The 115,343-nt window shown below is 59.5% G+C and carries 99 protein-coding genes, 3 tRNA genes, 3 rRNA genes, 1 other RNA gene and 1 pseudogene (2 of these 107 cut by a window edge); 65 read left to right on the top strand and 42 right to left on the bottom strand.

What is annotated here, in order from left to right; translation table 11 throughout:
* Nucleotides 1-92, top strand: the end of a protein-coding gene (locus PSH64_RS25100; protein ID WP_018930121.1) for a ClpXP protease specificity-enhancing factor. The gene continues 322 nt to the left of window position 1, outside the view; 92 of the gene's 414 nt are visible here — the last part of the coding sequence; its start codon lies off the left edge, out of view; its stop codon occupies nt 90-92.
* 99 nt (nt 93-191) lie between these two features.
* On the opposite strand, the gene PSH64_RS25095 is transcribed toward PSH64_RS25100, so the two are convergent.
* The 4 genes from PSH64_RS25095 to PSH64_RS25080 all read right to left on the bottom strand — a co-directional run bounded on the left by PSH64_RS25095 (nt 192) and on the right by PSH64_RS25080 (nt 3,638).
* Nucleotides 192-770, bottom strand: coding sequence for a BON domain-containing protein (locus PSH64_RS25095; RefSeq protein WP_019582358.1), 579 nt, complete (start codon nt 768-770; stop codon nt 192-194).
* Entirely contained in the window at nt 767-1,360 is a 594-nt protein-coding gene (locus PSH64_RS25090) for a phosphoheptose isomerase (RefSeq protein WP_007904374.1), read from the bottom strand. Before PSH64_RS25090 ends, PSH64_RS25095 begins: the two co-directional genes overlap by 4 nt.
* Nucleotides 1,361-1,464: 104 nt before the next feature.
* Entirely contained in the window at nt 1,465-1,827 is a 363-nt protein-coding gene (locus PSH64_RS25085) for a YraN family protein (RefSeq protein WP_305481207.1), read from the bottom strand.
* Nucleotides 1,827-3,638: a penicillin-binding protein activator gene (locus tag PSH64_RS25080; RefSeq protein WP_105347895.1), complete on the bottom strand. Its 1,812-nt coding sequence runs from the start codon at nt 3,636-3,638 to the stop codon at nt 1,827-1,829. The genes PSH64_RS25085 and PSH64_RS25080 overlap by 1 nt, the downstream gene beginning before the upstream one ends.
* A 177-nt stretch (nt 3,639-3,815) precedes the next feature.
* Between PSH64_RS25080 and rsmI the strand changes: the two genes are divergently transcribed.
* From rsmI to lpxC, 18 genes are all read left to right on the top strand, one after another.
* Nucleotides 3,816-4,721: a 16S rRNA (cytidine(1402)-2'-O)-methyltransferase gene (rsmI, locus tag PSH64_RS25075; protein WP_181150730.1), complete on the top strand. Its 906-nt coding sequence runs from the start codon at nt 3,816-3,818 to the stop codon at nt 4,719-4,721.
* A 75-nt stretch (nt 4,722-4,796) separates the two neighbouring features.
* An RNA gene (rnpB, locus tag PSH64_RS25070) (RNase P RNA component class A) lies at nt 4,797-5,150 on the top strand.
* 364 nt (nt 5,151-5,514) lie between these two features.
* Entirely contained in the window at nt 5,515-5,970 is a 456-nt protein-coding gene (gene mraZ, locus PSH64_RS25065) for a division/cell wall cluster transcriptional repressor MraZ (protein ID WP_003205355.1), read from the top strand.
* A complete protein-coding gene (rsmH, locus tag PSH64_RS25060) occupies nt 5,967-6,914 on the top strand; it encodes a 16S rRNA (cytosine(1402)-N(4))-methyltransferase RsmH (RefSeq protein WP_370694458.1) in 948 nt (315 codons plus the stop codon). Before mraZ ends, rsmH begins: the two co-directional genes overlap by 4 nt.
* On the top strand, nt 6,911-7,204 hold the full coding sequence (ftsL, locus tag PSH64_RS25055) for a cell division protein FtsL (RefSeq protein WP_105347894.1): 294 nt from the start codon (nt 6,911-6,913) through the stop codon (nt 7,202-7,204). The genes rsmH and ftsL overlap by 4 nt, the downstream gene beginning before the upstream one ends.
* Nucleotides 7,204-8,943, top strand: coding sequence for a penicillin-binding protein 2 (locus PSH64_RS25050; RefSeq protein ID WP_305481206.1), 1,740 nt, complete (start codon nt 7,204-7,206; stop codon nt 8,941-8,943). The genes ftsL and PSH64_RS25050 overlap by 1 nt, the downstream gene beginning before the upstream one ends.
* Nucleotides 8,943-10,406 (top strand): UDP-N-acetylmuramoyl-L-alanyl-D-glutamate--2,6-diaminopimelate ligase, encoded by a 1,464-nt coding sequence (locus PSH64_RS25045; protein ID WP_105347890.1) that lies wholly within the window; start codon nt 8,943-8,945, stop codon nt 10,404-10,406. Before PSH64_RS25050 ends, PSH64_RS25045 begins: the two co-directional genes overlap by 1 nt.
* Nucleotides 10,399-11,766: a UDP-N-acetylmuramoyl-tripeptide--D-alanyl-D-alanine ligase gene (gene murF, locus PSH64_RS25040; protein ID WP_305479009.1), complete on the top strand. Its 1,368-nt coding sequence runs from the start codon at nt 10,399-10,401 to the stop codon at nt 11,764-11,766. The genes PSH64_RS25045 and murF overlap by 8 nt, the downstream gene beginning before the upstream one ends.
* On the top strand, nt 11,766-12,848 hold the full coding sequence (gene mraY / locus PSH64_RS25035) for a phospho-N-acetylmuramoyl-pentapeptide-transferase (protein WP_008016698.1): 1,083 nt from the start codon (nt 11,766-11,768) through the stop codon (nt 12,846-12,848). Before murF ends, mraY begins: the two co-directional genes overlap by 1 nt.
* 5 nt (nt 12,849-12,853) lie before the next feature.
* On the top strand, nt 12,854-14,200 hold the full coding sequence (murD, locus tag PSH64_RS25030; RefSeq protein ID WP_105347886.1) for a UDP-N-acetylmuramoyl-L-alanine--D-glutamate ligase: 1,347 nt from the start codon (nt 12,854-12,856) through the stop codon (nt 14,198-14,200).
* Nucleotides 14,197-15,414 carry a putative lipid II flippase FtsW gene (ftsW, locus tag PSH64_RS25025; protein WP_105347884.1) on the top strand — a complete coding sequence of 406 codons (1,218 nt, stop codon included), beginning with the start codon at nt 14,197-14,199 and terminating at the stop codon, nt 15,412-15,414. The genes murD and ftsW overlap by 4 nt, the downstream gene beginning before the upstream one ends.
* A complete protein-coding gene (gene murG / locus PSH64_RS25020; protein WP_105347882.1) occupies nt 15,404-16,474 on the top strand; it encodes an undecaprenyldiphospho-muramoylpentapeptide beta-N-acetylglucosaminyltransferase in 1,071 nt (356 codons plus the stop codon). Before ftsW ends, murG begins: the two co-directional genes overlap by 11 nt.
* Nucleotides 16,467-17,927 (top strand): UDP-N-acetylmuramate--L-alanine ligase, encoded by a 1,461-nt coding sequence (gene murC / locus PSH64_RS25015; protein WP_305479005.1) that lies wholly within the window; start codon nt 16,467-16,469, stop codon nt 17,925-17,927. The genes murG and murC overlap by 8 nt, the downstream gene beginning before the upstream one ends.
* Entirely contained in the window at nt 17,924-18,892 is a 969-nt protein-coding gene (locus tag PSH64_RS25010; RefSeq protein WP_105347878.1) for a D-alanine--D-alanine ligase, read from the top strand. Before murC ends, PSH64_RS25010 begins: the two co-directional genes overlap by 4 nt.
* 4 nt (nt 18,893-18,896) lie before the next feature.
* Nucleotides 18,897-19,763, top strand: coding sequence for a cell division protein FtsQ/DivIB (locus PSH64_RS25005; protein WP_105347875.1), 867 nt, complete (start codon nt 18,897-18,899; stop codon nt 19,761-19,763).
* A gap of 15 nt (nt 19,764-19,778) precedes the next feature.
* Nucleotides 19,779-21,038 (top strand): cell division protein FtsA, encoded by a 1,260-nt coding sequence (gene ftsA / locus PSH64_RS25000; protein WP_105347872.1) that lies wholly within the window; start codon nt 19,779-19,781, stop codon nt 21,036-21,038.
* Between the two features lie 66 nt (nt 21,039-21,104).
* The gene (gene ftsZ, locus PSH64_RS24995; protein WP_007904318.1) at nt 21,105-22,298 is read left to right on the top strand and encodes a cell division protein FtsZ; all 1,194 of its coding nucleotides are present in this window, start codon (nt 21,105-21,107) and stop codon (nt 22,296-22,298) included.
* Between the two features lie 112 nt (nt 22,299-22,410).
* A complete protein-coding gene (gene lpxC / locus PSH64_RS24990) occupies nt 22,411-23,322 on the top strand; it encodes a UDP-3-O-acyl-N-acetylglucosamine deacetylase (RefSeq protein WP_007939852.1) in 912 nt (303 codons plus the stop codon).
* A gap of 100 nt (nt 23,323-23,422) precedes the next feature.
* Here lpxC and PSH64_RS24985 read toward each other — a convergent pair whose 3' ends face one another.
* From PSH64_RS24985 to PSH64_RS24950, 8 genes are all read right to left on the bottom strand, one after another.
* Nucleotides 23,423-24,916 carry a sensor domain-containing diguanylate cyclase gene (locus PSH64_RS24985; protein ID WP_105347870.1) on the bottom strand — a complete coding sequence of 498 codons (1,494 nt, stop codon included), beginning with the start codon at nt 24,914-24,916 and terminating at the stop codon, nt 23,423-23,425.
* 148 nt (nt 24,917-25,064) lie between these two features.
* A complete protein-coding gene (locus PSH64_RS24980) occupies nt 25,065-26,384 on the bottom strand; it encodes an OprD family porin (protein WP_305479002.1) in 1,320 nt (439 codons plus the stop codon).
* A gap of 194 nt (nt 26,385-26,578) precedes the next feature.
* The gene (locus tag PSH64_RS24975; protein ID WP_305479000.1) at nt 26,579-26,803 is read right to left on the bottom strand and encodes a hypothetical protein; all 225 of its coding nucleotides are present in this window, start codon (nt 26,801-26,803) and stop codon (nt 26,579-26,581) included.
* 151 nt (nt 26,804-26,954) lie between these two features.
* Nucleotides 26,955-27,452, bottom strand: coding sequence for a hypothetical protein (locus tag PSH64_RS24970; protein WP_105347865.1), 498 nt, complete (start codon nt 27,450-27,452; stop codon nt 26,955-26,957).
* Nucleotides 27,453-27,544: 92 nt separating this feature from the next.
* Nucleotides 27,545-28,909: a heavy metal sensor histidine kinase gene (locus PSH64_RS24965; RefSeq protein ID WP_305478998.1), complete on the bottom strand. Its 1,365-nt coding sequence runs from the start codon at nt 28,907-28,909 to the stop codon at nt 27,545-27,547.
* The gene (locus tag PSH64_RS24960) at nt 28,899-29,576 is read right to left on the bottom strand and encodes a heavy metal response regulator transcription factor (protein ID WP_305478996.1); all 678 of its coding nucleotides are present in this window, start codon (nt 29,574-29,576) and stop codon (nt 28,899-28,901) included. The genes PSH64_RS24965 and PSH64_RS24960 overlap by 11 nt, the downstream gene beginning before the upstream one ends.
* Nucleotides 29,577-29,585: 9 nt before the next feature.
* Complete coding sequence (locus PSH64_RS24955; RefSeq protein ID WP_305478995.1) at nt 29,586-32,687, bottom strand: multidrug efflux RND transporter permease subunit; 3,102 nt, start codon at nt 32,685-32,687, stop codon at nt 29,586-29,588.
* On the bottom strand, nt 32,684-33,844 hold the full coding sequence (locus tag PSH64_RS24950) for an efflux RND transporter periplasmic adaptor subunit (protein ID WP_305478993.1): 1,161 nt from the start codon (nt 33,842-33,844) through the stop codon (nt 32,684-32,686). Before PSH64_RS24950 ends, PSH64_RS24955 begins: the two co-directional genes overlap by 4 nt.
* A 339-nt stretch (nt 33,845-34,183) precedes the next feature.
* Here PSH64_RS24950 and PSH64_RS24945 point away from each other — a divergent pair, with 339 nt between their 5' ends.
* Nucleotides 34,184-34,441 (top strand): hypothetical protein, encoded by a 258-nt coding sequence (locus tag PSH64_RS24945; RefSeq protein WP_305478992.1) that lies wholly within the window; start codon nt 34,184-34,186, stop codon nt 34,439-34,441.
* A 156-nt stretch (nt 34,442-34,597) separates the two neighbouring features.
* Here the strand turns inward: PSH64_RS24945 and PSH64_RS24940 are convergent, their stop codons facing one another.
* The 5 genes from PSH64_RS24940 to norR form a co-directional block, all read right to left on the bottom strand.
* The gene (locus PSH64_RS24940) at nt 34,598-35,341 is read right to left on the bottom strand and encodes a YkgJ family cysteine cluster protein (protein WP_305478990.1); all 744 of its coding nucleotides are present in this window, start codon (nt 35,339-35,341) and stop codon (nt 34,598-34,600) included.
* 83 nt (nt 35,342-35,424) lie between these two features.
* Entirely contained in the window at nt 35,425-35,751 is a 327-nt protein-coding gene (locus PSH64_RS24935) for a hypothetical protein (RefSeq protein WP_305478988.1), read from the bottom strand.
* Between the two features lie 175 nt (nt 35,752-35,926).
* Nucleotides 35,927-36,385 carry a GNAT family N-acetyltransferase gene (locus tag PSH64_RS24930; RefSeq protein ID WP_305481205.1) on the bottom strand — a complete coding sequence of 153 codons (459 nt, stop codon included), beginning with the start codon at nt 36,383-36,385 and terminating at the stop codon, nt 35,927-35,929.
* A gap of 27 nt (nt 36,386-36,412) precedes the next feature.
* Entirely contained in the window at nt 36,413-37,315 is a 903-nt protein-coding gene (locus PSH64_RS24925; protein WP_305478987.1) for a chemotaxis protein CheV, read from the bottom strand.
* A 286-nt stretch (nt 37,316-37,601) separates the two neighbouring features.
* Nucleotides 37,602-39,155: a nitric oxide reductase transcriptional regulator NorR gene (gene norR, locus PSH64_RS24920; protein WP_305478986.1), complete on the bottom strand. Its 1,554-nt coding sequence runs from the start codon at nt 39,153-39,155 to the stop codon at nt 37,602-37,604.
* Between the two features lie 147 nt (nt 39,156-39,302).
* Between norR and hmpA the strand changes: the two genes are divergently transcribed.
* From hmpA to PSH64_RS24875, 9 genes are all read left to right on the top strand, one after another.
* On the top strand, nt 39,303-40,484 hold the full coding sequence (gene hmpA / locus PSH64_RS24915) for an NO-inducible flavohemoprotein (RefSeq protein ID WP_105347845.1): 1,182 nt from the start codon (nt 39,303-39,305) through the stop codon (nt 40,482-40,484).
* A gap of 233 nt (nt 40,485-40,717) precedes the next feature.
* Nucleotides 40,718-41,278 (top strand): ester cyclase, encoded by a 561-nt coding sequence (locus PSH64_RS24910; RefSeq protein ID WP_305478985.1) that lies wholly within the window; start codon nt 40,718-40,720, stop codon nt 41,276-41,278.
* A 25-nt stretch (nt 41,279-41,303) separates the two neighbouring features.
* Nucleotides 41,304-41,813: a disulfide bond formation protein B gene (locus tag PSH64_RS24905; RefSeq protein WP_105347841.1), complete on the top strand. Its 510-nt coding sequence runs from the start codon at nt 41,304-41,306 to the stop codon at nt 41,811-41,813.
* 828 nt (nt 41,814-42,641) lie between these two features.
* A complete protein-coding gene (cyoA, locus tag PSH64_RS24900; RefSeq protein WP_105347837.1) occupies nt 42,642-43,586 on the top strand; it encodes a ubiquinol oxidase subunit II in 945 nt (314 codons plus the stop codon).
* Nucleotides 43,587-43,589: 3 nt separating this feature from the next.
* Complete coding sequence (gene cyoB / locus PSH64_RS24895) at nt 43,590-45,620, top strand: cytochrome o ubiquinol oxidase subunit I (RefSeq protein WP_105347834.1); 2,031 nt, start codon at nt 43,590-43,592, stop codon at nt 45,618-45,620.
* 3 nt (nt 45,621-45,623) lie between these two features.
* Nucleotides 45,624-46,250, top strand: coding sequence for a cytochrome o ubiquinol oxidase subunit III (locus tag PSH64_RS24890; RefSeq protein WP_019582330.1), 627 nt, complete (start codon nt 45,624-45,626; stop codon nt 46,248-46,250).
* Complete coding sequence (gene cyoD / locus PSH64_RS24885; protein ID WP_008025399.1) at nt 46,251-46,586, top strand: cytochrome o ubiquinol oxidase subunit IV; 336 nt, start codon at nt 46,251-46,253, stop codon at nt 46,584-46,586.
* 11 nt (nt 46,587-46,597) lie between these two features.
* Complete coding sequence (gene cyoE / locus PSH64_RS24880; protein WP_305478984.1) at nt 46,598-47,485, top strand: heme o synthase; 888 nt, start codon at nt 46,598-46,600, stop codon at nt 47,483-47,485.
* Nucleotides 47,486-47,742: 257 nt separating this feature from the next.
* Entirely contained in the window at nt 47,743-48,378 is a 636-nt protein-coding gene (locus tag PSH64_RS24875; protein ID WP_019582328.1) for a LysE family translocator, read from the top strand.
* Between the two features lie 97 nt (nt 48,379-48,475).
* Here the strand turns inward: PSH64_RS24875 and PSH64_RS24870 are convergent, their stop codons facing one another.
* The 4 genes from PSH64_RS24870 to PSH64_RS24855 form a co-directional block, all read right to left on the bottom strand.
* Complete coding sequence (locus PSH64_RS24870) at nt 48,476-49,180, bottom strand: hypothetical protein (protein WP_305478983.1); 705 nt, start codon at nt 49,178-49,180, stop codon at nt 48,476-48,478.
* 136 nt (nt 49,181-49,316) lie between these two features.
* Nucleotides 49,317-49,832 carry a hypothetical protein gene (locus tag PSH64_RS24865; RefSeq protein WP_105347829.1) on the bottom strand — a complete coding sequence of 172 codons (516 nt, stop codon included), beginning with the start codon at nt 49,830-49,832 and terminating at the stop codon, nt 49,317-49,319.
* Between the two features lie 66 nt (nt 49,833-49,898).
* Nucleotides 49,899-51,422, bottom strand: coding sequence for a HAMP domain-containing sensor histidine kinase (locus PSH64_RS24860; protein ID WP_105347827.1), 1,524 nt, complete (start codon nt 51,420-51,422; stop codon nt 49,899-49,901).
* A complete protein-coding gene (locus tag PSH64_RS24855) occupies nt 51,419-52,135 on the bottom strand; it encodes a response regulator transcription factor (protein ID WP_305478982.1) in 717 nt (238 codons plus the stop codon). Before PSH64_RS24855 ends, PSH64_RS24860 begins: the two co-directional genes overlap by 4 nt.
* A 153-nt stretch (nt 52,136-52,288) precedes the next feature.
* On the opposite strand from PSH64_RS24855, the gene msrB reads away from it, so the two are divergent.
* Genes msrB through msrA form a run of 3 tightly spaced genes read left to right on the top strand, consistent with a single transcriptional unit; the run spans nt 52,289 to nt 55,392 of the window.
* Nucleotides 52,289-52,804 (top strand): peptide-methionine (R)-S-oxide reductase MsrB, encoded by a 516-nt coding sequence (gene msrB, locus PSH64_RS24850; protein ID WP_305478981.1) that lies wholly within the window; start codon nt 52,289-52,291, stop codon nt 52,802-52,804.
* Nucleotides 52,805-52,847: 43 nt separating this feature from the next.
* Nucleotides 52,848-54,656 (top strand): cytochrome c biogenesis protein DipZ, encoded by a 1,809-nt coding sequence (locus tag PSH64_RS24845; RefSeq protein WP_305478980.1) that lies wholly within the window; start codon nt 52,848-52,850, stop codon nt 54,654-54,656.
* A gap of 28 nt (nt 54,657-54,684) precedes the next feature.
* Complete coding sequence (gene msrA / locus PSH64_RS24840; RefSeq protein WP_105347819.1) at nt 54,685-55,392, top strand: peptide-methionine (S)-S-oxide reductase MsrA; 708 nt, start codon at nt 54,685-54,687, stop codon at nt 55,390-55,392.
* A gap of 27 nt (nt 55,393-55,419) precedes the next feature.
* On the opposite strand, the gene PSH64_RS24835 is transcribed toward msrA, so the two are convergent.
* The gene (locus PSH64_RS24835) at nt 55,420-56,433 is read right to left on the bottom strand and encodes a sensor domain-containing diguanylate cyclase (protein WP_305478977.1); all 1,014 of its coding nucleotides are present in this window, start codon (nt 56,431-56,433) and stop codon (nt 55,420-55,422) included.
* Nucleotides 56,434-56,509: 76 nt separating this feature from the next.
* Nucleotides 56,510-57,415 carry a LysR family transcriptional regulator gene (locus PSH64_RS24830; protein ID WP_305478976.1) on the bottom strand — a complete coding sequence of 302 codons (906 nt, stop codon included), beginning with the start codon at nt 57,413-57,415 and terminating at the stop codon, nt 56,510-56,512.
* A 102-nt stretch (nt 57,416-57,517) separates the two neighbouring features.
* Between PSH64_RS24830 and PSH64_RS24825 the strand changes: the two genes are divergently transcribed.
* Nucleotides 57,518-58,693, top strand: coding sequence for an aspartate aminotransferase family protein (locus PSH64_RS24825; protein WP_305478975.1), 1,176 nt, complete (start codon nt 57,518-57,520; stop codon nt 58,691-58,693).
* Nucleotides 58,694-58,801: 108 nt separating this feature from the next.
* On the opposite strand, the gene PSH64_RS24820 is transcribed toward PSH64_RS24825, so the two are convergent.
* Nucleotides 58,802-59,329: an adenylate kinase gene (locus PSH64_RS24820; protein ID WP_105347808.1), complete on the bottom strand. Its 528-nt coding sequence runs from the start codon at nt 59,327-59,329 to the stop codon at nt 58,802-58,804.
* A gap of 16 nt (nt 59,330-59,345) precedes the next feature.
* The gene (locus PSH64_RS24815) at nt 59,346-61,277 is read right to left on the bottom strand and encodes an alkaline phosphatase D family protein (RefSeq protein WP_305478974.1); all 1,932 of its coding nucleotides are present in this window, start codon (nt 61,275-61,277) and stop codon (nt 59,346-59,348) included.
* Nucleotides 61,278-61,782: 505 nt separating this feature from the next.
* Between PSH64_RS24815 and PSH64_RS24810 the strand changes: the two genes are divergently transcribed.
* The 5 genes from PSH64_RS24810 to rrf all read left to right on the top strand — a co-directional run bounded on the left by PSH64_RS24810 (nt 61,783) and on the right by rrf (nt 66,971).
* A 16S ribosomal RNA gene (locus tag PSH64_RS24810) occupies nt 61,783-63,320 on the top strand.
* A 122-nt stretch (nt 63,321-63,442) separates the two neighbouring features.
* Nucleotides 63,443-63,519 (top strand) — tRNA-Ile (locus tag PSH64_RS24805).
* Nucleotides 63,520-63,528: 9 nt separating this feature from the next.
* Nucleotides 63,529-63,604 (top strand) — tRNA-Ala (locus PSH64_RS24800).
* A gap of 230 nt (nt 63,605-63,834) precedes the next feature.
* A 23S ribosomal RNA gene (locus PSH64_RS24795) occupies nt 63,835-66,715 on the top strand.
* A gap of 140 nt (nt 66,716-66,855) precedes the next feature.
* Nucleotides 66,856-66,971: ribosomal RNA gene (rrf, locus tag PSH64_RS24790) — 5S ribosomal RNA — on the top strand.
* The 16S, 23S and 5S rRNA genes sit together here with 2 tRNA genes alongside, the layout of an rRNA operon.
* Nucleotides 66,972-67,244: 273 nt before the next feature.
* Here rrf and PSH64_RS24785 read toward each other — a convergent pair.
* The 6 genes and pseudogenes from PSH64_RS24785 to PSH64_RS24760 form a co-directional block, all read right to left on the bottom strand.
* The gene (locus PSH64_RS24785) at nt 67,245-67,628 is read right to left on the bottom strand and encodes a hypothetical protein (RefSeq protein WP_305478973.1); all 384 of its coding nucleotides are present in this window, start codon (nt 67,626-67,628) and stop codon (nt 67,245-67,247) included.
* A 230-nt stretch (nt 67,629-67,858) separates the two neighbouring features.
* Nucleotides 67,859-68,080, bottom strand: coding sequence for a formate dehydrogenase subunit delta (locus PSH64_RS24780; protein ID WP_105344791.1), 222 nt, complete (start codon nt 68,078-68,080; stop codon nt 67,859-67,861).
* Nucleotides 68,077-70,965, bottom strand: a complete 2,889-nt coding sequence (gene fdhF, locus PSH64_RS24775) for a formate dehydrogenase subunit alpha (protein WP_305478972.1) — start codon at nt 70,963-70,965, stop codon at nt 68,077-68,079. Before fdhF ends, PSH64_RS24780 begins: the two co-directional genes overlap by 4 nt.
* Entirely contained in the window at nt 70,962-72,524 is a 1,563-nt protein-coding gene (locus tag PSH64_RS24770) for an NADH-quinone oxidoreductase subunit NuoF (RefSeq protein ID WP_305478971.1), read from the bottom strand. Before PSH64_RS24770 ends, fdhF begins: the two co-directional genes overlap by 4 nt.
* Nucleotides 72,521-72,997, bottom strand: coding sequence for a formate dehydrogenase subunit gamma (locus PSH64_RS24765; RefSeq protein ID WP_105344799.1), 477 nt, complete (start codon nt 72,995-72,997; stop codon nt 72,521-72,523). Before PSH64_RS24765 ends, PSH64_RS24770 begins: the two co-directional genes overlap by 4 nt.
* 640 nt (nt 72,998-73,637) lie before the next feature.
* Nucleotides 73,638-73,769 (bottom strand): annotated as a pseudogene (locus tag PSH64_RS24760) (DUF3077 domain-containing protein); the annotation flags it as partial.
* Between the two features lie 19 nt (nt 73,770-73,788).
* On the opposite strand from PSH64_RS24760, the gene PSH64_RS24755 reads away from it, so the two are divergent.
* The gene (locus tag PSH64_RS24755) at nt 73,789-74,649 is read left to right on the top strand and encodes a tetratricopeptide repeat protein (RefSeq protein ID WP_305478970.1); all 861 of its coding nucleotides are present in this window, start codon (nt 73,789-73,791) and stop codon (nt 74,647-74,649) included.
* 195 nt (nt 74,650-74,844) lie between these two features.
* Here PSH64_RS24755 and PSH64_RS24750 read toward each other — a convergent pair whose 3' ends face one another.
* From PSH64_RS24750 to PSH64_RS24740, 3 genes are all read right to left on the bottom strand, one after another.
* Nucleotides 74,845-75,345, bottom strand: coding sequence for a DUF3916 domain-containing protein (locus tag PSH64_RS24750; protein WP_105344805.1), 501 nt, complete (start codon nt 75,343-75,345; stop codon nt 74,845-74,847).
* A 147-nt stretch (nt 75,346-75,492) separates the two neighbouring features.
* Complete coding sequence (locus PSH64_RS24745) at nt 75,493-75,822, bottom strand: hypothetical protein (protein ID WP_105344808.1); 330 nt, start codon at nt 75,820-75,822, stop codon at nt 75,493-75,495.
* A gap of 162 nt (nt 75,823-75,984) precedes the next feature.
* Nucleotides 75,985-76,069: transfer RNA gene (locus PSH64_RS24740), tRNA-Leu, on the bottom strand.
* A 107-nt stretch (nt 76,070-76,176) separates the two neighbouring features.
* On the opposite strand from PSH64_RS24740, the gene queA reads away from it, so the two are divergent.
* The 12 genes from queA (at nt 76,177) to PSH64_RS24680 (ending at nt 89,283) form a co-directional block, all read left to right on the top strand.
* Nucleotides 76,177-77,226: a tRNA preQ1(34) S-adenosylmethionine ribosyltransferase-isomerase QueA gene (queA, locus tag PSH64_RS24735; protein WP_105344839.1), complete on the top strand. Its 1,050-nt coding sequence runs from the start codon at nt 76,177-76,179 to the stop codon at nt 77,224-77,226.
* Nucleotides 77,227-77,240: 14 nt separating this feature from the next.
* Nucleotides 77,241-78,356: a tRNA guanosine(34) transglycosylase Tgt gene (gene tgt, locus PSH64_RS24730; RefSeq protein WP_019651852.1), complete on the top strand. Its 1,116-nt coding sequence runs from the start codon at nt 77,241-77,243 to the stop codon at nt 78,354-78,356.
* Between the two features lie 43 nt (nt 78,357-78,399).
* Entirely contained in the window at nt 78,400-78,735 is a 336-nt protein-coding gene (gene yajC / locus PSH64_RS24725; RefSeq protein WP_007934009.1) for a preprotein translocase subunit YajC, read from the top strand.
* Nucleotides 78,736-78,798: 63 nt separating this feature from the next.
* Nucleotides 78,799-80,667: a protein translocase subunit SecD gene (secD, locus tag PSH64_RS24720; RefSeq protein ID WP_105344842.1), complete on the top strand. Its 1,869-nt coding sequence runs from the start codon at nt 78,799-78,801 to the stop codon at nt 80,665-80,667.
* A 9-nt stretch (nt 80,668-80,676) separates the two neighbouring features.
* Nucleotides 80,677-81,591: a protein translocase subunit SecF gene (secF, locus tag PSH64_RS24715; RefSeq protein WP_230175196.1), complete on the top strand. Its 915-nt coding sequence runs from the start codon at nt 80,677-80,679 to the stop codon at nt 81,589-81,591.
* Between the two features lie 120 nt (nt 81,592-81,711).
* Nucleotides 81,712-82,260: a glycine zipper 2TM domain-containing protein gene (locus PSH64_RS24710; RefSeq protein WP_018926705.1), complete on the top strand. Its 549-nt coding sequence runs from the start codon at nt 81,712-81,714 to the stop codon at nt 82,258-82,260.
* A 137-nt stretch (nt 82,261-82,397) separates the two neighbouring features.
* Complete coding sequence (gene xerD / locus PSH64_RS24705) at nt 82,398-83,294, top strand: site-specific tyrosine recombinase XerD (RefSeq protein ID WP_007934017.1); 897 nt, start codon at nt 82,398-82,400, stop codon at nt 83,292-83,294.
* Nucleotides 83,295-83,560: 266 nt separating this feature from the next.
* On the top strand, nt 83,561-84,292 hold the full coding sequence (dsbC, locus tag PSH64_RS24700; RefSeq protein WP_105344847.1) for a bifunctional protein-disulfide isomerase/oxidoreductase DsbC: 732 nt from the start codon (nt 83,561-83,563) through the stop codon (nt 84,290-84,292).
* 134 nt (nt 84,293-84,426) lie between these two features.
* A complete protein-coding gene (locus tag PSH64_RS24695) occupies nt 84,427-85,731 on the top strand; it encodes a homoserine dehydrogenase (protein WP_018926703.1) in 1,305 nt (434 codons plus the stop codon).
* Nucleotides 85,732-85,797: 66 nt separating this feature from the next.
* On the top strand, nt 85,798-87,207 hold the full coding sequence (gene thrC, locus PSH64_RS24690; RefSeq protein ID WP_305478969.1) for a threonine synthase: 1,410 nt from the start codon (nt 85,798-85,800) through the stop codon (nt 87,205-87,207).
* A gap of 133 nt (nt 87,208-87,340) precedes the next feature.
* Nucleotides 87,341-88,717, top strand: coding sequence for a transporter substrate-binding domain-containing protein (locus PSH64_RS24685; RefSeq protein WP_105344851.1), 1,377 nt, complete (start codon nt 87,341-87,343; stop codon nt 88,715-88,717).
* 278 nt (nt 88,718-88,995) lie between these two features.
* On the top strand, nt 88,996-89,283 hold the full coding sequence (locus tag PSH64_RS24680) for a DUF3509 domain-containing protein (protein ID WP_105344853.1): 288 nt from the start codon (nt 88,996-88,998) through the stop codon (nt 89,281-89,283).
* Between the two features lie 171 nt (nt 89,284-89,454).
* Here the strand turns inward: PSH64_RS24680 and PSH64_RS24675 are convergent, their stop codons facing one another.
* Nucleotides 89,455-90,381, bottom strand: a complete 927-nt coding sequence (locus tag PSH64_RS24675; protein ID WP_305478967.1) for a TIGR02285 family protein — start codon at nt 90,379-90,381, stop codon at nt 89,455-89,457.
* Complete coding sequence (locus tag PSH64_RS24670) at nt 90,362-91,561, bottom strand: CaiB/BaiF CoA-transferase family protein (protein WP_305478966.1); 1,200 nt, start codon at nt 91,559-91,561, stop codon at nt 90,362-90,364. Before PSH64_RS24670 ends, PSH64_RS24675 begins: the two co-directional genes overlap by 20 nt.
* Nucleotides 91,562-91,710: 149 nt before the next feature.
* Here PSH64_RS24670 and PSH64_RS24665 point away from each other — a divergent pair, with 149 nt between their 5' ends.
* The 3 genes from PSH64_RS24665 to PSH64_RS24655 all read left to right on the top strand — a co-directional run bounded on the left by PSH64_RS24665 (nt 91,711) and on the right by PSH64_RS24655 (nt 95,405).
* Nucleotides 91,711-92,253: a YaeQ family protein gene (locus tag PSH64_RS24665; protein ID WP_007940622.1), complete on the top strand. Its 543-nt coding sequence runs from the start codon at nt 91,711-91,713 to the stop codon at nt 92,251-92,253.
* A gap of 67 nt (nt 92,254-92,320) precedes the next feature.
* A complete protein-coding gene (gene recJ, locus PSH64_RS24660; protein ID WP_064616237.1) occupies nt 92,321-94,030 on the top strand; it encodes a single-stranded-DNA-specific exonuclease RecJ in 1,710 nt (569 codons plus the stop codon).
* Between the two features lie 268 nt (nt 94,031-94,298).
* Nucleotides 94,299-95,405, top strand: coding sequence for an NADH:flavin oxidoreductase/NADH oxidase (locus tag PSH64_RS24655; RefSeq protein WP_305478964.1), 1,107 nt, complete (start codon nt 94,299-94,301; stop codon nt 95,403-95,405).
* Nucleotides 95,406-95,610: 205 nt separating this feature from the next.
* Here the strand turns inward: PSH64_RS24655 and PSH64_RS24650 are convergent, their stop codons facing one another.
* Nucleotides 95,611-97,236, bottom strand: coding sequence for a glucan biosynthesis protein D (locus PSH64_RS24650; protein WP_305478963.1), 1,626 nt, complete (start codon nt 97,234-97,236; stop codon nt 95,611-95,613).
* A 412-nt stretch (nt 97,237-97,648) separates the two neighbouring features.
* Here PSH64_RS24650 and PSH64_RS24645 point away from each other — a divergent pair, with 412 nt between their 5' ends.
* Nucleotides 97,649-97,834: a hypothetical protein gene (locus PSH64_RS24645; protein ID WP_105344867.1), complete on the top strand. Its 186-nt coding sequence runs from the start codon at nt 97,649-97,651 to the stop codon at nt 97,832-97,834.
* Nucleotides 97,835-97,940: 106 nt separating this feature from the next.
* On the opposite strand, the gene PSH64_RS24640 is transcribed toward PSH64_RS24645, so the two are convergent.
* From PSH64_RS24640 to ydcS, 5 genes are all read right to left on the bottom strand, one after another.
* Nucleotides 97,941-99,365, bottom strand: a complete 1,425-nt coding sequence (locus PSH64_RS24640) for a gamma-aminobutyraldehyde dehydrogenase (protein WP_105344870.1) — start codon at nt 99,363-99,365, stop codon at nt 97,941-97,943.
* A gap of 175 nt (nt 99,366-99,540) precedes the next feature.
* Nucleotides 99,541-100,365, bottom strand: a complete 825-nt coding sequence (locus PSH64_RS24635) for an ABC transporter permease (protein WP_305478962.1) — start codon at nt 100,363-100,365, stop codon at nt 99,541-99,543.
* Complete coding sequence (locus PSH64_RS24630; RefSeq protein WP_105344877.1) at nt 100,355-101,302, bottom strand: ABC transporter permease; 948 nt, start codon at nt 101,300-101,302, stop codon at nt 100,355-100,357. The genes PSH64_RS24635 and PSH64_RS24630 overlap by 11 nt, the downstream gene beginning before the upstream one ends.
* A 1-nt stretch (nt 101,303) precedes the next feature.
* Nucleotides 101,304-102,341: an ABC transporter ATP-binding protein gene (locus tag PSH64_RS24625; RefSeq protein WP_305478960.1), complete on the bottom strand. Its 1,038-nt coding sequence runs from the start codon at nt 102,339-102,341 to the stop codon at nt 101,304-101,306.
* A gap of 157 nt (nt 102,342-102,498) precedes the next feature.
* Nucleotides 102,499-103,650 (bottom strand): putative ABC transporter substrate-binding protein YdcS, encoded by a 1,152-nt coding sequence (gene ydcS, locus PSH64_RS24620; protein WP_305478959.1) that lies wholly within the window; start codon nt 103,648-103,650, stop codon nt 102,499-102,501.
* 327 nt (nt 103,651-103,977) lie between these two features.
* Between ydcS and PSH64_RS24615 the strand changes: the two genes are divergently transcribed.
* From PSH64_RS24615 to lysS, 10 genes are all read left to right on the top strand, one after another.
* Nucleotides 103,978-104,661: a tellurite resistance TerB family protein gene (locus PSH64_RS24615; protein WP_305478958.1), complete on the top strand. Its 684-nt coding sequence runs from the start codon at nt 103,978-103,980 to the stop codon at nt 104,659-104,661.
* A gap of 233 nt (nt 104,662-104,894) precedes the next feature.
* Nucleotides 104,895-106,517, top strand: coding sequence for a methyl-accepting chemotaxis protein (locus PSH64_RS24610; protein WP_305478957.1), 1,623 nt, complete (start codon nt 104,895-104,897; stop codon nt 106,515-106,517).
* On the top strand, nt 106,517-107,053 hold the full coding sequence (locus tag PSH64_RS24605; protein WP_105344890.1) for a chemotaxis protein CheW: 537 nt from the start codon (nt 106,517-106,519) through the stop codon (nt 107,051-107,053). The genes PSH64_RS24610 and PSH64_RS24605 overlap by 1 nt, the downstream gene beginning before the upstream one ends.
* Nucleotides 107,050-108,315, top strand: a complete 1,266-nt coding sequence (locus tag PSH64_RS24600; RefSeq protein ID WP_305478956.1) for a protein-glutamate O-methyltransferase CheR — start codon at nt 107,050-107,052, stop codon at nt 108,313-108,315. The genes PSH64_RS24605 and PSH64_RS24600 overlap by 4 nt, the downstream gene beginning before the upstream one ends.
* On the top strand, nt 108,312-108,995 hold the full coding sequence (locus PSH64_RS24595) for a chemotaxis protein CheW (protein ID WP_305478955.1): 684 nt from the start codon (nt 108,312-108,314) through the stop codon (nt 108,993-108,995). The genes PSH64_RS24600 and PSH64_RS24595 overlap by 4 nt, the downstream gene beginning before the upstream one ends.
* Nucleotides 108,992-111,277 (top strand): hybrid sensor histidine kinase/response regulator, encoded by a 2,286-nt coding sequence (locus PSH64_RS24590; RefSeq protein WP_305478954.1) that lies wholly within the window; start codon nt 108,992-108,994, stop codon nt 111,275-111,277. Before PSH64_RS24595 ends, PSH64_RS24590 begins: the two co-directional genes overlap by 4 nt.
* Nucleotides 111,274-112,284 carry a chemotaxis response regulator protein-glutamate methylesterase gene (locus tag PSH64_RS24585; RefSeq protein WP_305478953.1) on the top strand — a complete coding sequence of 337 codons (1,011 nt, stop codon included), beginning with the start codon at nt 111,274-111,276 and terminating at the stop codon, nt 112,282-112,284. The genes PSH64_RS24590 and PSH64_RS24585 overlap by 4 nt, the downstream gene beginning before the upstream one ends.
* 48 nt (nt 112,285-112,332) lie before the next feature.
* Complete coding sequence (locus tag PSH64_RS24580) at nt 112,333-113,334, top strand: PleD family two-component system response regulator (RefSeq protein ID WP_105344903.1); 1,002 nt, start codon at nt 112,333-112,335, stop codon at nt 113,332-113,334.
* 283 nt (nt 113,335-113,617) lie between these two features.
* A protein-coding gene (prfB, locus tag PSH64_RS24575; RefSeq protein WP_105344905.1) for a peptide chain release factor 2 occupies nt 113,618-114,713 on the top strand; the annotation gives its coding sequence in 2 pieces (ribosomal slippage) (nt 113,618-113,689 and nt 113,691-114,713; 1,095 coding nt in all).
* A gap of 68 nt (nt 114,714-114,781) precedes the next feature.
* Nucleotides 114,782-115,343, top strand: the start of a protein-coding gene (lysS, locus tag PSH64_RS24570; RefSeq protein WP_007940175.1) for a lysine--tRNA ligase. Its footprint extends 941 nt past the window's final position; only the first 562 of its 1,503 coding nucleotides appear in the window; its start codon is at nt 114,782-114,784; the stop codon falls past the right edge of the window.

The raw sequence follows: 115,343 nt of genomic DNA, 5'->3' as shown, positions 1-115,343 counted from the left end.
AGGAAGACATCGAGCCGGATGATGATGTTCCGCCACCCGACAGCGAGCCACCGCGTCCCAGCGGTCGACCAAGTTTGAAGGTGGTGAAGTAATAAAAAAGGCGATCCGCAAGGATCGCCTTTTTTATTACTGTAGGGGCCAGGCTTGCCGGCGAAGGCGATCTCAAGGATGCCATCGCCGGTAAGCAAGTATCAGTCGATGTACTCAAACAGCTTCACGATCTTCTGCACGCCGGAAACGCCCTGCACCAGATTGGTCGCCTGCGCCGCTTCCTGCTTGGTCAGCAGGCCGAGCAGATACACGATGCCGTTTTCGGTCACGACCTTGATGCGCGAGCCCGGGATAGAGGGATCGGTGAGCATCTGGGTCTTGATCTTGGTGGTCAGCCACGTGTCGTTCTGGCGCGCCAGCAGCGAGGAGGGCTGCAGCACTTGCAGCTCGTTGTGTACCTTCTTCACGCGCTGAACGGAGGCGGCAACCTGTTCGGCCTTGGCCTTGAGGTCGGCGCGCGGGGTTTGCCCGGCCAGCAACACCACGCCGTTGAAGCTGGTGACGACGATGTGCGAGTTGTTGTCCAGGTCCGGATCGGCCTTGGCGATGTTTACACCGGCCTTGGTTTCGATCAGGGAGTCGTCGATTTTGCTGCCGAAGGTGCGGGTGCCACGGTCATCGTCGATTGGCGCTTCGCGGCTGGCGTTAACCACCGAGGTGCAGCCGCTGATGCCGAGGCACAGGGTCAAGGCCAGAAGGCCTAGGCGATTAGGGGTCATTCTTCACTCCCGAACAGTTGGCTGTCGATCAAATCGCAAAGGCAATGGATCGCCAGCAGGTGGACTTCCTGGATACGTGCAGTGACGTTGGCCGGTACGCGAATCTCGACGTCCTCGGGCAATAGCAGTGACGCCATGCCGCCGCCATCACGGCCCGTCAATGCTACGACAATCATTTCGCGATCATGTGCGGCCTGGATCGCTTGAATTATGTTCGCCGAGTTGCCGCTGGTGGAAATCGCCAGCAATACATCACCCGGCTGGCCCAGGGCGCGGATCTGTTTGGAGAATATTTCGTTATAGCTGTAATCGTTGGCGATCGAGGTGATCGTCGAGCTGTCGGTGGTCAATGCAATGGCCGGCAGGCTCGGGCGCTCGCGCTCGAAGCGGTTGAGCAGCTCGGACGAGAAGTGCTGCGCATCACCGGCGGAACCGCCGTTGCCGCAGGACAGCATTTTACCCTCGTTGAGCAGGGCGTTGACCATGACCTGGCTGGCTTGCTCGATGTGCGGTGCAAGTACGTCCATCGCCTGTTGCTTGGTGTCGATACTGGCCTGAAAAAGCTGGCGAATTCGCGATTGCATGTCCATCTGTGTGACCTTAATTAGCGCGGCTACTCGGCACATGAATGTGCAGCCCGCAAAGCAAAGAGCAAAAGTGTTGGGTGAAAGTGTCCGGTTCGGGGTGCAAGCGATCAACTGTCGAAGGCATTCTGCAACCAGTTCAACTGATCAAGGTTGCTGTCGATGGCAACCACGTCGAAGCGGCAGGGGGAATTGGCCCAACGCGACTCGCGCTGAAGAAAATACTGCGCGACGAAAATCAGTTTCTGCCGTTTGCGCCCATCGATGCTATCGAGTGCGCCACCCCATTGGGTGTTTTTTCTGTAGCGGACTTCGACGAATACTACTGTATCGCCATCAAGCATGACCAGATCAAGCTCGCCGCGTTTACACAACCAGTTCTGCGCCAGCAGGCGCAGACCCTGTTGTTGAAGATGCTCGAGCGCATGGCGCTCGGCATCCTTACCGCTTTGCTGGCGTGACCTGTCGGGCATCAGCGCGAGGTGTCCGGCAGGCGTTGAACCTGACCACTGACGAACTGTGCCCATGGCAGCTGACGCTCGACCCGTTGATTCTGAGTCATGCCCAGGCTGCCCGACTGGCCTTCGATGCGGCTGTCCGGCAAGGCCTTGAGTTGCCCCAGGCGCGGTGCCAGGCGATAGGCGTCAACGCCCATCGCGTACAGACGGCCCAGGCTGCCACCGGCTTGTGGCCATTGTGCGGTGACCTGTTTGCGCAGCGGGTCGTTGGCATCCAGCAGCCATGGGGTTTCGCAGAAGCGAATGCCGTTCATGTCGTTGTACTGGTTCTGGTCGCCGCTGGCGCTGAACACGTGGGAGGTGGCGTAAACCGGTACATCGCCCGCGTACTGGAAGTTCAGGGTCGGTTTGATCTGTTGAGCCTGTTGTGGGGTTGCGGCCAGGAAGATGAACTCGATGTCCTGACGACGCGAAGGCTGGGCGGCTACCTGCGAGCCAACGGTGCTTTGCAGGCTCTTGGCGCGGCCTTCGCTCTGGCGCAGTTGGAACATGTCGGCAATCTGCTGGGCCAGTTGCACCGGTTGATCGACACGCTCGGTGGCGACAATGCTGCCGCCGTTGGCTTGCCAATCCTGGCTGAACGCCCTGAGTACGCGGTCGCCCCATTCGCCTTTCGGCACCATGATGGCGGCGCGATGCAGGCCATCGGCGCGTGCACGACGGGATACTTCGCGCGCTTCGTCTTCAGCGGCAAGGCCGAACTGGAACAGCTGGGCCGGACCTTGTTCGCCTTCGCTGTAGTTCAACGCCAGAGTGGTGATCGGCAATTGCGGGCGAGCGCTGAGTTGTTTGACCAGCGGTTTTTCCAGCGGTCCTACCACCAGTTGCACGCCGTCGGCCTGGGCCTTGCGATAGAACTCGTCGAGGGAAGTCAGGCGCGAGCTGTCATAGAACTCGATGGCTGGCGGCTTCTGCCCGGCTTGTTGCGCCTGGTAGTGAGCGGCCATGAAGCCTTCGCGTAATGCTTTGCCGACCGAAGCCAGCGGGCCGTCTTGCGGCAGCAGCAGGGCAATTTTGCTCAGGGGCTGGCTGGCCAGTTCTTTAAGCTTGGTCAGTGGCAACGGCAGCTGGATGGCAGCCGGGTGCTTTGGATTCTTCGCGCGCCAGTTGTCGATCGCGGCTTGTTGCTGTTCCAGGGTGCCGGCCGTTTTCACTGCCTGGGCCAGGCTCAACCAGCCGCCGAGGTCGTCGTCGGTGGTCGGCTGCAATTGATCGGTTGGCAGCGAGGCGATCAGGGTCCAGATGGCTTCGTGGTTTTTACTCGCGGCTTCATCGTTCAGCATGGGCGCGATGAAAATGCGTTCCCGGGCGGCGGCCAGAGTCTGGCCATCGGCCTCAAGGGCGCGGGCATGGACGGTGCCGGTACGAACCTGTTGTTCGACTGGCAGTTCGCTCAGGCGTTGCAGGCTCGGATGGCTCAAGGCCGTCAGCGCCGCTTTGGGTTGATTGCGCACCATCGCCAACTCAGCCGCCAGGGTGCTGGCGAAGACCTGTTGGCCAGGCTTGAGTTGTTCCATCGGTACTTGTTGCAGGATTTGCGCGGACTGGCCGGCATTGCCCTGACGATAAGCCAGGTCAGCCGCACTCAAGCGCAGCAAGGCTGCCTTGTCCGGCGTTTTGCTTTGGGCGGCCTGTTCGAGCAGTTGCTCGATACTGGCATCCGGGGTCCGAGGAAGTTCGCCAAGGCTGGAGGAGGGTGAGCTGGCGCAAGCCGCCAGCAAGGCAGCGAGGCAGAGGGCAGAGAACAGCCGCAGGCAAGCGATCATGTAAGTGTTCCTGATACTCGATCAAATTAGCGTGGAATTGTACCCAAGCGCTGGCCGGGGCGCGATGTTACTGGCGTGAATCGATCAATTTAGCTCGTGCAAATGTTGCTGCACTGCACAAAAGGGCGGAAAACCGAGGGTTGCTCGCAGGTATCACGAATGTCGCTACGCGCTACAATGGCGGCTTTTACCGATCATGAGGTGTGCGCTTTGACTGCTCCAGGTGCTTTGAATTCCGCTGCTGGCTCGCTTTATGTGGTGGCGACGCCCATCGGCAACCTGGACGACATCAGTGCGCGCGCGCTGAAGATCCTGCGCGAGGTTTCCTTGATCGCTGCCGAAGACACTCGTCACTCCCAGCGATTGATGCAGCATTTCGGCATCCCCACGCCGCTGGCGGCCTGCCATGAACACAACGAGCGGGATGAAGGCAGTCGTTTTATCACACGTCTGTTGGCGGGCGACGATGTGGCGTTGATCTCCGACGCCGGGACACCGCTGATTTCCGATCCGGGTTATCACCTGGTGCGTCAGGCCCGCGCCGCCGGGATCAATGTGGTGCCGGTTCCGGGCGCCTGCGCATTGATCGCGGCATTGTCGGCGGCGGGGTTGCCATCGGACCGTTTCATTTTCGAGGGGTTTTTGCCGGCCAAGGCGGTCGGCCGGCGCGCTCGCCTGGAGCTGATAAAAGAAGAGCCGCGCACGCTGATTTTTTATGAAGCCCCCCACCGCATCCTTGAATGCCTGCAGGACATGGAGCTGGTCTTCGGCGCCGAGCGCCCGGCGTTGCTGGCGCGCGAACTGACCAAGACCTTCGAAACCCTTAAAGGCTTGCCGCTGGCCGAATTGCGCGAGTTCGTCGAATCGGACAGCAACCAGCAGCGCGGTGAGTGCGTAGTGCTGGTCGCCGGCTGGACTGCCCCGGAAACAGAAGACGCTGTCAGCAGCGAGGCCATGCGTATCCTCAATCTGTTGCTCGAAGAAATGCCGCTCAAGCGTGCGGCCGCATTGGCGGCGCAAATAACCGGCGAGCGCAAGAATGTGCTCTATCAGGTCGCTCTGGATAAACAGAAGGGCGAGTAAAAACCGACGCACAGTGCCGGCCAGAGGCTTTTAGCGCTTGTTCTTCGGTCGCTCTGCCGTTAACCTTCGCGGCGGAGAGTCGATCGGACAGTCGCTGCCTCCTATGAAAATTAGGGGGGGGAGGAAAGTCCGGGCTCCATAGGGCGAAGTGCCAGGTAATGCCTGGGAGGCGTGAGCCTACGGAAAGTGCCACAGAAAATAACCGCCTAAGCGCTTCGGCGCCGGTAAGGGTGAAAAGGTGCGGTAAGAGCGCACCGCACGTCTGGCAACAGTTCGTGGCTAGGTAAACCCCACTTGGAGCAAGACCAAATAGGGTCCCAAGGCGTGGCCCGCGCTGGGACCGGGTAGGTTGCTAAAGATGTCCAGTGATGGCCATCGTAGACGAATGACTGTTCAAGACAGAACCCGGCTTACAGATCGACTCTCCACCTTTTTTTCTTCTCTGCTTCAATCTTTGGCAGTGATGTGCGCGATGTGTGTAATGGCAATTTCCCTCCCTGCTGAATCAATAGCAGAAGCGCTTTTGTAATACCGAAAAAATCTTACTCTTAACAAACTACTTTAACTTCTGAATCCAGCCTTCTGTGCTGATTCAAGTTATTGAACAAATTCAGCCGTCAGATTCTCGTTCCCCCTCCTTTTGCGCTCCTAAATCTCCGTTCTGTAAGGCTTTTCCTTCTATCCGCGCCTTGACGGTGTGGTGGGGGCATTCCTATAGTGTGCGCAAGTGGCGGAAAGTGGCATGAAGTGGGTTTTTTGAGCGCAAAACGCTAATATTTGGAGAAACGCTGACGTGTTTCGCGGAGCTAACGCTATCAGTCTCGATGCAAAGGGCCGTCTCGCCATGCCGAGCCGGTACCGTGACGAGCTCGTTTCGCGTAGTTCCGGTCAATTAATCGTCACCATCGATGCCGTTGATCCGTGTTTGTGTGTTTATCCCCTCGATGAGTGGGAAATTATCGAAACCAAACTGCGCGCACTGCCTTCGCTTCGCGAAGAAAACCGCCGCCTGCAACGTTTACTGATTGGTAATGCCGTCGACCTCGAGCTCGATGGCAGTGGTCGTTTTCTGGTTCCGCCGCGTCTTCGCGAATATGCCAAGTTGGATAAGCGCGCAATGTTGGTGGGCCAACTGAACAAGTTCCAATTGTGGGACGAGGATGCCTGGAATGCGGTTTCTGCCGCTGACCTGGCTGCCATTCAACAACCGGGCGCCATGCCTGATGAACTGCGTGATTTGATCCTGTGACTATTGATAGCGGCTTTAACCACATCACCGTACTGCTTGACGAAGCCGTCGAGGCTCTCGCCGTACGTCCTGATGGCTGCTATCTGGACGGCACGTTCGGACGCGGCGGGCACAGTCGGTTGATCCTCAGCAAGCTCGGGCCTGATGGCCGGTTGCTCGGATTCGACAAAGATCCTCAAGCGATTGCCACCGGGCAAACGCTAGCGGCCGAAGACGGCCGCTTTGTCGTTGTACAGCGCAGCTTTGCCGAGCTCGGTTCGGAAGTCGCCGAACGCGGTCTGGCCGGCAAGGTCAGCGGTGTTCTGCTCGACCTCGGCGTGTCTTCTCCGCAGCTCGACGACCCTGAACGCGGTTTCAGTTTTCTCAACGACGGTCCATTGGACATGCGCATGGACCCGTCCCGCGGGATCAGTGCCGCCGAGTTCGTCAACACCGCGCCGGTGGAAGAAATCGCCCGGGTATTCAAGGAATACGGTGAAGAACGTTTCTCCGGCCGCATGGCGCGCGCCGTAGCCGAACGTCGCGACATCAAGCCATTCGAGCGCACCGCCGATCTGGCTGAAGTGCTGAAAGTCGCCAACCCTGCGTGGGAAAAAGGCAAGAACCCGGCCACTCGCGCATTCCAGGGGCTGCGCATTCACGTCAACAATGAATTGGGCGATCTGGAAGCCGGCCTTGAAGCTGCGCTGGAGTGCCTGGAAATCGGCGGTCGTCTGGTAGTGATCAGCTTCCATTCGCTGGAAGACCGCATCGTCAAATTGTTCATGCGCAAACTGGTGAAAGGCGAGTCCGACAATTTGCCGCGCAACTTGCCGGTACGTCACGTCGCCTTCGAACCGAAAATCAAAGTCCATGGCAAAGCGCAGTCCGCCTCCGAGGCCGAACTCAAAGCCAACCCACGTTCCCGTAGCGCCATCATGCGTGTCGCGGAGAAACTGCGGTGAGCAAGCTCTTCGCCAAGCCACTTCCCGGCGGAAGCTTTTTCATGACGCTGCTGTTTGTCGGCGTGCTCGTGTCGGCCATCGGCGTGTCCTATAGCGCCCACTGGAACCGTCAGCTATTGAATTCGCTGTACAACGAATTGAGCGTGCGCGACAAGGCGCAGGCGGAGTGGGGCCGGTTGATTCTCGAACAAAGCACCTGGACCGCCCATAGCCGTATCGAAGTGTTGGCGACCGAGCAACTGAAGATGCGCATCCCTGGCGCCGCTGAAGTGCAGATGGTGGCGCCATGATGAAACTCGAAGGCGCACTCTTTCCATGGCGGTTCCGTCTGGTGCTGGGCTTGCTTGGCATCATGGTGGCGGCGATTTCCTGGCGCATCATCGATCTGCAAGTGGTTGACCGTGACTTTCTTAAAGGTCAGGGCGACGCACGCAGCGTTCGTCATATTCCGATTCCGGCTCACCGTGGTCTGATCACCGACCGTAACGGCGAGCCGTTGGCCGTGAGCACCCCGGTCACCACCCTGTGGGCCAACGCCAAGGAAATGCAGCTGGCCAAAGAAAAATGGCCGGCACTGGCGGCCGCCCTTGGGCAGGATCCGAAAGCCCTGGCCGAGCGTCTCGAAGCCCAGGCCAACAAGGAATTCATTTATCTGGTGCGCGGGCTGACGCCTGAGCAGGGCCAGGCCGTGCTCGATCTGAAAGTACCGGGCGTTTATGGCATCGAAGAGTTCCGGCGTTTCTACCCGGCCGGTGAAGTCACCGCCCACATGGTCGGTTTTACCGACATCGACGATCACGGGCGCGAAGGCATCGAACTGGCCTATGACGAATGGCTGGCCGGGGTTGCCGGCAAGCGACAGGTGATCAAGGACCGGCGCGGCCGGCTGATCAAGGATGTCCAGGTCACCAAAAACGCCAAGGCCGGCAAGCCCTTGGCGTTGTCCATTGACTTGCGTCTGCAATACCTGGCCAACCGCGAACTGCGCAACGCAATCATCGAGAACGGCGCCAAGGCCGGCAGCCTGGTAATCATGGACGTGAAGACCGGCGAGATCCTCGCCATGGTCAACCAGCCGACCTACAACCCGAACAACCGTCGCAACCTGCAACCGGCGATGATGCGTAACCGCGCAATGATCGACGTGTTCGAACCGGGTTCGACCATGAAAGCGATTTCCATGAGCGCCGCGATCGAAACCGGGCGCTGGAAACCGAGCGATACCGTCGAGGTGTACCCGGGCAGCCTGCAGATTGGTAAATACACGATCAAGGACGTATCCAAGACCGAAGGCCCGGTGCTCGACCTGACCGGCATCCTGATCAATTCCAGTAACGTCGGCATGAGTAAGGTCGCGTTCGATATCGGCGGCGAAACGATTTTCCGTCTGGCGCAGAAAGTCGGCCTCGGCCAGGACACCGGCCTCGGCTTCCCGGGCGAGCGCGTCGGCAACCTGCCGAACTACCGCGAATGGCGCAAGGCTGAAACCGCCACGCTGTCCTACGGCTACGGTGTTTCCGTGACCGCGATCCAGTTGGTCCACGCCTTCTCGGCCCTGGCCAACAACGGTCGCCTCGCGCCGCTGACCCTGATCAAAACCGACAAGGCGCCGCAAACCACTCAGGTACTGCCGGAAGCCGTCGCGAAAACCATGCAAACCATGCTGCAACAAGTGATCGAAGCCCCGCGTGGTGTATTCCGTGCCCAGGTGCCGGCGTATCACGTGGGCGGCAAGTCGGGTACCGCGCGTAAAACGTCGGTCGGAACCAAAGGCTACGCCGAGAACTCCTACCGCTCGCTGTTCGCCGGTTTCGGCCCGATGAGCGACCCGCGTTACGCGATCGTGGTGGTGATCGATGAACCGACCAAGGCCGGTTACTTCGGTGGTCTGGTATCGGCGCCGGTGTTCAGCAAAGTGATGTCCGGGACTCTGCGCCTGATGAACGTCACCCCGGACAACCTGCCGGCCACTCAACAGGCGAACGCCGCCCCGGTCGTTCCGCTGAAAGCTAATGGAGGGCGCGGCTGATGTCGCTGAGCCTGAACAAGATTTTCGCCCACGCCGGCCATGATCTATTGATCCGCGAATTGGCGCTGGACAGCCGTAACGTACGGGCCGGCGATTTGTTCCTCGCGGTCCCGGGCGGCAAGTTCGACGGCCGTGCGCACATCGCCGACGCCTTGCAGCGCGGTGCCGCTGCCGTAGCGTATGAAGTCGAAGGCGCGACCGTGCTGCCGATTACCGATGTGCCGATGATTCCGGTCAAAGGCCTGGCGGCACAACTGTCGGACATCGCGGGGCGCTTTTATGGCGACCCGAGCCGTCACCTCAATCTGATTGGCGTGACCGGCACCAACGGTAAGACCAGCGTGACTCAATTGGTCGCGCAAGCCCTCGATTTGCTCGGTCAACACTGCGGCATCGTTGGTACCCTGGGCTCCGGTTTCTACGGCGCGCTGGAAAGCGGCCTGCACACTACGCCGAATCCGATTGCGGTGCAGGCGACCCTTGCCGATTTGAAGAAAGCCGGCGCCAAAGCCGTGGCCATGGAAGTCTCTTCCCATGGGCTGGATCAGGGCCGTGTAACCGCATTGGCCTTCGATGTAGCGGTAATGACCAACCTGTCGCGCGATCATCTGGATTACCACGGCACCATGCAGGCCTATGGCGAAACCAAGGCCAAGTTGTTTGCCTGGAATGATCTGAAGTGCCGGGTGGTCAACCTCGACGACGATTTTGGCCGGCAACTGGCGGCTGATGAGGGTGAGTCGCGGTTGATCACTTACAGCCTGGAAGACTCCAGCGCATACCTGTATTGCCGCGAAGCGCAGTTCAATGATGAAGGCGTGCGCGCCACATTGGTAACGCCTCAGGGCGAGCACCATTTGCGCAGCACCTTGCTCGGCCGTTTCAACCTGAGCAACGTGTTAGCCGCGGTCGGTGCCTTGCTCGGTCTGGACTACGCGCTGGACGAAATCCTCAACGTGCTGCCGAAACTCGAAGGTCCGGCCGGTCGCATGCAGCGTCTGGGCGGCGGCACTCAGCCGTTGGTGGTGGTCGATTACGCCCACACCCCGGATGCGCTGGAAAAAGTCTTGATGGCCCTGCGTCCTCACGCCAAAGGCCGGTTGTTGTGCCTGTTCGGCTGTGGCGGTGATCGCGATCGCGGCAAGCGTCCGTTGATGGCCGAAGTGGTCGAGCGCCTGGCCGATGGCGTACTGGTCACCGACGACAACCCGCGCACTGAAGACCCCTCCGTGATTTTCGACGACATCCGCGCCGGTTTTACCGCTGTGGATAAAGTCACCTTCGTCGCCGGCCGTGGCCAGGCGATTGCCCAGTTGATCGCCGGTGCTTCGGCGGATGACGTGATTGTCCTGGCCGGTAAAGGCCACGAGGACTATCAGGAAATCAACGGCGAGCGCCACGCTTTCTCCGATCTGGTCGAGGCCGATCATGCCCTGACCGCGTGGGAGGTGGCCCATGCTTAAAGCCTTGAAACTGAGTGAACTGACCGGCGCGCTGAATGCCCGTCTGGTTGCCGCTGATGCCAGCTTCGACGGCGTGAGCATCGACAGCCGCGCGATCAAGCCCGGCCAGCTGTTTATCGCTCTGGCCGGCCCGCGTTTCGATGGTCATGACTATCTGAATGATGTCGCCGCCAAAGGCGCCGTCGGTGCCCTGGTCGAGCGCGAAGTGGCTGACAGCACGCTGCCGCAACTGTTGGTCAAGGACACCCGCCAGGCCCTCGGCCAGTTGGGCGCGATCAACCGTGCCGCGTTCACTCAGCCGGTTGCGGCCGTTACCGGGTCCAGCGGCAAGACCACGGTCAAGGAAATGCTGGCGAGCATCCTGCGCACCCGCGGTCCGGTGTTGGCGACCCGTGGCAACCTGAACAATGACCTCGGCGCTCCGCTGACCTTGCTCGAACTGGCGCCGGAGCATACCGCTGCGGTGATCGAGCTCGGCGCTTCGCGCATCGGCGAAATCGCCTACACCGTCGCCATGACCAAGCCCCACGTGGCCATCATCAATAACGCCGGGACCGCCCACGTCGGTGAGTTCGGCGGGCCGGAAAAAATCGTCGAAGCCAAGGGCGAGATTCTCGAAGGGCTGGATGCCGATGGCATCGCCGTGCTGAATCTCGACGACAAGGCCTTCGACATCTGGAAGACCCGTGCCGTCGGTCGAAAAGTGCTGACTTTTGCCCTGAGCAACGTCAACGCCGATTTCCATGCCAGCGACCTGGATCGCGATGCCCGCGGTTGCCCGGCGTTCAACCTGCACAGCCCTGAAGGTGTGGAGCGGGTTCAGCTGAATCTGCTCGGCACCCATAACGTCGCCAATGCCATGGCCGCTGCCGCTGCCGCGAATGCTTTGGGTGTGTCGCTGTTCGGCATCGCCACCGGCCTTGGCGCGGTGCAGCCGGTCAAGGGACGCACCGTCGCGCAACTGGCGCCTAACGGCATGCGCGTAATCGATGACACATACAACGCGAACCCCACCTCTATGTGCGCCGCCGTTGATATACTCGCCGGCTTTTCCGGTCGCACCGTTTTGGTGCTCGGAGATATCGGCGAGTTGGGCGCGTGGGCAGAGCAGGGGCACCGCGATGTGGGTGCGTACGCCCGCGGCAAGGTTTCCGCGCTTTACGCCGTCGGGCCAATGATGGTCCACGCCGTGAACGCTTTCGGCGAACAGGCCTTTCACTTCAGCACGCAGGCTGAACTGATCAAGGCCCTGGAAGCCGAGCAGGACACAAACACTACCTTTTTGATCAAGGGCTCGCGCAGCGCCGCGATGGAAAACATCGTCGCCGCTTTGTGCGGGACCAGTCTGGAGAAACATTAATGCTGCTGCTGCTAGCGGAGTATCTGCAACAGTTCTACAAAGGCTTCGCGGTCTTTCAGTACCTGACCCTGCGCGGGATCCTCGGTGTGCTGACCGCGCTGGTCTTGTCGCTGTGCTATGGCCCGTGGATGATCCGTACTCTGCAGAACCGTCAGATCGGTCAATCCGTTCGCAACGACGGCCCGCAATCGCACCTGTCGAAGTCGGGTACCCCGACCATGGGCGGCGCGCTGATTCTTTCCTCCATTGGCGTCAGCACATTGCTTTGGGCTGACCTGACCAACCGTTACGTTTGGGTCGTGTTGCTGGTGACCCTGCTGTTCGGCGCCATCGGCTGGGTCGACGACTACCGCAAGGTCATCGAGAAAAACTCCCGCGGCCTTCCGAGCCGCTGGAAGTATTTCTGGCAGTCGGTATTCGGCCTGGGCGCAGCGATCTTCCTTTATATGACTGCCGCGACGCCGGTGGAAACCACCCTGATCCTGCCGATGCTCAAGGACTACAGCATTCCGCTGGGCGCCGGCTTCATCGTCCTGACCTATTTCGTGATTGTCGGCTCGAGCAACGCGGTCAACCTGACCGACGGCCTCGACGGTCTGGCGATCATGCCCACTGTGATGGTCGGCGGTGGCCTGGGGATCTTCTGCTACCTGTCGGGTAACGTGAAGTTCGCCGAATACCTGCTGATTCCTTACGTACCGGGCGCGGGTGAGCTGATCGTGTTCTGCGGCGCCTTGATTGGTGCGGGCCTGGGTTTCCTCTGGTTCAACACCTACCCGGCGCAGGTCTTCATGGGCGACGTCGGCGCGTTGGCGCTGGGTGCGGCCTTGGGCACCATCGCGGTGATCGTCCGTCAGGAAATCGTTCTGTTCATCATGGGCGGTGTGTTCGTGATGGAGACCCTGTCAGTCGTCATTCAGGTTGCTTCCTTTAAGCTGACCGGTCGCCGTGTGTTCCGCATGGCACCGATTCATCACCACTTTGAACTCAAGGGCTGGCCCGAGCCACGCGTGATCGTCCGTTTCTGGATCATCACCGTGATTCTCGTGTTGATCGGCCTTGCCACCCTGAAGCTGAGGTAGAACGAGTGTCTCTGATCGCTTCTGACCACTTCCGCATCGTTGTCGGCCTCGGCAAGAGCGGCATGTCCCTGGTTCGCTTCCTGGCGAATCGGGGCGTGTCGTTTGCTGTCGCCGATACGCGGGAAAATCCACCGGAACTGGCCACGCTCAAGCGTGACTATCCGCACGTGGAAGTGCGTTGTGGCGAGCTGGACGTCGAATTCCTGTGCCGCGCCGACGAGCTCTACGTGAGCCCCGGCCTGGCGCTGGCGACCCCGGCCCTGCAGGCTGCCGCCGCCCGTGGCGTGAAAATGTCCGGCGACATCGAGCTGTTTGCGCGTAACGCGAAAGCGCCGATTATCGCCATCACCGGTTCCAACGCCAAAAGCACCGTCACCACCCTGGTCGGCGAGATGGCGGCTGCGGCCGGCAAGCGTGTTGCCGTCGGGGGCAACCTCGGCACGCCGGCGCTGGATTTGCTCAGCGACGACGTCGAGCTGTACGTGATGGAGCTGTCGAGCTTCCAGCTCGAAACCACCGATCAGCTCAACGCTGAAGTGGCGACCGTGCTCAACGTCAGCGAAGACCACATGGACCGCTACAGCGGTCTGCCGGCCTATCACCTGGCCAAGCACCGGATCTTCCGGGGCGCCAGGCAGTTTGTGGTCAACCGTCAGGACGCCTTGAGCCGTCCGCTGATGGGCGAAGGTCAGCCATGCTGGACCTTCGGTTTGAACAAGCCCGACTTCAAGGCGTTTGGTATCCGGGAAGAGGACGGCGAGAAATACCTGGCCTTCGAATTCCAGAACCTGATGCCGGTACGCGAGCTGAAAGTTCGTGGCGCGCATAACCAGTCCAACGCCCTGGCGGCATTGGCGCTCGGCCACGCTGTCGGCCTGCCGTTCGACGCCATGCTTTCGGCCCTGCGCAATTTCGCCGGGCTCGAGCATCGCTGCCAGTGGGTGCGCGACCTGGGCGGCGTAGGCTATTACAACGATTCCAAGGCCACCAACGTCGGTGCCGCTCTGGCGGCCATCGAAGGCCTGGGCGCGGACATCGACGGCAAGCTGGTGCTGATCGCCGGTGGCGATGGCAAGGGCGCCGAATTCAAGGATTTGCGTGATCCGGTGGCGGCCAACTGCCGCGCCGTCATTTTGATGGGCCGTGACGCCGACAAGATCGGTGAGGCCATTGGCGATGCCGTACCGCTGATTCGCGCGGGTTCGCTGATCGAAGCGGTCGCGCAATGCCGCGCCATCGCAGAAAAGGGCGACGCGGTGTTGTTGTCGCCGGCCTGCGCCAGTTTCGACATGTTCAAGAACTATGAAGACCGTGGTCACCAGTTCGTCCGCGCCGTGGAGGATCTGGCATGAGCCTGAGAAACATCATCAAGCCATATCCGTCGCCGATCATCACCGGGCGCGGTATCGACCTCGACTTCCCGATGCTCGCCGGCTGCATGGCGCTGCTCGGCCTGGGGCTGGTCATGATCGCATCGGCATCGACCGAAGTGGCGGCGGTGCAGTCGGGCAGCGCCCTGTATTACATGATTCGCCACCTTATCTACATCGTGCTGGGCCTTGGTGCCTGCGTCGTCACCATGATGATTCCGATCGCCACCTGGCAACGCCTGGGCTGGCTGATGCTGCTGGGTGCATTCGGTTTGCTGGTGATGGTGATCGTTCCGGGGATCGGCCGTGAAGTGAACGGTTCGATGCGCTGGATCGGCTTCAGTTTCTTCAACGTTCAGCCTTCCGAAATCGCCAAGGTGTTCGTGGTGATCTACCTCGCCGGTTATCTGGTGCGTCGCCAGAAAGAAGTGCGTGAAAGCTGGATGGGCTTCTTCAAGCCGTTCATTGTGCTGCTGCCGATGGCGGGCCTGTTGCTGATGGAGCCGGACTTCGGGGCCACCGTCGTGATGATGGGGGCAGCGGCGGCGATGCTGTTCCTCGGTGGGGTCGGGCTGTTCCGTTTTTCCCTGATGGTTGTCCTGGCTGTCGCGGCGGTGGTGTTGCTGATTCAGATGCAGCCGTATCGGATGGCACGTCTGACCAACTTTGCCGATCCGTGGGCCGACCAGTTCGGTGCCGGCTACCAGTTGTCCCAGGCATTGATCGCGTTCGGTCGCGGCGAATGGCTGGGCGTCGGCCTGGGCAACAGCGTGCAGAAACAGTTCTACCTGCCGGAGGCCCACACCGACTTCGTGTTTTCGGTGCTGGCTGAAGAGCTGGGGGCCGTGGGTTCCTTGTGCACGGTGGCGCTGTTCGTCTTCGTCTGTATTCGTGGCATGTACATCGGCTTGTGGGCCGAGAAAGCGAAACAGTTTTTTGCCGCCTACGTTGCTTACGGCTTGTCGTTCCTGTGGATCGGCCAGTTCCTGATCAACATCGGCGTGAACGTCGGCCTGCTGCCGACCAAAGGTCTGACCCTGCCATTCCTCAGTTATGGCGGCAGTTCGTTGGTGATCTGCTGTGCCTGTCTTGGCTTGTTGCTGCGCATCGAGTGGGAGAGTCGAACCCATTTGGGCAGCGAAGAAATGGAATTCCATGAGAGCGACTTCGCCGAGGAGCCGAACCATGGGCGCTAACGTACTGATCATGGCTGGCGGCACCGGGGGCCATGTGTTCCCGGCACTGTCCTGTGCGCGTGAGTTCCAGGCCCGTGGCTACACCGTGCACTGGCTCGGCACGCCCCGGGGGATCGAAAACGATCTGGTGCCGGCGGCCGGTATTGAATTGCATCGGATCCACGCCAGCGGTTTGCGCGGCAAGGGCAAGTTGTCCCTGCTCAAGGCGCCGATCATGTTGCTCAAGTCGGTCTGGCAGGCACGGGCGATCATTCGTCAGCTGCGGCCGGTCTGCGTGGTCGGCTTTGGTGGTTTTGTGACCGGCCCCGGCGGTGTTGCCGCCAGACTGGCCGGCGTGCCGGTCATCGTTCATGAGCAGAACGCCGTGGCCGGTACCGCCAATCGGTTGTTGGTGCCGTTGGCCGCCCGAGTCTGTGAAGCGTTCCCCGACACCTTTACCCTGTCGGACAGCCGTCGCACCACCGGTAACCCGGTGCGCACCGAGCTGTTCCTCGAAACACCGCGACCTGCCCTGGCTGGTCGCAAGGCGCGTTTGCTGATCCTGGGCGGAAGCCTGGGCGCAGAGCCGTTGAACAAGTTGCTGCCTGAAGCCCTGTCGCAAGTCGCCCCCGACCTGCGCCCGGACGTGTTTCATCAGGCCGGCAAAAACCACGATGAAGTGACTGCAGAGCGCTATCGCGCAGCTGGCGTCGAGGCGCAAGTGCAGCCTTTCATCAAAGACATGGCCCAAGCCTATGGCTGGGCCGACCTGGTGGTGTGCCGTGCAGGTGCGTTGACCATCAGCGAACTGGCGGCCGCCGGTCTGCCCTCGATGCTGGTGCCTTTGCCCCACGCGATCGACGATCACCAGACCCGCAACGCCGATTATTTGGCCCGTGAAGGCGCAGCCTTCCTGATGCCGCAAAGAACGACTGGCGCAGCGGACCTTGCCGCTCGCCTGACAGAGGTCTTGATGCAACCGCAACGACTCAACGACATGGCCACCGCGGCACGCCGCCTGGCCAAACCCGATGCCACCCGTAACGTGGTCGATACCTGCCTGGAGGTGGCCCATGGTTGAGAATCAGAAAGCCATGCCGCAACCGGAAATGCGCCGCATCCGTAAGATCCACTTCGTCGGCATCGGCGGCGTGGGCATGTGCGGCATTGCTGAAGTTTTATTGAACCTGGGCTATGAAGTGTCCGGTTCCGACCTGAAAGCTTCGCCGGTGACCGAGCGCCTGGAATCTTTTGGTGCGCATATTTTCATCGGCCATCGTGCCGAGAACGCCGCAGCCGCCGACGTGCTGGTGGTGTCGAGCGCCGTCAACACTTCCAACCCGGAAGTCGCCACCGCCCTGGAACGCCGGATTCCAGTGGTGCCGCGTGCCGAGATGCTGGCCGAGCTGATGCGCTACCGCCACGGCATTGCCGTCGCCGGTACCCACGGCAAAACCACCACTACCAGCCTGATCGCTTCGGTGTTCGCCGCCGGTGGCCTGGACCCGACGTTCGTCATCGGTGGCCGTCTGAATGCCGCGGGTACCAATGCCCAGCTCGGCACCAGCCGCTACCTGATCGCCGAAGCCGACGAAAGCGATGCCAGCTTCCTGCACTTGCAGCCGCTGGTGGCCGTGGTCACCAACATCGACGCCGATCACATGGCGACCTACGACGGTGACTTCAACAAACTGAAGAAAACCTTCGTCGAGTTCCTGCACAACCTGCCGTTCTACGGGCTGGCGGTGGTGTGCCTGGACGATCCGGTGGTGCGTGAAATCCTCCCGCTGGTGAAACGTCCGACGGTCACTTACGGCTTCGGTGACGACGCCGATGTGCGCGCCATCAATGTGCGTCAGCAAGGCATGCAGACCTTCTTCACCGTGCTGCGCCCTGACCGCGAGCCGCTGGATGTCTCGGTGAACATGCCGGGCAACCACAACGTGCTGAACGCGCTGGCGACCATTTGCATTGCCACTGACGAAGGCGTCAGCGATGAAGCCATCGTCCAGGGCCTGTCCGGGTTCCAGGGGGTCGGTCGACGCTTCCAGGTGTACGGCGAACTGCCGGTCGAAGGCGGCAACGTGATGCTGGTGGACGACTACGGCCACCACCCGACCGAAGTCGCGGCCGTGATCAAAGCCGTGCGCGGTGGCTGGCCGGAGCGCCGTCTGGTGATGGTCTACCAGCCGCACCGCTACAGCCGCACCCGCGACCTGTACGACGATTTCGTCAATGTGCTGGCCGACGCCAATGTGTTGCTGCTGATGGAAGTCTACCCGGCCGGCGAAGAGCCGATTCCGGGCGCCGATAGCCGCAAGCTGTGCAACAGCATCCGCCAGCGCGGTCAGCTCGACCCGATCTACATCGAGCGCGGTGTCGACCTCGCGCCGATCGTCAAGCCGCTGCTGCGTGCCGGCGACATTCTGCTGTGTCAGGGCGCCGGTGATATCGGCGGTCTCGCACCCAAACTGTTGAACAGTCCGTTGTTTGCCGGGGCCGTTGCCGCACCGGTAGAGGGGAAGTTGAAATGACTGCTGCTTACGCCAACCTCGTCTCCACTGTCGCACCGAAAGATTTCGGGCGCGTCGCCGTGCTGTTCGGCGGCAAGAGTGCCGAGCGTGAAGTGTCCCTGAAGTCGGGTAACGCGGTGCTCGAAGCGCTGCAAAGCGCCGGTGTGGACGCATTCGGTATCGATGTGGGTGATGACCTGCTGCAGCGTCTGCTGAGCGAGAAAATCGACCGCGCCTTCATCATCCTCCACGGTCGTGGCGGTGAAGACGGCAGCATGCAGGGCCTGCTCGAATGCGCAGGCATTCCGTATACCGGCAGCGGCATTCTGGCTTCGGCCCTGGCCATGGACAAACTGCGCACCAAGCAGGTCTGGCACAGCCTCGGCATTCCGACGCCTCGTCATGCCGTGCTGAGCTCGGAGGCCGATTGTATTTCGGCGGCCGCGGAACTGGGCTTCCCGTTGATCGTCAAACCGGCCCATGAAGGTTCCAGTATCGGGATGGCCAAAGTGACTTCCACGTCTGAATTGATCGAGGCGTGGAAAGCGGCCAGTACCTACGATTCGCAAGTGTTGGTCGAACAATGGATTCACGGTCCGGAGTTCACCATCGCCACCCTGCGTGACCAGGTGTTGCCACCAATTGCCTTGGGCACGACGCACAGTTTCTACGACTACGACGCCAAGTACATCGCCAACGATACCCAGTACCGCATTCCGTGCGGCCTGGACAGCGACAAAGAAAAGGAACTCATGGACCTCACGGCCAAAGCTTGTGAGGCGTTGGGTATCGCCGGTTGGGGCAGGGCAGACGTGATGCAGGACGCCGACGGGCAGTTCTGGTTCCTGGAAGTCAATACCGCACCGGGCATGACCGATCACAGCCTGGTGCCGATGGCGGCCCGTGCCGCCGGCCTGGATTTCCAGCAACTGGTTCTGGCGATTCTGGCCGCCAGTATGACCAGCAACGAAGAGCCGCGAGGGTAAGACCATGCAAGGCGCACAGCTGAGACATCAGCCCTCCGCACCCGGCCGCAAGCCGGTGCCGCGGGGTGCCAGCCGAATGGTGGCCAAAGAGCCGATGTCCGCGCGCCTGCCGAAAGCCAACTTTGGTTTTCTCAAAAGCCTGTTCTGGCCCGTGCTGTTGGTCGCATTGGGGTTCGGCACTTATGAAGGCGCACAGCGATTGCTGCCGTACGCCGACCGGCCGATCACCAAGATCGCCGTACAGGGCGACTTGAGTTACATCAGTCAGCAAGCGGTGCAGCAGCGGATCGCCCCCTATGTGGCGGCGAGCTTCTTCACCATCGACCTGGCGAGCATGCGCACGGAGCTTGAACAGATGCCATGGATTGCCCACGCCGAAGTGCGTCGGGTATGGCCGGATCAGGTAGTGATTCGCCTGGAAGAACAACTGCCGGTGGCCCGTTGGGGCGATGAGTCGCTGTTGAACAACCAGGGGCAGGCGTTCACCCCGCGCGAGCTGGCGAACTACGAACACTTGCCACAGCTGTTCGGCCCACAGCGGGCCCAGCAGCAAGTGATGCAGCAATACCAGGTGCTGAGCCAGATGCTCAGGCCATTGGGTTTCTCGATTGCACGCCTGGAGTTGCGTGAACGAGGCAGCTGGTTCCTGACCACCGGCGCCGGAAGCGCGGGCCCGGGAATCGAACTGCTGCTGGGACGCGGCAACCTGGTGGAAAAGATGCGCCGCTTCATTGCCATCTATGACAAGACGCTCAAAGAGCAGATTACGAACATTGCGCGCATCGATCTGCGCTACGCCAACGGCCTCGCCGTTGGCTGGCGGGAACCTGTAGCGCCCACGACAGCCCAACCCGCTGTCGCGAAGAATTAAGAAGAGGCAGGACCCATGGCAAACGTGCAAAGCGGCAAAATGATCGTCGGTCTCGATATCGGTACCTCCAAGGTGGTGGCGCTGGTAGGCGAGGTCTCGGACGACGGCACGCTCGAAATCGTCGGGATCGGTACTCATCCGTCCCGCGGCCTGAAAAAAGGCGTAGTGGTGAACATCGAGTCCACCGTCCAGTCGATCCAGCGCGCTATCGAAGAAGCGCAGCTGATGGCCGGTTGCCGAATCCACTCGGCGTTTGTCGGCGTGGCCGGCAATCACATTCGCAGCCTGAATTCCCACGGCATCGTGGCGATTCGTGATCGCGAAGTCAGCTCCGCCGACCTGGAACGCGTCCTCGACGCCGCCCAGGCTGTGGCAATCCCGGCTGACCAGCGTGTGCTGCACACCCTGCCGCAGGATTATGTGATCGATAACCAGGAAGGCGTTCGCGAGCCGCTGGGCATGTCGGGCGTACGTCTGGAAGCCAAGGTTCACGTGGTCACCTGCGCCGTCAACGCCGCACAGAACATTGAAAAATGCGTGCGTCGCTGCGGCCTGGAAATCGACGACATCATTCTCGAGCAACTGGCTTCGGCGTATTCGGTGCTGACCGACGACGAGAAAGAACTGGGCGTGTGCCTGGTGGATATCGGCGGCGGCACCACCGACATCGCGATCTTCACCGAAGGCGCGATCCGTCACACCGCGGTGATCCCGATTGCCGGTGATCAGGTGACCAACGACATCGCGATGGCGTTGCGCACCCCGACCCAGTACGCCGAAGAAATCAAGATTCGCTATGCCTGCGCCCTGGCCAAACTGGCCGGTGCCGGCGAAACCATCAAGGTGCCGAGTGTCGGCGACCGTCCACCGCGCGAATTGTCCCGTCAGGCCCTGGCCGAAGTGGTCGAGCCGCGTTACGACGAGCTGTTCACCCTGATCCAGGCCGAACTGCGTCGCAGCGGCTACGAAGACCTGATCCCGGCCGGCATCGTGCTGACCGGCGGTACGTCGAAAATGGAAGGCGCGGTCGAACTGGCCGAAGAGATTTTCCACATGCCGGTTCGCCTGGGCGTGCCCCATGGCGTCAAGGGCCTGGACGACGTCGTCCGCAACCCGATCTATTCCACCGGCGTTGGCCTGTTGATGTACGGCCTGCAGAAGCAGTCCGACGGGATTTCGTTCTCGGGCATCGGCAGCCGCGACAGCTACAGCAATGACGAACCGAAAGCCGCTCTGCTCGATCGCATCAAGAGCTGGGTACAAGGCAATTTCTAAAGCTTTACCGCAACACCGCTTCAAAAGCAGTAGGCGAAAAAACTAGAGAATGTAAGGAGAGGGAAAATGTTCGAACTCGTAGACAACATCCCCGCAAGCCCGGTTATTAAAGTTATCGGTGTTGGCGGAGGCGGCGGCAACGCTGTCAATCACATGGTCAAGAGCAACATTGAAGGCGTTGAATTCATCTGCGCCAACACTGATGCCCAAGCGCTGAAAAGCATCGGCGCGCGGACCATCCTGCAACTGGGCACCGGCGTGACCAAAGGCCTGGGTGCTGGCGCCAACCCTGAAGTAGGTCGTCAGGCCGCTCTGGAAGACCGTGAGCGCATTGCCGAAGTCCTGCAGGGCACCAACATGGTGTTCATCACCACCGGCATGGGCGGTGGTACCGGTACCGGTGCTGCGCCGATCATCGCCGAAGTGGCCAAGGAAATGGGGATCCTCACCGTTGCGGTGGTGACCCGTCCGTTCCCGTTCGAAGGCCGCAAGCGTATGCAGATCGCCGACGAAGGTATTCGTCTGTTGTCTGAAAGCGTCGACTCGTTGATCACTATTCCCAACGAGAAGCTGCTGACCATCCTCGGTAAGGACGCAAGCCTGCTGTCGGCTTTCGCCAAGGCCGACGATGTGCTGGCCGGTGCCGTTCGCGGTATCTCCGACATCATCAAGCGTCCGGGCATGATCAACGTCGACTTTGCCGACGTGCGTACCGTGATGAGCGAAATGGGCATGGCAATGATGGGCACTGGCTGCGCCAGCGGTCCGAACCGTGCACGCGAGGCCACCGAAGCGGCCATTCGCAACCCGCTGCTCGAAGACGTGAACCTGCAAGGTGCACGCGGCATCCTGGTGAACATCACCGCCGGCCCTGACCTGTCCCTGGGTGAGTACTCCGACGTGGGTAGCATTATCGAAGCCTTCGCTTCCGAGCACGCGATGGTCAAGGTCGGTACCGTTATCGATCCGGACATGCGCGACGAGCTGCACGTGACTGTTGTTGCTACCGGTCTGGGCGCTAAAATCGAGAAGCCTGTGAAGGTCATCGACAACACCGTTCACACCTCGATGGCTTCCCAGCCACAACAACAAGCCCCTGTTCGTCAGGAACAGCCTGCGGTGAACTACCGTGACCTGGACCGTCCGACCGTCATGCGCAACCAGGCTCAGGCCGGTGCTGCGACTGCCGCGAAGATGAACCCGCAAGATGATCTGGATTACCTGGACATCCCGGCTTTCCTGCGTCGTCAGGCCGATTGATGAAATGTATCAGGGGTATTAGGGTGATTGGTGTTCAGCAAAGGTCTGGTCTGCTATCATCGCCAGCCTTTGTTGATACCAGTTCGCAATTTGCGCTGAAGCGGCCCATGCCATGATTAAACAACGCACCCTGAAGAATATTATCCGTGCCACAGGTGTCGGCCTGCACTCCGGGGAGAAGGTCTACCTGACCCTCAAGCCAGCGCCTGTCGACACCGGCATTGTGTTTTGTCGTGCTGACCTCGACCCTGTGGTGCAGATTCCTGCCCGCGCGGAAAACGTTGGCGAAACCACTATGTCGACCACGCTTGTTAACGGTGACGTCAAAGTGGACACGGTGGAGCACCTGCTCTCGGCCATGGCTGGCCTGGGCATCGATAACGCCTACGTCGAGCTCTCCGCGTCCGAAGTCCCGATCATGGATGGTAGCGCTGGACCCTTCGTATTCCTGATTCAATCGGCCGGCCTGGAAGAGCAGGACGCCGCCAAGAAATTCATCCGGATCCTGCGGGAAGTGACAGTGGAAGACGGCGACAAGCGCGCCACTTTCGTCCCTTTCGAAGGTTTCAAAGTGAGTTTCGAGATCGATTTCGATCACCCGGTTTTCCGTGACCGCACACAAAGTGCAAGCGTGGATTTTTCCAGCACTTCGTTCGTAAAAGAAGTCAGCCGCGCGCGTACCTTTGGTTTCATGAGTGATATCGAGTACCTGCGCAAGCACAACCTCGCACTCGGCGGCAGTGTTGAAAACGCTATTGTGGTCGACGCGGATGGTGTACTGAACGAAGACGGCCTTCGCTATGAAGACGAATTCGTGAAGCACAAAATCCTCGATGCGATTGGTGACCTCTACCTGCTGGGCAATAGCCTGATTGGTGAGTTCAAGGGCTTCAAGTCCGGACACGCATTGAACAACCAGCTGCTGCGCAAGTTGATTGAGCAGACAGATGCTTGGGAAGTCGTGACGTTCGAAGACGCCAGCACCGCACCGATCTCTTACATGCGTCCTGTTGCGGCCGTGTAAGCAAAAAACCTCTCTAGTTTTTTAAAGGCTACCTTCGGGTGGCCTTTTTTTATGCCTGCGGGAAAGAAATGAGGTGCCAGCCGTCACACCGCAGATTTCACTACGCAGCGACCACCCGGTTCCGCCCGTTTTCCTTGGCCTGATACAGCGCCTTGTCCGCCGCAAACAGCAGCTGTTCCAGGCTGATGTCGGTTGCCGTCGTCCAGGTACTGATACCAATACTGACAGTAATCGGCGACACATCACCCCCCACCAACGGCAATTGCTCCACCGCTATACGGATTTTTTCGGCAATCTGTTGGGCGCCGGCGCTGTCGGTTTCAGCCAGGATCACTGAAAACTCCTCGCCACCATACCGGGCGACCAGGTCCGCGGGCCGTCGAACATGGGTGTCGATCACCTTGGCCACCGAGCGCAAGGCATCGTCGCCACCCTGGTGGCCATGGCGATCATTGAACGCCTTGAAGTGATCGATATCGATCATCAGCAGCGACAACGGCTGACCGGAACGCTGGGCACGAAACCACTCATGGTGCAGGGCCTGATCCAGGCTTCGGCGATTGGCCAGACCGGTCAAGGGATCGGTGGCGGCCAGTTGTGCCAGTTCCTGCTCGGCACTGTGGCGTCGACGCAGCTCCCGGCAGAGCAACCAGGTCAGCCACAGCAGGCTCACGCACAGGGCAACAGTCGCAGAAGTGACCACCACCGCGGTGCGCTTCCAGGCCGCAAAGACTTCATCGCTGGACAGCGCAACGATGACAATCAACGGCAAATTCCCGACCTTGGAGAAGGTGTACAAGCGCTCATCGTTGTATCGACTGGACATGCCGGTGAAGCTGCCGTTGCCTTCTTTGACGATACGCTGGAAATTGGGGCGGTTACTGAAATCCTTGCCGATCAGCTCTTCGGCCAGGCGGGGTTGGTGGGCCAGGAGAATCCCGTCCTTGCTGATCAGGCTGACCGTACTGTCGCGGCCGATGCTCAAACTGTTGAACAACTGATCGAAGTAGCTCAAGCGCATGGCGGCTTCGGCCACGCCGAGGAACTCACCCTGGGTGCCGTTCACCCGGCGGCTGAAACTGATCCGCCAATCCTGTTCCGGCGGCCGGGCCCTGAAGGGGCGACTGATGAACATGCCAGGGTCCGGGTTGTTGATGTGGGTCTGGAAGTACTCGCGATCGGCAAAGTTGCCCTTTCTGGGCTCCAACGAGGCCGAGTCGGCGATCACGTCGCCCTTGTTGTCGAGCAATAAAATGTTGCCCTTGTACGGCGCGGCGGTGGCACGGTCGAAATAGGCCAGGTGGCGAATGGCAGGGGAAACGCTCTTGAGGTCTTCACGCTGGGAGGCCGCGATCAACCCCAGCAGGGACACATCATAAAGTTCTACATTGCGCAGCACATCGGCGTCGATCAATTGCACGATATTGTTGGCGGCGCGAGCGGCGGACAATTCGGCATTGGCGCGTTCGCGGATCAGCAGAAACGCCACGATGCTCAGTATCGCAATCACCAACAACACACTACCGAGTACCAGAAGCCGCTCCGACCGCGTCGAATCGTTCGGATGGTGGGATTTCGTACTGCTCACACTCATGGTTCTGACTTCTGCAAATAAGGCGTGATAAAAGTGCTTTTACAAGAATCGGGCAGAGTCCCAGAAACCGGTCGAGTCCAGCGCGCTTGTATAAATGCCGGACAAAAAAAAGGCCAGCAAAACATGCTGGCCTTTTGCTAATTGAAGCTTAGAAGACATTCAGCGGGTAGTCGACAATTACCCGGTATTCGTCCGTGTCCTGATCCAGCGTACCGTAACCGTTGCCGCCACGGTTAGACGCCCATTGCAGACGCATCGCCAGGTCTTTGGCCTTGCCACCCTGGACCACGTACTTGAGCTCGATGTCTCGTTCCCGATGCCTGGCGTTTCTGCCGTCGGCGCTGTACCACGAGGCGTAACCGCGGCTGTCCGGATCGACCTTGGTCAGGTCCAGTTCACCCCGTGAGTAGGACACCGCCGAGGTCAGGCCGGGCATGTCGAGGCCAGCAAAGTCGTAGGCGTACTTGAGTTTCCACGAGCGCTCATTCGGACCGTTGAAGTCCGAATACTGCTGGGAGTTGTCGAGATAAATGCTGTCGCCCTGGCTGATGTAATCGAACGGCGTGTTGCCGTTGACCCGTTGGTAGGCGGCGGTGACGCTGTGATGGCCCACGCCGACGGTGAAATGCAGGCTGTAGGTGTTGTTGTCGATGTTACCCAGCAGTGCATCGCCGGTGTCTTGCGTGTGATAGAAGTGCAGGCCCGGGTTGAGGCTGACCAAGTCATTCAGCGCATAGGTGTAATCCAGGTCGTAGTAGTACTGGTTCCAGATGTCCTTGAGTTCGGCCGCATACAGGCTGCTGGTCAGGCCCGGCAGGCCGCTCCAGGCCACGCCGGCCCAATTCAAATGCTGGCTTTCATCGCCATCGGCCAGGCTGCCATAGGATGTGCCGATGCGGGTGTGGCCGCTCTGGTTGTAGAGTTTGGTGAAGCTGGCCTGACCGCCCTCGATCATCAACCCGTCGAAACTGTGGTTGGTCAGGCTGACGCCGCGAAAGGTCTGCGGCAGCATGCGGGTTTCGCCACCGGCGATCACCGGGTTGGCAAGGAACAGGTCGCCGGCCTTCAATTCGGTATCGAAGGCCCGCATTTTCAGGGTGCCGCCAGCCGTGGAAAACGAGCCCGGTGCCTTGCCGTTGCCATCGCTGATCGGCAGGATGCTCGACCCGTCGGTGCCACCGCCGCCGTCGAGCTTGAGCCCGAGCATCGCGTGGGCATTAACGCCGAAACCGACGGTGCCTTGGCTGAATCCCGATTCGAAGCGGCCGAGAAAGCCCTGACCCCACTCGATGTTGTCATCGGCCTTTTGCAGGCGATTGCGGTTCATGTAGTAGTTGCGGGCATTGAGGTTGAGGCTCGACCCATCGACAAAGCCTTCGCGGCTGGATTCGTCGTCGGCCTGCGCGTTGTTGGCCATCGTTGCAGTGATTGCAATGAACAGCGGACTGAATCTGAGAGGGAAACGCACGTGCGGTAAAGCTCCTTGGGTCAACTAAGTATTTCATTGTTTTGAAGTACGGATGTTTGTTGTCAGGGAAGACGAACTGAAGGGGTTTAAAACCACCACGAAAAAAAGCCGCTGATAGCAGCGGCTTTGAAGACAACTTTTCAAAGGGAAGAGCCGATGAAAAGTGTCGAGGGAAACAGAGCGATACGTATGGATCAGCTGTCTTTCTCAACCCGTGGCTGGGCTTGAGTGCTCGACGCTTGAGGGGGTTGCGCAGCCTCTTGGGCCTTGGCTGTCAGTTCGCTTTGATACTGTTCGTAGGCTTTGGCGCGTTCGGCATTTTGTGCGACGAATGTCTGCGACTCTTCAGCCATGGCGAACGGAGACAGGAACAAGGACGACAAAACGAAAGCGCTGGCAATACCCATACTGTTGGACATCTTTAAACCTTCTTGCTTGGCAAGTGCTGTTTGATGGGGCAACGATAAGGGGGATCAGGGATGGGAAAAAGAGTCGATCAGGATAAGGACTGTTGCCTGCACGGCAACAGTCACTGCGTTGGCAAGGAGGTGTAGGGGGGTAAGCAGAAAGTCACTGTTTCCTCGGGATCAGGCGGATATCAAAATTCCCTTCGAACTCATGCGTGCCCTCATCAACCTCCGCCCAGAACTTAAAAGTCCCCGATGCATAGCTTGTTTCATAATCGAATGATTTGAGTGTTAAATCGCCTGCTTGAGCCGTGTACTGAGTCCTGTGGGCGCCCTCTTGGCGAAAGTATGACAGTGTAATGACCTTTGGCCAGTTGCCTCCAACCGGCAAAGCTACCCCCACCTCAGCGTCTTTGAAAAACTCGATTTGAATACCCCTGGAGTTTTCAGCGTCAGTAAACATCTGCCCGTAAAGAGTTATGCCGTCTCTGGAGCCTTCTCTGTATGAAACGACACTCGCATTAATGGGGCCCTCATAGGATTTGGTCGCAATCAGTGTGCCTTTGGATTCTTGCACTACATTTTCGGTAGTCATGCCGAATTCCTGTTCGTGATGAAGAGAGGTCTTGCCGATATCTTGGGAGATGGCAAGGTTCTTCATTTGGGACCGTAAGCATCGAGCTGTCTACTGTCAGAAATAATAGGTTGAACGTGTTTTTTGCTTTCAGCAGACAGTCGCTACATATTTCGAAATCAAACCGGTAAATGAATCCCGAAGGTATTCATCCCATGATCACTGCGCACAAACACATCCCCGCCATGCATCAGCGCAATCGCCTTGACGATCGCCAACCCCAGGCCATGGTTGTTGCCACTGTTACTGCGTGACGCATCGACCCGGTAGAAACGTTCGAACAGGCGCGGCAGATGCTCATTGGCAATCGGCGACCCCGGGTTGGCGACGCCGATGCTCACTTGATGCTCTTCGACTTCGATCCGCACCTGAATCACTTGCCCTGGCGCTGTGTGCTGCACCGCGTTGCTCAGCAAGTTGATCAACGCCCGGCGCAGATGTGCGATCTCGATACGGACCTGCGCATCACCACTGACCTCGACCTGAACCTGCGCATCCTCAAGAATGAAATCCAGGTATTCCAGCGTCGTCGCTACTTCGGCGGCCAGTGAGGTGGACGTCAGTTGGGTGGCCTTGCTGCCCTGATCCGCGCTGGCAAGGAACAGCATGTCGTTGATGATCGAGCGCAGCCGTTCCAGCTCTTCGAGGTTCGATTGCAGCACTTCGAAATAGTGTTCGGCGGAACGCCCGCGTGTCAGCGCAACCTGGGTCTGACCGATCAGGTTGGTCAGCGGCGAGCGCAGTTCATGGGCCACGTCGGCATTGAACGATTCCAGCCGCGAGTAGGCCTGTTCGACCCGTTCCAGGGTGGCGTTGAACGAGCTGACGAACTGATCGAGCTCCGGGGGCAATGGCGATAATTGCAGGCGCCCGGACAGCCTCGGTGGTGCCAGGCGCTGGGCTTCCTGGGACAACTTGATCAGCGGTTTGAGGCCGATCCGCGCCACCCAATAACCGAGTAGCGAGGCCAGCAATACTCCAATGATCGCCAGGCTGATCAGGGCAATCAGCAAGTGGTGCTGCGTCTCGTAAAAGGTTTCGGTGTCGATGCCGATCATGAAGCGCAGCGGCGGGCGCTGGTCCTTGGCCGGCAACTCGGTTAGCAGCACTTTCAGCGGGTACGGATGGTCGGGCAATTCCATGTCGCGCATGCCCAACCGGCCTTGGGCGAACGCGCGGATCGACGCGTCGGGTTGGCCGTATTCATAACCGGGATTACCGCTGACCACCCAAAAGCGAATGCGTTTGTCTTCTTCGCTCAGCAGTTTGAGCTTGGCGTTGATCTTCACCCAATGCTCGGGCGTGCCGTAACGGTTGAGCGCCGATTCGAGCACGCTGTAGCGGGCGTCGAGTTCGGCTTCGGGCAGCAGGCCCAAGCCCTTGTCGACCTGTTGATACAGCGCACCACCGATCAACAGGAACACCAGCAGCGCCACCAGCGTAAACATCCCGCTCAGGCGCAGCGCGATGGAGTTACTGGACACCACGGCTCTCCAGCACATAACCCATGCCACGAATGGTGTGCAGCAGTTTCTCGTCGAACGGCCCGTCGAGCTTGGCCCGCAGGCGTTTGATCGCGACTTCGACCACGTTGGCGTCGCTGTCGAAATTAATATCCCAGACCATCTCGGCGATGGCGGTTTTCGAGAGGATTTCACCCTGTCTGCGCGCCAACACACTCAACAGCGAAAACTCCTTGGCGGTCAGATCCAGACGGGTGCCGGCGCGAGTGGCTTTGCGGCTGATCAAATCTATCCACAGGTCGGCGATGCTCACCTGCACCGGCTCATGGCCACCGCTGCGCCGGGTCAGCGCTTGCAGGCGCGCCACCAGTTCGAGGAAGGAAAACGGTTTGCCGAGGTAATCGTCCGCGCCATCGCGCAGGCCTTTGATGCGGTCTTCAACCCGCTCGCGGGCGGTGAGCATGATCACCGGGGTTTGCTTGCGCGCACGCAATGCGCGCAGCACGCCGAAACCGTCGAGGCCCGGCAGCATGACGTCGAGGACAATCACCGCGTAGTCACTTTCCAGCGCCAGGTGCAGGCCTTCGATGCCATCGCGGGCAACGTCCACGGTGTAACCCTGTTCCGTCAGGCCGCGGTGCAGATAGTCCGCGGTTTTTTCCTCGTCTTCGATAATCAGAACGCGCATGACCCCGCCTCAGTCTGTGGTCGCCAGCACCGGCTGCTGTGCTGGTGTGGGTCTATGGAATATCCGCTCAAGCCACAAGTATATGACCGGCGTGGTGAACAACGTCAGCGCCTGGCTCACCAGCAAACCGCCGACCACCGCGATGCCCAACGGTTGGCGCAGTTCGGCGCCGGTGCCATAACCGAGCATCAGCGGCAAGGCGCCGAGCAGGGCGGCAAGCGTGGTCATGATGATCGGCCGGAACCGGGTGAGGCAGGCTTCATGGATCGCCTCTTGCGGTGGCAGGCCACGTTTGCGCTGGGCGTCCAGCGCGAAGTCGATCATCAGGATGCCGTTCTTCTTGACGATACCGATCAGCAGCACCAGCCCGATCAGCGCCATGATCGAAAAGTCCTGGCGGCAAATCCACAGCATGATCACCGCCCCGAGCCCCGCCGAGGGCAGGGTCGAAATGATCGTCAGCGGATGCACGAAGCTTTCGTACAGCACGCCGAGAATGATGTACACCGCCACCAGCGCCGCGAGAATCAGCCACGGCTGGCTGGCCAGCGAACTCTGGAACGCCTGGGCCGCGCCCTGGAAGTTACCGCTGATGGCCGCTGGCATACCGATTTCAGCCTTGGCCTGGTTGAGCATGAGCACCGCATCGCCCAGCGCCACGCCGGGCGCCAGGTTGAATGACAGGTTGGCCGCCGGGAACATCCCGTCGTGAGCGATGGACAACGGGCCGATGGTCGGCGCATCGAACTTCGCCAGGGCCGACAGCGGCACCATTTCCCCACTCAGCGGCGAGCGCAGGTAGAAATAGTTGAGGCTTTCGGCCTTGCCGCGCTGTTTGGTGTCCAGTTCCAGAATCACGTTGTACTGGTTGGTCTGGGTCTGGAATTCATTGATCTGCCGCTGGCCGAAGGCATCGTACAGCGCTTCGTCGACATCGCTGGCGGTCAGGCCGAAACGCGCCGCGGCGCTGCGGTCGATGCTGATGTGGGTGATGCTGCCGCCCAGTTGCAAGTCGTTGGAAATGTCACGGAACGCCGGGTTGCTGCGCAGTTTTTCTGTCAGGTGCTGGGTCCAGGTACTCAGGAGGGCGCCGTCGTTGCTCTTGAGCACGTATTGGTACTGGGCGCGGCTCGGGCCGGAACTGAGGTTGATGTCTTGCCCGGCGCGCAGGTACAACACGATGCCCGGGACTTTCATCAATTGCGGGCGAATCCGGTCGATGAACTGGCTGGCGGACACGTCACGGTCGCCGCGTTTTTTCAGCGAAATCCAGAAGCGGCCGTTGGCGATGGTCTGGTTGCTGCCTGAAACGCCGACCGAGTGCGAGAACGTCTCGACGGCGGGGTCGGCGGCGACGATTTCGGCCATCGCCAGGTGTTTTTTCACCATGTCGCCGTAGGAAATGTCCGCAGCGGCTTCGGTGGTGCCGAGGACGAATCCGGTGTCCTGTACCGGGAAGAAACCTTTGGGGATGAAGATATAACCGGCAATGGCCAACCCCAGCGACAGACCGAACACTCCGATCATCAACGTCTGATGGGCGAGGGCGCGGCGCAGGCCCTTATCGTACAGCGCCAGCAAGCGCTCGCCGAACCCCGGCTTGCTGTGGGCATGATGCACCGGTGCGCGCATGAACAGCGCGGCCAGCGTCGGTGCCAGGGTCAGGGACACCACCACCGAAATCAGGATGGTCGAGGTGGCGGTCAAGGCGAACTCCTTGAACAGCCGCCCGACCACGCCGCCCATGAACAGCAGCGGAATGAACGCCGCCACCAGCGAGAAGCTGATGGAAACCACAGTAAATCCGATCTCGCCGGCGCCCTTGATCGCCGCCTCGCGCATACCGTCGCCGGCCTCCAGGTGGCGGTGAATGTTCTCCACCACCACAATCGCATCGTCCACCACGAACCCGACAGCCACCACAATCGCCACCAGCGTCAGGTTATTCAGGCTGAAGCCCATGATGTACATCAGGGCGAAACTGGCAATCAGCGACACGCCGAGCACTGCCGTCACAATCAGGGTCGCCGATAACTGACGCAGGAACAGCGCCATCACTGCCACCACCAGCAGGATCGCAATCAGCAGGGTGATTTCCACTTCATGCAGCGAGGCGCGGATGGTCTGGGTGCGGTCGATCAACACTTTGACCTGCATCGAGGCCGGCAGCATGGCCTCCAGCGTTGGCAAGGCCGCTTGAATACGGTCGACGGTCTCGACGATGTTGGCGCCCGGCTGGCGGAAAATCACCAGGTTCACCCCCGGCTTGCCATCGGCCCAGGCCTGGATGTAGGCGTCTTCCGAACCGCTGACAACTTTGGCCACGTCCTTGAGATGAACCGGCGCGCCGTTCTTGTAGGAAACGATGAGTTGGCTGTATTCCTCGGGGTGGAACAACTGATCGTTGGTGGATAAGGTCGAAATGCTCGACTCGCCGTACAACGCACCCTTGGCCAGGTTGAGGCTGGATTGCTGGATCGCTAGACGAATGTCCGCCAGGGTCAGGCCGATGGCGGCGAGTTTGTCCGCCGACGCTTGCACGCGGATCGCCGGACGTTGCTGACCGCTAACGTTGATTTGGCCTACGCCGTCGATCTGGCTGATCTGACGGGCGAGCAGGGTTTCTACCAGATCGCTGAGTTCGGTGCCGGGCATTTGCGGCGAGTTGATGCTGAGGATCAGCACCGGGCTGTCGGCCGGATTGACCTTCCTCCAGGTTGGCAGGTTCGGCATATCTTTGGGCAATTTGCCGGCGGCGGTGTTGATGGCGGCCTGGACTTCCTGGGCGGCGGTGTCGATGCTTTTGTCGAGGGTGAATTGCAGGGTCAGGATGGTCGAGCCCAAGGCGCTGCTCGAGGTCATCTGGGTCACGCCGGGGATGGCGCTGAATTGTACTTCAAGCGGCGTGGCCACCGACGAGGCCATGGTCTCCGGGTTGGCCCCGGGCAGCTGCGCGGCCACCTGAATGGTCGGGAATTCCGCTTCCGGCAGTGGCGCAATCGACAGTCGCGGGAAGGCGATGACGCCGAGCAATATAAGGGCAAAGGTCAGCAGGATCGTCGCCACCGGATGATCGATGCACCACGCGGAAATGGAACCGTGGCCCTTCATGGTTTTGGCTCCGACTGGACCACTTGCGCTGGCTCGCTCAGTACTTGCACGGTCGAACCGGGTTTGAGCCTCGATTGGCCGTCGCTGACCAGCACATCGCCCGGTTTAACGCCTTTGATGATGTCCTGGCCGCTGCCTTGATAGACCATCTGCACCTGCACGGCCTCGACCTTGTCGCCATTGACCCGGTAGACGAAATGTTGATCGAGCCCGCGTTGTACGACGGTGGGCGGCACCACCAGCGCATTTTTATCCAGCGCTGTCTGAATCTTTACCGTCACCAGCAGACCCGGCCAGAGTTTCTGTGCGGGATTGGCGAATTCGGCCTTGGCACGGATGGTGCCGGTGTTGGCGTTGATCTGGTTGTCGATCAGGGTCAGGTGACCTTCGCCCAGCAGGTTGCCGGTTTCGCCGTCGGTGTCGGCACCGATGTAAGCCTTGACCGGCGTGTGCTGTGGATCGTTGATCAGGCCTTGCAGGGTCGGCAGCATTTGCTGCGGCAGGGAAAACTCGACGGCGATCGGGTCGATCTGGGTCACCGTGAACAGGCCTTGGGTGTCGGTCATGCGCAGGAAGTTGCCTTCGTCCACCGTGCGAATACCAACGCGGCCGGTGACCGGGGAGCGAATCTGTGTGTAGGAAAGCTGCACCAGAGCGGCGTCGATCGAGGCCTGATTGCCTTGGGCGGTGGCTTTGAGTTGATTGACCAGGGCTTGTTGCTGGTCGTAGGTCTGCTTGGACACGCCGTCGTCGACACTGAGCAGTTTGTAGCGTTTGAGGTTGACCTGTGCCACTTGCAGTTGCGCCTGGCTTTCGCCCAGTTGTGCCCGAGCCTGATCGAGGCTGGCGCGGATCGAGCGGTCATCGAGGGTGGCCAGCAGGTCGCCCTGGTTCACCAGTTGGCCTTCCTTGACCAACAACTTGGTGAGGATACCGTCGATCTGTGGGCGCACGACCACGCTGTGCAAGGACAACACCGAGCCGATGCCGCTGACGTAACGGGGCACATCTTTTTCGACGACGCTGACCACCCGCACGGGAATGGCGGTGGGGGCGGCCAGTTTGGTGGTGACGGGTTTGGCGGCGTACCACACGCCCAGCGCTGCCAGGGTGATCAGAAGGGCGGCGAGCAGGGCGGTTTTTTTCTGAATTCGCATGCGAGTGGGGCGCCGGGCTGAGTGGTCTGGTTTTGTCAGGTTTATACCTTCCTTTATAAACCTGTTCGCCCGTCAGGAACGTGACGGGTAACTGACGGCGCTGTCAGTTTGGACCTTTCTGGGTTGCTGCTGATTCCCTTGATCAGTGGTGAGGGACGAGTGCACACCGCTCCCACAGGGGGCATCGTCTTCAAGGGTTGTGTGGACGGCAGCTCAGTCAGCACAAAACCCGACGGACTCGCTCGCGGCTTGAAGCTTGCAGACCCCGACACAGGTATACTGCCGCCTTTCGCGGCTCGCCTACCGGGCCCGACTCTTTGAGCATCACCCGGAGCTTTCATGACTTCCCCGACACAACCGCCGGTTGCCGACGCTTTGCGCGACGACCAGGCAGACCTGCCCGACAGCGTCGACTCCAGCGCCGACAGCGAAACCAAAGCGGCGATCCCGGCGTTCAAGTTTCCGTTCAAGCCGGGCGAACTGGCTGCGGCGAAGAATGGCAGCCAGCCTTGGTACAAGAACGGCGCCAAGAACGGCCACACCAAGACCCCAGGCGCAGCGCCACCCGGCACTCGTCGTTCGATGGGTAAGCGTTGAGATCTTAACTCTGCGGTGCCTGATCTGCCGTCTTCGCGAGCAAGCCCGCTCCCACAATTGATCTTCATGAAACACAGATGTTGTGTACGACGAAGATCAACTGTGGGAGCGGGCTTGCTCGCGAAGAGGCCCGGACAAGCAATACATGCCTCGGGCTCAGGCCGCCCGCAACGAAATAAACGCATAGTTCAGCGGTGCTTCAGTCGCAACCTGCGCCCCGGCGGCCAGCACTTGCCCGGCGATATCATCGCCAGACACATGAAACACCCATTCACCGCTCGACCCCGTCAGCTGCGCCACCTGATCGATAACCATGGCAAACGCAGTCATGTCGGGCAGATAAGCGGTAAACCCATCGCCCTTCAGCGCTGTGGTCCTAATCCCCAACCGCGCGCAAATCGCATCTTTAGCCTGAATCTCATCGCGATCCGCCTGACGGGAGCGCTGGATCAAGCCTGCGAGTTCCTGATCGACCAGTTCACCCCCAACAATCAGATCCGGACCTTTTTCCCATGACTCGGGCGGGCATTCCTTTATCGTTGGGTTGAGCGGGATGTGCGGGTTGATTTCCATTGGATAGATGCGGCACACCAGCGGTCGGCGTTCGTAGATGCGGCAGAGGTTGTCTTCGTCAAGATTCCGGCAAGGGCCGACGTTGTAGGCGGCGAAGGTGATCGCCACGTGCGCTTCGCAGGTGCCGCTGCGAACCAGCGCCGAACGGCGTTCGGCGTGTTCGCGTTGTTGTGCTGGCAGGCCCAGGCCATTGGCGAGAAAGGCTTCCACCAGCACGATCACCTGGCCGCCATCGGCCGCCCACATGCGGGCTTCGGCCAGTGTCAGGGGCACATGGTGGTCGGTGCAGCATTTGCCACAACCTACGCAGGAAAACGGTGTATTCATTGAACGGCCAGTGACCTGTCAGGGCATGAAGCGGCGACAAGAAGCCACCGCAAAGGCCTGTGCCGAAGCAAGTTATGCGCCAGTCACTGTGTTTTTGCCGTTGGGCGGATGGAGTCCCATTCGGTGACGTAGGCGGTTTTGCTCTTCTTGTTGTAGAGGCACAGCTCGGTGCCTTGCTGACCTTTCATGTGTTTTTGCGGGTACTGGCCTTGCAGCAGGAGCGCGGTATAACCGACCCGGTCATCGAACTGCGCGGGGTTGCCGACGGGTTGGGGGTTTTTCAGGCCGCTGGTCTTGGTGCAACTGGCCAGTACGGCTTTGTCGAAGGCAGCCCAGGCGTCGGGGCTGGAGGCGTGGGCCTGGGTGGCGAGGGTGGTGAGGCAGAGGAAGGTCAGGGTGGTGGCTTTCATGATCAGGCATCCTTGGCGTGTAGTGGTCGAGGTCGAAGTATGCCTGATGGTTTTATGTGGGTTGTGTGGGCCTCTTCGCGAGCAAGCCCGCTCCCACAGGGTTCATTGTCGTTCACAGATTCGGTGTATGACACAAAGCAACTGTGGGAGCGGGCTTGCTCGCGAAAGCGGTGTGTCAGACAGGCACGGGCTCCCGCCGGACCACATACATTCCGGCACTTTCATATAAACGCTGCGCCCGAAGGTTGTCTTCCCGCACCTTCAAATCCACGAAACCTTCGCGGCGCTGCGCAAACACCTTGAAAGCATGAAGCAGCAGCGCACGGCCAAGTCCAACGCCTTGAACGCGCGGATGCACCACCAAATCCTTGATATAGGCACTGGTCCAGCACTGAGCGACGCCGACGATACCTTCGGCATCCAAAGCGATGAAGCACAAGGCTGGATCGTATTCGGGATCGGCTTCAAACCGCTGTTGCCAGATTTCCAGCGCCGGTACGCGGCCGCCGCCATCCCGATAACCCAGCTCCATCAAGTGATGAACGGCTTCGGCAAGTTCGGGACGGTACTCGGTCAGCTCAACGCCATTTGGCCAAGTGGAAAGCGGCACATCCTCAGCGAGGTTGCGCCGCATCAGAAAGCAAAAGTCCTTGGCCAATACTCAGTGACCTTGTTCTGCGATAGCCCTGGCCGCCTCGATCAGGCACTTGGTCAGTTCCGGCGAGGAGAATTTGGTCAGCACCGCGTTGGCCCCGGCCAGGCGCGCTTTCTCGCTGTTCATCGCACTGTCCAGCGAGGTGTGCAGCAGCACGTAGAGGTGCGAGAAGTCGGGGGTTTCGCGCAAGGTGCGGGTGAGGGCATAGCCGTCCATCTCGGACATCTCGATGTCCGAGACGATCAGGTTGATCTGCTGGGCGGTGCCTTGCAGGTCCAACAGGCAGTCGATAGCTTCCCTGGCGCTGCGGGCGGTATGGCATTGCAGGCCGAGGTTGCGCAGGGTGTGCACTGATTGTTGCAGGGCGACCTGGCTGTCATCGACCACCAGAATCCGTGCATTGCCCAGCACTTCAGCGTCTTCCATGCTCAGTTCGGTCGGGGCCATTTCGATCTGCGCCGGCGCAATGCCGTGGATGACCTTTTCGATGTCCAGCACCTGCACCAGCGTGCCGTCGACCGAGGTCACGCCGGTGATGTACGAGCGCACACCGCCGGAGCCGAAGGGTGGTGGGCGGATGTCGGTGGTCAGGCAGTGGACGATCTTGCTCACCGCCTGAACGTGCAGACCCTGCTTGGAGCGGCTGACGTCGGTTACGATCAGGCAGCCACCGTTCGGGTCTTCCAGCGGGCGCTCGCCGATGGCGCGGCTCAGGTCGATTACCGACAACGACGCGCCGCGCAGGGTGGCGATGCCTTTGACGTGGGGGTGTGACTCCGGCAGCTTGGTCAGCGGCGGGCAGGGGATGATTTCGCTGACTTTCAGCAGGTTGATCGCCATCAGCTTGCCGCTGCGCAAGGTAAACAGCAGAAGCGAAAGTGAATCTGCGCGGGCTTTATTGGAGGACATAAAAACCTTCTGTGGAAAAGATGAGGCGATGATGAGCATCGCCAACAGCTATCGATGCCGGGTTATCGACTTGTTGGGGGCTGGCTTTAGGGGAAATGCCCATTGCCAGCCAAACGGTGACCCTGTGGGAGGGAGCTTACCTGTGGCGAGGGGGCTTGCCCCCGTTCGACCGCGAAGCGGTCGTGAAACCAGCGATGAAGCTCTAGCTGGAAAAAGCGGGGAGCGCTTCGCACTCCAACGGGGGCAAGCCCCCTCGCCACAAATACCGCCCAACATAATAACCGCGTTATTTCATACCCAACCGCTTGGCCATCCGCCCCAGGTTCGCTCGATCCAGACCCAACTCCCGTGCCGCGCTGGCCCAGTTGTGCTGGTGCCGTTCCAGGCAAGCGCTGATCAGTTGGCGCTGATAATGCTCGGTGGCTTCACGCAAATCCCCCGCAACCAATACAGCCGCCGGTGCAGCATCCACCGGTTCTGGCGCGGGTTCAATGCTGCCATTGGGTAAATCCAGATCCGCCGCGCTCAAACTGAGAATCTTCGGCCGTTGCTTGCAATTACCCAGCGCCTTCAACGCACTGCGGCCAATCAAGTGCTCCAGCTCCCGTACATTCCCCGGCCAACCATATGCCAACAATGCCGCTTGGGCATCGCTGGTCAGGCGCAGGCTGTTGAGGCCCATGCGTGAGCGGTTTTGTTCAAGGAAATAGCCGCTGAGCAGCAGCACATCCCGACCACGATCCCGCAGCGCGGGTACCAGCAGCGGGTACACGCTCAGGCGATGATAGAAATCGGCACGATAGCGACCGCTGCGCACTTCTTCGGCCAGGTCGCGGTTGGTCGCCGCGATCAGTCGCACGTCGACCTGATGCTCCTTGTCCGACCCCAGCCGCTGCAATTGCCCGCTCTGCAGCACCCTGAGCAATTTGGCCTGCACCGCCAGCGACAGTTCGCCCACTTCATCGAGGAACAACGTGCCGCCATTGGCCAGTTCGAACTTGCCGCGACGATCGTTCATCGCGCCGGTGAAGGCGCCACGCACATGGCCGAACAGTTCGCTCTCCACCAGGGTGTCCGGCAGGGCGGCGCAATTGAGGCTGATGATCGGTTTGTCGGCCCGGGGCGACGCGGCGTGGATGGCTTGGGCCACCAGCTCTTTGCCGACCCCGGTTTCCCCGGTGATCAACACAGTGAGATCGCTGCCGCCCACCAGATTGATCTCTTCCACCAGTCGCTTGTAAGTCTTGCTCTGGCCGATCATTTCACGGTTCTGCTGGCCGCTGGCCTGGCGGTAAACCTCGGCGCGCTGATGTTCGTCTTCGACGCGATTGGCCAGCCGTTCGATGCGCTCGGCGGCGTTTACGGTGGCGGCGGCGAGGCTGGCGAAGGCTTGCAGGGCATCCAGTTCGATCGGCTCGAAGCGCTCAGGGTCGAGGGCGTCGAGGGTCAGCAAGCCCCACGGGCGCTCGTCGATAAACAGCGGGCAGCCCATGCAGTCGTGGACTTCCAGGTGCTCGTGCAAACCATCGACCAGGCCGTCATACGGATCGGGCAAGTCGCTGTCGGCGGCGAAGCGAGTCGGGCCGGGACTGCTGAGCAGCGCTTCGAAGCGCGGGTGTTCGCTGACCTTGAAGCGGCGGCCGAGGGTGTCGGTGCTCAACCCGTCCACAGCCAGCGGCACCAGCCATTCGCCGTCGAGTCGCAGCAGGGCGGCGGCGTCGCAAGGGAGCAGGGCGCGCATCGCTTCGAGCAAGCGCCGGTAGCGCTCGCCTTCGGGCAGTTCGCGGGACAGGTCGGAGACCAGGGGCAGCAAGGTCGTGAGCAGTAATTTTGCAGTCATAATGACTCCGTGTAGTCGGTGTGACTATAAAGCCTCCGGTGTCGATATGACTACTTAGCTTTTAACTATTTGATTTTTAAGACTTTAATTGTTGGCATGGAAACTGATAAGCAAAGGGTATTCATATAAAGCCCAGGAGTTGCTCTTATGCTTAGCGTTCAAGACCGTGCCATCGTCAAATCCACCGTGCCGCTGTTGGAAAGCGGTGGCGAGGCATTGATCACTCACTTCTATCGCATGATGCTCTCCGAATACCCGGAAGTCCGCCCGCTGTTCAACCAGGCCCACCAGGCCAGCGGCGATCAGCCCCGCGCCTTGGCTAACGGCGTGTTGATGTATGCGCGGCACATCGACCAGCTCGATCAGTTGGGCGACCTGGTGGCGAAGATCATCAACAAGCACGTGGCCCTGCAAATCCTCCCGGAACATTACCCGATCGTGGGCAGCTGCCTGTTGCGAGCCATTTCTGAAGTGTTGGGCGAAGAGATCGCCACCCCTGAAGTGATGAACGCCTGGGGCGCGGCCTACAACCAATTGGCCGAAATCCTGATTGGCGCCGAAGCCAGCATCTACGACCAGAAAGCCCAGGCACCGGGCGGCTGGCGCGGCGCGCGGGAATTCATCGTGGCGGCCAAGGTCGAGGAAAGCGCGGAAATCATCTCGTTCTACTTCGAACCAGCGGACAAAGGGCCGATTCTCGCGGCCGAGCCCGGCCAGTACATCGGCATGAAACTGATCCTCGATGGTGAGGAAATCCGACGTAACTATTCGCTGTCGGCATTGGCCAACAAGGGTCAGTACCGCATCAGCGTCAAGCGCGAAACCGGCGGTCGTGCCTCCAACCATTTGCACGATCAATTGCACGTCGGCGCGAGCATCATGCTGTTTCCGCCAGCGGGCGATTTCACCCTGACCGCCAGCGACAAACCGCTGGTGCTGATCAGTGGCGGCGTCGGCATCACCCCGACGCTGGCAATGCTCGAGGCGGCGCTGGCGACCGAGCGGCCGGTGCACTTTATCCACTGCGCGCGCAACGGCAGCGTTCATGCCTTCCGCGACTGGATCGACGGGCTGGCCGAGCGTCATCCGCAGCTCAAGCGTTTCTATTGCTACGCCGAAGATGATGGCGTCAGCCCGGCGGCAGACAAGGTTGGTCTGTTGAGCCAGGAGCAACTCGGCGAGTGGTTGCCGCAGCAACGTGATGTGGATGCGTACTTCCTGGGGCCTAAAGGCTTCATGGCGGCGATCAAGCGTCACCTCAAGGCCCTGGGAGTGCCGGAGAAGCAAAGCCGTTACGAGTTCTTCGGGCCGGCTGCGGCGTTGGAGTAAGCGGTTGCGGCGACTCGGGAGACCGAGTCGCCTGCTTCGCGAGCAAGCCCGCTCCCACATTTGATTTGCGTATAACGCGGTCTAGTGTGGGAGCGGGCTTGCTCGCGAATGGCCGCACCACGGTCCCGATTCGTAAAAAACGCTTAAAGGTTAATCCGTTCTTAACCGGTTTATCGTTTATTCCCCGATGCTGATGATAGGCGCTCGTTCGTTTACATGATCAGGATCGCCCCATGACTCACGTCACTATCTCCCGCCGTTTAACCCTGACCGGCTTCAGCCTGACCGCCGCGCTGCTGGCGAGTCCGTTTGCCTCTGCCGAACCGGCCTTGCTCCAGCCCCAGAGCCTGATCGTCGATCAGAGCCTGCCCAAGGCGCAGCGCGATGCCATGGAGTTGGCCGCCCGGCGTTACGGCAGCTTCTGGAACACCGGGGAGGAGGCGTTGGCCAAGGCGGCCTTGTCTGAGCAGTTCGTCGACAAGACCCCGCCCGAAGGCCGGGTTCAGGGGCCGACCGGGCCGTTATTGGCGTCGAAGTTCTTTCGCACGGCGGTGCCGGACCTGAGCTGCGAGATCGAGCAAATGATCATCGCCGGTGATCGGGTGGTGGTGCATCTGCACTTTCGTGGGCATTTCACCGGTCCGTTCAAGGCTCTCAAAGGTCAGGGCCAGCGTGTAGACTTCCGGGCAACCGATATCTATCAGATCGACAACGGTCGCATTGCGGCCAATTGGCATATCGAAGACAACATCAGCCTGATGCAGCAGCTGCAAGCGCAGCCGCCGGCGAGCTGATCCACGGACACAGAAGGGATACGCGATGAGCGAGGAAACAATGCGGTTGGGACGTGAACGGCGCTATCTGGTGTTGCTGGGCATCATCTGCCTGGCATTGATCGGTGGCGCGCTGTACATGCAAGTGGCTCTGGGCGAGGCGCCGTGCCCGCTGTGCATCTTGCAGCGCTACGCGTTGTTGCTGATCGCGCTCTTCGCGTTTATCGGCGCGGCGATGCGCACCCGTCGCAGCATCACGCTGTTCGAGGCATTGGTGGTGATCAGCGCCATCGCGGGCGTCGCGGTGGCCGGGCATCATGTCTACACCCAGTTGTACCCGGAGGTCAGCTGCGGCATCGATGTGCTGCAGCCGATTGTCGACGGTCTGCCGCTGGCGAAGATCTTCCCCCTGGGCTTCCAGGTCGACGGTTTCTGCTCCACGCCGTACCCGCCGATCCTTGGCTTGTCCCTGGCGCAGTGGGCGCTGACGGCGTTCGTGCTGGTCGTGGTGCTGGTGCCGCTGCTCATTTGGCGTAACCGCAAAGCATTGCGCTGAGTCTGTTCGCGTACCGTTGCAGGAAACAAAAAAAACGCCCCGGTCCTTGTTGAGAGGTCGGGGCGTTTTGCATGTTCAGAGGCCCGGCGAAAGGACCTTGATGCGCGACAATTATGGAGGCGACAGGTGTGCGACACGTTGTCACAGCTTGAGTGTCACAGCGCCTTTCAATGCGTTGAATCGAGGCTCCATCTTGCACCGAATACGGGCTCTGCAAGCCACCGCGGCTTTTTGCGCAAACCAGCCGAAACAGGCAGTTTTAACAGGCCTTGGCGAATCGCCAGAGCCCTTGTCATATAGGGGGTAGAGCTGGGTCGATGGCGAGTGTAGAGCGTTGGAAGCTGTCTGAACTTCGCACGGTACACCTACATTTTTTGGTGTTTTTGTTGAGAATTAATTTCGATACCATGGCCCACTTTTGCAAAAACCGTGAATGATTGTTGCTGGAACGGATAAAAATTATTTCGGGATGAGACATGGTTTATGAATCGTTACATATCTACAATCGCCCGCACTGAATTCCCGGCACTGCTCACACTGACTCAAGTGCATGAGTAGAACAGGGAGTCGAGAAGCCTGATGGCCTCATGCGACTCCCCGTTGTCGGTGCCTTCCGACGATCCGCACCAAATGGAATTGGTCTGTAACAAGGCCCTTGACCACGAATTCGAATAAGAACACACCGCAGGCCCAGCAATTGTCGAACCGCGTCTGACGCGCGACGGGCAGGCCCTTATTCAATCCAAGAAAAATGCCAACCCTTGGCAGGGTGAAGTGTTGGCGATCAAAACCCAACTGCATTGCGCAAGCTGCTTTAGAGGTCGTGAGATGAGTAAAAACAGGTACCCCAGACTACTAGGCTTATTGCCGCTGCTCGGCACGTTGTTGCTGGGAGGCTGCAACATGACCTTGCTCGATCCCAAGGGCCAGGTCGGCCTGGATGAGCGAAACCTGATCATCACCGCAACGCTGCTGATGCTGTTGGTCGTCGTGCCGGTCATCGTCATGACGTTCCTGTTCGCCTGGAAATACCGCGCTTCCAACCCGAATGCCGTCTACACGCCAAAGTGGTCCCACTCCACCAAGATCGAAATCGCGGTGTGGACTATTCCGGTACTGATCATCATTGCCCTGGGTTACGTCACCTACAAGTCGACCCACGCACTGGACCCTTACAAGCCGCTGGAATCCGACGTCAAGCCAATCACCATTGAAGTGGTCGCGCTGGACTGGAAGTGGCTGTTCATCTACCCGGAACAAGGCATTGCCACGGTCAACAAGATCGTGTTCCCGGCGCACACCCCGGTCAACTTCAAGATCACTTCCGACGCCGTGATGAACTCGTTCTTCATCCCTGCTCTGGGCGGTCAGATCTACGCGATGGCGGGCATGCAGACCAAACTGCACCTGATCGCCAACCAGAACGCTGAAATGGACGGTATCTCCGCCAACTACAGCGGCGCGGGTTTCACCGGCATGAAGTTCAAAGCTATCGCCACTTCTCAGGAAGATTTCGACGCCTGGGTAAGCGAAGTCAAAAAGGCACCTAAACAGCTTGAAAAAGCTGAATACGAAGCCCTTTCCAAGCCAAGCCAGAACAACCCAGTCGAGCTCTACTCCTCGGTCACGCCGAACCTGTTCCAGATCATCGTCGACAAGTACGAAGGCATGAAACCGGGCAAGCCAATGCACCACGAGAAGAAAGAGCACGAAGTGGCCGCCATGGAAGGGATGGACATGAGTTCGCATTCAGCTGCCGGGGCAGAGGAGTAAACGATGTTTGGTAAATTAAGTTGGGAAGCGGTCCCGTTCCACGAACCGATCGTGATGGTGACCATCGCCATGATCGCGCTCGGCGGTCTGGCACTGTTCGCTGCAATCACCTACTTCAAGAAGTGGACCTATTTGTGGACCGAGTGGTTGACCTCGGTCGACCACAAGAAAATCGGCGTGATGTACATCGTCGTCGCCATGGTCATGCTGCTGCGTGGTTTTGCCGACGCCATCATGATGCGTACCCAGTTGGCCATGGCCACCGAGGGTTCGCCTGGCTACCTGCCACCTGAACACTATGACCAGATCTTCACCGCTCACGGTGTGATCATGATCATCTTCATGGCGATGCCATTCTTCACCGGCCTGATGAACCTTGCAGTGCCGCTGCAGATCGGCGCCCGTGACGTTGCCTACCCGTTCCTGAACTCCCTGAGCTTCTGGCTGCTGGTTTCCGGCGTGGTGCTGATCAACCTGTCCCTGGGCGTTGGCGAATTCGCCAAGACCGGTTGGGTTGCCTATCCGCCGCTGTCGGGCCTGCAATACAGCCCGGGCGTGGGGATGGATTACTACATCTGGGCGCTGCAGCTATCCGGGCTAGGTACGACGCTGACGGGGGTCAACTTCCTGGCCACCGTGCTGAAAATGCGTACCCCTGGCATGAAGCTGATGGACATGCCGATCTTCACCTGGACCTGCACCTGGGCCAACGTCCTGATCGTGGCTTCGTTCCCGATCCTGACCGCTACCCTGGCTTTGCTGACGCTTGACCGTTACATGGATTTCCACATTTTCACCAATGAACTTGGTGGCAATCCGATGATGTACGTCAACCTGTTCTGGGCTTGGGGTCACCCCGAGGTTTACATCCTGATTCTGCCGGCGTTCGGGATCTTCTCCGAAGTCATCTCGACCTTCACCGGCAAGCGTCTGTTCGGTCACCACTCGATGGTCTACGCATCGGGCGCGATCTCGATCCTGGGCTTCATGGTCTGGCTGCACCACTTCTTCACCATGGGTTCGGGTGCCAGCGTCAACGCCTTCTTCGGTCTGGCGACGATGCTGATTTCGATCCCGACGGGTGTGAAGCTATTCAACTGGCTGTTCACCATTTATCAAGGCCGTCTGCGTTTCACCAGCCAGGTTCTGTGGACCCTGGGCTTCATGGTGACCTTCGCCATCGGCGGCATGACCGGCGTACTGCTGGCCATCCCGGGTGCTGACTTCGTACTGCACAACAGCCTGTTCGTGATCGCGCACTTCCATAACGTGATCATCGGCGGCGCGGTATTCGGTTACATCGCAGGTTTCGGCTTCTACTTCCCGAAAGCGTTCGGCTTCAAGCTGCACGAAGGCTGGGGCAAGGCAGCATTCTGGTTCTGGATTTCCGGCTTCTTCGTCGCGTTCATGCCGCTCTATGTACTGGGCTTCATGGGCATGACCCGTCGTCTGAACGCCACCACCAACCCTGAGTGGGTACCGTACCTGTACGTTGCCATGTTCGGTGCGGTGATGATCGCTGCGGGTATCGCCTGCCAGCTGATCCAGCTGTACGTGAGTATCCGTGACCGCAAGCTGCCGCAGAACATGTGCGAGCACGGCGACCCATGGAATGCCCACACCCTGGAATGGTCGACTTCCTCGCCACCACCGTTCTACAACTTTGCCGTGCTGCCAAAAGCAGAAGGCATCGACCCGTTCACCGAAGCCAAGGAAAACGGCACCGCGTACAAGGCTCCGGCCAAGTACGAGCCGATCCACATGCCAAACAACACCGCGACCGGTCTGGTCATGGGTGCTCTGTTGACCGTGTTCGGTTTCGCGATGATCTGGCACATCTGGTGGTTGGCCATCGTTGGTCTGGTTGGCACCGTGGGCTACTTCGTGATCCACGCTGCACGCGATGATCAAGGCTATATGGTGCCGGTCGACGTGATCGAGCGCATCGAAGCCGAGCAGCACAAGCGTCTGGTAGCGGCCGGGAAAATTCCAGCCACCGCCACCCGTGTTGAAACCTCGTTGGAACAGGCTTAAACCATGTCGAACTTAGTGACCAATGCTGGACACACCCATGTCGATGGACATGGGCATGATGACCATCACCACGACTCGGGCGAGATGACCGTATTCGGTTTCTGGCTCTACCTGATGACCGACTGCATTCTGTTTGCGTCGATCTTCGCGGCGTACGCGGTACTGGTTAACAACGTAGCGGGTGGCCCGTCGGGCCACGACATCTTCGAGCTGCCATACGTACTGGGCGAAACCGCTCTGCTGCTGTTCAGTTCGATCACCTACGGCTTCGCCATGCTGGCGTTGTTCAAGGGCAAGAAGAACCAGGTCCTGGGCTGGCTGGCCCTGACCTTCCTGTTCGGCGCCGGCTTCATCGGCATGGAAGTCAACGAGTTCCACATGTTGATCTCCGAGGGCTTCGGTCCTAGCCGCAGCGGCTTCCTGTCCGGGTTCTTCACCCTGGTCGGCACCCACGGTCTGCACGTGACCAGCGGTCTGATCTGGATGGCGATCATGATGTATCAGGTGCAGAAAAACGGCCTGACGGCGACCAACAAGACCCGTCTGAGCTGCCTGAGCCTGTTCTGGCACTTCCTGGACGTGGTGTGGATCTGCGTATTCACCGTTGTTTATCTGATGGGGACTATGTAAATGGCTAACGCTCATTCCCACGATAGCCACGACGCCGGCCACGGCAGCGTCAAGTCCTACGCTATCGGTTTCATTCTGTCGGTGATCCTGACGGTCATTCCTTTCGGCCTGGTGATGTACCCGTCGCTGCCTAAAGCCCTGACCCTATGGATCGTACTGGCCTTCGCAGTGATCCAGGTGCTGGTGCACCTGGTGTACTTCCTCCACCTGGACCGTTCGGCAGCGCAGCGTAACAACGTGATTGCGTTTGTTTTCGCCGCGATCGTAATCGTCCTGTTGGTAGGCCTGTCGCTGTGGATCATGTTCAGCATCCACACCAACATGATGGCGCACTGAGGTAAGTCCGGATGTCCTTGAAGCACTTTATCCAAATCACCAAACCGGGGATCATTTTCGGTAACGTGCTTTCAGTGGCAGGCGGATTTTTCCTGGCCTCCAAAGGGCATGTCGATCTGGCCATCTTCCTGGCCGCGATGATCGGCACGTCCCTGGTAGTAGCCTCCGGTTGCGTGTTCAACAACTGCATCGACCGCGACATCGACCTGAAGATGGAGCGCACCAAGAACCGGGTGCTGGTCCAGGGCTTGATCTCCCTGAAACTGGCCCTGGCTTATGCGACCGTCCTGGGTGTCGCCGGCGTTGCGTTGTTGTACAAGGTGGCCAACCCGTTGGCCGCGCTGTTCGCGGTGATCGGTTTTGTCATCTACGTCGGCTTCTACAGCCTGTACCTCAAGCGCAAGTCGGTTCACGGCACGCTGGTGGGCAGTCTGTCGGGGGCGATGCCGCCGGTGATCGGTTACGTCGCAGTCAGCAATAACTTCGACATGGCCGCGCTGACGTTGCTGGTGATGTTCAGCCTGTGGCAGATGCCGCATTCCTACGCCATCGCAATCTTCCGCTTCAACGATTACCTGGCCGCATCGATTCCGGTGCTGCCGGTGAAGCGCGGCATTGAAGTGGCCAAGAAGCACATCCTGCTCTACATCCTGGCCTTCCTCGTGGCGACCTTGATGCTGACCTTCAGCGGCTACGCCGGCATGAGCTACCTCGCCGTCGCCGCGGCCATGGGCATGTACTGGCTGTACATGGCCTGGACCGGCTACAAGGCAGTGGATGACACGGTCTGGGCACGCAAGCTGTTCGTGTTCTCGATCTTCACCATTACTGCGTTGAGCGTGATGATGTCCCTGGACTTCAAAGTGCCGAGCGAGTTGCTGCTGACGTACGCGCCTTAAGCGTCGGATGTTGTAAAGAAAAGCCCCGCCTTTCGAGAGAATGGCGGGGCTTTTTGTTGGGGGCGATTCAGGTGGTTCTGAGCTCGAGCCCCTTTTGCATAACTCTTGGTTGTGCGAAGGATCAGATTGTTTAGGAAAACGGAGTATGGCATTTAGGAAGTCTCCTAATGCCAGCACCTGCTTTGCTCGCTACGGTTCAGCTGGGCCGGGCAGGGATGAATGACCATCTCGGGTCAGGATTAGTATCGTGAAGGGAAATGGAATCAGAGGGCAAGGACGTGCAGGATTTTCAGCGATCTCTATTATTTTCAATCGTGTTGTCGATCACCTTTGGGCCGATTGCCTTGATTATATTGAGGCAGTCCATCTTGCATGGACGATTGAGCGCCGTACCAGGTGCGTTCGGAGCAGCCCTGGCGGATGCTCTGTATGCCGCAGTCGCGTTGATGGGGGTAGCGCTGATCAAAACCTTTGTATTGGGCTATCTGGATCTTCTGACAGTTGTCTCAATAGCCTATCTCTTCTATTTGGGTATAAGGATCACTGCGTCCTCTGATTCGACAATGAGCATCACACGCCAATCAGGCTTTTTCTCTGTGTTTGCGTTAACGCTGAGCAATCCGTTGACCATTGTGGCAATCACCTCTTATGTCATCGCTAATCACTCAGACGAAGCGACTGTTAACGTGCCTCTTTCGCTCGCTGGTTTTTTCGTCGGCAGTCTCGCCTGCCAGATGGTGTACGTAATGGGGGGCGATGTTATTGGAAGGGCATTGTCTGGAAGGAAAAGCACTCGCCTATTGAATTGGTCTAGTGGTCTTTGTCTGATCGTTTTCTCTTTATGGAAACTACAAGATTTCATCAGGGCTAAACCGTTTTTGTGGGCGGTTTGAGATGGCGTGCAGCACCTGAGCCGAGTGCCAATCTCGTGCGCGCAGGCAATAAAAATCCCCGCTCGATGGCGGGGATTTTTGTGTGCAGCGTTTAGCGTTACTGCGCGGCGATGCTGTAACCGTCGAACGCGGTCTGCTGCTGCAGCGCGGTGATGATGTTTTTTCGGTTGACCGGTTGTTCGGCCCCGGCATTGTCCAGGAACGTCTCGCTTTCCAGCTCCGCTTCTTCACCTTCGCCGACGAAAGTGAAGCCCAGGAATTCCAGCGCTTCACGGTCAACGTTCAGGCGCGAGCGCGGGGTGCGCAGGGGCAGGGTGACGCTGATGCCGTCCTTGCTGATGGTGAACACTTCGACTTCTTTCTTGGCGCGAGCTGCTTTGCTCTTGCCGTTGCTCGGGTTGCTGATGGCCTGGTGAGTTTGGTTGAGCACCTTCAGCGCCAGGCCATAAACGATTTCCTGGAATGCCGGATCGTCCTTGAAGCTGGACAGAATACGGCTGATCGGGAATTTGCTGCTCAGGTCTTCCAGGGCCGCAATGTCGGCCGCTTCGGCGTCTTTCAATTGCTTGAGTTCGCCCATCAATTCGTAGGCTTTATCGTCATCGAAGCTGTCGTGAGCCTGGCGAATCGCGGCGCGCAGTTCGCGGATCTGGTCGCTTTCCCGGGTGGATTGAAAAGCGTCCAGAACCATCTCGCTGATGGTCTTGGCCTGAGGCACGTGTTGTGAAAGATTGATGGAGTTTTCGTATTCCGCTTTGGACGACAAGGTGACTACGGATTCAGCGGTATTGGAATCGGACATTGAAATTTCACTACTTCTCTAACTTGGATTGAGGCGAGAAAGCACGGGGCCTTTTCAGGCCGCCTAATCTATTGGACCCGCGCTGCGTTGTCACGGATGAACAGGTGGCTGGTCAGTATTTTTGGTGAGAGAGCTTTTAGCCGGCTGACATTTGCGGGCGTTTTGCCTGGAGTGTCAGTAGCACCCGATAAAATTTCACCGCCCGCCCGCTGATCAATCCGCAGACAAACCCCGTCGCCGAAGCGTTGAGCAGCACCATCTCAACTGTGACGGCTAACTCCGGATACACCTCATCCTGATAGCCGAAGTAATAGTTCACGGCAAAAAACAGCAGGTAGAACACCAGGGTTTTAACCGTGCCCGGTACGATCAGCCCGGTTTCCGGATCATCCAGCTCAATACCCTTGCGCGAAAATACAACCAGTGCCGTGAGGCTGCCCAGAGTGACAGCGGCCAACCAGCAGCCAATCGATATTTCAGGGCTCAGCGTCAGGTTCAGCGAATACAACGACCAACCGAGCCAAAGCGGTGGGGTGACAAGCAACGACGTTTTGCTTTCATGGGTGGGGGAAAAGGCTTTGACGCCGTAGTAACAGAGCAGCAGAAAGATCGCATAAACCCACAGCGGGGTGTTTTGCAGGGTGTTGAGCATTACGTAGCATCCGTGCCGGGAATGAAGGGTCCGGATAATAGCTGCTGCCGTGGCAGAGGCTACCGACTATTTCCCCATCGAATTCATATTCATCGAACGAGTCATCCACTGCTCCGCCGTTTGCTCATCCACCGGCAAGGAAAAACGAAAAGTCGCACCGCGTCCGGGCACGTCGATCAGCTCGATCTCGCGACCGTGCAATTGCAGGATCCGGTGCACGATCCTCAGCCCCAGCCCCCCATCGCGTCGTGCGCCGCCAATGTTGAACGGACGCAGGAACAGGCCTTCGCGTAACTCGGGGGCGATGCCGGGGCCGGTGTCGCTGACGGTTACTTCGATAAAACACCCTTGAGGGCGGAGGCTGAGTTCGATTTCTCCGCCTGGGGGCGTGTGGCGCAGGGCGTTGTCGAACAGGTTGGTCAGCACCCGCTCGATCAGCCCCAGGTCGGCGCAGGCCACGGTGGCGTTGGGGGCGAAAGTGGCCTTGAGTTCGATCTGGCGTGCTTCGGCGCTGAGTTCGAATTTCTGGAAAATGTCCTGCACCAGATCGGTCAGGGAGAAGCGTTCCAGCACCGGTTGCACGAAACCGTGTTCCAGCCGCACCAGCTCCAGCAACGATTGCGCCAGGCCGCCGACCTTGCGGCTCTGATCCAGAGCGATTCCCAGATAGCGACGGCGGTCGGCGGGGGACAATGTGGCGTCCTTGAGCGACAGGGTTTCCAGGTAACCGTGCAGCGAGGCCAGCGGTGTGCGCAGGTCGTGGGAGATGTTGGCCACCAGTTCGCGACGCTCCTGATCCTGACGGGTCAGCGAGCGCCATTGTTCGCCGAGGCGCGCTTGCATCTGCCGGAAGGCCGCGTCGAGTACCGCTATTTCATCGTGGCTGGCGGCCTTTTCTACCGGTTCAGGCTCTGGTTCTGGCGAGGCGGACGGAACGCCATTGATATCGAACTGACTGACTTTCTCGGTCAAGCGCCGCAATGGCCGGGTGATCAGGGCAAATGCCGTGAGGCCGGCAATCAGGCACAGCAACGCCACCAGCCCAATGGACAACAATGCGGTATTGAGCGCGGCGCTGGTGGCACCGCGTTCGGCGAAGCGGTCGTGCTCTTCACTGAGCAACACCACATAGAGATAACCGGCCGGCTGACCGTTGACCCGCAAGGGCGCGGCGCTGAACACCTTGCGACCGTCGACGCTGCGCGGATCGTCGCCCAGAATCGGCAGGGCCTCGCCTTTTAGCAAACGCTGGATCGGCACCAGATCGACCTGCTCCCGATGTATCCGGCCTTCGGGCGCGGCGCTGCCGACAATCCGGCCTCCTGTGTCCAAGAGATAGACCTCGACACTGGGATTGACCAGCATCAGTTGGCTGAACAGTTCGCGCACGGCATTGGGCATCGGGCCATTGCGGTCCATCAGCACGGTGTCGTGGGCGATGTGTTGCGCCAGATCCCGCGACAAACCCTGCACCACTTCCAGTTCATGCATCTGGTTGGAGCGCACCTGCATCCATACCGAAGTGCCGCAGCACACCAGCAACAACACGGCGAACACCAGGGACAGGCGTTGAGTCAGGGTCAGCCTCATGGCTGCTCTCCGCTTGCTGCGAATTTGTAGCCACGGCCCCACACCGTGAGGATGCGCGCCGGCTGCGCCGGATCGGCTTCGATCTTGGCGCGCAGGCGGTTGATGTGGGTGTTGACCGTGTGCTCGTAGCCTTCGTGGCTGTAGCCCCACACCGCGTTGAGCAGGTCCATGCGCGAGAAGACTTTGCCAGGTTGGCGGGCGAAGAAGTACAGCAGGTCGAACTCCCGTGGCGTGAGGTCAAGGCGCTGGCCATCGAGGGCGACTTCACGGGTGATCGGGTCGATGGACAGGCCGTCCGTGATCAGGCTGCCGGCGTCCATTTTCAGGTTGCGGGCCATGGCGTCGACCCGTCGCAGCAGTGCCTTGACCCGTGCCACCAGCTCGAGCATGGAAAACGGTTTGGCCAGGTAATCGTCGGCACCAAGCTCCAGCCCCAGAATCCGATGCACTTCGCTGGAGCGCGCACTGGTGATGATGATCGGTGTGTAGCGGGCCATGGCCCGGGCACGGCGGCAGATTTCGAGGCCGTCGACGCCGGGTAGCATCAGGTCGAGGATCAGTGCGTCCCAGCTTCCTTGTTGCAACAGACGCATGCCCTCATCACCGTCGGCGCAGTGCACCACCTCGAACTGCTCATCGCGCAGATGCAGGCAGATAAGGTCGGCGATGTGCAGGTCGTCCTCGACCACCAGCACGCGTTTGGTCTGTTCCATGGAGCTCGATCCTTTGTGACGCAATGAACACATTGTGCGGGTTTTCCTGAGGTTGAGTTATCACGAATTATTTAACTCCTCGTGAGGATTTGGCGATCAACTCAAGCCTAGGCTGTGTTCCATGCAAGGCACCTGGAATTTTGGAGAAGGCCCATGTTTTCACGGCGACAGTTTCTTGTAGCGAGCGGCGGGCTGGGGGCTGCAGCCCTGGTGATAGGTGTATTGCCAAAATTTTCCGCAAGCGTCGCGCTGGTCGATGAAGCCCGCGCGCAGGAGGTTTTCGAGGTGACTTACAGCGACAGCGAATGGCGCGCCAGGCTCAGCGCCGAGCAGTACGAAATACTGCGCGAAGAGGGCACCGAACGGGCCTACAGCAGCCCGCTGAACAATGAGCACCGCAAGGGCGTTTTTGCCTGCGCCGGTTGTGATCTGCCGTTGTTTTCTTCCGACACCAAGTTCGACAGTCGCACCGGTTGGCCGAGCTTCTGGGCCCCCCTGGACAATGCGGTAGCCACCCGGCAGGACCGCTCCTTCGGCGTGCTGCGCGAAGAGGTTCACTGCCGTCGTTGCGGCGGTCATCTGGGCCATGTCTTCGAAGACGGGCCAAAGCCCACTGGCTTGCGCTACTGCATGAACGGCCTGGCGCTGACCTTCAAGCCGCAGGCGTGATTCATGGGTATTTACGTTCACTCACTTGATGCAGGTCGACGTTATGTGGCTTCTGGTCCTCGCTTATCTCGGTGGTGTGCTGACGATTGTCAGCCCGTGCATTCTGCCGGTATTGCCCTTTGTCTTCGCTCGCACCGGGCAGCCGTTCATGAAGAGTGGCTTGCCGTTGCTGGCGGGAATGGCGCTGACCTTCGCGCTCGTCGCCTCGTTGGCGGCGGTGGGCGGCGGTTGGGTGGTGCAAGTCAATCAGTACGGTCGCTGGCTCGCGTTGCTGTTCGTTGCACTGTTCGGGCTGACGCTGTTGCTGCCGCGGTTGGCCGAACGCCTGACGCGTCCACTGGTGGCAGCCGGCGGTCGGCTGTCGGAAGCCGCGGGCGCCGATGCCCGGCCGCGTCCCGGCGCTTCATTCCTGATCGGCGTCGCCACGGGCCTGCTCTGGGCACCCTGCGCCGGGCCGATTCTGGGCCTGCTGCTGACCGGCGCGGCGCTGCAAGGGGCAAGCATCGCGACCACTCTGTTGCTGCTGGCTTACGCGGCCGGTGCCGCCACTTCTCTCGCCGCGGCACTGCTGCTGGGCGGTAAGGTCTTCGCCGCAATGAAGCGCTCGATAGGCGCGGGCGAGTGGCTGCGTCGAGGCCTGGGCGCCGCGATGCTGGTTGGTGTGGTGGCGATTGCCCTGGGGCTGGACACCGGGATTCTGGCGCGGGTTTCAACGGCGTCCACCGGCGGTATCGAACAGGCGCTGGTCAACCGGTTGGCCAGTAAGACTCCGGCCAACAGCGGGGCGATGCTGGCGCAGATTCCACGGGCCGGCGATCAACCCGCCGGCAGAATGATGGCCGCTGGCGACGCGATGAAAGTGACCGCGAGGTCACTGAGCGCACTGCCGGTTGAAGGCAACCTTCCATCGCTGGACGGCGCTGTGCAATGGCTCAACTCACCCCCTCTCACCGCCCAGGCGTTGAAGGGCAAGGTCGTGTTGGTGGACTTCTGGACTTACTCCTGCATCAACTGCCTGCGGACCCTGCCGTATGTAAAGGCCTGGGCCGATAAGTATCGCGATCAGGGTTTGGTGGTGATCGGTGTCCACGCGCCCGAGTTTGCCTTCGAGCGGGATGTCGGCAATGTCACCAAAGCCATGAAGGATCTGGGCATCACCTACCCGGTGGCCATTGATAATGACTACAAGGTCTGGCGTGCTTTCAACAATGAATATTGGCCGGCCCATTACTTTGCCGATGCTCAGGGTCGCATTCGTTATCACCACTTTGGTGAAGGCAAGTACGCCGAATCCGAGCGGGTGATTCAGCAACTGTTGCGAGAGGCGGGGGCGGCGAAAGTCGCGGACGGGCTGATCAATGCCAACGCCCAGGGTGTTCAACTCGCCCCGGACATGAATGAGGTGCAATCGCCCGAAACCTATGTCGGCTACCGGCGGGCGGAGCATTTCGCCTCTGAAACCGGCCTGGTGCCTGACAGGGCGACGGCCTATAGCCCACCGTCACAACTGGCACTCAATGACTGGAGCCTGGACGGTCAATGGGCTGTCGGTCCGGAGCGGGCCGTTTCAAACGCGGCGGCCAGTCGTATCGTCTATCGCTTTCATGCTCGTGATCTGCATCTGGTGTTGGGGCCCGGTGCTGACGGTAAACCGGTGCGTTTCAAAGTGTTGATTGACGGTAAGCCCCCAGGCGATGCCCATGGTATTGACGTGGCGCCTGATGGCAGTGGCAGCGTCACCGAGCAGCGGTTGTATCAACTGGTGCGCCAGAGCGCAGGCGTAAAGGACCGGACGTTCAGCATCGAATTTCTCGATCCGGGTGTGTCGGCGTATGCGTTTACCTTTGGTTGATCGTCCCCATTCATTCAGGAGACAACCCATGAAAACTCCATTCAACTGGCGTCGCAGCTTGCTGGGGTTGGCTGCCGCCAGCATTATCGGCCAGTGCTCTGCGTTTTCTTTCGCAGGCGCTGAAGAGGCGGTCGTCATCCCGGCGCCGACGCTCGATGAAACCACTCAGGCGCACAGCGAAACGGCGGTTTTTGCCGGTGGTTGCTTCTGGGGTGTGCAAGGGGTGTTTCAGCATGTCAAAGGGGTGAAGAACGCCGTCTCCGGTTACGCCGGTGGCGCAGCCAACACCGCTCAATACGAGCGAGTCAGCGAGGGGGATACCGGCCATGCGGAGGCCGTCGAAGTGACCTTCGATCCGGCTCAGGTCAGTTACGGCACCCTGCTACAGATCTATTTCTCAGTGGCCCACAACCCCACTGAACTCAACCGCCAGGGTCCGGACCGAGGCACTCAGTATCGGTCGGCGCTATTCCCGAAAAACACAGAACAGCAACGCGTCGCCCAAGCCTACATCACTCAGCTCGACGCCGCCCATTCGTTCAACAAACCGATTGTTACCAAGCTGGAAAGCTACAACGGTTTCTACCCGGCGGAGGAGGAGCATCAGGACTTCCTGACCGAGCACCCGACGTACCCCTACATCGTGATCAATGATCTGCCGAAAGTGTCGCAGTTGAAGCAGTTGTATCCGGATCGGTATCAGGAAAAGCCAGTGTTGGTGAAAGCGGGCATGTAGGCAGACGGCGGGCAGGGCGGCGTCGCCTTACCCCGAAATCAGATTCTTGCCCGCGATCTTCGACCGATACAGCGCCTGATCGGCCCTGGCCAGCAACCCGGTCTGTTGTTCTTCTTCAAAGCGCTGCACCACGCCAAAACTCATGGTCACTTGAAAGTCCCCGACCGGTAGCAGGCTCGACAGGCCATGACGGATTCTTTCAGCGAGTGCCCTGGCGTCGGCCAACAAGGTATTGGGCAGGATCAGGATGAATTCGTCACCGCCCCAGCGCGCCAACAGATCGCCTTCGCGCACGCAGTGCTTCACACACTCGATTGCTTGCACCAACGCTGCATCTCCCAGGGCGTGGCCGTAGTGATCGTTGATGTTTTTGAAGTCATCGAGGTCCATGGCGATCAGCGAAAGAGGCTGGCGAAAGCGTTGGGCGCGGTCGCATTCCTTGGGTAAGGTTTTTTCCAGTCGATAGCGATTGGCGATGCCGGTCAGCACATCGGTTTCTGCCAGTTTGCGGTTTTCTTCGAGTTGAATTTGTAACTGCTGATTGACCCGGGACAACTCCCGAGTGCGCTCTTCGACGATGGCTTCCAGGGATTGATTACGTCGCTCCAGTTCTTCGAACAGGCGTTTCTTGTCTTCGATGCTGCGGTGCGCGCCGATCATTCGCGCCACCGAGCCATCGGCGTTACGTGCCAGCACGTAGCCGCGATCTTCGATCCAGGTGTAAGTGCCGTCGCGCATGCGGCAGCGATACTCGGCCTGATAACCGGGAGCCCGCTGATCCAGGTAGTCATCAAACAGCGCCATGACCCGCGAATAATCATCGGGGTGGATCACGTTTTCCCAGGTCAACACGTTGTTATCCAGGGAATGAGGCGTATAGCCGAGCATCTCGTACCACCCGGGGTTGCGGTAGACGAACCCGGTGTTGGCGTTCCAGTCCCAGATGCCATCGCTGACCAGTTCCAGAATGGTGTGCAGCATGTCTTCGTTAAAATCTGACAGATTGAACTTCAATGGCTCGATATTCGATGCCTCACCCATCACCGGTCTCCCTGTCGTCCCTGATATCAACGTGACTCGTCAGTCGCGGAGATTAGTTCATGGCGTATTCCCCCGGCTAGTGTTTGCCCCACCACTGCAGTGCAAAGTCGACGAAGCTGCGCAATTTCGGCAAACGGTAGCGGTCCTGGGCGTACACCAGGTTCATCGGCCGACTCGGCAGTTGGTAGTCCTGCATCAAGGCCACCAGTTTTCCGTCCCGAAGGTCTTGCTCCACCAGCGCATCGGGCATCATCACGATGCCCATGCCGGTTCGCGCCGCTTGATGCAGGCCCGCCGAGCTGTTGATCAGCATCGGCCCGCTGACCTCCACCATGACTTCGCCTTCGGGTCCTTTCAGGCGCCATTGTTTTTCTACCGAGTGCCAGTCATCTCCGGCCGGGTAGGCGAAGGCCAGGCAGTCATGGTGTCGCAGGTCGGCGGGTTTTTCCGGTGTGCCTCGACGCGCCAGATAATCCTTGGATGCGCACAGGGTCATCGTGTAGTCGATGAGCGGGCGAGAAATCATGTTGGACAGCTCGGTCGTGCCCAAGCGAATCGCCACATCGAAACCGTTATCAAGCAGATCCAGGCGCTGGTTGGTCAAAACGACGTCGAGTTTGACTTGCGGACAGCGCAGGGTGAATTCGCTCAGGGCCGGCGCGAGCCGTTCGGTGCCGAAGGTCAGCGGTGCGGTGATGCGCAGAGTACCGCTCGGCTCGTCGAGGGTTTGTTCGGCCAGGCGTTCGGAGTCAGCCACCAGCCCCAGCACTTCGAGACACCGCTGATAGTACGCCGTGCCGAATTCCGTCAAACGCTGACGCCGTGTCGTACGGTTGAGCAAGCGCACACCCAGGCGTTGCTCCAGAGCCCGCAGGTGATTACCGACCATGGTCGTGGACATTTCGCACTGCAAAGCGGCGGCGGTCATGCTGCCGGCTTCCACCACTCTTACGTAAACGGTCATTGCCTGGAATAAATCCATTATCAAGCCCAGCTTTAAAATGATTGAAGTGTTGCAGTATTTATCCAGCTCAGGTGGCTAACCATACTGCAAAAACACCGACTATTGATGGAGCTTGATGTCATGACCGCCGCCTGCCTGATGAGCACTTACCAACCCTTGGCCCTGAGTTTCAGCAAAGGCCTGGGCACGCGCCTGTGGGATCAGGCCGGTCGTGAATACCTGGACGCGGTGGCGGGCGTGGCGGTGACTAATGTCGGTCATTCCCATCCGCGAATCGTGTCGGCCATCAGCGAACAGGCCGGGCTGCTGTTGCACACTTCCAACCTGTACAGCATCGACTGGCAACAGCGGCTGGCGCAGAAACTGGTTCGTCTGGCGGGCATGGAGCGGGCGTTTTTCAGCAACTCCGGCGCCGAAGCCAACGAAACCGCGCTGAAACTCGCGCGGCTTTACGGCTGGCACAAAGGCATCGAGCAGCCGCTGGTAGTGGTCATGGAGAACGCTTTCCACGGCCGGACCCTCGGCACCTTGTCGGCCAGTGACGGCCCGGCGGTGCGCCTGGGGTATAACAAGTTGCCGGGGGACTTCATTAAAGTTCCATTCGGCGACCTCGCTGCCCTGGAGAAGGCGCAGAAAGCCCACGGCCCACGCATTGTGGCGATTCTGATGGAGCCGATTCAGGGCGAAAGTGGTGTGCAAGTGGCGCCGCCCGGTTATCTCAAAGCGGTGCGCGAGCTCTGTGACCGGCGCGCCTGGTTAATGATGCTCGACGAAATCCAGACCGGCATCGGCCGTACCGGCCAGTGGTTTGCGTTCGAGCACGAAGGCATCATCCCGGACGTCATGACCTTGGCCAAAGGCCTGGGCAATGGAGTTCCCATCGGCGCCTGCCTGGCCCGGGGCAGAGCCGCAGATTTGTTCACACCCGGCAGCCACGGCAGTACGTTCGGCGGTAATCCGCTGGCGTGCCGGGTGGGTTGCACCGTGCTGGAGATCATCGAGGAACAAGGCCTGCTGGAAAACGCCAGACTTCAGGGTGAACGCCTGCTTGCCAGATTGCGCGTCGAACTGGCCGACGACCCGAACGTTCTGGCAATCCGTGGCCAGGGCTTGATGATCGGTATTGAACTGGCCCAACCGATCCGCGACCTGACCATGATCGCGGCGCGGGATCACGGCTTGCTGATCAACGTGACACGGGGCAAGACCATTCGCCTGCTGCCACCGCTGACGATCGATGAGCGGGAAGTGGAGATGATTGTCAGAGGTGTTTGTCGGGCGCTGAAGGCAGCCTGACACTTTCTGGATATACGCCGGTTTCCCTGTAGGAGCCGCAGAAGGCTGCTCCTACAGAACCGGTGTTTCCGTCAGTGGGATAAATCCCCAAAAAAATGGCGAGATCAATCAGTCGGCTGGTTGCGCTGCACTGACGAAAACCGAGACTTCAGCCCGGTTCATCAGTTGAAGTTTCGAACCGCTAAACCCTTCAAACAAACGCTGATGCGCGGCAAACCCACTGGACCCTTCGCGAGTACGGTAGCTACCGGCCCATTCCAGTAACGCTATCAGCAACTCATCATCTTCGTCCCGCTTCGCTTCTCGCTGGCGAATGTTGTTTACGCAATCTTCGTCTTCCAGACACAGCCAGATCAGTGCTGTGGCTTGCTCCACAAGCTCGCTGACCATCCAGCCGTAAACACCTTCGATAACCCAGCGCTCTTCACTTGCCGCTACCCGCGCCATTCCCAATGCCTCGGCGCGGGGACGGGCGATGCTGTGTTCATCGGATACCCAGTGAATCAGATCGAGATCGGTCCAGGGCGCTTGCAGGTGGCTGGCCAGTCGTTTGGCCAGCCAACTCTTGCCGGAGCCGGAGTTGCCGATGATCAGGGTGCGGGTGAGGTTCAGGGGATGGGCGTAAATATTGCTCATGGCAACCCGGACAAAATCAGTCAGCCGTTTCAGAAGTTTCAGGCGCAATCATTCGCGTCTTCGGCGATCCATCCGCATTGAATTGATAAATATCCTGCGGCTGGCCCTTTTCATTGAAGAACACTTGGCCGATTCCTGCCGAATTCCACAGTCGTTCCCCTGCTTCGGCGTGTTCCGGGATGTGCGGAACAATGCGCATGCGTCGGCGTTTAGTCAGCCAGTTAAGGGGCGAGCGGGGCGAGTAGAGCCAACGGTTGAGGCGGTCGAACCATTCGAGCAGGGCTGGCGGGAATTCGTTTTTGATGCCGCTGCTGGTGATCTGCCAGATGCGTGGGCCGGCCTTGCGGTGTCGGATCAATACTTCGTAGACGAAGGAGTAATGCACATCGCCGGACAGCACTACGTAGTTACCGGGTGTGCGGGAGTGTCGGAAAATGTTCAGGATCACCTGGGCCGCGCCACGATGGGCCATCCAGTTTTCGGCGTCTACCAGCAGTGGATAACCGCACCAGCTGAATACACGCTGCACGGTTTCGATCAGTTTGACGCCGAAGATCGGCGCCGGCGAAACGATGATCGCCGAAGGGTGATCGAGCAAATCCTGTTGCAGCTCACTGAGCGCTTCCCAGTCCAGCAAGCCCGACGGCTGCTTGAGGTTCATCTCGCTGCGCCAGCGCCGGGTGCGGGTGTCGAGCACCACCAGCGCCGGACTGGTAGGCAGTATGTAATGCCACTTCTGAAAACTCAGCAGCTCGTCGATCAGGCCATCCTGGACGTTGCTGTCGAGATAATGGTCTTGCCCCGAGGCACTCAGTAACCGGGCTTTTTCCAGCACGTCGCCAAATGCATCCGGGTTGTTGCCCCAGCCCTGACACAACATATAAGCCAGCAACGCGTTGCCGATGATGCGCTTGGAGAACGGATGGCCATAGGCTGTTTCCTCCCATTGCGCGGAAAGATTCCAGTCGTCGGTAATATCGTGGTCGTCGAAAATCATCAGGCACGGTAGATGCGCCATCGCCCGCCCGACACTACCCAGCCCCGCCTTGAACCCATCGATGCGTGTCTGTTCCAGGGCATAGCGCTTGCTTCGCTCGGGCGTCAGTGTCGGTGGTTGTGGTGCGATCAGCGTCCAGGACGTTGGCGACCATACCAGCAGATACATCGCCATGACTTCGGCGAAGGTCACCAAATGATTGTCAGCGCTGCTGCTGGTGAAAATCGGCTTACGCGCCCCACCGAAAAAACGCTCGCGCAGGGTTTCGTTGCTCTCAAGCGCCGGTAACAAATCCGCGCGATGGTAGTAACTGGCAGGATGTTCGTAGAGGCTGGCGCTGTCGCTGACCACCGCACCATCAAGGTGTTCGTCGAACAGCCCCAGGCGCCGGATCAAGGCATGAATCGCCCGCAACATCGGCCCCGCGACATCATCTGCATACACCTGATCGCCACTCATCATTAATAGAGCCGGACGCTTGCTTGCGTCCGGCTCGGATGCAAGCAGGCGGTCGACACACAGCAAGCCGTCGGCCGCCGGGTGGTGAGGTTTACGGCAGGAGCCATGCAGCAACTGATCGACCTGTGAGCGCAACACAAAATTTGGGCAACGCGCTTCGCCATAGAGTAGGTGAGGTGCCCATTCGGCGATGCCCGACGGCGCGCCATTCGCTTCGGTGATCAGCAGGTCGTATTCGATCAACGTGTCGCAGGGCAGGGCGGTGTTCAGTGGCACATCAATCAAATGAATGAACGCGTGGGTGCCGACGGGAATGATCGTGCATTGGTCCGCATTGAGGCGGGTATCGATTCCTTGCAGGCGTAGTGTCAGCGTCAGTGTTCGCGACCCCACCAGCCAGAGCACCAGCCGCGTAGGCGCCAGGCGCCGTAATAGTGGGCCGGCCAGGACTGGTGGCAGTGATTGATGGCCGTCAGTTAATCGCAAAGACATGGATATCCAGTTCGAGGCTTTTGGCGCGCAGAAGCGCGCGATCATAACGCAGCTGGTGATGAGGGTTGGTTTTGTCGATGGGCTGTGCAAGTGAAGCTGGACTGCTTAAGAAACAGTAGTCGGTGCTCGGGCCGACGTGTCGGGGTAAGGAAAAATAATTGCAGTAGGTGGTTGACCAAGAAATTTAATGCTGTACTATTCGCCTCCCGCTAACGAGAGATCGGAAGCGCAAGTGGTTGAAGTTGCAAAGGAAACTTTGAAAACTTCGGAAAATAACCGCTTGACAGCAACAGAGGCTGCTGTAGAATGCGCGCCTCGGTTGAGGCGAAAGCTCTTAACCAACCGCTCTTTAACAACTGAATCAAGCAATTCGTGTGGGTGCTTGTGGAGTCAGACTGATAGTCAACAAGATTATCAGCATCACAAGTTACTCCGCGAGAAATCAAAGATGTAACCAACGATTGCTGAGCCAAGTTTAGGGTTTCTTAAAAACCCAAAGATGTTTGAACTGAAGAGTTTGATCATGGCTCAGATTGAACGCTGGCGGCAGGCCTAACACATGCAAGTCGAGCGGCAGCACGGGTACTTGTACCTGGTGGCGAGCGGCGGACGGGTGAGTAATGCCTAGGAATCTGCCTGGTAGTGGGGGATAACGCTCGGAAACGGACGCTAATACCGCATACGTCCTACGGGAGAAAGCAGGGGACCTTCGGGCCTTGCGCTATCAGATGAGCCTAGGTCGGATTAGCTAGTTGGTGAGGTAATGGCTCACCAAGGCGACGATCCGTAACTGGTCTGAGAGGATGATCAGTCACACTGGAACTGAGACACGGTCCAGACTCCTACGGGAGGCAGCAGTGGGGAATATTGGACAATGGGCGAAAGCCTGATCCAGCCATGCCGCGTGTGTGAAGAAGGTCTTCGGATTGTAAAGCACTTTAAGTTGGGAGGAAGGGCAGTTACCTAATACGTAATTGTTTTGACGTTACCGACAGAATAAGCACCGGCTAACTCTGTGCCAGCAGCCGCGGTAATACAGAGGGTGCAAGCGTTAATCGGAATTACTGGGCGTAAAGCGCGCGTAGGTGGTTCGTTAAGTTGGATGTGAAATCCCCGGGCTCAACCTGGGAACTGCATTCAAAACTGTCGAGCTAGAGTATGGTAGAGGGTGGTGGAATTTCCTGTGTAGCGGTGAAATGCGTAGATATAGGAAGGAACACCAGTGGCGAAGGCGACCACCTGGACTGATACTGACACTGAGGTGCGAAAGCGTGGGGAGCAAACAGGATTAGATACCCTGGTAGTCCACGCCGTAAACGATGTCAACTAGCCGTTGGGAGCCTTGAGCTCTTAGTGGCGCAGCTAACGCATTAAGTTGACCGCCTGGGGAGTACGGCCGCAAGGTTAAAACTCAAATGAATTGACGGGGGCCCGCACAAGCGGTGGAGCATGTGGTTTAATTCGAAGCAACGCGAAGAACCTTACCAGGCCTTGACATCCAATGAACTTTCCAGAGATGGATTGGTGCCTTCGGGAACATTGAGACAGGTGCTGCATGGCTGTCGTCAGCTCGTGTCGTGAGATGTTGGGTTAAGTCCCGTAACGAGCGCAACCCTTGTCCTTAGTTACCAGCACGTAATGGTGGGCACTCTAAGGAGACTGCCGGTGACAAACCGGAGGAAGGTGGGGATGACGTCAAGTCATCATGGCCCTTACGGCCTGGGCTACACACGTGCTACAATGGTCGGTACAGAGGGTTGCCAAGCCGCGAGGTGGAGCTAATCCACAAAACCGATCGTAGTCCGGATCGCAGTCTGCAACTCGACTGCGTGAAGTCGGAATCGCTAGTAATCGCGAATCAGAATGTCGCGGTGAATACGTTCCCGGGCCTTGTACACACCGCCCGTCACACCATGGGAGTGGGTTGCACCAGAAGTAGCTAGTCTAACCTTCGGGAGGACGGTTACCACGGTGTGATTCATGACTGGGGTGAAGTCGTAACAAGGTAGCCGTAGGGGAACCTGCGGCTGGATCACTCCTTAATCGACGACATCAGCTGCTCCATAAGTTCCCACACGAATTGCTTGATTCATTGAAGAAGACGATAGAAGCAGCTTTAAGCTCCAAGCTGATAGCTCAATGCTAACAGTTACGCGCTCGAAATTGGGTCTGTAGCTCAGTTGGTTAGAGCGCACCCCTGATAAGGGTGAGGTCGGCAGTTCGAATCTGCCCAGACCCACCAATTTTGTATGGGGCCATAGCTCAGCTGGGAGAGCGCCTGCCTTGCACGCAGGAGGTCAACGGTTCGATCCCGTTTGGCTCCACCATTAACTGCTTCGAAACGTTTGAGAGTTTAGAAATGAATATTCCGTTGTGAATATTGATTTCTAGTCTTTTGATTAGATCGTTCTTTAAAAATTTGGGTATGTGATAGAAAGATAGACTGAACGTTACTTTCACTGGTAACGGATCAGGCTAAGGTAAAATTTGTGAGTTTAATCGCGAATTTTCGGCGAATGTCGTCTTCACAGTATAACCAGATTGCTTGGGGTTATATGGTCAAGTGAAGAAGCGCATACGGTGGATGCCTTGGCAGTCAGAGGCGATGAAAGACGTGGTAGCCTGCGAAAAGCTTCGGGGAGTCGGCAAACAGACTTTGATCCGGAGATGTCTGAATGGGGGAACCCAGCCATCATAAGATGGTTATCTTAAGCTGAATACATAGGCTTAAGAGGCGAACCAGGGGAACTGAAACATCTAAGTACCCTGAGGAAAAGAAATCAACCGAGATTCCCTTAGTAGTGGCGAGCGAACGGGGACTAGCCCTTAAGTTGATTTGAGATTAGCGGAACGCTCTGGAAAGTGCGGCCATAGTGGGTGATAGCCCTGTACGCGAAAATCTCAATGAAATCGAGTAGGACGGAGCACGAGAAACTTTGTCTGAATATGGGGGGACCATCCTCCAAGGCTAAATACTACTGACTGACCGATAGTGAACTAGTACCGTGAGGGAAAGGCGAAAAGAACCCCGGAGAGGGGAGTGAAATAGATCCTGAAACCGTACAAGCAGTGGGAGCCCACTTTGTTGGGTGACTGCGTACCTTTTGTATAATGGGTCAGCGACTTATTTTCAGTGGCGAGCTTAACCGAATAGGGGAGGCGTAGCGAAAGCGAGTCTTAATAGGGCGTCTAGTCGCTGGGAATAGACCCGAAACCGGGCGATCTATCCATGGGCAGGTTGAAGGTTAGGTAACACTGACTGGAGGACCGAACCGACTACCGTTGAAAAGTTAGCGGATGACCTGTGGATCGGAGTGAAAGGCTAATCAAGCTCGGAGATAGCTGGTTCTCCTCGAAAGCTATTTAGGTAGCGCCTCATGTATCACTGTAGGGGGTAGAGCACTGTTTCGGCTAGGGGGTCATCCCGACTTACCAAACCGATGCAAACTCCGAATACCTACAAGTGCCGAGCATGGGAGACACACGGCGGGTGCTAACGTCCGTCGTGAAAAGGGAAACAACCCAGACCGTCAGCTAAGGTCCCAAAGTTATGGTTAAGTGGGAAACGATGTGGGAAGGCTTAGACAGCTAGGAGGTTGGCTTAGAAGCAGCCACCCTTTAAAGAAAGCGTAATAGCTCACTAGTCGAGTCGGCCTGCGCGGAAGATGTAACGGGGCTCAAACCATACACCGAAGCTACGGGTATCACTTAGGTGATGCGGTAGAGGAGCGTTCTGTAAGCCTGTGAAGGTGAGTTGAGAAGCTTGCTGGAGGTATCAGAAGTGCGAATGCTGACATGAGTAACGACAATGGGTGTGAAAAACACCCACGCCGAAAGACCAAGGTTTCCTGCGCAACGTTAATCGACGCAGGGTTAGTCGGTCCCTAAGGCGAGGCTGAAAAGCGTAGTCGATGGAAAACAGGTTAATATTCCTGTACTTCTGGTTATTGCGATGGAGGGACGGAGAAGGCTAGGCCAGCTTGGCGTTGGTTGTCCAAGTTTAAGGTGGTAGGCTGGAATCTTAGGTAAATCCGGGATTCTAAGGCCGAGAGCTGATGACGAGTGTTCTTTTAGAACACGAAGTGGTTGATGCCATGCTTCCAAGAAAAGCTTCTAAGCTTCAGGTAACCAGGAACCGTACCCCAAACCGACACAGGTGGTTGGGTAGAGAATACCAAGGCGCTTGAGAGAACTCGGGTGAAGGAACTAGGCAAAATGGCACCGTAACTTCGGGAGAAGGTGCGCCGGTGAGGGTGAAGCATTTACTGCGTAAGCCCACGCCGGTCGAAGATACCAGGCCGCTGCGACTGTTTATTAAAAACACAGCACTCTGCAAACACGAAAGTGGACGTATAGGGTGTGACGCCTGCCCGGTGCCGGAAGGTTAATTGATGGGGTTAGCTAACGCGAAGCTCTTGATCGAAGCCCCGGTAAACGGCGGCCGTAACTATAACGGTCCTAAGGTAGCGAAATTCCTTGTCGGGTAAGTTCCGACCTGCACGAATGGCGTAACGATGGCGGCGCTGTCTCCACCCGAGACTCAGTGAAATTGAAATCGCTGTGAAGATGCAGTGTATCCGCGGCTAGACGGAAAGACCCCGTGAACCTTTACTATAGCTTTGCACTGGACTTTGAATTTGCTTGTGTAGGATAGGTGGGAGGCTTTGAAGCGTGGACGCCAGTTCGCGTGGAGCCATCCTTGAAATACCACCCTGGCAACTTTGAGGTTCTAACTCAGGTCCGTTATCCGGATCGAGGACAGTGTATGGTGGGTAGTTTGACTGGGGCGGTCTCCTCCTAAAGAGTAACGGAGGAGTACGAAGGTGCGCTCAGACCGGTCGGAAATCGGTCGTAGAGTATAAAGGCAAAAGCGCGCTTGACTGCGAGACAGACACGTCGAGCAGGTACGAAAGTAGGTCTTAGTGATCCGGTGGTTCTGTATGGAAGGGCCATCGCTCAACGGATAAAAGGTACTCCGGGGATAACAGGCTGATACCGCCCAAGAGTTCATATCGACGGCGGTGTTTGGCACCTCGATGTCGGCTCATCACATCCTGGGGCTGAAGCCGGTCCCAAGGGTATGGCTGTTCGCCATTTAAAGTGGTACGCGAGCTGGGTTTAGAACGTCGTGAGACAGTTCGGTCCCTATCTGCCGTGGACGTTTGAGATTTGAGAGGGGCTGCTCCTAGTACGAGAGGACCGGAGTGGACGAACCTCTGGTGTTCCGGTTGTCACGCCAGTGGCATTGCCGGGTAGCTATGTTCGGAATAGATAACCGCTGAAAGCATCTAAGCGGGAAACTAGCCTCAAGATGAGATCTCACTGGGACCTTGAGTCCCCTGAAGGGCCGTCGAAGACTACGACGTTGATAGGTTGGGTGTGTAAGCGCTGTGAGGCGTTGAGCTAACCAATACTAATTGCCCGTGAGGCTTGACCATATAACACCCAAGCAATTTGCGCTTAAAGAGCCAGATTGCGGTGTGTGAAGACGCAATGAACCGAAAGTTCGAGAGCAACACACAAACTATCGCATACCCAATTTGCTGAAGCGTCGAAAGACGGTTCGGTACCCGAATTTCTTGACGACCATAGAGCATTGGAACCACCTGATCCCATCCCGAACTCAGCAGTGAAACGATGCATCGCCGATGGTAGTGTGGGGTTTCCCCATGTGAGAGTAGGTCATCGTCAAGATTAAATTCCGAAACCCCTATCTGCGTATGCAGGTAGGGGTTTTGTTTTGTCCGCAGGAAAAGTCTACTTCGCTGGCAATACAACAATCTGCCGGGCTACAAGAAGAATCTGGTCGAGAAACAAACGCGTCAGGGTGAACCTCAAATCCGGCACCAGTGCCTGGGGCTAGGTGTGAGCCTGACTTCTGGAGGTTTCACGCCGACGGGCAAGGACTCTCGCCGGCGATGATCATGCGGGCCCAGGCTGAAGCTCATCAATTGCCTGGGAGGACGCTCACTTTGGGGGGAGGAGGATAGCGACCCACACCACCAAAGTGATCGCTGCCGCCAACACACTACACGCCCCGGCGATCAAATGACGGACGACGGGATATTCAGGCTGCTTGAGTCTGGCGATCACCAAGAGCCAGGTGCCGACGAAGGCGCCCAAAACCGCCATCAACGTATAGAGCGCGAATGAGACGCCCTGTGCCGGGGCGGCCCCATCGGTGTAAATCCATTTATTGAACAGAATCAGCACCGCTGTTCCGACAATAAAACTGCTTACCGCACCTGCCAGGTTAGCAAGCCACAAATTCACGGTGCCGCGGTTCTTCACTACCCAAATCCACATCCCCGCTGCCGCAGCGAGGGACATCAATACGCCAATTAGCAGCATTCAATCCTTTTCCTTGTTCGCAATAACCCTGAAACCGCCATTGCTCATCTTTGATGAGATGAGGTGATGGCGACACGATATCAAATCAATGGGGTTGCGCCGAAGGATGTTGCTGCCTGATGTGAGTTTGGTCTGTGTTTAGCCCCTTCACTCCCGGAATATAAAGTCGACCTTAAAATCTCAGGAACACCCCTTGGCCCGTCTCAACAGGCCAAGGGGAACGTGTGAACCTAAGCCTCCCAGCCCGCCCCACTGACCGCTGCCTGCGCCAGTGGGTGCAAGTCTGCTCCCTGATGTGTCGTCTGCCAGGCCAGCAACTCCTTGCGCATACCAGGTGTCCAGTACATCTGCAGATGATTACGCACACCGAGCACGGCCTGTTGCGGGTCCGGTTCGCTGGCGAAGTACTGGGCGATCTGGTTGGCCATCTTGATCAGGTTGTCCGTACTCATCGGCGTACCTCGGCTTTTGTCCCGGCGCTGCGTTCATGGCGACGCTCGTCAAGCAGGCGTTGTTGTTCGTCGCTGAAGGCCTGATAACGTTTTTGCCACTCGGAAGGGTGGTAGACGCGGCTGACCTCGACGGCGGTGACCTTGTATTCCGGACAGTTGGTGGCCCAGTCGGAGTTGTCGGTGGTGATGACGTTGGCCCCTGATTCCGGGAAGTGGAAGGTGGTGTACACCACGCCCGGGGCGACCCGTTCGGTGACCCGCGCCCGCAGTACGGTCTGGCCGGCGCGGCTGCCGATGCCGACCCAGTCACCTTCGTTGATGCCACGGCTCTCGGCGTCGGTCGGGTGGATTTCCAGCCGGTCCTCGTCGTGCCAGGCGACGTTTTCGGTACGCCGGGTCTGGGCGCCGACGTTGTACTGGCTGAGGATGCGCCCGGTGGTCAGCAGCAGCGGATAGCGACTGTTGACCTTTTCCTCGGTGGGCACATAACCGGTGAGCATGAAGCGCCCCTTGCCACGCACGAATTCCTCGATGTGCATGGTCGGCGTGCCGTCCGGTGCCGCGGCGTTGCACGGCCATTGCAGGCTGCCGTGACTATCCAGTGCGGCGTAGCTGACGTTGGTGAAGGTCGGCGTCAGGCTGGCGATTTCATCCATGATTTCCGACGGATGCTTGTAGTTCATCGGATAGCCCAGGGCGTTGGCCAGGGCCACGGTGCCTTCCCAGTCGGCCTTGCCGCCCAGAGGCTCCATGACCTTGCGCACCCGGGAGATGCGCCGCTCGGCGTTGGTGAAAGTGCCGTCTTTTTCCAGGAACGAGGCGCCCGGCAGGAACACATGGGCGAACTTGGCGGTTTCGTTGAGGAAAATGTCCTGCACCACGATGCATTCCATGGCCGACAGCGCCGCGGTGACGTGTTGAGTATTGGGGTCGCTCTGGGCGATGTCCTCGCCTTGGCAGTACAGGCCCTTGAAGCTGCCAGCCAGTGCAGACTCGAACATGTTGGGAATGCGCAGGCCCGGATCGGGTTGCAGGGTGACGTTCCAGGCCTGTTCGAACTGCGTCCGTACCACCTCGTTGGAGACGTGACGGTAACCGGGCAGTTCGTGGGGGAAGGAGCCCATGTCGCAGGAGCCCTGAACGTTGTTCTGCCCACGCAACGGGTTTACACCCACGCCTTCGCGACCAATGTTGCCGGTGGCCATGGCCAGGTTGGCGATGCCCATGACTGCGGTACTGCCCTGGCTATGCTCGGTGACGCCCAGGCCGTAATAGATCGCCGCGTTGCCGCCGGTGGCATACAAGCGTGCGGCGGCACGGATGTCGGCGGGTTCTACGCCGCAGACAGGGCCAAGGGCTTCCGGCGAGTTTTCCGCGCGGCTGACGAACTCTTTCCAGTGGGCGAAATCGTTGCCCTCGCAACGAGCGTCGATAAAGGCCTGGTTGAGCAGACCTTCGGTGATGATGACGTGAGCCAGGGCGTTGAGCATGGCGACGTTGGTGCCCGGGCGCAGGGCCAGGTGCAGTTCGGCGCGGGCATGCACCGTGTCCACCAGATCAATGCGACGTGGGTCGATGACGATCAGTCGCGCGCCTTCACGCAGGCGGCGCTTGAGCTGGGAGGCGAACACCGGGTGAGCGTCGCTGGGGTTGGCACCCATCACCAGGATCACGTCAGCCTGCATCACCGAGTCGAAACTCTGTGTGCCGGCGGATTCGCCCAGGGTTTGTTTCAGGCCGTAGCCGGTCGGTGAGTGGCAGACTCGCGCACAGGTGTCGACGTTGTTGTTGCCGAACGCGGCGCGCACCAGTTTTTGCACCAGGTAGGTTTCTTCGTTGGTGCAGCGGCTGGAGGTAATGCCACCAATCGAGTCGCGGCCGTACTTTTGCTGCAATCGGCGGAATTCGCTGGCGGCGTAGGTCACCGCTTCATCCCAGCTGACTTCCTGCCAAGGGTCGTGAATCGATTTACGGATCATCGGCTTGGTGATGCGATCCGGGTGGGTCGCGTAGCCCCAGGCAAAGCGCCCTTTGACGCAAGAGTGGCCGTGGTTGGCCTGGCCGTTCTTGTCCGGAACCATGCGCACCACTTGGTCGCCTTTCATCTCGGCGCGGAACGAACAGCCCACGCCGCAATAGGCACAGGTGGTGATCACGCTATGTTCGGGCTGACCCAGTTCGACCACGCTTTTTTCCATCAGCGTCGCGGTCGGGCAAGCTTGTACACAGGCGCCGCAGGACACGCATTCCGAGTCGAGGAAGTTATCGCCACCGGCAGCCGCGACCCGGGATTCGAAACCGCGACCGGTAATGGTCAGGGCAAACGTGCCCTGGGTTTCTTCGCAGGCGCGCACGCAGCGGTTGCAGACGATGCACTTGCTCGGGTCGTAGTCGAAGTACGGGTTGGAGGTGTCCTTCACGTCGTCCAGATGGTTCTCGCCCTCATAGCCGTAACGCACTTCCCGCAGGCCGACCTGGCCGGCGACGGTTTGCAGCTCGCAGTTGCCGTTGGCCGAGCAGGTCAGGCAATCCAGCGGGTGATCGGAGATGTACAGCTCCATGACGTTGCGGCGCAAGGTCGCGAGCTTCGGCGTCTGGGTGTGCACGCTCATGCCCTCGCTGACCGGCGTCGTGCAGGATGCGGGGTAGCCGCGCATGCCGTCGATCTCCACCAGGCACATGCGGCAGGAGCCGAACGCTTCCAGGCTGTCGGTGGCGCACAGTTTGGGGATGGTGGTGCCCAGCAGCGCGGCGGCGCGCATCACCGAGGTGCCTTCGGGCACGCTGATGCTTTGGCCGTCGATGTTCAGGGTGACTTGCACCTGGCTTTCGCGGGCCGGGGTACCCAGATCCATATCGGTTTTCGGGTCGAATACAGTGATCATTGCTCGGCCTCCGAGGCTTGCAGACCGAAGTCGGCGGGGAAGTGCTTGAGGGCGCTGACGACCGGATAGGAGGTCATGCCACCCAACGCGCACAGCGAACCGTATTGCATTGTGTCGCACAGGTCCTTGAGGATGATCGCCTGCTCATCGCGACCGTTCTGGTCAGGCGCAGCCAGCAGACGGTCGATCACCTCAACGCCCCGGGTCGAGCCGATACGGCACGGCGTGCATTTGCCACAGGATTCCTCGGCACAAAACTGCATGGCGAAGCGCGCCATGTGGGCCATGTCCAACGTGTCATCAGCCACCACCACACCACCGTGGCCGAGCATCGCGCCCATGGCGGCGAAGGCTTCGTAATCCAGCGGTGTATCGAATTGCGACGGCGGCACCCAGGCGCCGAGCGGGCCGCCAACCTGCGCGGCCTTCAGCGGCCGGCCACTGGCGGTCCCGCCGCCGTAGTCTTCCACCAATTCCCGCAGGGTCAGGCCAAAGGCCCGCTCCACCAAACCGCCGTGACGAATATTGCCCGCCAGCTGGAAGGGCATGGTGCCCAGGGAACGGCCCATGCCGTAATCGCGATAGAACGGCGCGCCCTTGGCCAGAATCAGCGGCACCGAGGCCAGCGTCAGCACGTTGTGCACCAGGGTCGGCAAGCCGAACAGGCCCTGCAAGGCCGGGATCGGCGGCTTGGCGCGGACAATCCCGCGCTTGCCTTCGAGGGAGTCCAGCAGCGCGGTTTCTTCACCGCAGATGTAAGCGCCGGCACCGACCCGCACTTCCATGTCGAAGGCCATTCCGCTGCCGCCGACATTGGCGCCGAGGTAACCGGCGGCCCGGGCGATGTCCAGCGCCTCGCGCAGGGTGGCCACGGCCTGTGGATATTCCGAGCGCACATAGATGTAGCTGTAGGTGGCGCCGACGGTGATGCCGGCAATGGCCATGCCTTCGATCAGCAAGAAGGGGTCGCCTTCCATCAACATGCGGTCGGCAAAGGTGCCGGAGTCGCCTTCGTCGGCGTTGCACACAATGTATTTCTGCGTCGCCTGGGTAGCGCGCACCGTGCGCCATTTGATCCCGGCCGGGAAAGCCGCGCCGCCACGGCCACGCAGGCCCGAATCGAATACTGCAGTCGCGGTCTGCTCGCCGCCCAGAGCGATGGCCTGGGTCAAGCCCTCGAAGCCGCCATGAGCCCGGTAATCCTCCAACGACAGCGGCCGGGTAATGCCGGCGCGGGCGAACAGCAGGCGTTGTTGGCTCTTCAGATAAGGCAACTCCTCCACCAGCCCCAAGGCCAGCGGATGAGCGGACGACTCGCCTTGCAGCGCATCAAGCACGGACGGCACATCGGCAGCGGTCAGCGGGCCGAAGCCGATACGACCTTGCGGGCTGTCCACTTCCAGCAGCGGTTCCAGCCAGTACAGGCCGCGCGAGCTGGTGCGTTGCAAATCCAGCGGCAGACCGCGCTCCTGGGCCTGAGTGGCCAGGGCCACGGCCACCTCATCGGCGCCCACGGCGCGGGCAAGAGAATCACAGGGCAGATAAAGCGTCGGCATCATGCGTCCTCCTGGCAAGCATCGAGCAGGGCATCCAGGCGTTCGGCAGTGAGCCGCGCATGCACCTGACCATCCAGCTCCAGGGCGGGCGAGCAGGCGCAGGCGCCGAGGCAATACACCGGGCGCAGACTGATATTGCCGTCGGCGCTGCTGCCGTGGTCGTCCAGTTGCAGACGTTCGCGCAACTGCGCCGCGAGCTGCTCGGCGCCGCGGCTCTGGCAGGATTCGGCCCGGCACAGACGCAGGATATGTCGGGCCGGAGGCGCGGTGCGGAAGTCATGGTAGAAGCTGATCACCCCGCGAACCTCGGCCTGACTCAGGTTGAGGGCGTGGGCAATCTCGGGAACGGCGGCATCGGGGATGTAACCGATGCCCTCCTGAATATCATGAAGGATCGGTAACAGCGCGCCGGGCGAACCCTTGTGGCGCTCCAGCAGGTTGTTGACCATAGGCAGGTGCAACATCTCATCGGGCATACAGCATTCCTCACGGTCACGGGCAAACCAGGCGGTTGTCGGTTGTCCGAAAGTGTCGGCTGCGGCATTCACACCACGTCACGATATCGTGGCAGGCCGTTGGCCAGGGCACCCTGAGCGGGCATCTTGTTGTGCCCGGTGCGGTCTTCGCCGCACCTCTACTGGGCATAAAGGGCAGCTTGCCACGGCGCTATTGATTGAACTGCACCAAAGCGACGTGCTCGGTTCTGCCTACGACTATCCATTAAGTCTAGATGAGCGTGGCGTGGGGCGTTCGCTCACTGACCTAATGCCCTGAGGGCCTGTCGATGGCTGATATATATCAAGCATCACAGGTAAGAAACAGCATCAGATCCGTGGGCAATTCCAGGGAGCAGATGCGTTGATTTATTGCGCTGTAAACCGAAAGCCCCACAAACATCCACTCTGAGCCAAATGATAAAAAGCCCCGAAAAATGTCGAGGCTAATCCCAAATGCCAGTCAGCCCACACAACCCCTGTGGGAGCGGGCTTGCTCGCGAAAGCGCCAGCCCAGCCAACATCAATGCTGATATTTGGCCAAAATCCCAAGCAGCCCACTCCCCCAGGCGTCATACCAACCAACGACAGGCATCAAAACAATCCCGCCATTGTTCAACCGCTACGCTTCAGACTTCTCCGCCGCCTGCTTAGCTGTCGATGCAGAAGCCCGATCCCGCGCCAGCACCTTCACCGCATCATCAACCACCGCCTTACTCATCGCCGTCAAATAATGCGCGGCCCAGGCATGGCGGCTTCAGGCATCGCAAAAAATGTCACTGCCGTCAGATGGACCGTCCCCTTTTTATGCAATTGTTTCTCCCGCACGACAACGCTACCCTTTACGCCGTTTGGAATTTAAGTTTTTAACAGGAAAAAATAATATGGATATTCAGCACTTCTATCCTTCAGTGCGCCGCTTTATAAAAATTGACGCGATCATACTCCTTTTTATTACCCCGCTTTTTGTTCATGCGGACATTACAGAGGAAGAGGCGACGGCTAACTGTCTTAAAGTTAGTGAATACTCCGCCGAGGGCGGAAAGTATTACAAGCTTAAGCAATACGCCAAGGCTCGGGAGCAATACGAGCGGCAGGTCGGCTGGTCGGAGAGTTGTCAGCTAGGCGAAGAGGCAGTTGCGATGGCCTACAATAACGTCGCTCTCACCTATGTACACGAAGGCAATTACCTTAAGGCCCGGGCATGGCTGAATATTCTTCCAAACGACAAAAAGTCGATTTTCAACCTTGAAAAATTCAGTAGCGATATAAAAAACTCGGTAGAGAAACTGTCTGCTAAGTCAGAAGGGCAATATTGGCAATATGCCGGGGCTTCGTTATGGAACACGATGACTATCAAGCCGCAGGGTCAGAAATACAAAGTTGATTTTCAGGGTTATTACGCTGGCCTGATGGCGATGTACTACGGTCCCAATATAGGTGAGTTTTCAACGGTATTAGAGGTTGATAATGGCAAGGCTCAATATGCCATGAGTGGAGATGACGAAGGCGACTGCGTATACGACTTTGACATTAAAAAAGATCTGCTCACTGTAAAGCGCACGGCAGGTGAGTGGTGCGGCTTTGGTCATAATGTGGGGGCTGAAGGCGTTTATAACAGGGTTGAGTTCTAGCAGCTTTCTTGAAGTCGCGAAATTTGGCAAACAGCCGAAACCTTACATAGTCGGACTGGTATTTGTACGAGTGTCGCCAGTAGCAATCCCAATAACTGATCATGCGTGCTTGCGTCGTTTGAGAGTACGCCCGATTGTCCCGAATAAAACGACCGTAAAACGCCGGATCGAACTTTGTCCTCCCTTTTCTTCGCGTCAGGCCGGTTCCCCGATGCACCACCACTGTACTGCAACCTCATCGTCAGGTTGAGTTACGTCATGCCCGTGCTCGATGAAATGCGCTGGAGCGTGCAGGGCAAGAACATCACTGATCCGCTCTGGTTTAAGCGTGTTAGTTTCACCGAGAAAACCCAGATAGTAGTCTCGATCATAGAAGAGGGTGACCTCGCTCTGATGAACCCATGGCCACACCAGCAGGCAGGCGACCCGGTAGTAACCCTGTGAGTGGTCGGCAGCGTTGGACAGGTGGCTGGCGGCTTCGAGCAGTTGCTGAATGCAGAAGGCCTGAACTTCGATCCTGGCTTGAGGGCCTTGGACCAGGGCCGCGTGCACCGGGATCTTCCAATGTGTGTAGCGCTCCATGTGCTCGGATCGCGGGTGAAACTCGTCGCGAAAACTGGACGCCCAGCGTTCCAGAGCGCGAAGGCGGCGGGGAATGCCTCTGAGTGGCTTGTTGCTAAGGGCGATTTGTCGCATTGATACGTCCTTGTGATGCCGAAAAAGTCTTTCGTTGTTGTCTGCCGGCGCAATGGAAAAGTGGACAGGTCCATTTTTATATCAGCCAAACCCCTGTCCAGTATCACCCGGTGTAAAGGGGCACCAAACGTGCTTCCACCCGATCACTCACTGAATGTCTTTCAAGTAATCCTTAAGCGCAATAAGCGGAACATCAAGGTGCTCCAGCGTCTGCGCAGCTCCGAAATCAGCCGACAATCTATCTAGTTCTCGACCCAGCGCCGTACCAACTCCACCTATCGCCTCAAGCGCCAGACCTACGCATTCAGCCACTTTGACCTTAATGGTCTCGACATCCCGCCGCCGCACCAGCAACTCAAACACATCCCGCTGGTAATCACCCATGACCAGATCATCACGCAAAATCGGACTTGAATCTTCCGTCTCGTAAGCCAGTTTGAGGGAGAAGAGGGCGACGCTTTCCAGCTGCAATTCCATGGTGGGAATCCTTGTGAAATGTTCCACCGGTGCGGGACGTGCGTAAGAGAAGCAAGATCAAAAGATCGCAACCTTCGGCGGCCCCTACACGACAGCGGTGCGGGCAATGGCTTTTCTACAGACGAAAAAAAAGGCCTTGCAAAGCAAGACCTTTCTTAATTTTGGTGCCCCGAGGGAGACTCGAACTCCCACTCCTTTCGAAAACGGATTTTGAATCCGCCGCGTCTACCAATTCCGCCATCAGGGCTCAATGGCGGCGAAGTATAGAGAGGTGAATACCGCTGGTCAATCAGGTACATGGAGAATTTTTGATATTTCCGCTAGACTTCCCGGCCCTGCTAGACGAACCCCATCATGCGCGTTGCTGACTTTACCTTCGAGCTCCCTGATTCGCTGATTGCTCGCCATCCTTTGGCCGAGCGTCGCGGTAGTCGCCTGTTGACCCTGGATGGGGTCAGCGGCGCCCTGGCACACCGTCAATTCACTGATTTGCTTGAGCATTTGCGCCCAGGCGATTTGATGGTGTTCAACAATACCCGGGTGATTCCGGCGCGGCTGTTTGGCCAGAAAGCTTCCGGCGGCAAGCTGGAAATTCTGGTGGAGCGGGTGCTCGACAGTCATCGCGTGCTGGCCCATGTGCGCTCCAGCAAGTCACCGAAGCCGGGGTCGAAGATCCTTATCGATGGCGGTGGCGAGGCCGAGATGCTGGCGCGTCACGATGCGTTGTTCGAGCTGGGGTTTGCCGAAGAGGTGTTGCCGCTGCTCGATCGCGTCGGGCACATGCCGTTGCCTCCTTATATAGACCGCCCGGATGAAGGCTCGGACCGCGAGCGTTATCAGACGGTGTACGCCGAGCGTTTGGGCGCGGTGGCGGCGCCGACGGCGGGGCTGCATTTTGATCAGCCGTTGATGGAGGCGATTGCCGCCAAGGGTATCGAGACCGCATTCGTGACCTTGCACGTCGGCGCGGGCACGTTCCAGCCGGTGCGCGTGGAGAAGATCGAAGATCACCACATGCACAGCGAATGGCTGGAAGTCGGCCAGGACGTGGTCGATGCCGTTGCAGCCTGCCGCGCTCGCGGCGGTCGAGTGGTGGCCGTGGGGACCACCAGCGTGCGTTCCCTGGAAAGTGCCGCGCGTGATGGCGTGCTCAAGCCGTTCAGTGGCGACACCGATATCTTTATCTACCCAGGCCGGCCGTTTCATGTAGTCGATGCCCTGGTTACCAACTTCCATTTGCCCGAATCCACGCTGTTGATGCTGGTTTCGGCGTTCGCCGGTTATCCCGAGACCATGGCCGCCTATAAAGCCGCCGTCGACAACGAATACCGCTTTTTCAGCTACGGTGATGCGATGTTTATCACCCGTAATCCCGCACCACGTGGCCCTGAGGACAAAGAATGAGTCGCCAAAGTCGTATGTCGTTTGAGTTGCTTGCTACTGACGGCAAGGCGCGTCGCGGTCGTTTGACCTTCCCGCGCGGTACCGTCGAGACCCCGGCGTTCATGCCGGTGGGCACGTACGGTACGGTCAAGGGCATGCTGCCGCGGGATATCGTCGCCACCGGCGCGGAAATCATTCTGGGCAACACCTTCCACTTGTGGCTGCGTCCTGGCACCGAAGTGATCAAGAAGCATGGCGACCTGCACGATTTCATGCAGTGGAAAGGCCCGATTCTGACCGACTCCGGCGGTTTCCAGGTGTTCAGCCTGGGCGCCATGCGCAAGATCAAGGAGGAGGGCGTGACCTTCGCCTCTCCGGTCGACGGCGCCAAAGTGTTCATGGGCCCGGAAGAGTCGATGCAGGTCCAGCGTGACCTGGGCTCGGACATCGTGATGATCTTCGACGAATGCACCCCGTACCCGGCCGACGAAGACGTCGCTCGCGTATCGATGGAGCTGTCGTTGCGCTGGGCTCAGCGTTCGAAAAACGCCCATGGCGACAACACCGCGGCGTTGTTCGGCATCGTGCAGGGCGGCATGCACCAGGATCTGCGCATGCGTTCGCTGGAAGGCCTCGACAAGATCGGCTTCGACGGCCTAGCCATCGGTGGTCTGTCGGTGGGCGAGCCCAAGCACGAGATGATCAAGGTGCTCGATTACCTGCCGGGTCAGATGCCGGCTGACAAACCTCGTTACCTTATGGGCGTTGGCAAACCGGAAGATCTGGTTGAGGGTGTGCGCCGCGGTGTGGACATGTTCGATTGCGTGATGCCAACCCGTAATGCCCGCAACGGGCATCTGTTCATTGATACAGGCGTGCTGAAGATCCGTAACGCGTTCCATCGCCATGATGATTCGCCGCTGGATCCGACCTGCGATTGCTACACCTGCCAGAACTTCTCCCGCGCTTATCTGCATCACCTGGACAAGTGCGGCGAAATGCTGGGAAGCATGCTCAATACCATCCATAACTTGCGCCATTATCAAGTGCTTATGGCTGGTTTGCGCGAGGCTATTCAACAGGGTACATTGGCCGCCTTTGTCGATGCCTTCTACGCCAAACGCGGGTTGCCTGTTCCGCCTTTGGACTGAGTTTTCTGACCCCAAGATTCAACATTTGCAACTGGAGTGCTAAATGAGCTTTTTTATCTCTAATGCCATGGCTGACGCTGCTGCACCTGCGGCAGGCCCGATGGGCGGCGGCTTTGAGTGGATTTTCCTGGTCGGTTTCCTGGTCATCTTCTACCTGATGATCTGGCGTCCACAGGCCAAGCGCGCCAAAGAGCAGAAGAACCTGCTGAGCAGCCTGCAAAAAGGTGACGAAGTTGTGACCACCGGTGGTATCGCCGGCAAAATCACCAAAGTGTCCGACGACTTCGTGGTTCTGGAAGTTTCCGACACCGTTGAAATGAAGTTCCAGAAAGGCGCCATCGCCGCCACGCTGCCAAAAGGCACGCTCAAAGCGATCTAAGTTACAACTTCTACTCAATCGACGGGGCGCGCAAGGCGCCCCGCGTCATAAGCGGGCGGCGTGATGCTGAACAAATACCCTCTGTGGAAATACATTCTGATCCTGGCGGTGCTGGCGGTCGGTCTGATTTATTCCGCTCCCAATCTATATCCTGATGACCCGGCCATTCAGGTCAGCGGTGCAAGCACTGCGCTGCAAGTCAATCAGGCTGATCTGGACCGTGTGAGCACCGCGCTCAAGGAATCCGGGATCAACGTCAAGGCGGCCACGCTGGCGGCAAACGGCAAGGGCGGTCTGATTCGCCTGGTCAAGGCTGAAGACCAGTTGCCAGCCAAAGACGTCGTGCGCAAGGCATTGGGCGATGACTACGTCGTTGCACTGAACCTGGCGCAAACCACCCCGCAATGGCTGCGCAGCCTGGGCGCGCACCCGATGAAGCTGGGTCTGGACTTGTCCGGTGGTGTGCACTTCCTGCTGGAAGTGGACATGGACAAAGCCCTCGACGCACGCCTGAAAGTCTACGAAGGCGATGTGAAGAGCCTGTTGCGCAAAGAGAAACTGCGCTATCGCAGCCTGCCGCAACTGGGCGGTGCCATTCAGCTGGGCTTCTCTGATGAAGACTCCCGCGAACAGGCCCGTGCGCTGATCCGCAAGAACTTCAACGATTTCGACATTGTTCCGGCCGACCTCAATGGCCAACCGGTACTGCGTCTGGCGATGACCCCGGCCAAGCTGGCGGAAATCCGTGAATACTCCATCAAGCAGAACTTGACCACGGTACGCAACCGCGTCAACGAGCTGGGTGTTGCCGAACCTATCGTTCAGCGCCAGGGCGCCAACCGCATCGTGGTTGAGCTGCCGGGCGTGCAAGACACCGCAGAAGCCAAGCGTATCCTCGGCAAGACGGCCAACCTGGAGTTCCGTCTGGCGGCTGAGCCTGGCGCTTCGAAAGCCACTTCCGAGGAATTCGAGTTCCGTGAAGGCAAGCGTCCTCCGGCTCTGATCGAGCGTGGCCTGATCATCACCGGCGACCAGGTGACTGACGCCAAGGCGGGCTTCGGCGAGCACGGTACGCCAGAAGTGAACATCCGTCTGGATGGCCACGGTGGCGAGCTGATGAGTCGTGCGACTCGCAGCAACGTCGGCCGCAGCATGGCGGTGATCTTCATTGAACAGCGTCCGGTCACCACTTACGTCAAGCAAGTGGTCAACGGTGTCGAGAAAGACGTGCCGGTCCAGACGTTCAAGGAAGAGAAGAAGATCATCAGCCTGGCGACCATCCAGTCGCCGCTGGGTGCCCAGTTCCGCATCACTGGCCTGAACGGACAGGGCGAATCGTCCGAACTGGCGCTGCTGCTGCGTGCCGGTGGTCTGGCGGCTCCGATGTACTTCGCTGAAGAGCGCACCATTGGCCCGAGCCTGGGTGCCGACAACATCACCAAAGGTATCGATGCATCGTTGTGGGGCATGCTGTTTGTCTCGCTGTTCATCATGGCCATCTACCGCTTCTTCGGTCTCATCGCCACCGTCGCGCTGGCGGTGAACATGGTGATGCTGCTGGCCTTGATGTCGCTGCTGGGTGCAACGCTGACCCTGCCGGGTATCGCCGGTATCGTATTGACCATGGGTATGGCGGTCGATGCCAACGTTCTGATCTTCTCGCGGATACGTGAAGAGATCGCGGCCGGCATGACCGTACAACGGGCAATCAACGAAGGCTTCGGCCGGGCATTCACCGCGATTCTCGACGCCAACCTGACAACCTTGTTGGTGGGCGGGATTCTCTTTGCCATGGGCACCGGCCCGGTCAAAGGGTTCGCCGTGACCATGTCCCTCGGGATCTTTACCTCGATGTTCACGGCCATCATGGTGACCCGCGCGATGGTCAACCTGATCTTCGGCGGTCGTGACTTCAAGAAGTTGTGGATTTAAGGGGCTGCCATGTTACGTACAATCAACTTCATGGGCGTTCGCAACTTTGCGTTCGGCGTCACATTGTTCCTTACCGCGCTGGCAATGTTCAGTGTCTTTCATAAGGGCATGAACTGGGGCCTGGACTTCACCGGCGGTACGCTCATCGAGCTGACCTACGAGCGTCCGGCCGATGTCACCAAGGTGCGTGAGCAACTGGTTACAGCCGGTTATCACGAAGCCATCGTGCAGAACTTCGGTGCCACTACCGATCTTCTGGTGCGCATGCCTGGCGAAGACCCGCAACTGGGTCACCAGGTGGCTGAAGCGCTGCAGAAAGTCGGCGGCGACAACCCGGCTCAGGTCAAGCGTGTCGAGTTCGTCGGCCCGCAAGTGGGTGAAGAACTGCGCGACCAGGGCGGCCTCGGCATGCTGATGGCGCTGGGCGGCATCCTGATCTACCTGGCGTTCCGCTTTCAGTGGAAGTTTGCGGTCGGTGCGATCGTGTCCCTGATCCACGACGTGATCGTGACCGTCGGTATCCTGTCGTTCTTCCAGATCACCTTCGACCTGACGGTGCTGGCGGCGGTACTGGCGATCATCGGCTACTCGCTCAACGACACCATCGTGGTATTCGACCGGGTTCGTGAGAACTTCCGCGTCCTGCGCAAGGCCAGCCTGATCGAGAACATCAACATCTCGACCACGCAAACCCTGCTGCGGACCATGGCGACGTCGATCTCCACCTTGCTGGCAATCGCGGCCCTGCTGTTCTTCGGCGGCGACAACCTGTTCGGCTTCTCCATTGCCCTGTTCATCGGTGTTCTGGCGGGTACTTACTCCTCGATCTACATCGCGAACGTGGTGCTGATCTGGCTGAACCTGAACAGCGAAGACCTGATTCCTGTGGCGACGAGCGAGAAGGAAGTCGACGACCGTCCATAACGGTTATCTTTTTCCTGCTGCAAGCCGAGAAGGCGCGAGTGTTGAACTCGCGCCTTTTTTTATGCTCCAAGGCTGGGAGAAGCGCGGGTATGTCCCGTCTGTTATAGCCAGGAGGTTCATGTGAACAAGTCGTTGCTGGTTGGTGCGGTATTGGGTGCTGTCGGTGTGACTGCCGGGGGTGCTGTTGCCACCTACAAACTGGTTAAAAGCGGCCCTGAGTATGCACAAGTGCTGGCCGTTGAACCGGTCAAGACACAAATCAAAACTCCACGTGAAGTGTGCAAGGACGTTACGGTGACCCGGCAAGCGCCGGTGAAAGATCAACACCAGATCGCCGGTACGGTGGTCGGCGCCCTGGCTGGCGGCCTGTTGGGCAACCAGATCGGCGGCGGCACGGGCAAGAAAATCGCCACAGTGGCCGGTGCGGTCGGCGGCGGTTATGCGGGTAACAAGGTGCAGGAGGGCATGCAGGAGCGTGACACCTACACCACGACTCAGACTCGTTGCAACACGGTCAATGACATCAGCGACAAGGTCGTAGGCTACGACGTTCGTTATTCGCTGGACGGCAAGGAAGGCAAAGTGCGGATGGATCGCGATCCGGGCAATCAGATTCCGGTCGACAAGGATGGCAAGCTGATCCTGGGGCAGAACGAACCGGCCCGGTAAAGAGCTGAGCGTCTTACTCAAAAAGAAGCATCCCGCAAGGGATGCTTTTTTTGTGCCCGAATTTCATGTGTCACCCTCAACGTGTTATGCAAGACTCTTCATTTTTGCGGCCTTTTGTCCGCCAGTTCTGAGCCCCCATGCCTGCCATCGATCATCCCCTGATAGACCAGTTCCTCGACGCCTTGTGGCTGGAGAAAGGCCTTTCCGATAACACCCGCGATGCCTATCGCAGCGACCTGGCCTTGTTCAACGGCTGGCTGCAGGAGAAGGGCCTGGAGCTGATCAATGCCGGGCGGGAGTTGATCCTCGATCACCTGGCCTGGCGCCTGGAGCAAAACTACAAACCCCGTTCTACGGCGCGATTTCTCTCCGGTGTGCGTGGTTTCTATCGCTATTTGCTGCGGGAGAAGCTGATCGCGGTCGATCCGACCCTGCGCGTGGATATGCCGCAACTGGGCAGGCCATTGCCTAAATCCTTGTCGGAAGCCGATGTGGAGGCCTTGCTGGCCGCGCCGGACTTGAGCGAGGCCATCGGCCAGCGTGACCGCGCCATGCTTGAGGTGCTTTACGCCTGTGGCTTGCGGGTAACGGAGCTGATCAGCCTGACGCTGGAACAGGTCAACCTGCGTCAGGGCGTGCTGCGGGTGATGGGCAAGGGCAGCAAGGAGCGGCTGGTGCCGATGGGCGAGGAGGCGATCGTCTGGGTCGAGCGCTACATGCGCGATGCCCGTGGCGAGCTACTGGGCGGGCGTCCCAGTGATGTGCTGTTCCCAAGCCAGCGCGGCGAGCAAATGACCCGCCAGACCTTCTGGCATCGCATCAAGCACCAGGCCAAGGTCGCCGGGATCGGCAAGTCGCTGTCGCCGCATACCCTGCGCCATGCCTTCGCCACGCATCTGCTCAACCACGGCGCCGACTTGCGGGTGGTGCAAATGCTGCTGGGTCACAGCGACCTCTCGACCACCCAGATCTATACTCACGTCGCCCGGGCGCGCTTGCAGGATCTGCATGCCAAGCATCACCCGCGCGGCTAACCGGGGTGAGAGTGGTTTTAGGTGGGAGCGGGCTTGCTCGCGAAGGGGGCCTGACATTCAACATTGATGTTGCCTGATATACCGCATTCGCGAGCAAGCCCGCTCCCACATAGAGGCCAGAGCCTTCTAGATGCCTTGTATCACCGGGAGTCGGCCACAGGGGCCTTATGTGGTAGGCTTTGCCGGTTTGCACGATGGGCGGTTATGACCCGGTGTTTCGGCACGGGCGTTCTGATCGTCCCATTTGTCCGCCTTCAGGAGTTCTCATGCGTCTGACCCAGATTTTCGCCGCCGCAGCCATTGCGTTGGTCAGCACCTTTGCCGTCGCCGATGACGCGGCCGACAAAGCCATTCGTAAAAGCCTGGAAAACCTCCAGCTCGAGGTGCCGGTCGAAACCATCACCGCCAGCCCGTTGCCAGGCCTGTATGAGGTCAAACTCAAGGGCAGCCGCGTGCTCTACGCCAGCGCCGACGGTCAATACGTGGTTCAGGGCTACCTGTTCCAGCTCAAGGACGGCAAACCGGTCAATTTGACCGAAAAGACCGAGCGCCTGGGCATTGCCAAACTGATCAACGGCATTCCAGTGGCTGAAACCGTGGTCTACCCGGCCATCGGCGAAACCAAATCGCACATCACCGTCTTCACCGACACCACGTGCCCGTATTGCCACAAGCTGCACGCCGAAGTGCCTGAGCTGAACAAACTCGGTATTGAAGTGCGTTATGTCGCGTTCCCGCGCCAGGGCCTGGGCTCGCCGGGTGACGAGCAACTGCAAGCCGTGTGGTGCTCGAAAGACAAGAAAGCCGCCATGGACAAAATGGTTGATGGCAAGGAAATCAAGGCCGCCAAGTGCGATAACCCGGTTTCCAGGCAGTTTGCCCTCGGTCAGTCGATTGGCGTGAACGGTACACCGGCCATCGTTTTGGCCGACGGTCAGGTCATTCCGGGCTACCAGCCTGCGCCACAAGTCGCCAAACTGGCACTGGGCGCGAAGTAAATTCGCATCGTCACGGCCAGCCTTTGACGAGCGTGGTCCGGCGGCAGCATTTGCCGGGCCATCAATAGAGAGCCGCGAACCTGCGGCTGTTTTCACGGCCGGCCTTGAGTCGGCCGTTTTATGGGGAGTTCACAGTGAAACCGGTCAAAGTAGGCATCTGTGGGTTAGGGACCGTCGGTGGCGGTACCTTCAACGTACTTCAGCGCAACGCCGAGGAAATTGCTCGTCGTGCCGGGCGTGGAATCGAAGTGGCACAAATTGCCATGCGCACGCCAAAGCCTCAGTTCCAGACGACCGGTATTGCGATTACCAACGATGTCTTCGAAGTGGCCACGAACCCTGAGATCGACATCGTCATAGAGCTGATGGGCGGCTATACCGTTGCCCGCGAGCTGGTACTCAAGGCCATCGAGAATGGCAAGCATGTGGTCACCGCGAACAAGGCACTGATTGCCGTTCACGGTAATGAAATTTTCGCCAAGGCTCGCGAGAAGGGCGTGATCGTTGCGTTCGAAGCGGCCGTGGCCGGCGGCATCCCGGTGATCAAGGCGATCCGTGAAGGCCTGTCCGCCAACCGTATCAACTGGGTGGCCGGCATCATCAACGGCACCGGTAACTTCATCCTTACCGAAATGCGTGAGAAGGGCCGGACCTTCGAAGACGTGCTGGCCGAAGCGCAGGCCCTGGGTTACGCCGAAGCCGACCCGACGTTTGACGTCGAAGGCATCGACGCCGCCCACAAGCTGACGATCCTGGCGTCCATCGCGTTCGGCATCCCGCTGCAATTCGACAAGGCCTACACCGAAGGCATCACCAAGCTGACCACCGCTGACGTGAACTACGCCGAAGCGCTGGGCTATCGCATCAAGCACCTGGGCGTGGCGCGCAGCACCGCGGCCGGTATCGAGTTGCGCGTACACCCGACGCTGATCCCGGCCGATCGCCTGATCGCCAACGTCAACGGCGTGATGAACGCGGTGATGGTCAACGGTGACGCCGCCGGTTCGACCCTGTTCTACGGTGCTGGCGCCGGCATGGAGCCGACCGCTTCGTCGGTGATCGCCGACCTGGTGGACGTGGTTCGCGCCATGACATCCGACCCGGAAAACCGCGTGCCGCATCTGGCCTTCCAGCCGGATTCGCTGTCGGCCCATCCGATCCTGCCGATCGAAGCCTGCGAAAGCGCCTACTACCTGCGCATTCAGGCCAAGGACCATCCGGGCGTACTGGCTCAGGTGGCGAGCATCCTGTCGGAACGCGGCATCAACATCGAATCGATCATGCAGAAGGAAGTCGAGGAACACGACGGCCTGGTGCCGATGATCCTGCTGACCCACCGCGTGCTGGAGCAGCACATCAACGACGCGATCGCCGCCCTGGAAGCCTTGGCGGGCGTGGTCGGTCCGGTCGTACGGATCCGCGTCGAGCACCTGAACTAAGCCGTTATCGTTCACCGGGCCCGCAGGCGGGCCCGGGTTTGCGAACACTGTCTATTGGAGCCAGTCATGCGTTATATCAGTACCCGCGGCCAGGCACCGGCCCTGAATTTCGAAGACGTCCTGCTGGCCGGTCTCGCCACCGACGGCGGTCTGTACGTCCCGGAAAACCTGCCACGTTTCACCCAGGAAGAAATCGCTTCCTGGGCCGGCCTGCCGTATCACGAGCTGGCCTTCCGGGTGATGCGCCCGTTCGTCGCCGGCAGCATTCCGGATGCCGATTTCAAAAAGATTCTTGAAGAAACCTATGGCGTGTTTTCCCACAGCGCCGTAGCCCCGTTGCGTCAGCTGAATGGCAACGAATGGGTGCTGGAGCTGTTCCACGGCCCGACCCTGGCGTTCAAGGACTTCGCCCTGCAACTGCTCGGTCGTCTGCTCGACTACGTACTGGAAAAGCGCGGCGAGCGCGTGGTGATCGTTGGCGCTACCTCCGGCGACACCGGTTCGGCCGCCATCGAAGGCTGCAAGCACTGCGAAAACGTCGACATCTTCATCCTGCACCCGCACAACCGTGTGTCCGAAGTGCAGCGTCGCCAGATGACCACCATCTTCGGTGAGAACATCCACAACATCGCCATCGAAGGCAACTTCGATGACTGCCAGGAAATGGTCAAGGCGAGCTTCGCCGACCAGAGCTTCCTCAAGGGCACGCGCCTGGTAGCGGTGAACTCGATCAACTGGGCGCGGATCATGGCCCAGATCGTTTACTACTTCTATGCAGCCCTGCAACTGGGCGGCCCGGCGCGTTCGGTGTCGTTCTCGGTGCCGACCGGCAACTTCGGCGATATCTTCGCCGGTTACCTGGCGCGCAACATGGGCCTGCCGATCAACCAGTTGATCGTCGCCACCAACCGCAACGACATCCTGCACCGCTTCATGAGCGGCAATCAGTACGTCAAGGAAACCCTGCACGCCACGCTGTCGCCATCGATGGACATCATGGTCTCGTCGAACTTCGAACGCCTGCTGTTCGACCTGCACGGTCGCAACGGCGCGGCGATAGCCGGTTTGATGGACACCTTCAAGCAGGGTGGCGGTTTCAGCGTTGAACAGGAGCGCTGGACCGAAGCACGCAAGCTGTTCGATTCGCTGGCGGTGGACGACGCTCAAACCTGCGAAACCATTGCCGAAGTCTTCGAGCAAACCGGCGAGGTGCTGGACCCGCACACCGCCATCGGCGTGAAGGCCGCGCGCGAATGCCGTCGTAGCCTGGATATCCCGATGGTGATCCTGGGCACGGCTCATCCGGTCAAATTCCCGGACGCGGTGGAAAAAGCCGGTGTAGGAAAAGCACTCGAACTACCTGCACATCTTTCTGATTTGTTTGAGCGAGATGAACGTTGCACCGTGTTGCCGAACGACCTGAAAGCCGTGCAGGCCTTTGTCAGTCAGCATGGCAACCGCGGCAAGCCACTGTAACCGGTAAAAGCTGTCACATTTTGAAGCCCGTCTCCTGACGGGCTTTCTCATATCTGCATGCCACACTTGTCGGGTTTCGTAAATGAAGAGCCGCCCATGAAGGACGGGCGAGACGATTACCAAGGAAGTGGCAATGCTGTTTTTTAGAGGGTTCAAGCCAGCCGTGTGCTGGATATTATTGTTGGGTGCCCTGGGCTTTGGACCCTGGGTAAAAGCTGCACAATTGACGGCACATGAATCCAGGGAGCCAGCCGCCGTCGCTCCCGTGAAGCTGGACGCTCAGGAGCTGCAATGGATTGCTGAACATCCGACAGTCATCGTCGCGTCGGCGCAGTATCCGCTGTACCTGTTCAAGGATGAGCATGGTCAGTGGAACGGGTTGAATAACGATGTGCTCAACCGTATCAGCGCCATGACAGGGCTGCAGTTTCTCCATGAAGAGACATTTTCCACCGCTCAATTGCTGGAGCGGCTGGAGAGCGGCGTGGCAGACATGAGCACCACACTGGCAATGAGTGAGGAGCGCAAGGAGTTTCTGGATTTCAGCCATGCGTTCGGTGGTGCGGGCTGGGTATTCGTCGGGAGAGCGGGGGCGCCACCGGTGCAATCCATGAACCAGCTGTCAAAAAGGGTGCTGGCGCTGCCGGCCCGGCACGCACTGGAAGCCACCATTCGTCGCGACTATCCGGCCATCGAGCTGCGCTCGGTCAAAACCTACGCCGAGGCCAGGGCGCTGGTCGAAAGCGGCGACGCCTATGCCACCATCGAGAACGAAACCGGGGCGCAACTCTATCCCTCCGGGCAGCTCAAGGTGGGCCATATGGTAGAGGGTAAATGGGAGGCCGATCATCTGGCTGTACGCAAAGGACAGCCGCAGTTGTTGAGCATCCTCAACAAGGCACTCGAAGCGTTTCCGCCTGCCGAGTTACGCGCGATTCGCTTGAAGTGGCTCGATGGCATTGTTCCTGTACAGACGCCTTCGACCTGGCAGCAAATAACCGAATGGGGCTGTTGGAGCGTTTTTTTTGCCAGTGTTTTTGCGCTGCTATCCCTGCTGTGGAACCGGCGACTCACGGTGTTGATCCAGCAACGTCGGGACGCCGAAAAAGACCTCAATGACCAGCTCGCCTTCCAGCATGCCTTGATAGACGCCATGCCCGATCCGATGTTCGTGCGTGATCTGGAAGGGCGCTTGATCATGTGCAACAAGAGTTATGAAGAGGGGTTGTCGACCCGTTTCGACCAGATTCAGGGGCGCCAATTGATCGAACTCGATGTCTTGCCCAAAGAGACTGCCGAGCAACTGCACGCCGAGTTCATGGCCCAGCTCGGTACGCGCAAGACCCGCTTCAGCGAACGTCAGTTGATGTTCAAGGACGGTGTCAGGGACATCTATCAGTGGACGGTGCCGTTTTACAGTGCGGACGGTCAATTGCGAGGGCTGCTGGGCGGATGGACCGATCTGGCCAAGCGGACAAGGCAGGTGGGCAGCGTAATGCCGGTCAGTTAACGCAAGTCATGTGGGAGCGGGCTTGCTCGCGAAGAGGAAGTGTCAGTCGACATTAATGTTGTCTGATGTACCGCCTTCGCGAGCAAGCCCGCTCCCACAGGTTCTACGCCTCATGAAATGGCTGTTTTTTTACTGTCATCTTTTCCGGGCATGCTTTATCAACCAGAGGCGCCGGTGCGCCTGCCGTTGGAATTCAGAACTTTCTTCTCGGGCCTGTGGTCATTTACTGTGGATACGCCCCAGGCACTTTGTTTTCGGACTATTGAGTGGTGATCGAGATGGAAAGTATCAGTCTATTGCTCGGTGAGGCTCTGAGCCCGTATCAGGTCACGTTGACTCCATCGCGTACCCATGGCGAATGCCTGGTGACGCTGAAGAATGCGACCGGCGCTATTGTGGTCGAACGGCTGTTCAATCAGGCCCAGTTAACCGATAAACGTCTGCTGACGGATGTCGTCGACGGGCTGCACCGCGACGTGCTGATCGCGGAGGGACGCCTGGAGCCCTGTGTCATCGCGGCGTTGCGCAATGCTGCCCAGGACAAGCGCCTGGCCAGCCGAAATTGAATTGTTTTTTGTGGGAACCTTCCTGCGCCAAGGTCAGTCAGACCATGTAACAGCAGGATCAAGCATTGTGCTCCGGTGCTTGTAGCTTGCTGCTACTGGTCTGTAATACAGGCCACGTTTAACCCCGAGTCGTCTCCCCACTTCTCGGGGTTTCTTTTTGCCTGCGATTTGTCACGGCGTGGCCTGGCGCTCGAAAAAGGCCCTGGTTTCTTCGAGGTAGTCCTTGCGTCTTTGCGGATCGAGCCAGTCGGCATACAGCGGGGCCAGACGCTCGCGGGGCAGGGTGCGCAGTAGCTGATTGATTTCACTGATCGCCTGTCGGCCCTGGGGTGTATTCGAGCAACCGATGTACACGGGCAGGTATTTGCCCGCGCCTTTGACCGGGTAGAACTCCAGCTGCTCATCGGCCAGGTTTTCCTGATGGGCCTGATAGCGGATTTCCGGCCAGTAACCCAATACCACCTGCAAACGACCCAGGCGCTGCATCTGCAACAGGCTGCCGAGGGCGTCGTTGCCGTAGTGGGGCGTCAGCGCACCGGCCGGCGCCTGTTGCAGCAAGGTGTCGAGGAACTGACCGTAACGACGCTCGGCGATCACCCCGACTTTCTGTCGGCCGCTGGCCAACAGGGCCGCCAGATCGACTTCACCGTTGGAGATAAAGGGTTCCAGCACCGACTGGTCTTCACGGCGGATCACCAGCCCATTGCTGACTGCCAGGAAGGCCGGAATGGAAAACGCAATCCATTGTTCGCGCTCCTTGCTCCAGATCAGCGAGGGGTCGCAGGTGAAGGATTCTTCGTGAAGCATCTGCATGCCGCGGGCGCGATTGACCCGCATCAGGGTGTGTTGGTATTGCGGCATGCCGGCGGTCAGCAGCGGTATCAGTTGATCGATAACCCCCTGACCTTTTTTCGGACCTTCAAAGGTCGTCAGCGGCGGCAGGTCGCGCAGCAGCCAAAGCAAATGCGCTTCAGGTTGCGCCAGGGCCGGGGAAACCAGCCCTGACAACAACCCGAGCGCCGCGAGCAGGCGCCCGCTGCCGAGGTAATCGATGGTGGATGAAAGCAGGCGATTCAGCTTAGATGGCCCCGTCTTCACGCAGCTGTGCGATCCGTGCCGGGTCGTAGCCCAGGTCGTGGAGGACCTGCGCATTGTGTTCACCCAGTTGCGGCCCGACCCATTCGGAGGTGCCGGGTGTCTCAGAGAGTTTCGGTACGATGCCGGGCATCTTGAAATCCTTGCCGTCGGGCAGCTTGGCTTGCAGGAACATTTCCCGGGCCAGGTACTGTGGGTCGTTGAACATGTCTTCGGCGCTGAAGATCCGGCTGGCGGGAACGTCGGCCTGGTTCAGTTGCTCGATCACCGCGTCCAGCGGCAGTGAATTGACCCAGCGGTCGATCACCCCGTAAATCTCGTCGCGACGGCTGTCGCGTCCGTCATTGCTGGCCAGAGCAGGGTCGTTGGCCAGGTCCTCGCGCCCGATGATCAGCATGAAGCGCTTGAAGATCGCATCGCCGTTGGCGCCGATCTGCACGTGTTTGCCGTCGGCGCTGGTGTGAATGGAGGAGGGCGTGATGCCCGGCATGATGTTGCCGGTGCGTTCGCGGATGAAGCCGAACACGTCGAACTCCGGCACCATGCTTTCCATCATGGCGAAGATCGCTTCGTACAGCGCCACATCCACCACTTGGCCCAAGCCACCGTTGACCTCGCGATGACGCAAGGCCATCAGAGCCCCGATCACGCCCCAGAGCGCGGCAATCGAGTCGCCGATGGAGATCCCGGTGCGCACTGGCGGCCGGTCCTCGAACCCGGTGATGTAGCGCAGGCCGCCCATGGATTCACCGACCGCACCGAAGCCCGGCTGATCTTTCATCGGCCCGGTCTGGCCGAAGCCCGAGAGCCGCACCATCACCAGTTTCGGGTTCAGTGCGTGCAAGACTTCCCAGCCCAGACCAAGCTTTTCCAGCACGCCGGGACGAAAATTCTCGATCAGGATGTCCGCTTCGCTGAGCAATTGTTTCAGGATCGCCAGGCCATCCGGGTGCTTCAGGTTCAGGGTCAGGGATTTCTTGTTGCGCGCCTGCACGAACCACCACAGCGAGGTGCCTTCATACAACTTGCGCCATTTGCGCAACGGATCACCGCCGTCGGGGGACTCGATCTTGATCACTTCGGCGCCGAATTCGCCGCAAATACGCGAGGCAAACGGCCCGGCAATCAACGTACCCAATTCGATGACTTTCAGACCCGAGAGCGGTTTATTGGAGAACGGCATGCGAAATCCTGTAGGACAAAGGCTGAGCGAATACAGCGTTTTATCATAGGCCGCCATCCATCGCCCAAAGTTGATTCGCCTTCAATTCGTTGATTGCCCTCTTGCATCGGTTAGACTTGCCGCCTTTCCCCGTATCAAGAAGCCCGTTCATGGCCCAGCCGTCCACGACCTACAAGTTTGAACTGAACCTCACCGACCTCGACCGCAGCGTCTACGAGAACGTGAAGCAGACCATCGCCCGTCACCCTTCGGAAACCGAAGAGCGCATGACCGTGCGGCTGCTGGCCTACGCCTTCTGGTACAACGAGCAGCTGTCTTTTGGCCGCGGTCTGTCAGACGTGGATGAGCCGGCGCTGTGGGAAAAGAGCCTGGACGACCGTGTCCTGCACTGGATCGAAGTCGGCCAGCCAGACGCCGACCGCCTGACCTGGTGCTCGCGTCGCACCGAACGCACCAGCCTGCTGGCCTACGGCAGCCTGCGTGTCTGGGAAGGCAAAGTAATCCCGGCAATCAAGACCCTGAAAAACGTCAACATCGCCGCCGTGCCCCAGGAAGTGCTGGAAACCCTGGCCAAGGACATGCCGCGCGTTATCAAGTGGGACGTGATGATCAGCGAAGGAACGATTTTCGTCACCGACGACCGTGGTCAGCACGAAGTCCAGTTGCAATGGCTGGCCGGCGAACGCGGCTGATTATTCTCCGCTTGGCCGCGTCCCCCCGGTTTTATCCTACGTATTCAAGAGAAGCACCTGTCACCCCATGCGCATCGAACCTCGCCTGTTGCCCGACACCCTGCCATTCCTCGGTGATATTCCACCGCTGCTGACCCGCCTTTACGCGGCGCGGGGCGTGCAGTCCGAGGCTGAACTGGACAAGAGCCTGGCGCGGCTGATTCCGTTCCAGCAGCTCAAGGGCATCGAGGCGGCGGTGGATTTGCTGGTAACGGCGCTGGAGCAGCGTCAGCGGATTCTGATCGTTGGCGACTTCGATGCCGATGGCGCGACGGCCAGTACCGTGGGCATGTTGGGGTTACGCTTGTTGGGCGCGGCACATGTCGACTATCTGGTGCCAAACCGCTTCGAGTACGGCTACGGCCTGACCCCGGAAATCGTCGAAGTGGCGTTGACCCGCGAGCCGCAGTTGCTGATCACCGTGGACAATGGCATTTCCAGCGTCGAAGGCGTGGCAGCGGCGAAAAAGGCCGGGCTCAAGGTGCTGGTCACCGATCACCACTTGCCCGGCGACGAGCTGCCGTTGGCCGATGCCATCGTCAATCCGAACCAGCCGGGTTGCGAGTTCCCGAGCAAAGCCCTGGCCGGTGTCGGGGTGATTTTCTATGTACTGATGGCCCTGCGCGCGCGCCTGCGCAGCCTGGGCTGGTACGAGAGCAAGCCGCAGCCGAACATTGGCGAATTGCTCGACCTGGTGGCGTTGGGCAGCGTCGCCGACGTGGTGCCGCTGGATGCCAACAACCGGATTCTGGTGCATCAGGGCCTGGAGCGAATTCGCGCCGGGCGCGCGCGGCCGGGGATCAAGGCGATCCTTGAAGTGGCCAAGCGTGATCATTCGCGTATCACCTCCACTGACCTGGGCTTTATCCTCGGCCCGCGCCTGAACGCGGCAGGAAGGCTGGACGACATGAGCCTGGGCATCGAGTGCCTGCTCACCGAAGACGCTGGCGCCGCCCGTGAAATGGCCGCTCAGCTGGATGGCATGAACCAGGACCGTAAATCCATCGAGCAGGGCATGCAGCGCGAGGCGCTGGCCCAACTCAAGGATCTGCCGGTGGAATCGATGCCGTTCGGCCTGTGCCTGTTCGATCCCGAGTGGCACCAGGGTGTGATCGGTATCCTCGCCTCGCGTATGAAAGAGCGCTATTTCCGTCCGACCATTGCCTTTGCCGATGCCGGCGATGGCCTGCTCAAGGGCTCGGGGCGTTCGGTTCAGGGCTTTCACATTCGCGATGCCTTGAGCGTGGTCGCGGCGCAACATCCGAACCTGATCAGCAAATACGGCGGCCACGCCATGGCGGCTGGCCTGACCTTGCCGGAAGCGAATTTTCCGTTGTTCGCGCAAGCCTTCGACGCCGAAGTGCGCAGGCAAATGCGCGAAGAAGACCTGACCGGGCGACTGCTGTCGGACGGCACCCTGGCGGTCGAGGAGTTTCACCTGGAACTGGCCCGCGCCCTACGCCACGCCGGACCTTGGGGGCAACACTTTCCGGAACCGCTGTTTCACGGGGTGTTCCAGTTGGTCGAGCAACGGGTGGTGGGCGAGCGGCACCTTAAAGTGGTGCTCAAGAGTGAATGTGGCTCGGTGAAGCTCGATGGCATTGCCTTCGGTATCGACCGCGACATCTGGCCGAATCCGACCATCAAGTGGGTGGAATTGGCCTACAAGCTCGACCTCAATGAGTTTCGTGGCAACGAGACCGTTCAGTTGATGATTGCCCACATCGAACCGCGTTAAGCCCTTCGCGGGCAAGCCCGCTCCCACAGGATCTGCGCAAATCCTGTGGGAGGGGGCTTGCCCGCGAAAGCGATTTCCCTCACACCGAATCTCTCGGAACCCTCCCTGATCCCGCGATGTCGACTAGGCTCTAAGCACTGCTTGATTATCCTTGTGACGTCTTGTCGAATTTTTTGCCCGCGGGGGCGGGTGCTGCACCTTTTTCCTGTCACTCGTCGACTATTCAAACAGAACCCTGGAGCCTGCCCACTGATTCGAGAGGTGCCCCATGAGTCTGCTGCTTGAACCCTATACCCTTCGTCAATTGACCCTGCTTAACCGCATTGCGGTGTCGCCAATGTGCCAGTATTCCAGCGTCGATGGGCTGGCCAATGACTGGCATCTGGTCCATCTCGGCAGCCGCGCGATCGGCGGCGCCGGTCTGGTATTTACCGAGGCCACGGCGGTCACCGCCGACGGGCGCATCACCGCCCAGGACCTCGGCCTGTGGAATGATCAACAGATCGAATCCTTGCAACGTATTACCCGTTTCATCGCCGCTCAGGGCGCCGTCGCCGGCATTCAGTTGGCCCATGCCGGGCGCAAGGCCAGCACGCATCGGCCGTGGCTCGGCAAGCATGGCAGCGTCAAGCCGGAAGACGGCGGCTGGATCCCGGTCGGCCCTTCGCCGATCGCTTTCGACCCTCAGCACACCCCACCCAAGCAGCTCAATGAGAGCGAGATCGCCGAGATCGTCCAGGCCTTTGTCGATTCGGCCAAACGGGCGCTGACCGCCGGTTTCAAAGTGGTCGAAGTGCACGCCGCCCATGGATATCTGCTGCATCAGTTTCTTTCGCCCCTGAGTAATCAGCGGCGCGATCAGTACGGCGGCTCGTTCGAAAATCGCATTCGGCTGGTACTGCAAGTCACCGAAGCGGTTCGGGCCGTGTGGCCTGAGGAGTTACCGGTGTTTGTGCGGGTATCGGCCACCGACTGGGTGGAAGACGGCTGGAACCCCGACGAAACCGTGGAGCTGGCGCGACGCCTGAAAGATCTGGGCGTGGACCTGATCGATGTCTCATCGGGCGGTACGGCGGTAAACGCCGAGATCCCGACCGGCCCCGGTTACCAGACCCGTTTCGCCGAGCGCGTACGCAAGGAGTCAGGCATTGCCACCGGTACCGTCGGCATGATCACCGAACCGGCCCAGGCCGAGCACATTCTGCGCACTTGTCAGGCCGACATCATCTTCCTCGCCCGGGAGTTGTTGCGCGATCCGTATTGGCCGCTGCATGCCGATGACGATCTGGGCGGGCACAAGGCGATCTGGCCGGCGCAATACCAGCGGGCCACCCATCGTGATCAGCCGATTCATGAATCGGATTTGCGTGACTGAAGATCGCTATGAAACCAAAAAGCCCCGGTCAGGTTGATCGGGGCTTTTGCATTTTTGTGTCGAGAGGTTTGTCGGCTGTCCTGCCGCCTTCGCGGGCAAGCCCGCTCCCACAAGGGTCGGCGGCGTACACAAATTTTGTGAACACCCCCATCACTGTGGGAGCGGGCTTGCTCGCGAAGGGGCCATTTCAGACCCCGACTAACTCTCAGGTGTACTTACGCTTATCAGGCGCTGGCGGGAAATACTGGTACAACCAGGTTTCACTCAACGTGCGGTCATTGGTGCGAATGAACAACCGCAGCTCCACCGGCGCCACGCTGTCATTGGTCGGGTACCAGTCGAAGGTGATTCGGTAGCCTTTGATGTCATCGAGCACCAATACATTGAAGTCCTTCACTTCACCGTTCGAACAGGTCACCACCGGCTCGATCCCGGCGCCTTCGGGCAAGCGGTCCAGGCCGCCCCCGGTGAAGTCCACGGCGAAGCGGCGTGCCCAGACTTCCGGGTAGTGCTCGCCTGGGGCCCAGCCTTCGACGAAGCCGCCCATGCCCGAACGGGTCGCATTGACCCGTGCCAGCGGCGTACCCGTCGGTGGCAGGGCGCTCCAGTAGAGCTTGTAGCCGTAGTTCAGGGAGTCACCGGCGGCGACCGGTTTTTTCGGCGTCCAGAATGCGACGATGTTATCCAGGGTTTCGCCGGTCGTAGGAATTTCCAGCAAATCGATGGAGCCTTCGCCCCACGCGGTTGTAGGTTCCACCCACAGGCTCGGACGCTTGCTGTACCAGTCGACGGTGTCCTGATAACTGTCGAACTCATGGTCGGTCTGCGCCAGGCCAAAGCCTTTCGGATCGGTGTCGGCGAAGGCGTTGAACTGCAGGGTGGCCGGGTTGTTCAGCGGACGGCAGATCCACTCGCCGTTGCCGCGCCACATGGCCAGGCGATCGGAGTCGTGGATCTGCGGGTGAATGGTGTCGCACATGCGGCGTTCATGGGTGCCACAGCTGAACATGCTGGTCATCGGCGCGATGCCCAGTTGCTCGATGGCGGTGCGGGCATTGATGTGGGCGTCGACTTCCATCACCACGCGCTCGGCCTGGCAATCGATGTCGAAACGATAGGCACCGGTGGCGCTCGGCGAATCGAGCAGGGCGTACACCACGAAACGGGTGCTGTCCTTGTCCGGTGTCTCGAACCAGAACTTGGTGAAGTCCGGGAATTCTTCACGCTTCTTGGCGTAGGTGTCGATCGCCAGGCCGCGGGCCGACAAACCGTATTGGCCGGTGGCGTCTACCGCGCGGAAGTAGCTGGCGCCGAGGAACGACAACACGTCGTGCTGATCCAGCTCCGGGGCCTTGAACAGCTTGAACCCGGAGAAACCCAGATCTGTCTTGAGCTGTTTAGTGTCAACGGTGGTTTTTTCATAGTTGAACAGCGACGGGCGGAAATGCACCTCGCGCGCCAGTCGAGTCTTGGGATCGACGCTGTACATGCGCACCGGCTGCTTGAAACCCATGCCGACGTGGAAAAACTGCACGTCCAGCTGACCTTTCAGGTCCTTCCATAGCGAATGATTGCCGTCGTAGCGGATCGCATTGAAGTTCTGCGGCGTCATGGTCGCCAGTGTCGGCGGCAGCACCTGCTTGGTGTCTTGGTAGGGCTTGCCGGCGAGTTGTTTGGCCTGGCTTTTCAGCGCTTCGAAGTCGAACGCCTGGGCATCGCCATCGGCAGCGCCGCTACCGGCCCAGGCGTTCGCGGCCAACAGGCCGGTGGCCGAGAGACCGGTGTAAGCCGCAATGGCCATGGAGGCTTTGAGCAAATTCCTGCGGTGCATAAGTACAACCTGTCGTGAACAATCCCGCGCCGTTCCTGGCACGTGCTGGATTTGAAATAACGGTTCGGACATGCCTTCGGCCAAACGCAACGGACTTTAGAACAGATGCCAAATAGCTTAAACCGTTCGATTACAGAGCAAAAATGATTGATAGCGTCGCGACAGCGCGGCAATGAAACAAGACATGTCAGGTAACATTTCTCACCGTACTTTCTGATTTATAGGGCATATCTGCTTTTTTCGACTAATTACTCTAAAAACTGCTTTTCAGCACCGATTTAATTTCTATTCTATGGGCATGACCGGTTTCGGCCCTTCAGGCCGGTGGGTTCAGCGCACACAAAGCGGCCGCTGAAAGTGATAGGGCGATGCGGTTTTGCAGTTTTCTCTGACGTATAGAAGGACATCGTCCATGTCGAAAGTACAAGGCATTACCGAAATGTTAGGAATCTTCCCCTGCCTGGCTACCGGGCGGCGAAGGCGTCGGCTCAGTTCGGAAGAGTTGAAGTTGGTGGAGCGCTATCGCGAGTTGTCGGAAAGCGACCGCATTGCGATGCGCTATCTGGTGGATGCGATGAGGAGTGTTTCGCGGTTTTGAGGTGTTAAAGCATTTTTCCGTTGAGCAAAGGATCGCAGCCTGCGGCAGTTTCTACCGGAGATCGGTGTACACCTGGTAGCTGCCGCAGGCTGCGATTTTTTCGTTTTTAATGCTTGAACATCACATGCCTTACAACCGTGTAGTCCTCCAATCCATACATCGACATGTCTTTCCCATAACCGGACAGTTTCTGACCGCCATGGGGCATTTCGCTGACCAGCATGAAGTGGGTGTTCACCCACGTGCAGCCGTACTGCAGGCGTGCAGACAGGCGATGGGCGCGGCCGATGTCCGTGGTCCAGACCGACGACGCCAGGCCGTAGTCCGAATCGTTGGCCCAGGCCAGCGCCTGTGCTTCATCAGTGAATTTGGTGACCGATACCACCGGCCCGAACACTTCGTGGCGCACGATCTCGTCGTCCTGTTGTGCGTCGGCCAGCACCGTGGGCTCAAAGAAGAAGCCATTGCCATCCACGGCCTTGCCGCCGGTGATCAAGCGAATGTGCGGTTGCGCCATGGCTCGCTCGACAAGCGCGGTCACGCGGTCGCGATGTTGCGAGCTGATCAACGGGCCCAGTTCCGTCGACGGATCATTCTGCAAGCCGTACTTGAGGGTACTGACCGCGGCGCCGAGCTTCTCGACGAAGGTGTCGTAGATGCCAGCCTGGGCGTAGATGCGGCAGGCGGCGGTGCAGTCCTGGCCGGCGTTGTAGAAACCGAAGGTGCGAATGCCTTCCACGGCGGCATCGATGTCGGCATCGTCGAAGATGATCACCGGCGCCTTGCCGCCCAGTTCCATGTGCATGCGTTTGACGCTGCCGGCGGTGCTGGAAATGATGTTCGAGCCGGTGGCGATGGAGCCGGTCAGCGACACCATGCGCACTTTCGGGTGCGTGACCAGCGGAGTGCCAACGGTAGGGCCACTACCGATCACCAGGTTAAGCACGCCCGCCGGGAAAATCTCCGACGCCAGTTCGGCCAGGCGCAAGGCAGTCAGCGGGGTTTGTTCCGACGGCTTGAGCACCACGGTATTACCGGCGGCCAGGGCCGGGGCGATTTTCCAGGCGACCATCATCAGCGGGTAGTTCCACGGCGCGATGGAGGCAATCACGCCCACCGGGTCGCGACGGATCATCGAGGTGTGGCCGTGCAGGTATTCACCGCCCAGCGCACCGCTCATGCAACGGCTGGCGCCGGCGAAGAACCGGAACACGTCGGCAATCGCCGGGATCTCGTCGTTCAGCGCGGCGCTGTAGGGTTTGCCGCAGTTGTCCGACTCCAGTTTGGCCAGCTCTTTAGCATGGGCTTCGATGAGGTCGGCGAGTTTGAGCAGCAGCAGCGAGCGCTCTTTTGGTGTGGTTTGCGACCAGGCTTCGAAGGCGCTATCGGCGGCGCGCACGGCGGCGTCGACCTGGGCTTCGCTGGCTTCGTTGATTTCCACCAGTACACGGCCGAGTGCTGGGTTGAATACGGCTTGGGCGGCGCCGTCGCCTTTGACGAGTTGGCCATTGATCAAGAGTTTGGTTTGCATGGCTTTATCCTCCGAAGCTGTTGTATTCCTTTGTCGGGAACCGGTTCTCACGTGGGAGCGGGCTTGCTCGCGAAGGCGGTGGATCAGTCAACATCAATGTTGAATGTGATGGCCCCTTCGCGAGCAAGCCCGCTCCCACAGGATTCGGTTCCCACATCGGGAAATGAGTTGTCAGTTATTTTCCGCCACTACCGGCCACACTCTCGCCACCGCGGGTCAGGTAATACGCGCCGAGAATCGGCAGCATGGTCACCATCATGACCAGCATCGCCACGACGTTGGTCACCGGCACGTCCCGTGGTCGACTGAGCTGGTTGAGCAGCCACAACGGCAAGGTGCGTTCGTGGCCGGCGGTGAAGGTGGTGACGATGATTTCGTCGAACGACAGGGCGAACGCCAGCATGCCACCGGCCAGCAATGCCGAGCCGAGGTTCGGCAGGACGATGTAGCGGAAGGTCTGCCAGCCATCGGCGCCAAGGTCCATCGACGCTTCGATCAAACTGTAGGACGTGCGGCGCAATCGGGCGATGACGTTGTTGTAGACGATCACCACGCAGAAGGTCGCATGACCGATCACGATGGTGAACACCCCCGGCTCGATCCCCAGGGTCTTGAAAGTCGCCAGCAGCGCGATCCCGGTGATGATCCCCGGCAGGGCAATCGGCAGGATCAGCATCAGCGAGATGCCTTGCTTGCCGAAAAAGTCCCGCCGGTACAGCGCCGCCGAGGCGAGGGTGCCGAGGATCAGCGCAATCAGGGTGGCGATGGCGGCAATCTGCAGCGACAGCTTGATCGCTTCCAGCACGTCGGGCCGCGAGAACGCCACGCTGATCCACTTCAAGGTGAAGCCCTTGGGCGGAAAGCTGAACGCCGCGTCTTCGGTGTTGAAGGCGTAGAGGAAGATGATCAGGATCGGAAAGTGCAAGAACAGCAATCCGCCCCACGCGGCGATGCGCAGGCCCAGGGAGGCCCGGTCTTGAGAGGAAGAGTCAGAGCGCATCGAAGGCCCCCAGGCGTTTGACAATGGCCAGGTAAATGGCGATCAGCACGATCGGCACCAGGGTGAAGGCTGCCGCCATCGGCATGTTGCCGATGGCCCCTTGTTGGGCGTAGACCATGCTGCCGACAAAGTAGCCCGGCGGACCCACCAGTTGCGGCACGATGAAGTCGCCCAGGGTCAGTGAAAAGGTGAAGATCGAACCGGCCGCGATGCCCGGAATCGACAGTGGCAGAATCACTTGCATGAAGGTCTGACGCGGCTTGGCGCCCAGGTCCGCCGAGGCTTGCAGCAATGAGGGCGGCAGGCGTTCCAGTGAGGCCTGGATCGGCAGGATCATGAACGGCAGCCAGATGTAGACGAACACCATGAATCGTCCCAGGTGCGAGGTCGACAACGTGCTGCCACCCACCCCCGGCATCCCGAGCACGAACTGCAATACCGGCTCCAGGTTCAGGTATTGAACGAACCACTGGGCCACGCCGCCCTTGGCCAACAGCAAGGTCCAGGCATAGGCCTTGACGATGTAACTGGCCCACATCGGCATCATCACCGCGATATAGAAAAACGCCTTGGTGTTGCCACTGGTGTAGCGCGCCATGTAGTAGGCGATCGGGAACGCCACCACGGCACTGGCGAGTGACACGACGATGGCCATGCTCAGGGTACGCAGGATGATGTCGAAGTTCGACGGCTGGAACAGCGCTGCGAAGTTCGCCAGGGTCAGGTCGGGGGTGACCGTCATGGTGAAGTCATCGAAGGTGTAGAAGCCTTGCCACAACAACGTCAGCAGCGAGCCGAGGTAGATTGCGCCGAACCACAGCAACGGCGGCACGAGCAGCAGCGACAGATACAGGTTCGGCCGCCGGTACAGCAGGTTGGAAAACCGGCGCAACGGCGAGCCATTGGACGGTGTTCGGGGGATCGTCACGGTGTCCATCTCACACCCCGCCCACAACATTGTCGTGCAGCGCAATCATCGCTTCTCGTGCCCAGCGAGCGCTGATGCGTTGCCCGGTCTGATGTTGCGCGCTGGCGTCCAGCCACTGGACGTTGGCCTGGCTGATATTCAGGGTCTGGCCGTTTTCCAGTTTCAATTCATAACGGGTGGAGCTGCCCTGATACTGGATGTCATGCAGCACGCCGCTGACTTCGATTTCATGGCTGGCCAGCGGGCCTTCGGCGAAACGCACGTGTTCCGGGCGAATCGAAAACGGCTGTGGATTGCCGCTCAACTGCCGCGCCAGATCGCCGCGAATCACGTTGGACGTGCCGACGAATTCGGCAACGAAGGTAGTCGCCGGTTTCATGTAGAGATGGCGTGACGTGTCGACCTGTTCGATGCGGCCCTTGTTGAACACTGCCACACGATCGGACATCGACAGCGCTTCAGTCTGGTCGTGGGTGACGAAGATGAAGGTGATGCCGAGCTGGCGTTGCAGCTTCTTCAGCTCACCTTGCATCTGCTCGCGCAGCTTCAGGTCGAGGGCGCCTAAGGGTTCGTCGAGCAGCAAGACCCGAGGGCGATTGACCAACGCCCGGGCCAGGGCCACTCGCTGGCGTTGGCCGCCCGACAGCTGCACCGGCTTGCGTTCGCCATAGCCGCCGAGGGCGACCATGGCGAGGGCCTCTTCGGCGCGCTTGTGGCGTTCGGTCTTGCCGACACCTTTAACTTTCAAGCCGTAGGCGACGTTGTCGAGTACGTTCATGTGCGGGAACAGGGCGTAATCCTGGAACACGGTATTCACATCACGCTGATAAGGCGGCAGCCCGGCGGCTTCGGCACCATGGATGCGGATGGAGCCGGTGCTCGGCTGTTCGAAACCGGCGATCAGGCGCAGGCAGGTGGTTTTGCCCGAGCCGGAAGGGCCCAGCAGGGAAAAGAACTCGCCGTCCTGGATATCGATGGAAACCCGGTCAACGGCCTTCACCTCGCCGAACTGACGGGAGACATTGGTGAACTGGACTGCGAGCGTCATGGATACGGTGCTCCCTAAAAGCGGGGGCCCATCACAGCGGCCCCTGCCTGGACTTCTGAAAAAACTGAATCGGTGTGCTTTTTTAGCTGGAATGCTCACTGTGGCGAGGGGGCAAGCCCCCTCGCCACAAAGCTCCCTCGCCACAAGGGTCGGTGTATTACCTGCCTCCCATAATCGCGATGTAGTCCTGGGTCCAACGGCTATAAGGCACGTACTTGCCACCCTCGGCCTGCGGGGTTTTCCAGAAGGCGATCTTGTCGAACTGGTCGAAACCGTTGGTCTTGCATCCCTCGGCACCCAACAGTTCGCTTGCCTTGCACGCCGCCGGGACCGCCGGCAGTGACCCGAACCAGGCGGACACATCGCCCTGGACCTTCGGCGTCAGCGACCAGTCCATCCACTTGTAGGCGCAGTTCGGGTGCTTGGCTTCGGCGTGCATCATGGTGGTGTCGGCCCACCCTGTGGCGCCTTCTTTGGGGATGGTCGAGGCGACTGGCTGTTTCTCGTTCATCAGGCCGTTGACCTGATAGGGCCAGGAGCTGGAGGCCACCACGCCTTCGTTCTTGAAGTCACTCATCTGCACGGTGGTGTCGTGCCAGTAGCGGTGGATCAGCTTTTGTTGACCGCGCAGCAGATCGAGCACGGCCTTGTACTGCTTTTCGTCGAGCAGGTATGGGTCCTTGATGCCCAGTTCCGGCTTGGCGGTTTTCAGGTACAGCGCCGCGTCCGCGATGTAGATCGGCCCGTCATACGCCTGCACGCGGCCCTTGTTGGATTTGCCATCGGGCAGCTTCTGCTCTTCGAGCACCACGCCCCAACTGGTCGGCGGCTGCTTGAACACGTTGGTGTTGTACATGAGCACGTTCGGGCCCCACTGGTACGGGGTGCCGTAGGTCTGCTTGTCGACCACGTACCACGGTGCATCCTTCAGGCGCGGATCGAGATTTTTCCAGTTGGGGATCAATGCGGTGTTGATCGGCTGGACACGCTTGCCGGCGATCAGGCGCAGGGAGGCATCGCCGGACGCCGTCACCAGATCGTAACCGCCCTTGGCCATCAGGCTGACCATTTCATCGGACGTGCCGGCCGTCTTGACGTTGACCTTGCAGCCGGTTTCCTTCTCGAAAGCGTTGACCCAGTCGTAAGCCTTATCAGTTTCGCCCCGTTCGATATAGCCGGGCCAGGCAACGATATCCAGCTGACCTTCGCCGGCGCCGACGGCTTTCAGCGGTTCGGCGGCCTGCAGGCTGGCGCTGGCCAGGAGCGCCGTGGTGATGGCACTGAGCAGTGCGGTCTTGTGTTCGAACATGGGGTTTCCCTCTTCTTTAATTAGGGTCGGGACAGCGTTGAACGGGGTCGTTCGCCATGAGTGGCTTGTTATTAGCGTAGTGCGCTTTGTGGGAGGCTGACTGAGGCCGCGCTGTGTCATGGGTTTATCCAGACTAGTGCTCGATGCCAAGGTCGACAAATCCCCCGGGGCTGCATTCGATGAAATAGATTGTGTGGGTGCGTTACCGGCTGTTTACCGAGATATGAGCAACATCTGGAAGCACTCTTGCGAAGAGGAACCGGGCACTTTCGATCCAGGCTGGTGGCCTTAATGATCCGGTTAACCCGATTTTGTGGAGGCGGCAACATGAATACCCGTGGATTGCTCGATCAACTGCTCAAGTCCGGTCAGGAGCTGTTGCAGAACAAGGCCGGTGGCGCGCAGAACAAATCATCCAGCGGTGGATTGGGTGGTTTGCTCTCGGGGGCGGGCGGCGGAGCCCTGGCGGCTGGCGCCATGGGCCTGCTGTTGGGCAGCAAGAAGGCGCGCAAAGTCGGCGGCAAGTTCGCGATCTACGGCGGCCTCGCCGCATTGGGGGTAATTGCCTACAAGGCTTATGGCAACTGGCAGGCCCAGCAGGGCACCGCGCCCAAGACCGAACCGCAAACCCTCGACCGCTTGCCAGCGGCGCAAGTCGAGCAGCATAGCCAGGCGATTCTCAAGGCGTTGGTGGCTGCGGCCAAAGCCGACGGTCACGTCGATGAGCGTGAACGCCAATTGATCGAAGGCGAGTTCAGCAAGCTCGACAACGATCAGGAACTGCAGCACTGGCTACACGCCGAGCTCAACAAGCCGCTGGACCCGACCGACGTCGCCCGCGCCGCCAGTACGCCGGAAATGGCGGCTGAAATGTACATCGCCAGTGTGATGCTGGTGGATGCGGAGAACTTCATGGAGAAGTCCTATCTGGATGAGTTGGCGCGGCAGTTGAAGCTGGAGCCGGGGTTGAAGGCCGAACTGGAGAAACAGGTGCGGCAGGCTTCCGTGTAGGTCTTCAGAATGCCTTCGCGGGCAACAAACTTTTGCCTGGATGGACGCCATCGCGAGCCTGCTCGCAATGGCGTCCAGGCCATGACAACTTCCCCCATGACTGATCCACGGTCCATTTCTGCCGATTTACGGCTTTTTGTTGGCGGGATGTGAAGCGATGCTCAGCGTCTTATAAATGAAACATCGCCCTCGGCTATACTCCCCCGCAATTTGACCCGCATCGAGGACTGACTGTGAAGAACTGGACGTTGCGCCAACGCATTTTGGCGAGCTTTGCGGTAATTATCGCGATCATGCTGCTAATGGTCGTGGTGTCTTTTTCCCGGCTGATGAAGATCGACGCCGGCGCAGAATCGGTTCGCACCGATGCGGTTCCCGGGGTGTATTTCAGTTCGATGATCCGCGGCGCGTGGGTCGACAGTTTTAACCTCACCCAGCAGATTGTCGGCCTTTCCGGACGTCGCGAAATAAGCGCCGCCGACCAGACCATGTACAAGAGCTTCGAAGAGCGCTTGGGCGAGCAGATGGCCAACTATCGCAAAACCATTTTCACCACAGAAGATCAGAATCTATTCGACGAATTCGAAGCGCGTCATCAGCTCTACAACAAGGAGATGGCGAACGTTCTCGACCTCTATCAGCGCAAAGAGTACGACCAGGCGCGCCTTGCCCTGGAGCAGAAACTCACGCCGGCCTGGATCAATGGGCGCAAGCAGTTGAACAGCCTTCTTGAGAGTAATCACGCCCTGGCTGAACGATCCACGCTGGCCATCAGTGATGCAGTGACGGCCGCCAAAATCAGCATGGGCGTCTCTTTGCTGGTGGCAGTCATCGTCGCCGGCCTCTGCGGCCTGCTGTTGATGCGCGCGATTATGGCACCGATGAGTCGCATCGTGGACATTCTGGAAGTCATGCGCACCGGGGATCTCAGCAGTCGCTTGAATCTTGATCGCAAAGACGAATTCGGCGCGGTGGAAACCGGCTTCAATGACATGATGACCGAGCTCACCTCGCTGGTGTCCCAGGCGCAGCGCTCCTCGGTGCAGGTCACCACATCGGTCACGGAAATTGCCGCGACGTCCAAGCAGCAACAGGCCACCGCCACCGAAACCGCGGCCACTACCACCGAAATCGGTGCGACCTCCCGTGAAATTGCCGCCACCTCGCGGGACCTGGTGCGCACCATGACCGAAGTTTCCACCGCCGCCGATCAGGCGTCGGTGCTGGCCGGTTCTGGTCAGCAAGGCCTGGCGCGCATGGAAGACACCATGCATTCGGTGATGGGCGCGGCAGATCTGGTGAATGCCAAACTGGCGATCCTCAATGAGAAGGCCGGCAACATCAACCAGGTGGTGGTGACCATCGTCAAAGTCGCCGACCAGACCAACCTGTTGTCCCTGAACGCCGCGATCGAAGCCGAGAAGGCCGGCGAGTATGGTCGCGGGTTTGCCGTGGTCGCCACCGAAGTGCGACGTCTGGCAGACCAGACTGCCGTGGCCACCTACGACATCGAGCAGATGGTGCGCGAGATCCAGTCGGCGGTGTCGGCCGGGGTCATGGGCATGGACAAGTTCTCTGAGGAAGTGCGCCGCGGCATGTCCGAGGTGCAGCAGGTGGGCGAGCAGCTGTCGCAGATCATTCATCAGGTTCAGGCGCTGGCGCCACGGGTGTTGATGGTCAACGAAGGCATGCAGGCCCAGGCCACCGGTGCCGAGCAGATCAACCACGCGCTGGTGCAGTTGGGCGACGCCAGCAGCCAGACGGTCGAGTCGTTGCGTCAGGCCAGTTTCGCCATCGACGAATTGAGTCAGGTGGCCGTGGGGCTGCGTGGCGGTGTCTCGCGATTCAAAGTCTGATGAGCGAACTTACGGCCAAACGCGACGCGGCGATGCCGGCGAAGCCATCGTTGTTTCTGGTGTTTCGCATCGGCAACGAGCGTTACGCCTTGCAGGCCATCGAGGTGGCCGAAGTGCTGCCGCAACTGCCGTTGAAACCCATTCCCCAGGCGCCGGACTGGGTGGCCGGGGTGTTTGCCTGGCGCGGCGCGGTGGTGCCGGTGATCGACCTCAGCGCACTGACGTTCGGCCAGCCGGCCCAGGCCCGCACCAGCACGCGGTTGGTGCTGGTGCACTATCGGCCGGATGAAGCGACGCCTGCGCAATTGCTCGGGCTGATTCTGGAGCAAGTCACCGATACGTTGCGCTGCAACCCGGCGGACTTTCAGCCTTATGGCCTGGATAATCGTCAGGCGCCGTACCTCGGCCCGGTGCGCGAAGATGCCCAGGGGCTGCTGCAATGGGTGCGGGTCGCCGATTTACTGGATGCACAGGTTCGCGCCTTGTTGTTTCCCTCGCCGCCGCTGGACCTGGCGCAGTTTGAGGAGCAGGGATGAGCAGCGATCAAAGGTTTTTCGATTTTCTCAAAGAGCGCATCGGCCTCGATGTGGGATCTGTCGGCCCGGCGATCATCGAACGTGCGGTGCGCCAGCGCTGCACGGCGGCTCGGACGCAGACGAGCGATGAATACTGGCACCTATTGCTGGGCTCGCGGGATGAACAACAGGCGCTGATCGAAGCGGTGATTGTCCCCGAGACCTGGTTTTTCCGTTACCCGGAATCCTTCGCCACATTGGCAAAACTGGCGGCCAAACGGCTGGCGGCGATCAACAACATGCGCGCCCTGCGGATTCTCAGCCTGCCATGCTCCACTGGCGAAGAACCGTACTCCATCGCCATGGCCCTGCTCGATGCCGGGCTGGCGCCGCATCAGTTCAAGGTCGACGGCATGGACGTCAGCCCGCTGTCGGTGGAAAAGGCCAGGCTCGCGCTGTATGGCAAGAATTCGTTTCGCGGCCAGGACCTCGAGTTTCGCGAGCGCCATTTCACCGCTGAACACGACAACTATCGCCTCAGCGCACGGGTGCTTGAACAGGTGCGCTTGCAGGTCGGCAATCTGCTCGATCCGACCTTGCTGGCCAAGGAGCCACCCTATGACTTTGTGTTCTGTCGCAACCTGCTGATTTATTTCGACCAGCCGACCCAGCAGCAAGTGTTCGAAGTGCTCAAGCGTCTGACCCACATCGACGGCGTGCTGTTTATCGGCCCGGCGGAAGGCAGCCTGCTGGGCCGTTTCGGCATGCGCTCGATCGGGATCCCGCAGTCGTTCGCCTTCAGTCGCCAGAGCGCGCCCGAGCCGATTGCGACCTTCACGCCGATGCCGACACTGGCGGTGCAACTACCGCTGCGTAGCGTGACGCCGCCAGTGCGCACTCGGCCTTTCGCGACAGTCGTGCCGATACCGCAAATTCCCAAAGCCACCCCTTCGGATGCCGCCACGCTGCTGGCGAACATCGCCGCGCTGGCCAACGAAGGCAAAAGTGCCGAGGCCCGCGCGGCCTGCGAAAGTTTTTTGCGCAGCCACGAGCCGGTGGCCCAAGTGTTCTATTGGCTGGGGCTGCTCAGTGATGTCGCCGGCAGCGCCCTGGAGGCCCAGGGGTTTTATCGCAAGGCGTTGTACCTCGAACCGCAACACCCCGACGCGTTGATGCACCTGGCCGCCTTGCTGCAGTCCCAGGGCGACACGGCGGGAGCCAGACGATTGCAGGCCCGCGCCGTTCGTAGCGAGCGCGCCGCTGACAGTGAGCGTAAACGATGAACGTCTCCGACACCTTGAGCGTCACCCATGAAGATGCCCAGGCCATCGACGACTGCTGGAACCGCATCGGTATCCACGGCGACCAGTCCTGCCCGCTGCTGAGCGACCACATTCATTGCCGCAATTGCGCGGTGTATTCGGCCGCCGCCACGCGCTTGCTTGATCGCTACGCCTTGCAACAGGACGACCGTGGGCAAGTCTCCACAATGGCCGAGAACGAGGTGAAAACCCGTTCGTTGCTGATGTTTCGCCTTGGCGAAGAATGGCTGGGCCTGGCCACCCGCAGCCTGGTCGAAGTGGCGCCGCTGCAAGCGATCCATTCCTTGCCCCATCAACGTTCACGGGCGTTGCTCGGCGTGGCGAATGTGCGCGGTGCCTTGGTGGCGTGCCTGTCGCTGGTGGAGCTGCTGGGGCTCGACGACCGCAATGGCGTGGCACCCGGCGCACGGGTGACGCCGCGGATGCTGATCATTGCCGCCCACGGCGGGCCGGTGGTGGTGCCGGTGGACGAAGTGGACGGGATTCACGCCATCGACGAGCGCATTCTCGATGCGGCCTCTCAGTCTGGCAGCCAGGCCAGCGCCAAATACACCCGTGGCGTCTTGCAATTCAAAGGTCGCAGCCTGCGTTGGCTGGATGAAGAACAGCTGTTGTCCGCCGTGACCCGGAGTCTGACATGACCCCCGACCAAATGCGTGACGCCTCTTTGCTGGAACTGTTCAGCCTGGAAGCCGAGGCCCAGACCCTGGTGCTGAGCGCCGGTCTGCTGGCCCTTGAACGCGATCCGACGCAAGCCGATTACCTCGAGTCATGCATGCGCGCGGCCCACTCACTCAAGGGCGCGGCGCGGATTGTCGGTGTCGATGCCGGGGTCAGTGTCGCCCACGTGATGGAGGATTACCTGGTCAGCGCCCAGGAAGGGCGCTTGTACCTGCGGCCCGAACATATTGATGCACTGTTGCAAGGTACCGATCTGCTGACGCGGATTGCGACGCCGGGCAAAGCTCCGGCGCCTGCGGATATCGAAGCTTACGTCGTCTTGATGGGACGGCTGCTTGATCACCTGGCGACTGCCCCCATCGCGCCGCCGATGGCAGAACTTCAGCTGGAACCGCCGACGCCTAAGGTTGAGCCGCCCATGCCGGCCGCCACCGAAGCCCCCCCGGCAGCACCCGCCGAGCCAGCGCCCATGGCTAAACGCGCCACCGAAAGTGGCGAGCGCGTATTGCGCGTCACGGCCGAGCGCTTGAACAGCCTGCTCGACCTGTCGAGTAAATCCCTGGTGGAAACCCAGCGGCTCAAGCCGCACCTGGCCACCATGCAGCGCCTCAAACGCATGCAGAGCAACGGCCTGCGGGCGCTGGAAAACCTTAACGTCCATCTCAAGGACCATGCCTTGAGCCTCGAAGCCCGGGAAGCCTTGGGCGATGCCCGTCGATTGCTGGCCGAGTCCCAGCAAATGCTGGTGGAAAAGCACGCCGAACTGGATGAGTTCGCCTGGCACGCCAGCCAGCGCGCGCAGGTGTTGTATGACACGGCGCTGGCCTGTCGCATGCGGCCGTTCGCCGACGTGCTGAGCGGGCAAGTGCGCATGGTCCGCGACCTTGGCCGCAGCCTGGGCAAACAGGTGCGGCTGGAGATCGAGGGCGAGAAAACTCAGGTTGATCGGGACGTACTGGAAAAACTTGAAGCGCCGCTGACGCACTTGCTGCGCAACGCGGTGGATCACGGCATCGAAACCCGGGAACAACGGTTGTTGGCCGGCAAGCCGGAGGAAGGCGTGATTCGTCTGCGAGCCTCTCATCAGGCCGGTCTGCTGGTGCTGGAACTGAGCGATGACGGCAATGGCGTTGACCTGGAAAAGCTCCGCCGCAACATCGTCGAGCGGCAGTTATCCCCAGCCGAGACTGCCGCCCAGTTGAGTGAAGAAGAGCTGCTGACGTTCCTGTTTCTGCCGGGTTTCAGCCTGCGCGACACGGTTACCGAAGTGTCCGGGCGCGGCGTTGGCCTGGATGCGGTTCAGCATATGGTTCGGCAGTTGCGCGGTGCCGTGGTGCTGGAGCAAACGGCGGGCGAGGGCAGTCGCTTTCATCTGGAAGTGCCGCTGACGCTGTCGGTGGTGCGCAGCCTGGTGGTGGAGGTCGGTGACGAGGCGTACGCCTTCCCGCTGGCGCACATCGAGCGCATGTGCGACCTGGAGCCGGAAGACATTGTGCAGGTCGAAGGCCGGCAGCACTTCTGGTACGAAGGCCGGCATGTCGGACTGGTCGCCGCCAGTCAGCTATTGCATCGCCCGGCGAGCCAGAACAACGCGCAGACCCTCAAAGTCGTGGTCATCCGCGAGCGCGAGGCGATCTACGGGGTGGCGGTCGAGCGGTTTATCGGCGAGCGGACGCTGGTGGTGCTGCCACTGGACGAGCGCCTGGGCAAGGTGCAGGACATTTCCTCCGGGGCCCTGCTCGACGACGGCTCGGTGGTACTGATCGTCGACGTCGAAGACATGCTGCGTTCGGTGGACAAACTGCTCAATACCGGGCGTCTGGAGCGCATTGCCCGGCACGCCAACCAGGCCGTCGAAGCGGCGCGTAAACGGATTCTGGTGGTGGACGATTCGCTGACCGTGCGTGAGTTGCAGCGCAAGTTGCTGCTCAATCGCGGCTACGACGTCGCTGTGGCGGTGGACGGCATGGATGGCTGGAACGCCCTGCGTTCGGAGGATTTCGACCTGCTGATCACCGACATCGACATGCCGCGCATGGACGGCATCGAGCTGGTGACTTTATTGCGCCGCGACAATCGCCTGCAATCGCTGCCGGTGATGGTGGTGTCCTACAAGGACCGCGAAGAAGACCGCCGCCGTGGACTGGATGCCGGGGCCGACTATTATCTAGCCAAGGCCAGTTTTCATGATGACGCCTTGCTGGATGCAGTAGTTGAGCTCATTGGAGGCGCGCGCGCATGAAAATCGCCATTGTCAACGACATGCCCATGGCCGTGGAGGCTTTGCGCCGCGCTCTGGCGTTCGAACCGGCACACGAGGTGGTCTGGGTCGCCGGCAACGGGGCCGAGGCGGTGCAGCGTTGCGCCGAGTACACCCCGGATCTGATTCTGATGGACTTGATCATGCCGTTGATGGACGGCGTGGAAGCGACCCGGCGGATCATGGCCGAGACCCCATGCGCGATCGTCATCGTCACCGTCGACCGCCAGCAGAACGTGCACCGGGTGTTCGAAGCCATGGGCCATGGCGCGCTGGATGTGGTCGATACCCCGGCGATCGGGGCCGGCAATGCTCAGGAAGCCGCCGCGCCGCTGCTGCGCAAGATCATGAACATTGGCTGGCTGATTGGTGACCACAGCAATCGGGTGCGATCGGCACCGAGTCCGCACCGCAACTCGGCTTCGCGCCAACACTTGGTGGCGATTGGTTCATCCGCTGGCGGGCCGGCGGCGCTGGAAGTGCTGCTCAAGGGCCTGCCACGGGATTTTTCGGCGGCCATCGTGCTGGTCCAGCATGTGGACCAGGTGTTCGCCGCCGGCATGGCCGAATGGCTTGCCACCGCCAGCGGCCTGAACGTGCGCCTGGCCCAGGAAGGCGAACCGCCGCAAAGCGGCACGGTCCTGCTGGCCGGCACCAACCATCATATTCGCCTGCTGAAGAACGGCACGCTGGCCTACACCGCCGAACCGGTCAACGAGATCTATCGGCCTTCGATCGATGTGTTTTTCGAGAGTGTGGCCAGTTACTGGAGCGGTGATGCCGTGGGCGTCCTGCTGACCGGTATGGGGCGCGACGGCGCCCAGGGGCTTAAACTCATGCGCCAACAGGGCTACCTGACTATCGCTCAGGACCAGAACAGCAGTGCCGTGTACGGAATGCCCAAGGCGGCCGCAGCCATCGACGCTGCCGTGGAAATCCGCCCACTGGACAAGATAGCGCCACGATTGCTGGAGATTTTTCAAAAATGACTATCATTAGCAGCAGTCGTGGCCCAGGCAGTACTCAGGTGACCGCACATGAATGATTTACAGCTCGACGACTTCAAAACCGACGAAAACGCCGCCATGGTGTTGTTGGTGGACGATCAGGCGATGATCGGCGAGGCGGTGCGGCGTGGTTTGTCGAACGAAGAAAACATCGACTTCCATTTCTGCGCCGACCCGCACCAGGCCATTGCCCAGGCGATCCGCATCAAGCCAACGGTGATCCTTCAGGATTTGGTCATGCCCGGCCTCGACGGCCTGAGCCTGGTGCGCGAATACCGAAATCACCCGGCGACCAAGGACATTCCGATCATTGTCCTGTCGACCAAGGAAGACCCGCTGATCAAGAGCGCGGCGTTTGCCGCCGGGGCCAACGATTACCTGGTCAAACTGCCGGACAACATCGAACTGGTGGCGCGCATCCGCTATCACTCGCGCTCCTACATGACCCTGCTGCAGCGTGACGCGGCGTACCGCGCGTTGCGGGTGAGCCAGCAGCAATTGCTCGACACCAACCTGGTGCTGCAGCGCTTGATGAACTCCGACGGCCTGACCGGGTTGTCGAACCGCCGGCATTTCGATGAATACCTGGAGCTGGAGTGGCGGCGTTCGCTGCGTGACCAGACCCAGCTGTCGTTATTGATGATCGATGTCGACTATTTCAAATCCTACAACGACAGTTTTGGCCACCTCGAAGGCGATGAAGCCCTGCGCAAAGTCGCCACGGCGATTCGCGACGCCAGTGCCAGGCCATCGGACCTGCCGGCCCGTTACGGCGGCGAAGAGTTCGTCCTGGTCCTGCCCAACACCTCGCCGGGCGGTGCGCGGATAGTGGCGGAAAAACTGCGCCAGACCGTGGCCGGGTTGAGGATCCCACACATTTTCCCGACCGAAGGCTCATGCCTGACCATCAGCATCGGCCTGTCGACCATGATCCCGCAACCGGGCAGCGATTGCCGGCAATTGATCTCGGCGGCGGACAAGGGGCTGTACCTGGCGAAGAACAATGGGCGTAATCAGGTGGGAATTGAGTAACCCGCTGACCGTAGCGCTGTAGCAGCTGCCGAGCCCGCGAGGCTGCGTTCGAGGACGAAGTCCTCGCAAGTCCTGTGTATGCGGTTTGCCTGAATGACCGCGTTGTCTGACTTTGCGACGGCTGCGCCGCCGAACGCAGCCTCGCGGGCTCGGCAGCTGCTACGGGCCACCCGCGTTATTCCGTAAACCATTCGCCGCTAAAGCCGCCAGGCGGGCTGCCGTGACAGCTTGATTACGTTATACTCGCCGGCTTTCAAAAGTTCGCCAACGAGTGCTGCCCGCCATGGAAATCAACCCGATCCTTAACAGTATCAAGGACCTGTCCGAGCGCTCCGAAACTATTCGGGGGTATCTTTGACTACGATCAAAAGCATGAGCGTCTGACTGAAGTCAATCGCGAGCTTGAAGATCCGAATGTCTGGAACAACCCGTCGTACGCTCAGGAACTGGGCCGCGAGCGGTCCCAGCTGGCGCAGATCGTCGAAACCCTCGACGAAATGCACACCGGCCTGGCTGACGCCAAAGACTTGCTGCAGATGGCCGCCGAAGAAGAAGACCAGGGCGCCGTCGATGACGTGGCTGCCGAAGTCGAGCGCCTGCGCGAGTCCCTGGAAAAACTCGAATTCCGTCGCATGTTCAGCGGTGAAATGGACGCCAACAACGCCTACCTGGACATCCAGGCCGGCTCCGGCGGTACCGAGGCCCAGGACTGGGCCAACATCCTGCTGCGCATGTACCTGCGCTGGGCGGATAAACGCGGTTTCGACGCGACCATCATGGAATTGTCGGCCGGTGAAGTCGCCGGTATCAAAGGCGCGACCGTGCACATCAAGGGCGAATACGCCTTTGGCTGGCTGCGTACCGAAATCGGCGTGCACCGTCTGGTGCGCAAGAGCCCGTTCGACTCCGGCAACCGTCGTCACACCTCGTTCTCGGCCGTGTTCGTGTCGCCGGAAATCGATGACAACATCGAAATCGACATCAACCCGTCGGACCTGCGCATCGACACCTACCGCTCCTCCGGTGCCGGTGGTCAGCACGTAAACACCACCGACTCGGCCGTACGGATTACTCACGTACCGACCAACACCGTGGTCAGCTGCCAGAACGAACGCTCCCAGCACGCCAACAAAGACACCGCGATGAAAATGTTGCGGGCGCGCTTGTATGAGCAGGAAGTGCAGAAACGCAACGCCGCTTCCCAGGCCCTGGAAGACACCAAGTCGGACATCGGCTGGGGTCACCAGATCCGTTCGTACGTGCTCGATGCCTCGCGGATCAAGGATCTGCGTACCAACATCGAACGCAGCGACTGCGACAAGGTGCTCGACGGCGACATCGACGAATACCTGGTGGCGAGCCTGAAACAAGGGCTGTAAGGCACGCCCTACAGCGATCCCCAGCCGAAGGCTGGGGGCAACGAATCTGTGATGGAATTTTTAAAGACATGAGCGACCTACAACTCGACCCGCAAGCCCTGCAACAGGAAGAAAACTCCCTGATCGCCCTGCGCAAGGAAAAGCTTGCTGCCGAGCGCGCCAAGGGCCAGGCCTTCCCCAATGACTTCCGCCGCGACGCCTACTGCGAAGACTTGCAGAAGAAGTACGCGGACAAGACCAAGGAAGAGCTGGCAGAGGCTGCGATCCCGGTCAAGGTTGCCGGTCGTCTCATGCTCAACCGTGGCTCGTTCATGGTGATCCAGGACATGTCCGGGCGCATCCAGGTTTACGTCAACCGTAAAACCCTGTCCGAAGAAACCCTGGCCGCGGTGAAAACCTGGGACCTGGGCGACATCATTGCCGCCGAAGGCACCCTGGCCCGTTCCGGCAAGGGCGACCTGTACGTCGAAATGACCAACGTGCGCCTGCTGACCAAATCCCTGCGCCCGCTGCCGGACAAGCACCACGGCCTGTCCGACACCGAGCAGCGCTACCGCCAGCGTTACGTCGACCTGATCGTCAACGAAGACGTGCGCCAGACCTTCCGCGTGCGTTCGCAAGTGATTGCGC

The organism is Pseudomonas sp. FP1742 (assembly GCF_030687145.1).
GTDB classification, from domain to species: Bacteria; Pseudomonadota; Gammaproteobacteria; order Pseudomonadales; family Pseudomonadaceae; genus Aquipseudomonas; species Aquipseudomonas frederiksbergensis_D.
This window is presented reverse-complemented; position numbering and strand designations above follow the sequence as displayed.

What these genes read in the sequence shown, in the direction of transcription:
- mraY (WP_008016698.1), top strand. Translation starts at nt 11,766, where the DNA reads ATGCTGCTGCTGCTAGCGGAGTATCTGCAACAGTTCTACAAAGGCTTC.
- PSH64_RS24940 (WP_305478990.1), bottom strand. Translation starts at nt 35,341, where the DNA reads ATGAATACACCGTTTTCCTGCGTAGGTTGTGGCAAATGCTGCACCGAC.
- PSH64_RS24960 (WP_305478996.1), bottom strand. Translation starts at nt 29,576, where the DNA reads ATGCGCGTTCTGATTATCGAAGACGAGGAAAAAACCGCGGACTATCTG.
- PSH64_RS25005 (WP_105347875.1), top strand. Translation starts at nt 18,897, where the DNA reads ATGCAAGGCGCACAGCTGAGACATCAGCCCTCCGCACCCGGCCGCAAG.
- PSH64_RS25080 (WP_105347895.1), bottom strand. Translation starts at nt 3,638, where the DNA reads ATGATCGCTTGCCTGCGGCTGTTCTCTGCCCTCTGCCTCGCTGCCTTG.
- secD (WP_105344842.1), top strand. Translation starts at nt 78,799, where the DNA reads ATGCTGAACAAATACCCTCTGTGGAAATACATTCTGATCCTGGCGGTG.
- PSH64_RS24590 (WP_305478954.1), top strand. Translation starts at nt 108,992, where the DNA reads ATGACCCCCGACCAAATGCGTGACGCCTCTTTGCTGGAACTGTTCAGC.
- msrB (WP_305478981.1), top strand. Translation starts at nt 52,289, where the DNA reads ATGTTTTCACGGCGACAGTTTCTTGTAGCGAGCGGCGGGCTGGGGGCT.
- PSH64_RS24935 (WP_305478988.1), bottom strand. Translation starts at nt 35,751, where the DNA reads ATGAAAGCCACCACCCTGACCTTCCTCTGCCTCACCACCCTCGCCACC.
- tgt (WP_019651852.1), top strand. Translation starts at nt 77,241, where the DNA reads ATGTCGTTTGAGTTGCTTGCTACTGACGGCAAGGCGCGTCGCGGTCGT.
- norR (WP_305478986.1), bottom strand. Translation starts at nt 39,155, where the DNA reads ATGACTGCAAAATTACTGCTCACGACCTTGCTGCCCCTGGTCTCCGAC.
- cyoB (WP_105347834.1), top strand. Translation starts at nt 43,590, where the DNA reads ATGTTTGGTAAATTAAGTTGGGAAGCGGTCCCGTTCCACGAACCGATC.
- PSH64_RS24815 (WP_305478974.1), bottom strand. Translation starts at nt 61,277, where the DNA reads ATGTCTTTGCGATTAACTGACGGCCATCAATCACTGCCACCAGTCCTG.
- PSH64_RS24595 (WP_305478955.1), top strand. Translation starts at nt 108,312, where the DNA reads ATGAACGTCTCCGACACCTTGAGCGTCACCCATGAAGATGCCCAGGCC.
- PSH64_RS25085 (WP_305481207.1), bottom strand. Translation starts at nt 1,827, where the DNA reads ATGCCCGACAGGTCACGCCAGCAAAGCGGTAAGGATGCCGAGCGCCAT.
- PSH64_RS24855 (WP_305478982.1), bottom strand. Translation starts at nt 52,135, where the DNA reads ATGGAACAGACCAAACGCGTGCTGGTGGTCGAGGACGACCTGCACATC.
- PSH64_RS24845 (WP_305478980.1), top strand. Translation starts at nt 52,848, where the DNA reads ATGTGGCTTCTGGTCCTCGCTTATCTCGGTGGTGTGCTGACGATTGTC.
- PSH64_RS24930 (WP_305481205.1), bottom strand. Translation starts at nt 36,385, where the DNA reads ATGCGGCGCAACCTCGCTGAGGATGTGCCGCTTTCCACTTGGCCAAAT.
- xerD (WP_007934017.1), top strand. Translation starts at nt 82,398, where the DNA reads ATGCCTGCCATCGATCATCCCCTGATAGACCAGTTCCTCGACGCCTTG.
- cyoD (WP_008025399.1), top strand. Translation starts at nt 46,251, where the DNA reads ATGGCTAACGCTCATTCCCACGATAGCCACGACGCCGGCCACGGCAGC.
- rsmI (WP_181150730.1), top strand. Translation starts at nt 3,816, where the DNA reads ATGGCGGCTTTTACCGATCATGAGGTGTGCGCTTTGACTGCTCCAGGT.
- PSH64_RS24755 (WP_305478970.1), top strand. Translation starts at nt 73,789, where the DNA reads ATGTCACTGCCGTCAGATGGACCGTCCCCTTTTTATGCAATTGTTTCT.
- PSH64_RS24910 (WP_305478985.1), top strand. Translation starts at nt 40,718, where the DNA reads ATGACTCACGTCACTATCTCCCGCCGTTTAACCCTGACCGGCTTCAGC.
- thrC (WP_305478969.1), top strand. Translation starts at nt 85,798, where the DNA reads ATGCGTTATATCAGTACCCGCGGCCAGGCACCGGCCCTGAATTTCGAA.
- murC (WP_305479005.1), top strand. Translation starts at nt 16,467, where the DNA reads ATGGTTGAGAATCAGAAAGCCATGCCGCAACCGGAAATGCGCCGCATC.
- PSH64_RS24870 (WP_305478983.1), bottom strand. Translation starts at nt 49,180, where the DNA reads ATGTCCGATTCCAATACCGCTGAATCCGTAGTCACCTTGTCGTCCAAA.
- PSH64_RS24640 (WP_105344870.1), bottom strand. Translation starts at nt 99,365, where the DNA reads ATGCAAACCAAACTCTTGATCAATGGCCAACTCGTCAAAGGCGACGGC.
- PSH64_RS24650 (WP_305478963.1), bottom strand. Translation starts at nt 97,236, where the DNA reads ATGCACCGCAGGAATTTGCTCAAAGCCTCCATGGCCATTGCGGCTTAC.
- PSH64_RS25045 (WP_105347890.1), top strand. Translation starts at nt 8,943, where the DNA reads ATGTCGCTGAGCCTGAACAAGATTTTCGCCCACGCCGGCCATGATCTA.
- PSH64_RS24785 (WP_305478973.1), bottom strand. Translation starts at nt 67,628, where the DNA reads ATGCTGCTAATTGGCGTATTGATGTCCCTCGCTGCGGCAGCGGGGATG.
- hmpA (WP_105347845.1), top strand. Translation starts at nt 39,303, where the DNA reads ATGCTTAGCGTTCAAGACCGTGCCATCGTCAAATCCACCGTGCCGCTG.
- secF (WP_230175196.1), top strand. Translation starts at nt 80,677, where the DNA reads ATGTTACGTACAATCAACTTCATGGGCGTTCGCAACTTTGCGTTCGGC.
- PSH64_RS24945 (WP_305478992.1), top strand. Translation starts at nt 34,184, where the DNA reads ATGACTTCCCCGACACAACCGCCGGTTGCCGACGCTTTGCGCGACGAC.
- PSH64_RS24625 (WP_305478960.1), bottom strand. Translation starts at nt 102,341, where the DNA reads ATGACGCTCGCAGTCCAGTTCACCAATGTCTCCCGTCAGTTCGGCGAG.
- cyoA (WP_105347837.1), top strand. Translation starts at nt 42,642, where the DNA reads ATGAGTAAAAACAGGTACCCCAGACTACTAGGCTTATTGCCGCTGCTC.
- PSH64_RS24635 (WP_305478962.1), bottom strand. Translation starts at nt 100,365, where the DNA reads ATGCGCTCTGACTCTTCCTCTCAAGACCGGGCCTCCCTGGGCCTGCGC.
- PSH64_RS24745 (WP_105344808.1), bottom strand. Translation starts at nt 75,822, where the DNA reads ATGGAATTGCAGCTGGAAAGCGTCGCCCTCTTCTCCCTCAAACTGGCT.
- PSH64_RS24830 (WP_305478976.1), bottom strand. Translation starts at nt 57,415, where the DNA reads ATGGATTTATTCCAGGCAATGACCGTTTACGTAAGAGTGGTGGAAGCC.
- PSH64_RS25010 (WP_105347878.1), top strand. Translation starts at nt 17,924, where the DNA reads ATGACTGCTGCTTACGCCAACCTCGTCTCCACTGTCGCACCGAAAGAT.
- PSH64_RS24765 (WP_105344799.1), bottom strand. Translation starts at nt 72,997, where the DNA reads ATGCCCGATGAGATGTTGCACCTGCCTATGGTCAACAACCTGCTGGAG.
- ydcS (WP_305478959.1), bottom strand. Translation starts at nt 103,650, where the DNA reads ATGTTCGAACACAAGACCGCACTGCTCAGTGCCATCACCACGGCGCTC.
- PSH64_RS24925 (WP_305478987.1), bottom strand. Translation starts at nt 37,315, where the DNA reads ATGTCCTCCAATAAAGCCCGCGCAGATTCACTTTCGCTTCTGCTGTTT.
- dsbC (WP_105344847.1), top strand. Translation starts at nt 83,561, where the DNA reads ATGCGTCTGACCCAGATTTTCGCCGCCGCAGCCATTGCGTTGGTCAGC.
- msrA (WP_105347819.1), top strand. Translation starts at nt 54,685, where the DNA reads ATGAAAACTCCATTCAACTGGCGTCGCAGCTTGCTGGGGTTGGCTGCC.
- murG (WP_105347882.1), top strand. Translation starts at nt 15,404, where the DNA reads ATGGGCGCTAACGTACTGATCATGGCTGGCGGCACCGGGGGCCATGTG.
- murF (WP_305479009.1), top strand. Translation starts at nt 10,399, where the DNA reads ATGCTTAAAGCCTTGAAACTGAGTGAACTGACCGGCGCGCTGAATGCC.
- PSH64_RS24780 (WP_105344791.1), bottom strand. Translation starts at nt 68,080, where the DNA reads ATGAGTACGGACAACCTGATCAAGATGGCCAACCAGATCGCCCAGTAC.
- ftsW (WP_105347884.1), top strand. Translation starts at nt 14,197, where the DNA reads ATGAGCCTGAGAAACATCATCAAGCCATATCCGTCGCCGATCATCACC.
- PSH64_RS24585 (WP_305478953.1), top strand. Translation starts at nt 111,274, where the DNA reads ATGAAAATCGCCATTGTCAACGACATGCCCATGGCCGTGGAGGCTTTG.
- PSH64_RS24975 (WP_305479000.1), bottom strand. Translation starts at nt 26,803, where the DNA reads ATGTCCAACAGTATGGGTATTGCCAGCGCTTTCGTTTTGTCGTCCTTG.
- PSH64_RS24630 (WP_105344877.1), bottom strand. Translation starts at nt 101,302, where the DNA reads ATGGACACCGTGACGATCCCCCGAACACCGTCCAATGGCTCGCCGTTG.
- PSH64_RS24580 (WP_105344903.1), top strand. Translation starts at nt 112,333, where the DNA reads ATGAATGATTTACAGCTCGACGACTTCAAAACCGACGAAAACGCCGCC.
- lpxC (WP_007939852.1), top strand. Translation starts at nt 22,411, where the DNA reads ATGATTAAACAACGCACCCTGAAGAATATTATCCGTGCCACAGGTGTC.
- PSH64_RS24865 (WP_105347829.1), bottom strand. Translation starts at nt 49,832, where the DNA reads ATGCTCAACACCCTGCAAAACACCCCGCTGTGGGTTTATGCGATCTTT.
- PSH64_RS24890 (WP_019582330.1), top strand. Translation starts at nt 45,624, where the DNA reads ATGTCGAACTTAGTGACCAATGCTGGACACACCCATGTCGATGGACAT.
- PSH64_RS24615 (WP_305478958.1), top strand. Translation starts at nt 103,978, where the DNA reads ATGAATACCCGTGGATTGCTCGATCAACTGCTCAAGTCCGGTCAGGAG.
- recJ (WP_064616237.1), top strand. Translation starts at nt 92,321, where the DNA reads ATGCGCATCGAACCTCGCCTGTTGCCCGACACCCTGCCATTCCTCGGT.
- ftsZ (WP_007904318.1), top strand. Translation starts at nt 21,105, where the DNA reads ATGTTCGAACTCGTAGACAACATCCCCGCAAGCCCGGTTATTAAAGTT.
- PSH64_RS24985 (WP_105347870.1), bottom strand. Translation starts at nt 24,916, where the DNA reads ATGAGTGTGAGCAGTACGAAATCCCACCATCCGAACGATTCGACGCGG.
- PSH64_RS24680 (WP_105344853.1), top strand. Translation starts at nt 88,996, where the DNA reads ATGGAAAGTATCAGTCTATTGCTCGGTGAGGCTCTGAGCCCGTATCAG.
- PSH64_RS25090 (WP_007904374.1), bottom strand. Translation starts at nt 1,360, where the DNA reads ATGGACATGCAATCGCGAATTCGCCAGCTTTTTCAGGCCAGTATCGAC.
- PSH64_RS24970 (WP_105347865.1), bottom strand. Translation starts at nt 27,452, where the DNA reads ATGAAGAACCTTGCCATCTCCCAAGATATCGGCAAGACCTCTCTTCAT.
- PSH64_RS24665 (WP_007940622.1), top strand. Translation starts at nt 91,711, where the DNA reads ATGGCCCAGCCGTCCACGACCTACAAGTTTGAACTGAACCTCACCGAC.
- ftsA (WP_105347872.1), top strand. Translation starts at nt 19,779, where the DNA reads ATGGCAAACGTGCAAAGCGGCAAAATGATCGTCGGTCTCGATATCGGT.
- PSH64_RS24770 (WP_305478971.1), bottom strand. Translation starts at nt 72,524, where the DNA reads ATGATGCCGACGCTTTATCTGCCCTGTGATTCTCTTGCCCGCGCCGTG.
- PSH64_RS24670 (WP_305478966.1), bottom strand. Translation starts at nt 91,561, where the DNA reads ATGCCGTTCTCCAATAAACCGCTCTCGGGTCTGAAAGTCATCGAATTG.
- PSH64_RS24750 (WP_105344805.1), bottom strand. Translation starts at nt 75,345, where the DNA reads ATGCGACAAATCGCCCTTAGCAACAAGCCACTCAGAGGCATTCCCCGC.
- PSH64_RS25095 (WP_019582358.1), bottom strand. Translation starts at nt 770, where the DNA reads ATGACCCCTAATCGCCTAGGCCTTCTGGCCTTGACCCTGTGCCTCGGC.
- PSH64_RS24645 (WP_105344867.1), top strand. Translation starts at nt 97,649, where the DNA reads ATGTCGAAAGTACAAGGCATTACCGAAATGTTAGGAATCTTCCCCTGC.
- PSH64_RS24905 (WP_105347841.1), top strand. Translation starts at nt 41,304, where the DNA reads ATGAGCGAGGAAACAATGCGGTTGGGACGTGAACGGCGCTATCTGGTG.
- fdhF (WP_305478972.1), bottom strand. Translation starts at nt 70,965, where the DNA reads ATGATCACTGTATTCGACCCGAAAACCGATATGGATCTGGGTACCCCG.
- PSH64_RS24655 (WP_305478964.1), top strand. Translation starts at nt 94,299, where the DNA reads ATGAGTCTGCTGCTTGAACCCTATACCCTTCGTCAATTGACCCTGCTT.
- PSH64_RS24835 (WP_305478977.1), bottom strand. Translation starts at nt 56,433, where the DNA reads ATGGGTGAGGCATCGAATATCGAGCCATTGAAGTTCAATCTGTCAGAT.
- PSH64_RS24950 (WP_305478993.1), bottom strand. Translation starts at nt 33,844, where the DNA reads ATGCGAATTCAGAAAAAAACCGCCCTGCTCGCCGCCCTTCTGATCACC.
- PSH64_RS24860 (WP_105347827.1), bottom strand. Translation starts at nt 51,422, where the DNA reads ATGAGGCTGACCCTGACTCAACGCCTGTCCCTGGTGTTCGCCGTGTTG.
- PSH64_RS24825 (WP_305478975.1), top strand. Translation starts at nt 57,518, where the DNA reads ATGACCGCCGCCTGCCTGATGAGCACTTACCAACCCTTGGCCCTGAGT.
- PSH64_RS24600 (WP_305478956.1), top strand. Translation starts at nt 107,050, where the DNA reads ATGAGCAGCGATCAAAGGTTTTTCGATTTTCTCAAAGAGCGCATCGGC.
- yajC (WP_007934009.1), top strand. Translation starts at nt 78,400, where the DNA reads ATGAGCTTTTTTATCTCTAATGCCATGGCTGACGCTGCTGCACCTGCG.
- PSH64_RS24955 (WP_305478995.1), bottom strand. Translation starts at nt 32,687, where the DNA reads ATGAAGGGCCACGGTTCCATTTCCGCGTGGTGCATCGATCATCCGGTG.
- PSH64_RS25050 (WP_305481206.1), top strand. Translation starts at nt 7,204, where the DNA reads ATGAAACTCGAAGGCGCACTCTTTCCATGGCGGTTCCGTCTGGTGCTG.
- PSH64_RS24605 (WP_105344890.1), top strand. Translation starts at nt 106,517, where the DNA reads ATGAGCGAACTTACGGCCAAACGCGACGCGGCGATGCCGGCGAAGCCA.
- queA (WP_105344839.1), top strand. Translation starts at nt 76,177, where the DNA reads ATGCGCGTTGCTGACTTTACCTTCGAGCTCCCTGATTCGCTGATTGCT.
- PSH64_RS24875 (WP_019582328.1), top strand. Translation starts at nt 47,743, where the DNA reads ATGGAATCAGAGGGCAAGGACGTGCAGGATTTTCAGCGATCTCTATTA.
- PSH64_RS24820 (WP_105347808.1), bottom strand. Translation starts at nt 59,329, where the DNA reads ATGAGCAATATTTACGCCCATCCCCTGAACCTCACCCGCACCCTGATC.
- PSH64_RS24685 (WP_105344851.1), top strand. Translation starts at nt 87,341, where the DNA reads ATGCTGTTTTTTAGAGGGTTCAAGCCAGCCGTGTGCTGGATATTATTG.
- cyoE (WP_305478984.1), top strand. Translation starts at nt 46,598, where the DNA reads ATGTCCTTGAAGCACTTTATCCAAATCACCAAACCGGGGATCATTTTC.